Origin of the sequence: Halobellus sp. Atlit-38R, assembly GCF_003665925.1 — an archaeon.
GTDB lineage: Archaea > Halobacteriota > Halobacteria > Halobacteriales > Haloferacaceae > Haloquadratum > Haloquadratum inordinatus.
Window position 1 is genome coordinate 170,530 of record NZ_QXIJ01000005.1, and the last position, 112,610, is coordinate 283,139.

108 protein-coding genes and 1 pseudogene (2 of these 109 only partly in view) are annotated in these 112,610 nt (G+C 63.5%); 55 read left to right on the forward strand and 54 right to left on the reverse strand.

Annotated elements, in window-relative coordinates; translation table 11 throughout:
- A protein-coding gene (locus D3D02_RS09135) for an MATE family efflux transporter (RefSeq protein ID WP_121569673.1) crosses the window boundary here: on the forward strand, window positions 1-626 show its end. 841 nt of this gene lie to the left of the window's left edge; 626 of the gene's 1,467 nt are visible here — the last part of the coding sequence; the start codon falls outside the window, past its left edge; its stop codon occupies window positions 624-626.
- 60 nt (window positions 627-686) lie between these two features.
- On the opposite strand, the gene D3D02_RS09140 is transcribed toward D3D02_RS09135, so the two are convergent.
- The 3 genes from D3D02_RS09140 to D3D02_RS09150 all read right to left on the reverse strand — a co-directional run bounded on the left by D3D02_RS09140 (window position 687) and on the right by D3D02_RS09150 (window position 2,331).
- Window positions 687-926, reverse strand: coding sequence for a hypothetical protein (locus tag D3D02_RS09140; protein ID WP_121569674.1), 240 nt, complete (start codon window positions 924-926; stop codon window positions 687-689).
- A 126-nt stretch (window positions 927-1,052) separates the two neighbouring features.
- Window positions 1,053-1,811 (reverse strand): ZIP family metal transporter, encoded by a 759-nt coding sequence (locus D3D02_RS09145; RefSeq protein ID WP_121569675.1) that lies wholly within the window; start codon window positions 1,809-1,811, stop codon window positions 1,053-1,055.
- Window positions 1,812-1,842: 31 nt separating this feature from the next.
- Window positions 1,843-2,331, reverse strand: a complete 489-nt coding sequence (locus D3D02_RS09150) for a DUF6789 family protein (RefSeq protein ID WP_121569676.1) — start codon at window positions 2,329-2,331, stop codon at window positions 1,843-1,845.
- 148 nt (window positions 2,332-2,479) lie between these two features.
- On the opposite strand from D3D02_RS09150, the gene mftA reads away from it, so the two are divergent.
- From mftA to D3D02_RS09170, 4 genes are read left to right on the forward strand one after another with little or no spacing between them, the layout of a single operon-like run.
- Entirely contained in the window at window positions 2,480-2,638 is a 159-nt protein-coding gene (gene mftA, locus D3D02_RS09155; protein ID WP_121569677.1) for a mycofactocin precursor MftA, read from the forward strand.
- 1 nt (window position 2,639) lies between these two features.
- Window positions 2,640-2,882: a mycofactocin biosynthesis chaperone MftB2 gene (gene mftB2 / locus D3D02_RS09160; RefSeq protein WP_121569678.1), complete on the forward strand. Its 243-nt coding sequence runs from the start codon at window positions 2,640-2,642 to the stop codon at window positions 2,880-2,882.
- Window positions 2,872-3,831 (forward strand): mycofactocin radical SAM maturase, encoded by a 960-nt coding sequence (gene mftC, locus D3D02_RS09165; RefSeq protein ID WP_121569679.1) that lies wholly within the window; start codon window positions 2,872-2,874, stop codon window positions 3,829-3,831. The genes mftB2 and mftC overlap by 11 nt, the downstream gene beginning before the upstream one ends.
- A gap of 8 nt (window positions 3,832-3,839) precedes the next feature.
- Window positions 3,840-5,573: a glycosyltransferase gene (locus D3D02_RS09170; RefSeq protein ID WP_121569680.1), complete on the forward strand. Its 1,734-nt coding sequence runs from the start codon at window positions 3,840-3,842 to the stop codon at window positions 5,571-5,573.
- Here the strand turns inward: D3D02_RS09170 and D3D02_RS09175 are convergent.
- The 6 genes from D3D02_RS09175 to D3D02_RS09200 all read right to left on the reverse strand — a co-directional run bounded on the left by D3D02_RS09175 (window position 5,551) and on the right by D3D02_RS09200 (window position 11,922).
- Window positions 5,551-6,414 carry an electron transfer flavoprotein alpha/beta- subunit gene (locus tag D3D02_RS09175; protein WP_121569681.1) on the reverse strand — a complete coding sequence of 288 codons (864 nt, stop codon included), beginning with the start codon at window positions 6,412-6,414 and terminating at the stop codon, window positions 5,551-5,553. The two genes, D3D02_RS09170 and D3D02_RS09175, sit on opposite strands and share 23 nt — an antisense overlap.
- Window positions 6,411-7,202, reverse strand: coding sequence for an SDR family NAD(P)-dependent oxidoreductase (locus tag D3D02_RS09180; protein ID WP_121569682.1), 792 nt, complete (start codon window positions 7,200-7,202; stop codon window positions 6,411-6,413). The genes D3D02_RS09175 and D3D02_RS09180 overlap by 4 nt, the downstream gene beginning before the upstream one ends.
- A gap of 2 nt (window positions 7,203-7,204) precedes the next feature.
- Window positions 7,205-7,495: a ferredoxin family protein gene (locus tag D3D02_RS09185; RefSeq protein ID WP_121569683.1), complete on the reverse strand. Its 291-nt coding sequence runs from the start codon at window positions 7,493-7,495 to the stop codon at window positions 7,205-7,207.
- 106 nt (window positions 7,496-7,601) lie between these two features.
- Window positions 7,602-8,915 carry an FAD-dependent oxidoreductase gene (locus D3D02_RS09190; protein ID WP_121569684.1) on the reverse strand — a complete coding sequence of 438 codons (1,314 nt, stop codon included), beginning with the start codon at window positions 8,913-8,915 and terminating at the stop codon, window positions 7,602-7,604.
- Window positions 8,912-9,985 (reverse strand): electron transfer flavoprotein subunit alpha/FixB family protein, encoded by a 1,074-nt coding sequence (locus D3D02_RS09195; protein ID WP_121569685.1) that lies wholly within the window; start codon window positions 9,983-9,985, stop codon window positions 8,912-8,914. Before D3D02_RS09195 ends, D3D02_RS09190 begins: the two co-directional genes overlap by 4 nt.
- Window positions 9,982-11,922, reverse strand: a complete 1,941-nt coding sequence (locus D3D02_RS09200; RefSeq protein ID WP_121569686.1) for an FAD-dependent oxidoreductase — start codon at window positions 11,920-11,922, stop codon at window positions 9,982-9,984. The genes D3D02_RS09195 and D3D02_RS09200 overlap by 4 nt, the downstream gene beginning before the upstream one ends.
- A gap of 133 nt (window positions 11,923-12,055) precedes the next feature.
- Between D3D02_RS09200 and D3D02_RS09205 the strand changes: the two genes are divergently transcribed.
- The 8 genes from D3D02_RS09205 to D3D02_RS09235 all read left to right on the forward strand — a co-directional run bounded on the left by D3D02_RS09205 (window position 12,056) and on the right by D3D02_RS09235 (window position 19,733).
- The gene (locus D3D02_RS09205) at window positions 12,056-14,056 is read left to right on the forward strand and encodes a VWA domain-containing protein (protein ID WP_121569687.1); all 2,001 of its coding nucleotides are present in this window, start codon (window positions 12,056-12,058) and stop codon (window positions 14,054-14,056) included.
- Window positions 14,053-14,178, forward strand: a complete 126-nt coding sequence (locus D3D02_RS21500) for a hypothetical protein (RefSeq protein ID WP_255410155.1) — start codon at window positions 14,053-14,055, stop codon at window positions 14,176-14,178. The genes D3D02_RS09205 and D3D02_RS21500 overlap by 4 nt, the downstream gene beginning before the upstream one ends.
- Before the next feature lie 9 nt (window positions 14,179-14,187).
- Window positions 14,188-15,279, forward strand: coding sequence for an ATP-binding protein (locus D3D02_RS09210; protein WP_121569688.1), 1,092 nt, complete (start codon window positions 14,188-14,190; stop codon window positions 15,277-15,279).
- 296 nt (window positions 15,280-15,575) lie between these two features.
- Window positions 15,576-16,397, forward strand: a complete 822-nt coding sequence (locus D3D02_RS09215) for a mycofactocin-coupled SDR family oxidoreductase (protein WP_121569689.1) — start codon at window positions 15,576-15,578, stop codon at window positions 16,395-16,397.
- A gap of 9 nt (window positions 16,398-16,406) precedes the next feature.
- Window positions 16,407-17,228 (forward strand): mycofactocin-coupled SDR family oxidoreductase, encoded by an 822-nt coding sequence (locus D3D02_RS09220; RefSeq protein ID WP_121569690.1) that lies wholly within the window; start codon window positions 16,407-16,409, stop codon window positions 17,226-17,228.
- Between the two features lie 9 nt (window positions 17,229-17,237).
- Window positions 17,238-18,065, forward strand: coding sequence for a mycofactocin-coupled SDR family oxidoreductase (locus tag D3D02_RS09225; RefSeq protein ID WP_121569787.1), 828 nt, complete (start codon window positions 17,238-17,240; stop codon window positions 18,063-18,065).
- A gap of 12 nt (window positions 18,066-18,077) precedes the next feature.
- Complete coding sequence (locus tag D3D02_RS09230) at window positions 18,078-18,899, forward strand: mycofactocin-coupled SDR family oxidoreductase (protein ID WP_121569691.1); 822 nt, start codon at window positions 18,078-18,080, stop codon at window positions 18,897-18,899.
- Window positions 18,900-18,908: 9 nt separating this feature from the next.
- On the forward strand, window positions 18,909-19,733 hold the full coding sequence (locus tag D3D02_RS09235; RefSeq protein ID WP_121569692.1) for a mycofactocin-coupled SDR family oxidoreductase: 825 nt from the start codon (window positions 18,909-18,911) through the stop codon (window positions 19,731-19,733).
- Between the two features lie 39 nt (window positions 19,734-19,772).
- Here D3D02_RS09235 and D3D02_RS09240 read toward each other — a convergent pair whose 3' ends face one another.
- Window positions 19,773-20,087, reverse strand: coding sequence for a hypothetical protein (locus tag D3D02_RS09240; RefSeq protein ID WP_121569693.1), 315 nt, complete (start codon window positions 20,085-20,087; stop codon window positions 19,773-19,775).
- A gap of 20 nt (window positions 20,088-20,107) precedes the next feature.
- On the reverse strand, window positions 20,108-20,413 hold the full coding sequence (locus D3D02_RS09245; RefSeq protein ID WP_121569694.1) for a putative quinol monooxygenase: 306 nt from the start codon (window positions 20,411-20,413) through the stop codon (window positions 20,108-20,110).
- Window positions 20,414-20,470: 57 nt separating this feature from the next.
- Between D3D02_RS09245 and D3D02_RS09250 the strand changes: the two genes are divergently transcribed.
- Window positions 20,471-21,316, forward strand: coding sequence for a mycofactocin-coupled SDR family oxidoreductase (locus D3D02_RS09250; RefSeq protein WP_199723050.1), 846 nt, complete (start codon window positions 20,471-20,473; stop codon window positions 21,314-21,316).
- A gap of 48 nt (window positions 21,317-21,364) precedes the next feature.
- On the opposite strand, the gene D3D02_RS09255 is transcribed toward D3D02_RS09250, so the two are convergent.
- Complete coding sequence (locus tag D3D02_RS09255; RefSeq protein WP_121569695.1) at window positions 21,365-23,305, reverse strand: FAD-dependent oxidoreductase; 1,941 nt, start codon at window positions 23,303-23,305, stop codon at window positions 21,365-21,367.
- 231 nt (window positions 23,306-23,536) lie between these two features.
- Between D3D02_RS09255 and rdfA the strand changes: the two genes are divergently transcribed.
- The 5 genes from rdfA (at window position 23,537) to D3D02_RS09280 (ending at window position 29,950) form a co-directional block, all read left to right on the forward strand.
- Window positions 23,537-24,163, forward strand: a complete 627-nt coding sequence (gene rdfA, locus D3D02_RS09260; protein ID WP_121569696.1) for a rod-determining factor RdfA — start codon at window positions 23,537-23,539, stop codon at window positions 24,161-24,163.
- 568 nt (window positions 24,164-24,731) lie between these two features.
- Window positions 24,732-26,747, forward strand: a complete 2,016-nt coding sequence (locus D3D02_RS09265) for a hydantoinase/oxoprolinase family protein (protein ID WP_121569697.1) — start codon at window positions 24,732-24,734, stop codon at window positions 26,745-26,747.
- Entirely contained in the window at window positions 26,744-28,417 is a 1,674-nt protein-coding gene (locus tag D3D02_RS09270; protein ID WP_121569698.1) for a hydantoinase B/oxoprolinase family protein, read from the forward strand. Before D3D02_RS09265 ends, D3D02_RS09270 begins: the two co-directional genes overlap by 4 nt.
- Window positions 28,418-28,482: 65 nt before the next feature.
- On the forward strand, window positions 28,483-29,178 hold the full coding sequence (locus tag D3D02_RS09275; RefSeq protein WP_121569699.1) for a triose-phosphate isomerase: 696 nt from the start codon (window positions 28,483-28,485) through the stop codon (window positions 29,176-29,178).
- Between the two features lie 76 nt (window positions 29,179-29,254).
- Window positions 29,255-29,950: an HAD-IB family phosphatase gene (locus D3D02_RS09280; protein ID WP_121569700.1), complete on the forward strand. Its 696-nt coding sequence runs from the start codon at window positions 29,255-29,257 to the stop codon at window positions 29,948-29,950.
- Window positions 29,951-30,046: 96 nt separating this feature from the next.
- Here the strand turns inward: D3D02_RS09280 and D3D02_RS09285 are convergent, their stop codons facing one another.
- Together D3D02_RS09285 and D3D02_RS09290 are read right to left on the reverse strand one after the other, a co-directional pair.
- The gene (locus D3D02_RS09285; RefSeq protein WP_121569701.1) at window positions 30,047-31,117 is read right to left on the reverse strand and encodes a PEP/pyruvate-binding domain-containing protein; all 1,071 of its coding nucleotides are present in this window, start codon (window positions 31,115-31,117) and stop codon (window positions 30,047-30,049) included.
- A 32-nt stretch (window positions 31,118-31,149) separates the two neighbouring features.
- Complete coding sequence (locus D3D02_RS09290) at window positions 31,150-33,060, reverse strand: PEP-utilizing enzyme (RefSeq protein ID WP_121569702.1); 1,911 nt, start codon at window positions 33,058-33,060, stop codon at window positions 31,150-31,152.
- Between the two features lie 167 nt (window positions 33,061-33,227).
- On the opposite strand from D3D02_RS09290, the gene D3D02_RS09295 reads away from it, so the two are divergent.
- Window positions 33,228-33,932, forward strand: coding sequence for a metallophosphoesterase (locus tag D3D02_RS09295; RefSeq protein WP_121569703.1), 705 nt, complete (start codon window positions 33,228-33,230; stop codon window positions 33,930-33,932).
- 45 nt (window positions 33,933-33,977) lie between these two features.
- Here D3D02_RS09295 and D3D02_RS09300 read toward each other — a convergent pair whose 3' ends face one another.
- The 4 genes from D3D02_RS09300 to D3D02_RS09315 all read right to left on the reverse strand — a co-directional run bounded on the left by D3D02_RS09300 (window position 33,978) and on the right by D3D02_RS09315 (window position 38,030).
- Window positions 33,978-35,480, reverse strand: coding sequence for an aldehyde dehydrogenase family protein (locus D3D02_RS09300; RefSeq protein ID WP_121569704.1), 1,503 nt, complete (start codon window positions 35,478-35,480; stop codon window positions 33,978-33,980).
- A 140-nt stretch (window positions 35,481-35,620) separates the two neighbouring features.
- Window positions 35,621-36,103, reverse strand: coding sequence for a hypothetical protein (locus tag D3D02_RS09305; protein WP_121569705.1), 483 nt, complete (start codon window positions 36,101-36,103; stop codon window positions 35,621-35,623).
- On the reverse strand, window positions 36,100-36,633 hold the full coding sequence (locus tag D3D02_RS09310) for a 3-phenylpropionate/cinnamic acid dioxygenase subunit beta (RefSeq protein ID WP_121569706.1): 534 nt from the start codon (window positions 36,631-36,633) through the stop codon (window positions 36,100-36,102). Before D3D02_RS09310 ends, D3D02_RS09305 begins: the two co-directional genes overlap by 4 nt.
- Complete coding sequence (locus D3D02_RS09315) at window positions 36,633-38,030, reverse strand: aromatic ring-hydroxylating dioxygenase subunit alpha (RefSeq protein WP_121569707.1); 1,398 nt, start codon at window positions 38,028-38,030, stop codon at window positions 36,633-36,635. Before D3D02_RS09315 ends, D3D02_RS09310 begins: the two co-directional genes overlap by 1 nt.
- Before the next feature lie 246 nt (window positions 38,031-38,276).
- Between D3D02_RS09315 and D3D02_RS09320 the strand changes: the two genes are divergently transcribed.
- Window positions 38,277-39,371, forward strand: coding sequence for an alcohol dehydrogenase catalytic domain-containing protein (locus tag D3D02_RS09320; protein WP_121569708.1), 1,095 nt, complete (start codon window positions 38,277-38,279; stop codon window positions 39,369-39,371).
- 181 nt (window positions 39,372-39,552) lie between these two features.
- Window positions 39,553-40,155 (forward strand): helix-turn-helix domain-containing protein, encoded by a 603-nt coding sequence (locus tag D3D02_RS09325; protein WP_121569709.1) that lies wholly within the window; start codon window positions 39,553-39,555, stop codon window positions 40,153-40,155.
- A 322-nt stretch (window positions 40,156-40,477) separates the two neighbouring features.
- Here D3D02_RS09325 and D3D02_RS09330 read toward each other — a convergent pair whose 3' ends face one another.
- On the reverse strand, window positions 40,478-40,795 hold the full coding sequence (locus D3D02_RS09330) for an MTH1187 family thiamine-binding protein (RefSeq protein WP_121569710.1): 318 nt from the start codon (window positions 40,793-40,795) through the stop codon (window positions 40,478-40,480).
- Window positions 40,796-40,932: 137 nt separating this feature from the next.
- Here D3D02_RS09330 and D3D02_RS20620 point away from each other — a divergent pair, with 137 nt between their 5' ends.
- The 3 genes from D3D02_RS20620 to D3D02_RS09340 all read left to right on the forward strand — a co-directional run bounded on the left by D3D02_RS20620 (window position 40,933) and on the right by D3D02_RS09340 (window position 42,777).
- Window positions 40,933-41,073, forward strand: a complete 141-nt coding sequence (locus D3D02_RS20620) for a hypothetical protein (RefSeq protein ID WP_158599341.1) — start codon at window positions 40,933-40,935, stop codon at window positions 41,071-41,073.
- A 126-nt stretch (window positions 41,074-41,199) separates the two neighbouring features.
- Complete coding sequence (locus D3D02_RS09335) at window positions 41,200-41,967, forward strand: proteasome assembly chaperone family protein (protein WP_121569711.1); 768 nt, start codon at window positions 41,200-41,202, stop codon at window positions 41,965-41,967.
- A gap of 387 nt (window positions 41,968-42,354) precedes the next feature.
- Entirely contained in the window at window positions 42,355-42,777 is a 423-nt protein-coding gene (locus D3D02_RS09340; RefSeq protein WP_121569712.1) for a CBS domain-containing protein, read from the forward strand.
- Window positions 42,778-43,158: 381 nt separating this feature from the next.
- On the opposite strand, the gene D3D02_RS09345 is transcribed toward D3D02_RS09340, so the two are convergent.
- The 3 genes from D3D02_RS09345 to D3D02_RS09355 all read right to left on the reverse strand — a co-directional run bounded on the left by D3D02_RS09345 (window position 43,159) and on the right by D3D02_RS09355 (window position 53,016).
- Window positions 43,159-44,052 (reverse strand): hypothetical protein, encoded by an 894-nt coding sequence (locus D3D02_RS09345; protein WP_121569713.1) that lies wholly within the window; start codon window positions 44,050-44,052, stop codon window positions 43,159-43,161.
- A gap of 61 nt (window positions 44,053-44,113) precedes the next feature.
- Window positions 44,114-46,213 (reverse strand): PKD domain-containing protein, encoded by a 2,100-nt coding sequence (locus D3D02_RS09350; protein WP_121569714.1) that lies wholly within the window; start codon window positions 46,211-46,213, stop codon window positions 44,114-44,116.
- A 326-nt stretch (window positions 46,214-46,539) separates the two neighbouring features.
- Entirely contained in the window at window positions 46,540-53,016 is a 6,477-nt protein-coding gene (locus D3D02_RS09355) for a malectin domain-containing carbohydrate-binding protein (protein ID WP_121569715.1), read from the reverse strand.
- Between the two features lie 277 nt (window positions 53,017-53,293).
- Here D3D02_RS09355 and D3D02_RS09360 point away from each other — a divergent pair, with 277 nt between their 5' ends.
- From D3D02_RS09360 to D3D02_RS09370, 3 genes are all read left to right on the forward strand, one after another.
- Window positions 53,294-53,746 carry an Hsp20/alpha crystallin family protein gene (locus D3D02_RS09360; RefSeq protein ID WP_121569716.1) on the forward strand — a complete coding sequence of 151 codons (453 nt, stop codon included), beginning with the start codon at window positions 53,294-53,296 and terminating at the stop codon, window positions 53,744-53,746.
- Window positions 53,747-54,072: 326 nt separating this feature from the next.
- Window positions 54,073-54,417: a helix-turn-helix domain-containing protein gene (locus tag D3D02_RS09365; protein ID WP_121569717.1), complete on the forward strand. Its 345-nt coding sequence runs from the start codon at window positions 54,073-54,075 to the stop codon at window positions 54,415-54,417.
- Window positions 54,418-54,432: 15 nt separating this feature from the next.
- On the forward strand, window positions 54,433-55,050 hold the full coding sequence (locus D3D02_RS09370) for a phosphoribosyltransferase (protein WP_121569718.1): 618 nt from the start codon (window positions 54,433-54,435) through the stop codon (window positions 55,048-55,050).
- A gap of 35 nt (window positions 55,051-55,085) precedes the next feature.
- Here the strand turns inward: D3D02_RS09370 and D3D02_RS09375 are convergent, their stop codons facing one another.
- Complete coding sequence (locus tag D3D02_RS09375) at window positions 55,086-55,460, reverse strand: Hsp20/alpha crystallin family protein (protein ID WP_121569719.1); 375 nt, start codon at window positions 55,458-55,460, stop codon at window positions 55,086-55,088.
- A gap of 103 nt (window positions 55,461-55,563) precedes the next feature.
- Window positions 55,564-55,728, reverse strand: a complete 165-nt coding sequence (locus D3D02_RS20915) for a hypothetical protein (RefSeq protein WP_199723051.1) — start codon at window positions 55,726-55,728, stop codon at window positions 55,564-55,566.
- Between the two features lie 157 nt (window positions 55,729-55,885).
- Between D3D02_RS20915 and D3D02_RS09380 the strand changes: the two genes are divergently transcribed.
- Complete coding sequence (locus D3D02_RS09380; protein WP_121569720.1) at window positions 55,886-56,893, forward strand: histidinol-phosphate transaminase; 1,008 nt, start codon at window positions 55,886-55,888, stop codon at window positions 56,891-56,893.
- A gap of 137 nt (window positions 56,894-57,030) precedes the next feature.
- Here D3D02_RS09380 and D3D02_RS09385 read toward each other — a convergent pair whose 3' ends face one another.
- Window positions 57,031-57,639, reverse strand: coding sequence for a plastocyanin/azurin family copper-binding protein (locus D3D02_RS09385; protein WP_121569721.1), 609 nt, complete (start codon window positions 57,637-57,639; stop codon window positions 57,031-57,033).
- A 106-nt stretch (window positions 57,640-57,745) separates the two neighbouring features.
- Window positions 57,746-57,889, reverse strand: coding sequence for a hypothetical protein (locus tag D3D02_RS20920; protein ID WP_199723052.1), 144 nt, complete (start codon window positions 57,887-57,889; stop codon window positions 57,746-57,748).
- A gap of 150 nt (window positions 57,890-58,039) precedes the next feature.
- On the opposite strand from D3D02_RS20920, the gene D3D02_RS09390 reads away from it, so the two are divergent.
- Entirely contained in the window at window positions 58,040-58,432 is a 393-nt protein-coding gene (locus D3D02_RS09390) for a secondary thiamine-phosphate synthase enzyme YjbQ (protein WP_121569722.1), read from the forward strand.
- A gap of 24 nt (window positions 58,433-58,456) precedes the next feature.
- On the opposite strand, the gene D3D02_RS09395 is transcribed toward D3D02_RS09390, so the two are convergent.
- The 5 genes from D3D02_RS09395 to D3D02_RS09415 form a co-directional block, all read right to left on the reverse strand.
- A complete protein-coding gene (locus tag D3D02_RS09395) occupies window positions 58,457-58,918 on the reverse strand; it encodes an ester cyclase (protein WP_121569723.1) in 462 nt (153 codons plus the stop codon).
- 306 nt (window positions 58,919-59,224) lie between these two features.
- Entirely contained in the window at window positions 59,225-59,365 is a 141-nt protein-coding gene (locus tag D3D02_RS09400) for a C2H2-type zinc finger protein (RefSeq protein WP_121569724.1), read from the reverse strand.
- Window positions 59,366-59,438: 73 nt separating this feature from the next.
- Window positions 59,439-59,897 (reverse strand): hypothetical protein, encoded by a 459-nt coding sequence (locus D3D02_RS09405; protein ID WP_121569725.1) that lies wholly within the window; start codon window positions 59,895-59,897, stop codon window positions 59,439-59,441.
- A gap of 173 nt (window positions 59,898-60,070) precedes the next feature.
- Window positions 60,071-60,919, reverse strand: coding sequence for a ribose-phosphate diphosphokinase (gene prs, locus D3D02_RS09410; protein WP_158599342.1), 849 nt, complete (start codon window positions 60,917-60,919; stop codon window positions 60,071-60,073).
- A 58-nt stretch (window positions 60,920-60,977) separates the two neighbouring features.
- Window positions 60,978-61,619 (reverse strand): dienelactone hydrolase family protein, encoded by a 642-nt coding sequence (locus D3D02_RS09415; protein WP_121569789.1) that lies wholly within the window; start codon window positions 61,617-61,619, stop codon window positions 60,978-60,980.
- Between the two features lie 198 nt (window positions 61,620-61,817).
- On the opposite strand from D3D02_RS09415, the pseudogene D3D02_RS09420 reads away from it, so the two are divergent.
- The 3 genes and pseudogenes from D3D02_RS09420 (at window position 61,818) to D3D02_RS09430 (ending at window position 66,006) form a co-directional block, all read left to right on the forward strand.
- A pseudogene (locus D3D02_RS09420) lies at window positions 61,818-63,261 on the forward strand (RtcB family protein).
- Window positions 63,262-63,441: 180 nt separating this feature from the next.
- Entirely contained in the window at window positions 63,442-65,592 is a 2,151-nt protein-coding gene (locus tag D3D02_RS09425; protein ID WP_121569727.1) for an adenosylcobalamin-dependent ribonucleoside-diphosphate reductase, read from the forward strand.
- Between the two features lie 93 nt (window positions 65,593-65,685).
- On the forward strand, window positions 65,686-66,006 hold the full coding sequence (locus D3D02_RS09430) for a hypothetical protein (RefSeq protein ID WP_121569728.1): 321 nt from the start codon (window positions 65,686-65,688) through the stop codon (window positions 66,004-66,006).
- 187 nt (window positions 66,007-66,193) lie between these two features.
- On the opposite strand, the gene D3D02_RS09435 is transcribed toward D3D02_RS09430, so the two are convergent.
- The 4 genes from D3D02_RS09435 to D3D02_RS09450 form a co-directional block, all read right to left on the reverse strand.
- Entirely contained in the window at window positions 66,194-66,571 is a 378-nt protein-coding gene (locus D3D02_RS09435) for an HPP family protein (RefSeq protein WP_121569729.1), read from the reverse strand.
- 46 nt (window positions 66,572-66,617) lie between these two features.
- Complete coding sequence (locus tag D3D02_RS09440; protein WP_121569730.1) at window positions 66,618-66,887, reverse strand: hypothetical protein; 270 nt, start codon at window positions 66,885-66,887, stop codon at window positions 66,618-66,620.
- 70 nt (window positions 66,888-66,957) lie between these two features.
- Complete coding sequence (locus tag D3D02_RS09445) at window positions 66,958-67,380, reverse strand: archease (RefSeq protein WP_121569731.1); 423 nt, start codon at window positions 67,378-67,380, stop codon at window positions 66,958-66,960.
- Window positions 67,377-68,591: a CBS domain-containing protein gene (locus D3D02_RS09450; RefSeq protein ID WP_121569732.1), complete on the reverse strand. Its 1,215-nt coding sequence runs from the start codon at window positions 68,589-68,591 to the stop codon at window positions 67,377-67,379. Before D3D02_RS09450 ends, D3D02_RS09445 begins: the two co-directional genes overlap by 4 nt.
- Before the next feature lie 161 nt (window positions 68,592-68,752).
- On the opposite strand from D3D02_RS09450, the gene D3D02_RS09455 reads away from it, so the two are divergent.
- From D3D02_RS09455 to D3D02_RS09465, 3 genes are all read left to right on the forward strand, one after another.
- Entirely contained in the window at window positions 68,753-68,911 is a 159-nt protein-coding gene (locus D3D02_RS09455) for a C2H2-type zinc finger protein (RefSeq protein WP_121569733.1), read from the forward strand.
- 315 nt (window positions 68,912-69,226) lie between these two features.
- The gene (locus D3D02_RS09460; protein ID WP_121569734.1) at window positions 69,227-71,152 is read left to right on the forward strand and encodes an aconitate hydratase; all 1,926 of its coding nucleotides are present in this window, start codon (window positions 69,227-69,229) and stop codon (window positions 71,150-71,152) included.
- 144 nt (window positions 71,153-71,296) lie between these two features.
- Window positions 71,297-72,751: a DUF5518 domain-containing protein gene (locus tag D3D02_RS09465; RefSeq protein WP_121569735.1), complete on the forward strand. Its 1,455-nt coding sequence runs from the start codon at window positions 71,297-71,299 to the stop codon at window positions 72,749-72,751.
- A gap of 110 nt (window positions 72,752-72,861) precedes the next feature.
- On the opposite strand, the gene D3D02_RS09470 is transcribed toward D3D02_RS09465, so the two are convergent.
- Window positions 72,862-73,569 (reverse strand): LiaI-LiaF-like domain-containing protein, encoded by a 708-nt coding sequence (locus D3D02_RS09470; RefSeq protein ID WP_121569736.1) that lies wholly within the window; start codon window positions 73,567-73,569, stop codon window positions 72,862-72,864.
- 107 nt (window positions 73,570-73,676) lie between these two features.
- The gene (locus D3D02_RS09475; RefSeq protein ID WP_158599343.1) at window positions 73,677-74,291 is read right to left on the reverse strand and encodes a helix-turn-helix domain-containing protein; all 615 of its coding nucleotides are present in this window, start codon (window positions 74,289-74,291) and stop codon (window positions 73,677-73,679) included.
- Between the two features lie 168 nt (window positions 74,292-74,459).
- Between D3D02_RS09475 and D3D02_RS20285 the strand changes: the two genes are divergently transcribed.
- Window positions 74,460-75,224, forward strand: a complete 765-nt coding sequence (locus D3D02_RS20285) for an IclR family transcriptional regulator (protein WP_158599344.1) — start codon at window positions 74,460-74,462, stop codon at window positions 75,222-75,224.
- Window positions 75,224-75,580 carry a hypothetical protein gene (locus tag D3D02_RS09490; RefSeq protein ID WP_121569738.1) on the forward strand — a complete coding sequence of 119 codons (357 nt, stop codon included), beginning with the start codon at window positions 75,224-75,226 and terminating at the stop codon, window positions 75,578-75,580. Before D3D02_RS20285 ends, D3D02_RS09490 begins: the two co-directional genes overlap by 1 nt.
- On the opposite strand, the gene D3D02_RS09495 is transcribed toward D3D02_RS09490, so the two are convergent.
- The 5 genes from D3D02_RS09495 to D3D02_RS09515 form a co-directional block, all read right to left on the reverse strand.
- Window positions 75,563-75,970 carry a Rieske (2Fe-2S) protein gene (locus D3D02_RS09495; protein WP_121569739.1) on the reverse strand — a complete coding sequence of 136 codons (408 nt, stop codon included), beginning with the start codon at window positions 75,968-75,970 and terminating at the stop codon, window positions 75,563-75,565. The two genes, D3D02_RS09490 and D3D02_RS09495, sit on opposite strands and share 18 nt — an antisense overlap.
- Window positions 75,963-77,123 carry an amidohydrolase family protein gene (locus D3D02_RS09500; RefSeq protein ID WP_158599345.1) on the reverse strand — a complete coding sequence of 387 codons (1,161 nt, stop codon included), beginning with the start codon at window positions 77,121-77,123 and terminating at the stop codon, window positions 75,963-75,965. The genes D3D02_RS09495 and D3D02_RS09500 overlap by 8 nt, the downstream gene beginning before the upstream one ends.
- Window positions 77,124-77,264: 141 nt before the next feature.
- The gene (locus D3D02_RS09505; RefSeq protein WP_121569741.1) at window positions 77,265-78,113 is read right to left on the reverse strand and encodes a fumarylacetoacetate hydrolase family protein; all 849 of its coding nucleotides are present in this window, start codon (window positions 78,111-78,113) and stop codon (window positions 77,265-77,267) included.
- Between the two features lie 56 nt (window positions 78,114-78,169).
- Complete coding sequence (locus D3D02_RS09510) at window positions 78,170-78,934, reverse strand: HpcH/HpaI aldolase/citrate lyase family protein (protein ID WP_121569742.1); 765 nt, start codon at window positions 78,932-78,934, stop codon at window positions 78,170-78,172.
- Between the two features lie 360 nt (window positions 78,935-79,294).
- Window positions 79,295-80,419 (reverse strand): MFS transporter, encoded by a 1,125-nt coding sequence (locus D3D02_RS09515; RefSeq protein ID WP_158599346.1) that lies wholly within the window; start codon window positions 80,417-80,419, stop codon window positions 79,295-79,297.
- 208 nt (window positions 80,420-80,627) lie between these two features.
- On the opposite strand from D3D02_RS09515, the gene D3D02_RS09520 reads away from it, so the two are divergent.
- From D3D02_RS09520 to D3D02_RS09550, 7 genes are all read left to right on the forward strand, one after another.
- Complete coding sequence (locus D3D02_RS09520; RefSeq protein ID WP_121569744.1) at window positions 80,628-81,593, forward strand: NAD(P)-dependent oxidoreductase; 966 nt, start codon at window positions 80,628-80,630, stop codon at window positions 81,591-81,593.
- A 57-nt stretch (window positions 81,594-81,650) separates the two neighbouring features.
- A complete protein-coding gene (locus D3D02_RS09525; RefSeq protein WP_121569745.1) occupies window positions 81,651-82,991 on the forward strand; it encodes an MmgE/PrpD family protein in 1,341 nt (446 codons plus the stop codon).
- Between the two features lie 158 nt (window positions 82,992-83,149).
- Window positions 83,150-84,130, forward strand: coding sequence for a glycine betaine ABC transporter substrate-binding protein (locus tag D3D02_RS09530; RefSeq protein WP_158599347.1), 981 nt, complete (start codon window positions 83,150-83,152; stop codon window positions 84,128-84,130).
- Window positions 84,131-84,140: 10 nt separating this feature from the next.
- Window positions 84,141-84,824: an ABC transporter permease gene (locus D3D02_RS09535; protein WP_121569747.1), complete on the forward strand. Its 684-nt coding sequence runs from the start codon at window positions 84,141-84,143 to the stop codon at window positions 84,822-84,824.
- The gene (locus tag D3D02_RS09540; protein ID WP_121569748.1) at window positions 84,821-85,825 is read left to right on the forward strand and encodes an ABC transporter ATP-binding protein; all 1,005 of its coding nucleotides are present in this window, start codon (window positions 84,821-84,823) and stop codon (window positions 85,823-85,825) included. The genes D3D02_RS09535 and D3D02_RS09540 overlap by 4 nt, the downstream gene beginning before the upstream one ends.
- A 2-nt stretch (window positions 85,826-85,827) precedes the next feature.
- Window positions 85,828-86,502, forward strand: coding sequence for an ABC transporter permease (locus D3D02_RS09545; RefSeq protein ID WP_121569749.1), 675 nt, complete (start codon window positions 85,828-85,830; stop codon window positions 86,500-86,502).
- A gap of 257 nt (window positions 86,503-86,759) precedes the next feature.
- Window positions 86,760-87,383, forward strand: a complete 624-nt coding sequence (locus D3D02_RS09550) for a hypothetical protein (RefSeq protein ID WP_121569750.1) — start codon at window positions 86,760-86,762, stop codon at window positions 87,381-87,383.
- Window positions 87,384-87,424: 41 nt separating this feature from the next.
- On the opposite strand, the gene D3D02_RS09555 is transcribed toward D3D02_RS09550, so the two are convergent.
- The 3 genes from D3D02_RS09555 to D3D02_RS09565 all read right to left on the reverse strand — a co-directional run bounded on the left by D3D02_RS09555 (window position 87,425) and on the right by D3D02_RS09565 (window position 90,433).
- Window positions 87,425-88,171 carry a hypothetical protein gene (locus D3D02_RS09555; protein WP_121569751.1) on the reverse strand — a complete coding sequence of 249 codons (747 nt, stop codon included), beginning with the start codon at window positions 88,169-88,171 and terminating at the stop codon, window positions 87,425-87,427.
- Between the two features lie 138 nt (window positions 88,172-88,309).
- Window positions 88,310-88,864, reverse strand: a complete 555-nt coding sequence (locus tag D3D02_RS09560) for a hypothetical protein (protein WP_121569752.1) — start codon at window positions 88,862-88,864, stop codon at window positions 88,310-88,312.
- Window positions 88,865-89,437: 573 nt separating this feature from the next.
- Entirely contained in the window at window positions 89,438-90,433 is a 996-nt protein-coding gene (locus D3D02_RS09565) for a CapA family protein (RefSeq protein ID WP_121569753.1), read from the reverse strand.
- 182 nt (window positions 90,434-90,615) lie between these two features.
- Here D3D02_RS09565 and D3D02_RS09570 point away from each other — a divergent pair, with 182 nt between their 5' ends.
- The 4 genes from D3D02_RS09570 to D3D02_RS09585 all read left to right on the forward strand — a co-directional run bounded on the left by D3D02_RS09570 (window position 90,616) and on the right by D3D02_RS09585 (window position 93,486).
- Window positions 90,616-91,296, forward strand: coding sequence for an MBL fold metallo-hydrolase (locus D3D02_RS09570; protein ID WP_158599348.1), 681 nt, complete (start codon window positions 90,616-90,618; stop codon window positions 91,294-91,296).
- Window positions 91,297-91,432: 136 nt separating this feature from the next.
- Complete coding sequence (locus tag D3D02_RS09575) at window positions 91,433-91,831, forward strand: metalloregulator ArsR/SmtB family transcription factor (protein ID WP_121569755.1); 399 nt, start codon at window positions 91,433-91,435, stop codon at window positions 91,829-91,831.
- Window positions 91,824-92,984, forward strand: coding sequence for an ACR3 family arsenite efflux transporter (arsB, locus tag D3D02_RS09580; protein WP_121569756.1), 1,161 nt, complete (start codon window positions 91,824-91,826; stop codon window positions 92,982-92,984). The genes D3D02_RS09575 and arsB overlap by 8 nt, the downstream gene beginning before the upstream one ends.
- A 28-nt stretch (window positions 92,985-93,012) precedes the next feature.
- A complete protein-coding gene (locus D3D02_RS09585; RefSeq protein ID WP_121569757.1) occupies window positions 93,013-93,486 on the forward strand; it encodes a low molecular weight phosphatase family protein in 474 nt (157 codons plus the stop codon).
- Between the two features lie 19 nt (window positions 93,487-93,505).
- Here D3D02_RS09585 and D3D02_RS09590 read toward each other — a convergent pair whose 3' ends face one another.
- The gene (locus D3D02_RS09590) at window positions 93,506-94,660 is read right to left on the reverse strand and encodes an aminotransferase class V-fold PLP-dependent enzyme (RefSeq protein WP_233560627.1); all 1,155 of its coding nucleotides are present in this window, start codon (window positions 94,658-94,660) and stop codon (window positions 93,506-93,508) included.
- A 34-nt stretch (window positions 94,661-94,694) separates the two neighbouring features.
- Here D3D02_RS09590 and D3D02_RS09595 point away from each other — a divergent pair, with 34 nt between their 5' ends.
- Window positions 94,695-95,822 carry a metal-dependent hydrolase gene (locus tag D3D02_RS09595; RefSeq protein ID WP_199723053.1) on the forward strand — a complete coding sequence of 376 codons (1,128 nt, stop codon included), beginning with the start codon at window positions 94,695-94,697 and terminating at the stop codon, window positions 95,820-95,822.
- A gap of 424 nt (window positions 95,823-96,246) precedes the next feature.
- Here D3D02_RS09595 and D3D02_RS09600 read toward each other — a convergent pair whose 3' ends face one another.
- Window positions 96,247-97,707 (reverse strand): DUF4397 domain-containing protein, encoded by a 1,461-nt coding sequence (locus D3D02_RS09600; RefSeq protein ID WP_121569758.1) that lies wholly within the window; start codon window positions 97,705-97,707, stop codon window positions 96,247-96,249.
- 260 nt (window positions 97,708-97,967) lie between these two features.
- Here D3D02_RS09600 and D3D02_RS09605 point away from each other — a divergent pair, with 260 nt between their 5' ends.
- From D3D02_RS09605 to fdhF, 5 genes are all read left to right on the forward strand, one after another.
- Entirely contained in the window at window positions 97,968-98,246 is a 279-nt protein-coding gene (locus D3D02_RS09605) for a winged helix-turn-helix domain-containing protein (protein ID WP_121569759.1), read from the forward strand.
- A gap of 63 nt (window positions 98,247-98,309) precedes the next feature.
- Window positions 98,310-98,591: a hypothetical protein gene (locus D3D02_RS09610; RefSeq protein ID WP_121569760.1), complete on the forward strand. Its 282-nt coding sequence runs from the start codon at window positions 98,310-98,312 to the stop codon at window positions 98,589-98,591.
- A gap of 64 nt (window positions 98,592-98,655) precedes the next feature.
- Window positions 98,656-99,507, forward strand: coding sequence for an aldo/keto reductase (locus tag D3D02_RS09615; RefSeq protein ID WP_121569761.1), 852 nt, complete (start codon window positions 98,656-98,658; stop codon window positions 99,505-99,507).
- Window positions 99,508-99,842: 335 nt separating this feature from the next.
- The gene (locus D3D02_RS09620) at window positions 99,843-101,396 is read left to right on the forward strand and encodes an NADH-ubiquinone oxidoreductase-F iron-sulfur binding region domain-containing protein (protein ID WP_233560628.1); all 1,554 of its coding nucleotides are present in this window, start codon (window positions 99,843-99,845) and stop codon (window positions 101,394-101,396) included.
- Between the two features lie 3 nt (window positions 101,397-101,399).
- On the forward strand, window positions 101,400-104,669 hold the full coding sequence (gene fdhF / locus D3D02_RS09625) for a formate dehydrogenase subunit alpha (protein WP_121569762.1): 3,270 nt from the start codon (window positions 101,400-101,402) through the stop codon (window positions 104,667-104,669).
- A 62-nt stretch (window positions 104,670-104,731) separates the two neighbouring features.
- Here the strand turns inward: fdhF and D3D02_RS09630 are convergent, their stop codons facing one another.
- The 7 genes from D3D02_RS09630 to D3D02_RS09660 form a co-directional block, all read right to left on the reverse strand.
- A complete protein-coding gene (locus D3D02_RS09630) occupies window positions 104,732-106,327 on the reverse strand; it encodes an AMP-binding protein (RefSeq protein ID WP_121569763.1) in 1,596 nt (531 codons plus the stop codon).
- Between the two features lie 105 nt (window positions 106,328-106,432).
- On the reverse strand, window positions 106,433-107,755 hold the full coding sequence (locus D3D02_RS09635; protein WP_121569764.1) for an aspartate aminotransferase family protein: 1,323 nt from the start codon (window positions 107,753-107,755) through the stop codon (window positions 106,433-106,435).
- Between the two features lie 340 nt (window positions 107,756-108,095).
- Window positions 108,096-108,584, reverse strand: coding sequence for an Lrp/AsnC family transcriptional regulator (locus D3D02_RS09640; RefSeq protein WP_121569765.1), 489 nt, complete (start codon window positions 108,582-108,584; stop codon window positions 108,096-108,098).
- 140 nt (window positions 108,585-108,724) lie between these two features.
- Entirely contained in the window at window positions 108,725-110,101 is a 1,377-nt protein-coding gene (locus D3D02_RS09645) for an aspartate aminotransferase family protein (protein WP_121569766.1), read from the reverse strand.
- On the reverse strand, window positions 110,098-111,042 hold the full coding sequence (locus D3D02_RS09650) for a CoA-transferase subunit beta (protein WP_121569767.1): 945 nt from the start codon (window positions 111,040-111,042) through the stop codon (window positions 110,098-110,100). The genes D3D02_RS09645 and D3D02_RS09650 overlap by 4 nt, the downstream gene beginning before the upstream one ends.
- Window positions 111,039-111,947 carry a CoA transferase subunit A gene (locus tag D3D02_RS09655; RefSeq protein WP_121569768.1) on the reverse strand — a complete coding sequence of 303 codons (909 nt, stop codon included), beginning with the start codon at window positions 111,945-111,947 and terminating at the stop codon, window positions 111,039-111,041. The genes D3D02_RS09650 and D3D02_RS09655 overlap by 4 nt, the downstream gene beginning before the upstream one ends.
- Window positions 111,947-112,610, reverse strand: partial view of a creatininase family protein gene (locus D3D02_RS09660; RefSeq protein WP_121569769.1) — the 3' portion only. Its footprint extends 203 nt past the window's final position; 664 of the gene's 867 nt are visible here — the last part of the coding sequence; the start codon falls outside the window, past its right edge — the gene reads right to left on this strand; it ends in the stop codon at window positions 111,947-111,949. Before D3D02_RS09660 ends, D3D02_RS09655 begins: the two co-directional genes overlap by 1 nt.

Below are 112,610 nucleotides of genomic sequence, written 5' to 3' on the forward strand. Positions count from 1 at the left end.
CGTCCATCGAGGGGACTGGCCGGGCGCTCTCGGTGAACTTGCTGCTCCTCGTAGTGGGGATGTTCCCGACGACTGTGGTCGCCGCCTACGGAATCGGCGTGCGCGTGTTCTCGGTCATCTTCCTCCCTGCAATCGCTGTCGCCCGCGGGGTCGAGACAATGACCGGCCAGAATATCGGTGCCGAAAAGCCCGAGCGCGCCGGCGCAGCGGCCGACTTCGCCGCGAAGTGGATGCTCGTGATCCTGTCGGGCGCGGGCGTCGTCGCCCTGCTCGTGCCGCGGCCGATCATCGCCGTCTTCACGAACGATCCGGACGTCGTTCGCGTCGGCGTTGACTTCCTCCGGTTCGTGGCCCCCTCCTTCGGCTTCATCGGCGTGATGCGAGCTTACACGGGAAGTTTCCGCGGTGCGGGGAAGACGCTGATCGCGGCGGCGATCTCGGTGATTATGCTGGGCTTCATTCGGATTCCCGTCGCGTACGTCGCCTCGCTCAATCTCGGGTCGACGGGCATCTGGCTGGCGTTTCCGATCTCGAACGCCGCTGGGGCCCTCATCGCCTACGCGTGGTACCGCCGCGACACGTGGCGAACGGGGTCGGTTCGTCGGCCGACGCCGGCCGACGATTGAAGAGCGGACACTGACAGAGCAGGAATAAGTAACCGTGCAGCAGAAACGAGGTCGCGGCCGTTACAGCGTGTCGTCGTCGAGACCGCCGGGGTCCGAGGCGGTGTCGAAGAGGTTGTTCTCTGCGCCTTCCATAAAGTCGTCACCGGGCTCGCCCTCGTCGACGACGTCGACGTTGTAGGCGTCGATACCCATACTGAGCAGTTCTTCGACGGCCTGTTCTTCGGTTACGAACTCTTCGTCGACCAGTTGCTCGAACTCGCTCAGCAGTTCGTCGGGGAGCGTCACTTCAACGATTGGCATTGGAGAACGCTTCGTACTCAGGGTACTTGAGTGGCAGGCTTCGCACCGCATCGCGACAGCGGGCACTCGGTGAGCAGATCAGCGTCGCTGTCTGGCGGTTGCGCGTCTTCAGCCCTCGGCTGCGGACTACCGGAGGACGCCGCCGAGCAAGCGGACACCGAGCATCAGGACGATGCCGCCGAGAAAGACGAGGAAGTAAAGTATCGAGCGTCGAACTCCGCTTTCCTGTTTGATCTCGGGGATCAGGTCAGAACTCGCGATGTAGATGAAATTCCCCGCCGCGAACGACAGCAGCACCGACGGTAATCCGGTGACGACGTCCCCGAGAAAGAAGCCGACGACGCCGCCGAGGATCACGGTCGCCTGCGTGAGGTAGTTGAGAACGAGCGCGCGCCGCCGCCCGAAGCCACCGTACACGAGCACGCCGAAATCGCCGATCTCCTGTGGGATCTCGTGGAGCGCGATCGCCAGCGTCGTGACGATTCCGAGCGGCGTGCCGAGGAGGAACGCCCCGGCGAGCACGAGGCCGTCGATGAAGTTGTGAAGCGTATCGGAGACCAAGACCAGATACGAGACGGGTTCGTGCTCGTGCGTCGCCGCGTGGTGGTGATGCCAGTGAAGAAACTGTTCGAGTACGTAGAACAGACAGAAGCCGCCGATCAGAAATAGAAACAGGGGGAGGGTATCCGCCGATCCCGACTCGGCGATCGCACGCGGAAGCAGGTGGAGGAACGCGCCACCGATGAGACTGCCCGCGGCGAGCGCGACCAGGCCGAGCAACACCTGATCCACCAGTTCGTCGCGGAGGAACAGCGTGAGAACGCCGATCCAGGCGGTGAAGCTGATACTGACGGTCGCGACGACGATAGCGCTGAGTGTGTCCATTCGAGATTCCAGTAGCAGTCACATACGTCGGTTAAGCAGTCGATTCCTCGCTCAAGAAGGTCCGGTGGTGAGCGAGATAATCGTAGCCGCCACCGAGGACGAGCCCGTACACGACGTACGAGAGGAGTGTGATGCCGAGAAACGGGAGGTTCGACCGCAGCGACTCCCCACCGAAGCCGACCGCAAAGAGCACGATGACGAGGTAGCCCGACCAGAGGATCAGGCCGTAGATCACGCCGTGCGTGAGGCCCGATTCGCCGGGGAGCCCCCACGTGAAGCCGCCGAACAAGAGCGGCCACGCCACCGCGAAGAGCAGCACGAACCACGTGAGCGTCAGGAGGGTCGCCGTCAGCGTTTGCGGTCGACAGTACGGCGGACCACCGACGGCGCACAGACTGGTGAAGGTGGCGAATACGAACAGGTCCGTGCCGGCGAGGAGCACGTCGAACATCAGCAGAAGCGCCAAGAGGACGACGGTGGCTGCGATCCCGCCACCGAGGCTACTGCGAACTGGGTCCATACCGCCCAGTTCACACGTGCGTTAGAAAAGGATACACCGATTTACGGGTGACAAAGAGCGACATCGGCACCGTGCCGTCACCTGGTTCGCGGACGTTTTGTCAATCCTCCCAAACGTATTTGTAGACAGCCGAGTTTGTTGCTATCGTATGTCACAGACAGCCGCGGATGCGGAAACTGAGGAGACGGCCACCGAGGTCGCGACGGATGTCGACGCCGACGCGGACCCGGAGACAGACGAGCCCACGATCGAGGAGGACCTCTTCGAGGAGGAGCTCAAGATCGACGGCATCTGTGGCGTGTACTGAGATGCCGACGACCGTCTCAAAGCCCGCACACATCAAATTCCGGCGGGAGGCCGACGGCGGGCTCGTGTACGACCACGAGAACTACGGGTACGAGGACGCCTCGATGTACGCCGTCAGCGACACCGTCATCGACGTGCTCGAATTTGTCGACGGCGAGCGGTCGCGCGAATCCGTCGAAGCGGAGTTCTCGCCGGCCGTCGTCGAGACACTCCTACAGCGGGGGGTTCTCAGCGATGGCGAGTGAGCCTCTATCGGCTCCGGTCACGATCACGTGGGAAGTCACGCTGGGCTGTAACCTCCACTGCGACCACTGTCTGTCGGGGAGCGGCCCCGGTCATCAGATGCCAAACGAACTCACCACCGAGGAGGCCAAATCGTTCATCACCGAGCTCGACGAGATGGATGTCTTCCAGGTGAACATCGGCGGCGGCGAGCCGTTCGTCCGTCCCGATATGCTGGAACTCCTCGAAGCACTCACGGCGCGGGACATCTCGACGTGCGTGAGCACGAACGGGACCCAGTTGGACGAGACGACGCTCGACCGCCTGGAGGCGATGGACCCGCTGTTTCTCCAGGTGAGTATGGACGGTCTGCGCGCCGAGAACGACGCTATCCGCGGAGAGGGCGTCTACGAGCAGGTCGTCGACGCGCTCGAACGGTTGGAGGACCGCGACATCGGCACCACCGTCAACACGGTGGTCACCCGACAGAACGTCGCCGACCTCCCCGAGATATACGAGTTCGCCGACGCGCACGGCGCGGGCCTGCGCCTGAACCGCTTCCGTCCAAGCGGTCGCGGTGAGGACGCCTGGGACGAGTTCCGTCTCGAAGCCGAGCAGATCCGGTTCCTCCACGAGTGGCTCGACGACCACCAGGACGTCCGGACGGGCGATTCGTTCTTCTATCTGAACGCGCTCGGCGAGGTCAGAAACGACACGCTCAAACAGTGCGGTGCGGGCTCGATGACGTGTCTGGTCGACCCCGCGGGCGACGTCTACCCGTGTGCATTCACGCAATGGGACCACCTCGCATCGGGGAACGTGATCGAGGACGGTTTCGAGACGGCGTGGAGCGAGATCGCGAACCTCCGGAGCCGGATCGACGACCACGAGGGATGTCCCGCGGTCGCGATGGGCAGTTCGGATCCGAACGGCGAGGACCCACAACTGCGGGCGATCCTCTCCGGTGACTGACCCGGGCGATGGAACCGTCCCACTCCACCTCTGACGTACGCACCGAAGTCACTCGTAATTCGCAGCGAAGACGGACCGAGGCGAACGAATCCGATCCCATCGGCGACGGCACGACACCGGCGCCAGAGTGTACCGACGGAAGCGAACCGGGTCCGCCCGGGGAGTATCGACTTCGAGACGGTGTCGACCTCGCCGACGACGTCCTCGTCTCGAAGCGTCCACTCACGGCGACACGACTCAACGACGCCGCAGTCAACGTCGTCGACGCGCTACGTCGCGAGAGCGCGTTCTGCGCACCCGAGGCAATCGCCCGAGAAACCGGGACGCGTCCGTCGGCGATTCGAACCCTGTGCGAGCGGCTTCACCAGCGCGGATTCCTGGAGTGGCGACCCGCGCGGGATCCCACTCACACGCCGCCGGTATCGGTCGTCGTCACGGTGCGAAACGATCGCGAACACCTGCGGGCGTGTCTGGACGCGCTCGCAGAGCTTGCGTATCCGACCTACGAGGTCGTCGTCGTCGACGACGGATCGACCGACGGCACCCCAGACGCCGCTGTGAGCCACCGGCTCGCCGACGAGCGGCGTATCCGAGTGATCTCCGTCGGGACGGCGGACGAGCCGCTGGGCATCGGTGCCTCCCGAAACCGCGGCGTCGAGGCCGCCGCCTACGGAGTCGTCGCGTTCACCGACGCCGACTGCCGACCGCGGCCGTGGTGGCTCGCCGATCTCGTGCCGCATCTCGCCGCGCACGACCTCGTCGGCGGCCGGATTCGTCCCGCAGGGGACGGCCCCGCGAGCGTCTACGAGGGGCACAACTCCTCGCTCGATATGGGGCCGCGGGCCTCCCGCGTCGATCCCGGGGGAGAGACGCCGTACCTCGCGACGGCGAACCTCGTGGGGGGCCGGGCGGTCTTCGAGGCAGTCCCCTTCCCCGAGCGAAACGTCGCCGAGGACGTCGCCGTGTGTTGGGGCGCACTGGAAGCGGGGTTCGACGTCGTCTACACGCCCGACGGCGTCGTCGAGCACGCGTATCGAACCGGAATCCGGTCGTTCGCCCGACGGCGGACGGCCTACGGTGCGTCAGAAGCGCTCCTCGCGCGTGAGCGGGGACGCGAGGGGATGGACCGCGTCGGAGTCTCGGCGATCGGCCTCGCCGTCGTCGTGCTCGCGAGTCTCGGGATGGCAGCGTCGAGTGCTGCTCCGCTTCCGGACTGGCTCTCGACAGTCGGGGTCGGAGTCGGTATCGCGCTCGCCGGCGTGGGCGGAATCGCTGGCGGGGCTGCCCGGTGGCGACAGTTCCGACGGCTCTCGCCGGCAATCGCGCCAGGTGACGTCGTCGAGAGTTGGGCACGGGAACGTCTCTCGTCGGCGTACGCGCTCACCCGCGAACTCACGCGGTACTACACCGGACCGCTGGCGACACTCGGCGGAGTCGGTGTGTTCGCCGGGGCGACCGGCGTGATCAATGGCGCCGAGGCGGGTGGGGCGGTCCTCCTGTGTGCCGTCGCCGCCGCGACGACGCTCCCGCTGGGAGTCCAGTACCGCGTTTCGAACCCTGAAGTGTCGTTTCTCGGCTATAGCAGGTACTATCTCGCGGATCACCTCGGCTACCAGCGCGGCGTGTACAGGGGGGCGGTCGAACACCGAACGCTTTCGCACCTCCACCCGACTGCCCGGTTCAGGCTCTCGGGAGTCGGTATGAACGCACTCAGACCTCTCAGAGCAGTTCGTTCGCTCTGAGGAACGCGACGACGCGGTGGGCAGCCTCCTCGGGGGGTGCGTCGATACGCTCGCCGGCGCTCTTGGTGTCGCCGCTGCCGCGGCCGAGCATCCGATAGATGCGTTCTTCGACGGTCCCCTGACGAGGCGGTCGCCCGCGACCCCAGCGCTCGTTCGGCCGGACGTTCTCGACGGTCGCGTTGCCGATGCTCATCGAGAACCGAGTTTCGCCGGGCACGACGGCTTCGAGGTCGCGCGTTTCGATCTCCGCGCGGCGCCCGGCGATGACCGTGTCCAGCGACGCCCGATCGGGGTCGGTGAATCCCGCGTCGACGCCGAGGACTGTCGGAAGCGCGGTGACGACGACCTCCTGCCGGCCGATCGCGAGCTTTCGCTGGACCACGAGTTCGTCGTCGTTCGCCTCGATATCCCCGTCGACGTCGATGTTCTCGGCCCCGAGGGCCGTGGCCCGCGTCGCGCAGGGCCAGTCGATGCGTGCAGCCGCGAGCGATGCAACCTCCGAGCCGGCGAACGAGGACGTTTCGCCGACGAAGACGGCGTCCGGCGACTCGCGTGCGGCGATGCGGGCGAGCGCCGTCGCGTACTTCTCGCCGGCGATCTCCTCGATCGGGTCGAACGCGACGTGGACCCCACGATTGGCACCGCGTTCGAGCGCGGATCGGACGCTCGCGCGCGCCGGGTCGCCGCCGATTCCCACGGCGACGACGTCGTCCGCGACGTCGAGGGCGGCTTCCAGCGCCACGCGGTCGTCGATGCTGAGTTGCCAGCGGTACGGTTCGGCGTTGCCGTCGTCGTCGACGACGCGGTGCGGTTCGGGTCGTGCAGTGACGAGTGCCTTCATCGTGCGGTGTACCCCCCGTCGACCGGGATCGTCGCACCTGTGATGGCCTTCGCGTCGGATGACGCCAGGAAGGCGACCGTGTGCGCGACGTCCGCGGGATCGGCCATCCCGAGCGGCGTCTCCTCGATCATCCGGTCGAGCGTGTCCGGAACATCGCCGTCGTCCTCTGGGCCCGCTGCGCTGTCCATCGCCGCTTCGAGCATCGGCGTCTCGACGACGCCCGGACAGACCGCGTTCGCCCGGATCGCGGGCGCGTACTCGATGGCGATCGAACGCGTGAGCGACACCAGCGCACCTTTCGTCGCGGTGTAGATGTCCATTCCCGGTTCGGCGACGAGCGCCGCGATGGAGGCGTTGTTCACGACGACGCCGTGGCCGTCGCCGGTGTCCTGCATCGCCGGAATCGCGTGTTTGCACGCGTACATCGGTCCCTGGAGGTTGACGCCGGTGAGGAAGGCGTAGGCGTCGTCCGCGAGGTGGGTGACCGGACCGTCAGCCTCGCGGGAGGCGACGGCAGCGTTGTTGACGAGGACGTCCAGGCGTCCGAACTCCGCTTCGGCGTGGTCGACCATCCCGGCGACGGCGTCCTCGTCGCTCACGTCGGTCTCGACGAACGACGCGCCGCCGTCGCGCTCGCGGTCGATCTCGTCTACGAGTTCTGCGCCCTGCTCTTCGTCGAGGTCGGCGACGACGACGTCGGCCCCGCGCTCGGCGAGCACGCGGCAGGTCGCCGCGCCGATCCCGCTCGCGCCGCCTGTCACGACGGCGGTTCGATTGTCGAGGCGCATCGTCACCCGAAGTCGAACTCGACGCCCTTGCCGCCCTCTGCTTTGGACCAGGAGACGGCGCCCTTTTCGGGGTCGTTCGCGCAGAACACCATACACGCACCGCACTCGATGCAGGGCTCGTACGCGAAGTAGATCCCGCCTTCCTGATCCTCCTGGTAGTCGAAGCACTGCGCCGGGCAGAGGTGGAGACAGGGCTTGTCCTCACAGGTGACGCACAGCTCGTTGTCGACGGTGATGTGGGCCGCCTCGCTCACGTCCCAGTTCACCGTCTCCAGGCTGTCCTGTACGCTCATCGCTCTCTCCCTCCGTGTACCGCCGTCGTCCGTGTGGTGTGTGAACTCATAACTGTTACCGGTGTCTCATTGGTGTCGACAGGCATTGCTTTTTGGGTCGCTTCGGTCATAGCGAGCGGAACCCCCGGAATCCATCTTTGAGCAGGTCAGTGACGCCCGCATCGCTCTGCTGGAAGGCGCGGAACGCTTGTTTCCAGGTGAGGCCCTCCGCGTCGCTGCCGGCGGAGTACATACCGCGGAGCGTCTCGGTCGCGATCCCGGGATACGCCCCGTACATCCGCTCGTTCTTCAGGAATTCGGGGAGGTGACGGTGCTGCTTCATATCTTCGAGGACGTAGGAGTTCTCCAGGCGCTCGTCGTAACGTCGGCCGAACGCGTCCCAGTTGCCGTCGCGCGTGCGCTCGATTGCGGCCTCGGCGGCCTCCAGGCCGCTCTTGATGCCGTAATCGAGTCCGCGGAAGGTGTATCCCTTGTTCAAGACGAGACCCGCGGCGTCGCCGACGAGCGCCACGCGGCGATCGTAGCGGTCCGGGAGCGTGTCGTAGGAGTGCTCGGGGACTAAGATCCCCTGGTACTCTTCGAGCGCGTCGCCCTGGACGTACGGGCGGACCGTGTCGAGTTCCATAAATTCCTCTAAGAGACCGTACAGCGGCGTTCCCGTCCCGCCGTAGCCCTGCTCGCCGAGCCACCGCAGGGTTTCGAGGCCGCCGACCGCGCCGACGGAGATGTACTCCTCGAAGGTGTAGATGAAGTAGCCGATCGTCGGCGCGTCCTCGGGGTAGCCGGTGTAGATGTACGCCGCGCCCTCGTCGCTGTCGAGGTTGAACCGCTCGTCGATGGTGTCGCGGCCCACGTCGAGGACCTTCTTCACCGAGAGCGCCATATCCTCGTTTCGCATCGTCCGCTGGATCCCGGTCGCGCGGCCGACCGTGGTGTTCACGCCGTCCGCGCCGATGACCGCGTGACACGAGAGGTCGCCGTTCGGGCGGTCCGTGTGGACCACAGCGCGGTCGGAATGCTGGCTGACGTCCGTCACGGTCGTCTCCGGGAGGAAGATCGCTCCCTCGTCGACGGCGCGCTCGACGAACCACTGATCGAACTTCCCGAGCATCAGCGTGTAGTTCGGTTCCTCGCGCAGCGCCAGGTCGCGGTAGCCGATCGAGACCTCGGCGTCGCCGTGGAGGAGTTTGATGTTGTGTTCGACGACGTGCCGCTCTAGGGGCGCTTCCTCGGGGAACTCCGGGACGAGTTCCGCGAGGATCTGTCCGTAGAGGACGCCGCCACTGATGTTCTTCATCCCCGGCTGTTTGGCGCGTTCGACGAGGGCGACGTCGAGTCCCTCGGTCGCGAGTTTGTACGCCGCCGCGGTCCCGGCCCGCCCGGATCCGACGACCACGACGTCGAAGTCGACGTCGGTCATTCCCGCACCTCCTCGGGGGCGTCCTCAGCGCCAGGATCGACGACGCGTTCGCCACCGTCGCCGACCGCCTCCGTCTCGCCTGCCCCCGGTTCGCCCTCGGCTTCGGCTTTCGCGTCTCGGATCGCGTTCGCGAGTGCCGGCGCGTACTCGTACGCGTCGCCAACGACGCCGATGTCAGCGAAGTTGAAGATGCGAGCGTCGGGATCGGAGTTGATCGGGATCAGGTACTCGGCGTTGACCGAGCGCATATGGTAGGAGTCACCGGAGATGGCACACGGCACGTACAGTTCGACGTCGATCTCTTTCCCCGTGACGCCGATCTGTCGATCGTAGGCCACCCAGCCCTCGTCGGAGGGCGGCCGCGACGCGCCCACCGCCGCCCCGACGGCGTCGGCGAGGTCCTCGATAACCTCGAAGCCGTCGGGGCCGCCGAGGCCGAACCCGCCGGCGACGATGCGGCGTGCCTTCGCTAAGTCCGCTTCTGGCACGTCGAACGTCTCGACGTGCCGGAGTCGGTCGTCGTCCACGACGCTCACCTCGACTTCGCGAACCGATGGAGTACCGGTCGGCGGGGCCGCCGGCGCCCCGAGTGCCTCGGTGTTCAGCGTCACGACGGGCGGGCCGCCCTCGAAGGAGAGTTCGGCGTAGGCGCGCCCGCCGTAGGCCTGCCGCCCCGCAGTCAGTTCGCCGTCGCGGACCCGGAGCAGGCAGTCGGTGACGCAGCCACTCCGGAGCCGCCGCGCCGTCGCCGCCGCGAGGTCGGCGCCGTCGGCGGTGTCTGGGAGTACGACGACGCGGGGGTCGTCTGCGACCGCCACGAGCGCCTCGGCACGGGCCCGGACACCGGCGGCCCCAGCAGCGAACTGCTCGTCTCCGTCGCGAACGACGTGGACGACTTCGTCCGGGTTCGCACTCGCCAGTTCGTCCGGATCGACGAGGCCCTCGAAGGCGACGGCGACGACGGCCGGTGAGTCGCCGTCGGTCTCCGCAAGTTCCTCAGCCAGCCGGTGTGCTTCCTCGAGCAACGCCACGTCGTCGGATTCGGGGACGATGAGTATTGCACCTGTCATACCGAAAGCTCCCGTGCGAGCATCTCGCCGTCGTAGATCGCCTTGTCGATCAGTCGGGGGGCGACGCAGTCGCCGATGCGGTGGACCGCGTCCCCGTCGACGCCCTGCTCGCGAATCGATTCGGCGAGGCCGGTCCGGGCCTCGCGCCGCGCTGCGACCACGAGCGAGTCGGCCTCGACCGTCGTCATCTCTTCTGAGTAGACGTTGAGCAACTGCGCGGCGTTGTCCTCGAAGCCGATGACGGTCGTGTGGGTCACGATGTCGACGTCGTTTTCGTAGAGCGTCTCGAGGAAGGGCGGGACGTTCGTCCCCTCAAGTTGGTCGCCCGGATGGTAGGAGGTCGTCACGAACGTCACGTCGCGGTCGGCGTCGACGAGGTACTCCGCGACGCCGACGCCCGCGGCGTGCTTGTTGTTGTCGAAGACGACGGCGCTGTCTCCGACCGACTCGCCCTGGAGCACGTCCCACGAGCGGTGGACGTCCGGGCCGGCGAGATCTGGTTGCTTTTCGGTCGCGCCGGTCGCGATCACGATCTCGTCCCACGACTCGCCGGCGACGTCTTCGGCTCTGACCTCCGTGTCGGTCTCGACGGTGACGTCCCGGTTCCCCAACTGATTGAGGAGGTTGCGGACGGCGTCGCCGAACTCCCGGCGGGAGTCGACCTGCGTGGCGATGTTCGACTGCCCGCCGAGTTCGGACTCCCGTTCGCGGATGGTCACGTCGTGGCCGAGATCGGCCGCCGTGACCGCAAAGGACAGCCCCGCTGGCCCGCCGCCGACGACCAGCACCCGCCTCGGGTCCGGGGCGTCGTCGACATCCTCGACGTGTGGGATCTTCGTCTCCCGCCCGGACCGCGGGGTCTGGATGCACCCGACGTGTCCGTTGGTGTGGATGCCGCCGAGGCAGTTCTGATTGCACGCGATGCAGTGTGTCACTTCCTCGTCCTCGCCGCGGCGGACCTTCCGGACGGTGTCGGCGTCACAGATGAGCTGTCGGCACATCCCGATGAAGTCCGCGCGTCCCTCTTCGAGGACGTCGTTGGCCTTCGTGAGGTCGTTGATCCGCCCGGCGGCGATGACGGGAATGTCGAGCAGTTCGCGGGCCGCGCCGTAGTACTCCGAGGTATACCCCAAGGGGGCGTGCATCGGCGCGTCGGTGATGTGGAGTTTCGAGATCGTGGCGATGTCCGAATCGAGGAAGTCGAGGCTCGGGTGGAGTCGGCGGAGGACCTCGACCGCGTAGTCGTAGTCGTAGCCGCCTTCCTCCATCTCGTCCAGCGTCAGGCGGATCCCGACCGGGAAGTCCTCGCCGACGCGGTCGCGGATCGCCTCGACGACCTCGTTCACCAGTCGGACGCGGTTGTCGATCGAGCCACCGTACTTGTCGGATCGGGTGTTGTACTTCGGCGAGAGGAACTGTCGGAGGATGCCGTCGTGGCCGGCTTTGAGTTCGATACCGTCGAGGCCGCCTTCCTTGACGTGTTCGGCGGTCTTCGCGAACCCGAGTTTGATCTCCTCGATGTCTTCGCGTTCCATCCGTTTCGGCATCTCGTAGCCGAACTCGGAGGGCACTGCCGAGGGGGCCCAGGTCTCGCGCATCGCGTGCTCGCCGGAGTCTTCGCCGCCGGTGTGCTGGAGTTGGGCGAACACTTTCGTCCCGTGTTCGTGGCAGGCGGCGCCGATTTCCTCTAATCGCGGTACGACGTCCGGATCGTAGCCCGCAGCGTACATCGGGTTCGAGGCGCTCGGGTGGACGAGCATACTTGACGGACCGATGATAAGTCCGACGCCCCCGCGGGCCCGCGCCTCGTAGTACGCGGCGTCTCGCTCCGTCGGGAGTCCGTCTTCGGCGAACCCCGTCTCGTGGGCGAGAAACACCGTCCGGTTCGGGATGGTGACGGACCCGATCCGTCGCGGCGTGAAGAGCATATCTGTCATAATTTTGATTGAGTGACGTTACCTAACATACAATAGTGAGAGAGACGATAAAGATGTACCGCTCGTGACACGGGGTCGTGACCATCTTGACCGCTAATTGTTTAAGATACCGTATCTTGTGTGTATTATTGTTATGGACGTATCGTACCCGTTCACCGCCGTCGTCGATCAGGCCGCGATGATGCGTGCGCTGCTCGTCAACGCGATCAACCCGGACGTGAGCGGCGTGCTCATCCGCGGCGAACGCGGGACGGGGAAGTCGACCGCCGTCCGTGCGCTCACCGAGGTCCTCCCGGAACAAGCGGTCGTCTCGGACTGTCCGTACGGGTGCCCGCCGGACGACTACGAACGGATGTGTTCGGACTGTCGCGAACGGGTCGACGCCGGCGAGGAACTCCCGACCGAGACCCAACGGATTCGAGTGGTCGACTTGCCGCTCAACGCCTCCGAAGACCGCGTCGTCGGCAGCATCGACCTCCAGACCGCCGTCCGGGAGGGTCGCCCGCGGTTCGAACCGGGGATTCTCGCCGAAGCGAACCGGAACGTCCTCTACGTCGACGAGGTGAACCTCCTCGACGACCACATCGTCGACGTCCTCTTGGACGCCGCCGCGATGGGCGAGAACATCGTCGAACGCGAGGGCGTCTCCGTCCGGCACCCCGCAGAGTTCGTCCTCGTCGGCACGATGAATCCCGAAGAAGGCGGCCTCCGTCCCCAACTCCTTGATCGGTTCGACGTCGTCGTCGACGTCACCGCGAGCGACGACGTCGACGAGCGCGTCGAGATCGCCGCGCGCCGCGAGCGGTTCGACGCCGACCCCGAAGCGTTCCGAGCGGACTACCGCGAGGAGCAACGCGCGCTCGCCGACCAGTTGCGGGCGGCACGGGACCGCCTCGGCGACGTGCAGATCGACGAAGAACTGCTCAGGGACGCGTCCTACGAAGCGCTTCGCCAGCGCGCCCACGGGATGCGAGCGGACATCGCAGTCGAGCGCGTGGCGCGGTCGATCGCGGCTCTCGAAGGGGCGTCGGAGGCGACGTCCGCCCACGTGAAAGAAGCGCAGTACTTCGTGTTCCCGCACCGCGTCGAGGGCGTCGCCGAGATGAGCTTCGGCGAAGGGGTGCTCTCGACCGGCGGCGACGAGGAGCCGGAGGCGGGCGAAGAAGACGACGAGAGCGACACCGAAGGCGACGAGAGCCTCGACACCGAGGCCGGCGGGATGCCGATCGCCGAGGGCGAGGACTCCTACACGGTCGATCGAACGGCGATCGAGCCGACGAAAGACCGGACGATGCGCGAGGCGCTCGCCCGCCGGACGCCCTCGCGCGTGGACGTGAGAAGCGGACGGTACGTGCGGTCGCGACTGCAGGAGGATGTCGACGACGTCGCGATCGACGCGACCGTTCGGGCGGCCGCGCCGCATCAGCACCGGCGCACCGAGGGCCGACGCGACGGTCTCGTGATCGAACCGCGGGACCTCCGCCAGAAGATCCGCGAGCGGACCGCCCGCGCGCTCGTCGTGTTCGTCGTCGACGCGAGCGGGAGCGTGATGAGCGGGCGGCAGATGATGGAGACGAAGCGGGGCCTGCTCTCGCTCGTCGAGGACGCCTACCGGGCGCGCGACCGCGTCGCCGTCGTCGTCTTCCGCGGCGAAGACGCGTTCACGCTCGTCGAACCGACCCGGAACCACCGAATGGCCCGCGACGCCGTCTCGAAGCTGACGGTCGGCGGGAACACGCCGCTGGCACACGGTCTCGTCGAAGCGTACCGTCTCGTCCAGCGCGAGCGACGCCGCGATCAGGATCTCTACCCGCTCGTCGTGCTGCTCTCCGACGGCCAGACGAACGTCGAGTACCGCGAGGACGGGGACGCGAAGGAGGACGCCTTCCGCGCGGCCGCGCTGTTCGACGACGACGACATCCCGTCGGTGTTCGTCGACACCGGCTACGAACTCGACACGACGCCCGACCAGATCTGGACCGACCGGAAGGCAGAGCGGATGAAGCGCAAGCGGTTCGAGCGGAACCTCACCTTCGCGGAGACGATGGGCGCGGACTACCTGCCGCTGGTCGAACTCCCACGGGACGCGACGCTGCCGACGGAAGTCGAAGAGGAGGAGGGACAGTTCGCGTGAGCGGCCGAGAGGCAAGTGCGGCGACGCGGCCGCGACTGCGGGCCGACCGACGCACCGACCCCGACCGAGACGGCGACCGACGAACTCGACCGGTGACCGACGACGTAGACGAAGCACGCTGACGAAGACCAATGACGAATCACGAAACCACACACGAGGCGACGGCGACCGAGGGACAGGAGACCACGAACCAGACGTTCCCCTTCACCGCGATCGTCGACCAAGAGGAGATGAAGCGTGCGCTCGTGCTCAACGCGATCAACCCCGACATCGGCGGCGTGCTCATCCGCGGGGAGCGTGGCACGGCGAAGTCGACGGCCGTCCGGGCGCTCGCGGACGTGCTGCCCGATCACGAGGTCGTCTCGGACTGTCCGTACGGCTGTCCGCCAAACGACTACGAACGGATGTGCTCGGACTGTCGCGAGCGCGTCGACGCCGGCGAGGAGCTACCGACGCGGACCCAACCGATGCGGGTGGTCGACTTGCCGCTCAACGCCTCCGAGGACCGCGTCGTCGGCAGTATCGACCTCGAACGGGCGGTCCAAGAAGGCGAACGACAGTTCGAGCCGGGGATTCTCGCGGAGGCGAACCGGAATATCCTCTACGTGGACGAGGTGAACCTCCTCGACGACCACATCGTCGACGTCCTCTTGGACGCCGCCGCGATGGGCGAAAACATCGTCGAACGCGAGGGCGTCTCGTTCCGCCATCCGGCGGAGTTCATCCTCGTCGGCACGATGAACCCCGAGGAGGGGGACCTGCGGCCACAACTGCTCGATCGGTTCGGACTGGTCGTCGACGTCGCGGGCGTCAACGAAGTCGACGACCGCGTGGAGATCAGCCAGCGGCGCGCCGCGTTCGACGCCGATCCCGACGCGTTCAGGGCGGAATACGCCGGGACACAGCGGGAGTTGCGAGCGGATATCGTCACCGCGGAGGAACGGCTCCCTGACGTGACGCTCGACGACGCCATCGCGCGGCTGATCGCGGGAATGAACATCGAACTCGACGTCGACGGCCACCGCGGCGACATCACGCTCCGGCGCGCCGCGCGGACGCTAGCGGCCTTCGAGGGCGACAGCGAGGCGTCGGCGCGCACCGTGCGGCGAGTCGCGCGGATGTCGCTTGAGCACCGGCTACAGCGACTCCCGTTCGAGGAGGAAGAGCAAGACGTACTGAGCGTGTTTCACGAGGTCCGGCGTGAACTCGGCCTCGAAGACTGATACTGTCGGACAGCAGTTCGTAGATCACGTTAGCACCCACAGGGTGGCGATAGGCTTCACATAGTTCTGTCCGGCAGTGTGACCACGGTTCGACGAGGGATCGGAGTCGACGTCGGAAAGCACCGATTATCGACCGAGACCCACGCGAGGAGCGTCGAGAGCCGCTCTCTATTCTGTGTTTATACCAACATAACGGTTTATAGTTAGTTGTCCCACATTCTTATTATCCGTGAAATTGAAATTTGGATGGGGATGGATAGCACGAGTCGTGACTAGTTCCATTCCCGGAGCCAACAATGCCAGAGTACGACTTCAGCGGGAAGGTCGCGTTCGTCACCGGCGCTGGGCGCGCCCAGGGACGCTCACACGCACAGCACTACGCCAGACACGGTGCCGACGTCGTCGTCACCGACATCTGTGAGAACATCGAGACGAACCCCTACGACCTCAGTTCGTCAGACGACCTCGCAGAGACAGCCAGTCTCGTCGAAGACGAGGGCCAAGCGGCCCTGAAGATCGAGATGGACGTACGCGAGGAGGCGGAAGTAGAGGCCGCCGTCGAGGAGGCGATCGACGAGATGGGGAAGATCGACTTCCTCGCCAACAACGCCGGGATCTTCAACGCGGCCGATATGACGGAGATGCCCGAACAACAATGGGACGAGATGATCGATACGAACCTCAAAGGCGTGTGGCTCTGCAGCAAGCACGTCGGGAAACACTTCATCGAGCGCGGCGACGGCGGCAAGATCGTCTCCACGTCGTCGGCCGCTGGGCTGATCGGGAGTCCGTCGGCGGGACACTACGTCGCGACCAAGCACGGCGTGCTCGGGCTGACGAAGACACTCGCGCTCGAACTCGCCGAGTACGACGTCAACGTCAACGCCGTCTGTCCAACCGGCGTCGACACCGAGATGATCTCGGGGTTCGCGGAAGCCTACGGCCAAGAAATGATGGACGAGATGGGATCGTTCAGCGGCCCCTGGAGCGTCTTCGAAGGCGTCGATATGATCGAGGAGACGGACATCAGCGAGGCGTATATGTGGCTCTCCAGCGACGCCGCCCGCTACGTCACTGGTATTGCACTCCCGGTAGACGCGGGTATGACCGCAAAGTAGACCAGAACAATGGTAGAATACGACTTCAGCGGCAAGGTGGCGTTCGTCACCGGCGCCGCACACGGCCAAGGCAGATCGCACGCACAGCACTACGCCAAACACGGCGCCGACGTCGTCGTCACCGACATCGGCCACAACGTGGACTCGGTTCCCTACGACCTCGGGACGAGCGACGAACTCGACGAAACGGCCAGTCTCGTCGAGGACGAGGGCCAAGAAGCCCTCGCGATCGAGATGGACGTCCGCGACGAGAGCCAAGTGGAGGCCGCCGTCGAGGAAGCCGTCGACGAGATGGGGAAGATCGACTTCCTCGCGAACAACGCCGGCATCGAGTCGATCGCCGACGGTGTCGAGATGGACGAGATGACGTGGGACGAGATGATCGACACGAATCTCAAGGGCGTGTGGCTCTGCTCGAAGCACGTCGGCCAGCACTTCATCGAGCGCGGCGACGGCGGGAAAATCGTCTCGACGTCCTCGACCGCCGGCCAAGTCGGCATTCCGGGCAACGCGCACTACGTGTCGGCCAAGCACGGCGTCGTCGGTCTCACGAAGACGCTGGCGCTCGAACTCGCCGAATACGACGTCAATGTCAACTGCATCGGCCCGACGGGCATCGAGACGCCGATGATTGCGGGAATGACCGAAGCCTACGGCGACGAGGTTCTCGAAGACATCGGTGCGATGACCGGCCCGTGGAACGTCTTCGGCGACGGTGGGATGCTCGACGCCGCAGACATCAGCGAGGCGTATATGTGGCTCTCCAGCGACGCCGCCCGCTACGTCACCGGGATCTATCTCCCGGTCGACGCTGGATTCCTCGCGAAATAGGTGAAAAAGATGCCAGAATACGACTTCAGCGGCCAGGTGGCGTTCGTCACCGGCGCTGCACACGGCCAAGGCCGATCGCACGCACAGCACTACGCCAAACACGGCGCCGACGTCGTTGCGCTCGACATCAACCACAACAAGGACACAGTCCCCTACGACCTCGGGACGAGCGACGAACTCGCCGAAACGGCCAGTCTCGTCGAAGACGAGGGACAGGACGCACTCACCGTGGAAGCAGACGTCTCCGATGAAGCCGAGGTGGAAGCGGCCGTCGAGGCGGCACTCGACGAGTTCGGCCGGATCGACATCCTCGCTAACAACGCCGGCATCGAGTCGATGGCCGAAGCCACAGAGATGGACGAGGCGATCTGGGACGAACTGATCGATACGAACCTGAAAGGCGTCTGGCTCTGTGCGAAACACGTCGGCAAGCACTTCATCGACCGAGGGGATGGCGGTAAGATCGTCAACACGGCCTCAGTGTCCGGATTCACCGGAATCCCGCTCGGGAACGCCCACTACATCTCCGCGAAGCACGGCGTCCGCGGACTGACGAAGACGCTGGCGCTCGAACTCGCCGAGTACGACGTCAACGTCAACGCCGTCGCACCGACGGCTATCGACACGCCGATGGTGAGCGGGATGCTCGAAGCCTACGGCGACGAGGTGCTCGACGAAGGGGGCTCGGCCCTCTCCGGCCCGTTCAACATCTTCGATGAAGGCGCGATGCTTGAATCGAGAGACATTACTGAGGCGTACCTGTGGCTCTCCAGCGACGCCGCACGCTACGTCACCGGCATCACTCTCCCAGTCGATGCCGGGTTCCTCGCGAAATAAGGGAGAAAGACAATGGTAGAATACGACTTCAGCGGCCAGGTGGCGTTCGTCACCGGCGCCGCACACGGCCAGGGCAGATCGCACGCACAGCACTACGCCAAACACGGCGCCGACGTCGTACTCACGGACATCAACGAAAATATGGACACCGTGAAGTACGACCTCGGCACCCCGGACGAACTGGAAGAGACAGCCAGCATCGTCGAGGACGAGGGACAAGAGGCTCTCACGGTCCAGATGGACGTCCGCGACGAAGCCGAGGTGGAAGCCGCCGTCGAGGGGGCGATCGACGAGTTCGGACACATCGACATCCTCGCCAACAACGCCGGCATCGCGCACTTCGGCGACCTCGTCGAGATGGACGAGGCGATGTGGGACGAGATGCTGGACACGAATCTCAAGGGCGTGTGGCTCTGCAGCAAACACGTCGGCAAACACTTCGTCGAGCGCGGCGACGGCGGCAAGATCGTCTCCACGTCGTCGATCTACGGCAAGGTCGCCGGCCCGGGTTCCGGCCACTACATCGCCGCCAAACACGGCGTACTCGGACTGACGAAGACGCTGGCGCTCGAACTCGCCGAGTACGACGTCAACGTCAACGCCGTCTGCCCGACCGGCGTGAGCACGCCGATGGTCGACGGCGTGCTGGAAGCCTACGGCGAGGAGGCCCTCGAAGAAGCGACAGAGATGACCGGCCCGTGGAACATCTTCGGCGACGGCGGGATGATCGACGCCGCAGACATCAGCGAGGCGTATATGTGGCTCTCCAGCGACGCCGCACGCTACGTCACCGGCATCGGCCTGCCCGTCGACGCCGGAATGCTCGCGAAATAGGTGAGAGGGATGGTAGAATACGACTTCAGCGGCCAGGTGGCGTTCGTCACCGGCGCCGCACACGGCCAGGGCAGATCGCACGCACAGCACTACGCGAAACACGGCGCCGACGTCGTCGTCACCGATATCGGTCACAACGCCGAGACAGTTCCGTACGACCTCGGCACGACCGACGAACTCGACGAGACCGCGAGTCTGGTAGAGGACGAGGGGCAGAGCGCGCTCGCCATCGAAGTCGACGTCCGCGAGGAGAGCCAGGTCGAGGCCGCCGTCGAGGAGGCGATCGACGAGTTCGGACACATCGACATCCTCGCCAACAACGCCGGCATCGTGACCATCTCGGATCTTGTCGAGATGGACGAGGCGACGTGGGACGAGATGATCGACACGAACCTGAAGGGCGTCTGGCTCCCCTCGAAGCACGTCGGGAAACACTTCGTCGAGCGCGGCGACGGCGGCAAGATCGTCTCGACCTCCTCGACCGCAGGGCTCGTCGCCTCAGTCGGCGCCGGGCACTACACGGCCGCGAAACACGGCGTGCTCGGACTGACGAAGACGCTGGCGCTCGAACTCGCCGAGTACGACGTCAACGTCAACGCCGTCTGTCCGACGGTCGTGAACACGCCGATGATCTCGGGGATGACCGAGGCCTACGGCGAGGAAGTCCTCGCGTCGATGGGCGAACTGACGGGGCCGTTCAACGTCTTCGACACCGAAGACCCCGGAATCGAGGCGAGCGACATCAGCGAGGCGTATATGTGGCTCTCCAGCGACGCCGCACGCTACGTCACCGGCATCGCGCTCCCCGTCGACGCCGGCTTCTCCTCGAAGTAGGAGCGAGCGCGACGGGCCGCAGGCTTTTTTGATGCTTTTTCAGTCGGCAGATTCCCACGGGAGCTGTGGGTTCTCCGTGCTCCAGAACGAGGCCAGTCCGACAGCCAGCGCGACGCCCGCCAGGAACGCGGCCGCGAGCGTCGCTCCGCTGATCGCGTCGCGAAAGAGCCACGCGAGCGCACCCGCGACGGCGGCGTTCACACTACCCCAGAGCACGTTCAGGACGGCGCTGGAGTCGGACCCGAACGGCGTCATATGTCGCTGCCCGGTGATCCCCTGCACGAAGTGCGGGATCGCATTCGTTCCGAATAAGCCGACGACGACGAAGACGACGAGCGAATCGAGAGTCGCCATAGGACTACGGATGCTGCCCCTCAGACCTCTATTTCGGTCACGTCGCTGATCTCGTACTGCGTGATTTTGGGCTCACCGGCGAGCAGTTCGGGAAGTTTCGCTTCCAGTTCGTGGTAGTGGTCCGTCTGCCCGTGTGCCTCGACAGCCTCGGCGTCCTCGTACCGTTCGATGAATCGGATCGTGTTCTCTTCGTGGAGATCGGCCGCGGCCCGGTATTCGAGGATTCCCGGTTCCTGGTTCGACTCCTCGACCATCGTCTCGAAGAGGTCGAGCGCTTCTGCACGGCGGTCCGGGTCGATCGGGAAAGACGCGTGGACGACGAGCATCACGGTTCTATATCCATTGGAATATTGAAATAAATTTGGGAGTCGATCACAAGCTAGATGCGGCCGGGAATCCAATACCGGAGCGTGCCGACCTACGACTTCAGCGGGCAGGTCGCCTTCGTGACCGGCGCCGGACGCGGGCAGGGCCGCTCGCACGCCGTCGCCTACGCCGAACACGGCGCCGACGTCGTCGTTACCGGACTGAGTCGCGGGATCGAGACCTCACAGTACCCGCTCGCGACCGCGGAGGACTTAGACGAGACGGTCCGTCGCGTCGAAGCCACCGGACAACGGGCACTACGGCTTCGAGTCGACGTCCGCGACGAGGCGCAGGTCGAAGCCGCCGTCGGGAGAGCCGTCGACGAAATGGGAAAGATCGACATCCTCGCCAACAACGCCGGGATCTGGAACGTCACCGACCTCGTCGAGATGGACGAACGCCGGTGGGACGAACTGGTCGACTCGAACCTCAAGGGTGCGTGGCTCTGTGCGAAGCACGTCGGCCAGCACTTCATCAACCGCGGCGAGGGAGGGAGGATCGTCTCGACAGCGTCGACCGCCGGTCTCGTCGGGTCGAAGGGGTCAGGGCACTACGCGGCGGCGAAACACGGCGTCGTCGGATTGACGAAGGCGCTCGCGCTCGAACTCGCCGAGTACGACGTGACCGTCAACGCGGTTGCCCCGACCGGGGTCGCCACGCCGATGATCGACGGAATCCTCGAAACCGTCGGAGAAGGGGCGCTGAACGCCGTCTCAGACGCCAGCGGGTCGATGAACGTCTTGGACGAACAGCTTATCGACCCGCGCGACGTGACCGAGGCGTACCTGTGGCTCGCAAGCGACGCCGCCCGTTACGTCACCGGCGTGACGCTCCCGGTCGACGCCGGGATGCTCGCAAAGTGAGTGCGCGCTCGCGCCAGTCGTGCCGTCGAATGCGGCGCTCTCGGCGACTCACAGCCGCCGTGCAAGCACTTCGCCGTCGTAGTAGGCGCGGTCGAGTTTGCGCGGCGAGACGGCGTCGCCGACCCGGTAGACGTCGTCGCGTCGCTCGTCGAGTTCGAGGTAGAGACGTTCGTCTGCCTGGCGGCGGCCGACCACGACGACTGAGTCCGGCCGCCGGGTCGTCGTCTCGCCCGTGAGCGTATTTCGGAGCGTGACGGTTCCAGCAGCGTCGACGGCGTCGAGAGCGTGGTTCCCAGTGAACGTCGCGCCCTGCGCCTGCAGCGCCGCGACGAAGCCCGGAAGGTTCGGTTGCTCCGTCCGGAACGCCGGGTAGTGGTCTCGCGACACCATCTCGACGGACTCCGCGTGGTCGAGCAGCGCGAGGCCCGTCTGGACGGTGATGACCCAGCGGTTGTCGTCCACGAGGAGGACGTCCGCGCCGAGATCGAGGTCCGGCGGCCCACCTGCACCGCGTGCGCTTTCGAGCACGTCGAACGCGTCGACGACGTCGCCCTCGAACCCGAGCGCCGACGTGTCAGGCCGACTCGCACCGGTCGCGACGACGACCGAGTCCCACTCGGGGCCGACGTCGTCGGCAGAGACGGGCGCTTCGAGTTCCACCGTCACGCCTGCCTCGTGGACGGCGGCCTCGAGGTCTTCCACGGCGCGACCGAACGGTTCGAGCGGGCCCTGTGCGGCCAGATTCAACTGCCCGCCGAGGCTGTCGCTCGCCTCTCGAAGGGTGACGTCGTGGCCGCGGTCGGCCGCGACGGCGGCGAATCGGAGCCCCGCCGGTCCGCCACCGACGACCAGAATGCGCTGGGGAAGGGCCGCCGGTTCAGCCTCCGAGAGCGCGTACAGTTCGGTCTCACGCCCCGTTCTGGGATCGACGACGCACTCGACGTGCCCCCCGTGCGCGTGGCCGTAGACGGCTTCCAGGCACTTCTGGTTGCACTGGATACAGCGGTCGTATCGGCTGTCGGCAGCGGCCTTCGAGAGCGTCTCGGCGTCGGCCAGGAGTTGGCGAGTGAAACTGACGAAGTCGACACCCGCATCGAAGAGCGCGTCGGCGTCGTCGATTGTCGTGAACGGCAGTCGTCCGATAACGGGAGTGTCGACGTGTTCGGCGGCCGTCGTAATCGGGTCCAGGAGGTCCGGAGCCGAGGCGGAAATCCCCGCGTGCGTTTGATTGTAGGTCGCCCGCGTGCCGACGGTACAGGAGAGGTAATCGAACCCCTCGACGGCGTCTAAGATGTCCGGAACGTCTCCGTACTCGTAGCCGCCGTACTCCAGTTCCGCCAGGGAGAGGTGTAGTCCCACTGGCCCGGACGACTGCTCTGAAACGGTCGCGAGCGCCTCGTTTACGAACCGAGCGCGGTCGTCCCAGTCGCCGCCGTACGCGTCGTCGCGGGCGTTGTAGCGCGGCGAGAGGAACTGTCGGAGGACCGAGAACGGGCCGGCGGCGAGTTCGACGCCGTCGAAACCGGCCGCATCGAGATTTTTGGCGGCGGTCGCGAAACCGTCGAGAACGTCGTCGATGTCCGCGCGCGTCATCGTCTTGGGCATCTCGTAGGCCGCATCGGACGGGGACGCGGAGGGGGCGAGTTGGGGTTGCATCTCCCAGTCGCCCCGCGATTCGGCCCCCGTGTGCGTCAGTTGCCCGAAGATACGGGCGTCGTGGTCGTGGACGGCGTCGACGACGTCCGTGAGCCCCGAGACGGCACTCTCGTCGTAGGCGTCGAGGAACGCGGCGCCGCTCGCCGACGGGTGGACGAGCATCTGGGCCGGCCCGACGACGAGACCCGCCCCGCCGGCGGCCCGCGCGGCCAGGTGTGCGGCGAGTTCGGTCGTCGGTCGTCCGTCGTCGACGAACCGCGTTCGGACGGGGCGGAACACCCCGCGGTTGGGTATCGTGAGGTCTCGGATCTCTCCTGGGTCGAAGATTTCCATGCCAACAAATATCAATCAAAATTACTTGAAGATAGCGCACAGTCGCTTCGGTGGCGTCCGTCGGTTCGATCTTTCGACGAGGCAGTCGCTAAACGGAACGAGTCGCGATAGTGGTAGAAGCCGTCTACCGCGTAGTATACACAGACTACTCCGGACAGTACGGTGTGTCGACCGACTCCGCAGCCCGGCCAATGCTGAGGGTTTTAAACGACGGCCCGGTTACGTGGGGGTATGTCAGAACAGCCTGATCAGACCCGTTCGAAGGTCGGACGGCTCATTCAGGAGTACGAGATGGACGGCGTCGGCCAAGAGCTCGAAGACCGCTGGCTTGGTCGGGGCTACGAGAGCCAGAGCCTCCGGTCGCTCGCCGACTGGTTCAACGAGCGGCTCCTTCGGGCGAAAATCGAACGCGGCGGCGGGACTCCCCTCGACGGTGAAGTCGCGAACCTCTATCGTCTACTCTCTCAGGACGACGTCACTGCGGGGATGCGAGTCGATGCCGAAGCCGCACTCGAACGCAACGACATCGACCCGGAGACGCTCCAGGACGAGTTCGTCTCCCACCAGGCGGTACACACCTACCTGACGGAGTTCAGGGGCGTTTCCAAAGAGCAGGCGACGACCGACACCGATCGCATCGAAAAGGCTCGAACGACGATCCAGCGACTCCAGAGCCGCCTCATCGCCGTCATCGAGAGTAATCTGACGCAGTTGCGAAATAGTGGTCGGCTCGCGCTGGGCGATTTCAACGTTCTCGTGGACGTACAGGTTCTCTGTACTGACTGCGGGACGAGCTATCCGATTACGGACCTACTCGACAACGGCGGCTGTGAGTGTCAGATCGAAGATGACGAGTGAGTGTCGTTTGAGTTACTCTTCATAGAATCGGCAATAGGACGGGTCTCGCTCCGTATCGCGGTCCGGGGGCGGAGACGAGGTCGTTTGATCCACTCGTCCGACGAGCAAGTGTTCGCCCGGATTACAGCAGTAATTTTGTAATAGAACGGCCGACACGGCGGAGTCTTGCGAACTGGAGAGACGACCTGTCGGCGTGCGTGAAACCGGGAATTACGTCAGTTGGTACTAAGTGTACCGGAATACAGTTAGTATAGCTCACAATTATTTTCTGGATTATAGTCATATGATTAATAATATTTTCTAGTACGATGAATCCCAGTTGCCGGCAGATTCAACTCTTTGTAAAGCTATCTGAGTCACTCGTACGCACTATTTCAGGTATATCTAACAATATAATATACTATCTAACTATCGAATATATACTGGCCACAGTGCCAGCTAGGAGCGTCGGCACGGCGTGCAAAGTCGTGTTCGATAGGAGGCTCACTCCCAGGCGGTGTCGCTCCGGTCGCCGCTCGTGTCCTCCGCTTTGTAACCCTTATATTGCGCGCAGAAAGTACGGTCCAGTATGACAGGCCGAATCAGGCTTGGTGCCGACGTCGGGGGGACCTTTACCGACGTCGTGCTCGCCACAGGCGAGGATCTCGTGACGGCAAAGGTGCCGAGCACGGCAGACCAGAGCGTGGGGGTGTTACACGGCGTCGAGAAGGCGTGCGAGGACGCCGGGATCGATCCGACGTCGGTCGACGAGTTCACGCACGCGATGACTGTCTCTGTCAACGCGCTCTTAGAGCGCGCCGGGGCGAAGACGGCGCTTGTCACGACCGAGGGCTTCCGAGACGTCCTCGAAATCGGCCGGCAGGACCGCCCGGACCTCTACGACCTCTCCGCGGAGCGGCCGGAGCCGCTCGTCCCCCGCCGGCGCCGCTTCGAGATCCCCGAGCGTTCGACGCCCGAAGGAATCGAAGCCGGCGTCGACGAGGAGGCCGCTCGCGACGTCGCAACAGAGATCCGAGAGTGCGACGCAGAGAGCGTCGCCGTCTCGCTGTTGCACGCCTATGCGGCCCCTCAAAACGAGCAGCGAGTGGTCGAGCTCCTTAAGCAAGAGCTCGACGTTCCGATTTCGGCCTCACACGAAGTACTCGCAGAGTTTCGCGAGTACGAACGAACGTCGACGACGGTCGTCGATGCCTACGTGACGCCGGCAATCGATCGGTACCTCGGTCGGCTCTCCCAGCGCGCCGTCGAGACAGGGCTCCCGGAACCGCTCGTGATGCAGGCCAACGGTGGCATCGCCGCCGTCGAGACGGTTCGGGAACACGCCGTCACGACGACGATGTCGGGCCCCGCAGCGGGCGTCGTCGGCGCGAACGCTGCCGCCGGTGAGGTAGCCGAAGAACGTGGCCGCAACGGGCTCGTCACCTTCGATATGGGTGGCACGTCGAGCGACGTGAGTCTCATTCGCGACGGGGAGGCCGAGCGGACGACCGCCGCCGAGATCAACGGCCAACCGGTCCGCACGCCGATGGTCGACGTGACCACCGTCGGCGCGGGCGGCGGGTCGATCGCGTGGGTCGACAGCGGCGGTGCGCTCCGGGTCGGACCGGAGTCCGCCGGATCGGACCCGGGTCCGGCCTGTTACGGAAACGGCGGAACCGACCCGACGGTCACCGACGCGAACTTCGTCCTCGGATACATCGGCGAGAGCACGGCCCTCGGCGGCGAGCTCGCGCTGGACGCCGACGCCGCATTCGACGTGCTGGCGGACCTCGCCGATGAAGCGGGTCTCGGTGGGCCACTCGACGCCGCGCGCGGCGTCTATCGCGTCGCGAACGCGAATATGGCGCGGGCGATCCGGTCGGCGACGGTCGAACGGGGCCACGACCCGCGAGAGTTCGGCCTCGTCGCGTTCGGCGGCGCAGGGCCGATGCACGCCTGCGCACTCGCCGACGACCTCGACATCGGAACGGTCGTCGTCCCGCCTGCCTGCGGCGTTCTCTCCGCGTACGGACTGCTCGCGGCCGACGAGAAACACGACGCCGTGCGGACCCACCGCGTCGGTCTCGCCGACGTAGATCCCGCGGTCGTCGACGAGCGATACGACGAACTGGAGGGAGACGTGCTCGCAGACGCTCGCGACCCCGACGCGGCGACGGTTCGCCGGCGCGCCGACCTCCGCTACGCCGGACAGAGTTTCGAGCTCACCGTCGACGTGCGGGACCCCTTCGATCCGGATCACGTCGAAGAGCGGTTCCACGAGGCGCACGCCTCGACCTACGGCTACCGGATGGACGAGCCGGTCGACCTCGTCAACCTCCGGGTGTCGGCGACGACGCCCCGACGCGGCCCGGCCACCGCATACGAAGCCGAGGGCGACGCCCATACGGGCGAACGCGAAGCGACGTTCGGCGGAGAACGGACGTACGAGACGCCAGTGTACGATCGCACAGGACTCGAAGTCGGACGGTCGATCGGCGGGCCGGCCGTGATCGAACAGGCCGAAAGCACCGTCGTCGTCCCGCCGATCTGGGACGCCGAAGTGCGCGCGGACGGATCGCTCGTGCTTGTGGAGGAAGATCGATGACCCGAGACGACACACCCAGCGACGATGCAGGTCGCATCAGCACGAAAACGAACGGGAGCAGTGTCGACCCCGTCACGCTCGAAATCCTCCGGAATCAATTGGAAGGCGTCGCCGAGGAGATGGGCGAGGTGCTGATCCGCAGCGCGTACTCGCCGAACATCAAGGAGCGGCAGGACTGCTCGACGGCGATCTTCGACGCGGAGGGCCGGATGGTCTCGCAGGCAGAGCACATCCCGGTCCACCTCGGCGCGATGCCGGAAGCCGTCGAGGCGATCCGGGAGTACGATCCCGAGCCCGGCGACGTCTGGGCGTTGAACGATCCGTTCGAGGGCGGCACGCACTTGCCGGACATCACGCTCGTCTCGCCGCTCGCGCCCGACGTCGATGGGGCCCCTGGCGACGGCGAGGAGACCCTCGGTTACGCGGTATCACGCGCCCATCACGCCGACGTCGGGGGATCGACGCCCGGAAGTATGCCCGCTGGAGCGCGCGAAGTCTACGAGGAAGGGCTTCGTCTCCCTGGCGTCCGTCTCGTCCGCGACGGCGAACTCGTCGACGACGTCTTCGCGATGCTCCTGGCAAACGTCAGGACACCAAGCGAGCGACGGGCCGACATCCGCGCGCAACTCGCCGCGCACGACCGCGCCGAAGAACGCCTCGCCGACCTGCTCGAACGCTCCGGAGAGACCGTGATCGACGCGTTCGGCGCGATCATCGACTATTCGCGAGACCGGATCGAAACCGAACTCGAAGCGATCCCTGACGGCATCTATACGTCCAAAGACGTTCTCGAAGGTGACGGCGTCAGCGACGACGACGTGCCGATCGAAGTGACTGTCACCGTCGATGGGACCAAAATCGACGTCGACTTCGCGGGCACCGCGGAGCAGGTCTCGGGGAACCTCAACGCGCCGCTCGCGGTCGCGAAGAGCGCCGTCTACTTCGTCGTGCGGAGCCTGACCGATCCCGAGATCCCGCCGAATCAGGGCTGTTACGACCCCGTCTCCGTCTCGGCCCCCGTGGGGTCGCTCCTGAACCCCGAATCGCCCGCCGCCGTCGTCGGCGGCAACGTCGAGACCAGCCAGCGCGTCACGGACGTCGTGTTCGCGGCCCTGGCCGAAGCAGTCCCCGAGCGCGCGCCCGCACAGGGCCAGGGAACGATGAACAATCTCATCGTCGGCTCCCGCGAGGGGGCGTTCACCTACTACGAGACGATCGGCGGCGGCGCGGGAGCGACCGCCGAGAGCGACGGCATCGACGGCGCACAGGTGGGGATGACGAACACGCTGAACACGCCGGTGGAAGTGCTCGAAGCGGAGTACCCCCTCACCGTCGAGCGCTACGCGCTCCGGCCGGGAACCGGGGGCGACGGGGAGCACCGCGGAGGCCTCGGTCTCGAACGGGCGCTGACCGTCGAGTGCGACGCCACCGTGTCGCTGCTCACCGAACGCAGGCGCACCCGACCGCGGGGCGTCGCCGGCGGCGCGGACGGCGCGACGGGCGAGAACCTCGTCGACGGCGAAGCGGTGGCCGCGAAGACGACCGTCGACGTGGACGCGGGGACGACAGTCACGATGCGGACGCCCGGCGGGGGCGGCCACGGGTCGCCCGACGACCGCGACCCGGACGCACGGGCGGTCGACCGGCGCGACGGCAAACTCGACGAGTGACCCGGAGCGCGTGGACGCAGAAGGGATAACGCTGAAATCGCTCTGCCGTCTCGGTTCAGACACGAATGGCGCTCACCTATCCGCATTTTCTCATCAACTTCAAGCTCTACGAGGGGACGACAGGAGCTGACGGTCTGGCGTTAGCGAGGACGATCGAGACCGTACAGCGACGGACGGGCACGACGTTCGTCGTCGCGCCACAGACGCCTGACATCTATCGGATCGCTACGGAGACGTCGCTGTCGGTCGTCGCACAGTCCGTCGACGCGCTGGACGCCGGACGGGGGAACGGGAAGATCTCGCTCGACGCAGTCGAGTCGGCGGGGGCCGACGGCGTGCTCGTCAACCACCCCGAGAGCCCGGATTCGTTCGGCGACGTCGCGGCGACGGTGACTCGCTGTGCAGAGCGCGGCCTCGAATCGATCGTCTGCGTCGACAGCGTCGAGATGGGCCGGGCGGCGCTGTCGTTCGATCCGGACTGCCTCCTGTTCGAGAATCCGGCAGACATCGCGAGTGACCGCGCACTCGCGCGAACGGATCCTGCGCGCGTCGAGACGTTCGTCTCGATGGTCGACGCGGAGAGTCCACGGACCCGCGTCCTGCTCGGCGGCGGGATCAGTACCGGAGCAGACGTGAAAGCGAGTCTCGAACACGGCGCGGACGCGGCCGGCGCCGCATCGGCGTTCGTCGGCGCGAGCGACCGAGAAGCGTGGCTCACCGCTGTCGCGGCGGCGCTCGAAGCAGGCGACGAAAGCAGATGAAATCGGTCGACGGGAGCGGGACCGAACGGAATGACATCCCGGCGTATTATAGTAGGGTCTGACGTACTTCGGGAAGATGGACGATACGACGTACGAACTCGTCGTCTTCGACGGCGACGAGACGCTCATCGACGGCGACATCGTCGACGCCCTCGCCGAACACGTGGGCGTGACTGACGAAGTGGCGCGCGTGAAGACAGACGTCTGGGAACACGACCTCGACGCGATGGAGGCGCTCTCCGAACAGATCTTCCCACTCTTCGAGTGCGTCTCGGCGGCGGAACTCGAACGCCTCGTGCAGTCGCTCCAGTTCGCGCCGGGCGCGAAGGCGGTCGCCAGCAACGTCACCTGTCAGACCGCGATTTTCACGGCGCTGACGCCCCTCGCGGACCACATCGCCGACGAACTGGGGTTCGACTGGAAACGCGCGAACGATCCGACCGTCGAGGACAGCGCCCTCACGGGCGAGGTCCGCGGCGACATCATCGACCGCGGCAAAGGCCCCGTACTCGACGACCTCGTCGCGGAACTTGGCATCGATCACGACCGGGTGATCGCCGTCGGCGACGGCCCGCACGACATCCCTCTGTTCGAGCGTGCCGGGTTCTCGATCGCGATGGATCCGGGAGCAGCAGTTCGCGACGTCCCCGACATCGCCACGGACGAGCAGAACTTCTTCGAGATCGTTCCGCACCTCGAAGCGCGAGGCGTACTGGACGTCGAGGGCGTGCAGAGACACGCCGACGGGCCGGTCGACCTTACGGTCGACTGACCCGGTAGCGGCGACGCTGTCGGGGAAGAGAGGAGAGCGCTCTGAGAGAGCAAAAGCGCGTCGAGTAGAGCGACGGACTGTGACCGTTGCAGTCGCTTACAGTCGGTCGAGAATCCGCTCGGCCGTGCTCGACGACGACGTACTCGTCGCGTTCGCGCTCGCCTCGTCGTCCTCGTTCCACGTCGTCTCGGGGCGACTCTGTAGGATGTAGAACCGCTTGTCGTCGCCGTCTTCCTCGATCGCCCACTCGATGTCCTGTGGCTCGTCGTAGTGGCGTTCGATGGCCTTCGCGAGGTCGGTCAGTTTGACGATCTCGTCGGCGGTGACAGAGGGGACGTCCCGCTTGTCGTCGTCGATCTCGACCTCCTCGGTCCCCGCGTCGGTGGGGACCGTCATCACGTCCTTTTGCTTGACGTTGCGGTCGACGATCTTGTAGACGGGTTTGTCGACCAGGAAGCTATCGGGGGTGACTGTCCCGCTCACGACGGCCTCTCCCAGCCCCCAGTTCGCTTCGATCCGAACTTTCGATTGGTCGCCGTTCGCCGGGTTGAGCGTGAACATCACGCCGGAGGTCCGCGCTTCGACCATCTTCTGGATGCCGACGCTGATGAGGACCTCGTCGCGGTCGAATCCGTGCTTCTCGCGGTACGTGATCGCACGCGCGGTGAACAGACTGGCCATACACTCTTTGGTGCGCTGTTTGACCGACTCGAAGTCGGTGACGTTGAGGTAGGTGTCCTGTTGGCCCGCGAAACTGGCGTCGGGCAGGTCCTCGGCGGTCGCGGAGGACCGAACGGCGACCTGCAGGTCGTCAGTACCGGTCTCGGACCGGAGCTTCTGCCACGACGATTCGAGTTCGTCGGCGAGAAAGTCCGGGAAGTCTGCGCTCTCGATGTGGTCGCGAATATCCTCGCTCGCCGCGGCGACAGCGTTGTCGTCGTCGATATCCACGGTGGACAGTCGCTCGCTGATGTACTCGCCGAGCGATTGCTCTTCGATGAAGGCCTCGTAGAAATCCGTCGTGACGGCGAAGCCCGGTGGGACCTGAACCTCCTCGCCCGCCTCCATCAGTTCGCCCAGCGAGGCGTTCTTCCCGCCGACGAGACCGATGTTCGATTTGGTGCAGTCCGGAGACTCGAAGTGCAGTGTGTACGTTGGGTCAGCCATATTTTTGTAATTAGTGATGGTCTATTTAGGGGTTACTCTGCCTTCTCGAGGATCTCTACCTCGCCCGTCTCACCGTCGAGGCGGACCAGATCGCCAGTCTCGATGACCGAGGTGGCGTGACCGGTGCCGGTGACCGCGGGGAGACCGTACTCGCGGCACACGATGGCAGCGTGGCTCGTGATGCCGCCGTCGTCGGTCACGGCACCCGCCGCGCGGGGGAAGATAGGGGCCCACGCCGGGTTCGTGAGCGGCGCGACGAGCACCTCCCCCTCCTCGAGTTTGTCGATGTCGCTGGAATCGTTGATCACGCGGGCCGGTCCCTCGACTTGGCCGGACGACGACCCGAACCCTTCGAGGTTCGTTTCGTCACCCGCATCCGACTCGATGTCGAGCCAGTTTTCGACCTTCTCGGTGGTGATGCCCCACAGCATCTGCATCAGCGGGTCGGTGACCTCCTCCGGCGGTTCGCCGAGTGCGGGTGAGGGGTCCCACTCCTTGGCGGCCTCGAACATCTGTCGGCGCTCCTCGGCGCGGTCCTGCCAGCGCTCGGAGACGAACGCGCCCTTCCCGAGCGCCCACGTCTCGCAGGCCTCTTCGAGGAGTTCCGCGACCTCGAAGCGATTGAAGAGGAAGATGTCCGCTTCGTCTTCCAGCAGTCCGTGGTTGACGAGCAACTGACCGAACTCCCGCATCTTGCGGAAGATGATGGTGTGCAGCCAGTTCTCGATCCAGAACTGGTGGTTCTCGGCGTACTCGTAAACTGTCATACACGTTTCGTAGGCGTGGTCGAACTCCTCGCGTTCTTCGGGGTCCAGGTACCGGCGGTACTCGTCGACGATTTCGTCGCGCTCGTCCTGTAACCCCTCGAAGTCGCGGCCCAGTTCCTCGCCGGACTGCAGGCGGTCGATCTTGGATTCGAGGTGGTCGAAGGGCGCTTTGAAGTCCTCGATCCACGAGCCCTTGTAGCTGTGGAAGCCGTCGCCGTAGGTCATATAGAACCACGGATCTTTGACCTCGTCGAATCGGTTCATAAACTCGCTTCCAGCCTCGGTCTCGCGGAGGCGCTCCATCTTCTCGTCGGGCGAGGCGTCGGACGTCAGAACGTCGGTGACGTCGTCGCCGAGTTCCACGGCGAGTTCGGCCAGCTCGTTCAGTTCCTGGTCCGGACGGAACACGTCGGCTTCGACGGCCGAGACCATCTTCCCGATGGCGTCGTCGGAGATGTCGGGGAACAGTTCGCGGCTCGTCTCGGTGAACTGCATATACGCGAGATACGCGAGATAAAGGAACTCGAAGTGCCGCTGCCAGCCTTCGAGCGCGAGTTCGGTGAGTCGGTTGTAGTTCCGGATGACGTCGAGGGTCGATTGACTCTGGCCTTTGGCTTCAGTGATAACGTCGTCAGGGACGTATTCGGGGAGCTCCGCAGGGACGTCGAGGGAGTCGATCTCGTTGCCGATTTCCTTGACGGCGGGGAGCCAGATACCGTTGTACAGGGCGTCGTAATTCTCGTAGTAGTACTCGCTGCGCTCTGCGAAGATCTGGGCGCGTTCCTGCAGGAGCTCCTCGTCTTCGACGTTGATCCCGGTGAAGTACGCGTAGCCAGCGACGACGCGGATGTCGACCGACATCGACGGCGGGATCGCGAACACCCGGCTCGTGTTCTGTGCCATCGCGATCTGCCACGCCTGCGCGCTGATCGTCATATCCCACGGCATCACTGGTTCGGTGGTGTCCTTCTTGTCCCAGAACCAGAACCGGTCCCGCTCGTAGTCGGTCCGGTCGTCGGTGAGCTCGAACTGGAAGTACTCGGGGTACATCTCCTCCCATCCGTTCAGTTCTTCGGGAAGTTCTAGTTCACCGGCGTGTGGAAACCGTTCGCGGGACTCTACTGTGCTACTGGGGTCTTCTCTCGCAGTTGCGGGTGCGCCCTGATCTGATCCCATGGGAATAGACAGCGTGACACAGCTATTTATAATTAACGAAGGTTCATTTGATATTGTAATCTATTTCTCGTAGTGCGGGATCTATTGTATCCCAAAAATGGGATCCGAAGAAGAATACAGTTGTAGAAAGGAGTAGATTGATTACACCATAATTACGATGTATTTCTATGCAAGTCGGACTCATCAGCGACGTACACGCCAATCGACCGGCCCTCGACGCCGTTCTCGAAGATATGCCCGACGTCGACGCGGTCGTGCACGCGGGCGACGTGGTCGGATACGGGCCGTTCCCCAGCGAGGTCATCGAGATATTCAGAGAGAACGACATCGTCTCGATCCAGGGGAACCACGACCGCGGGGTGCTGGGGGACTTCCACGACAACTTCCACGAGATTCCGAAGTCGGCCGCGCTCTGGACGACCGAACAGTTGACCGACGACGAACTCGGATACATCGAGTCGCTCCCGGTCGAGCGCGAGCTGTACGACGGACGGGTCAAAGTGGCTCACGGTGCCCCCGACAAGCCGAACACCTACACCTATCCCGAGGATTTCAGTCCCGACCTCCTCGAGGAAGAATCCGTGCTCGTCATCGGCCACACCCACATTCAGGCGAAATCCGAATTCGACGAAGGCGTCGTCGTCAATCCGGGAAGCGTTGGGCTCCCACGCGACGGCGACTGGCGCGCGGCGTACGCCGTCCTCGACGTGGAGGCGGGAACCGTCGATCTCCACCGCGTCGAGTATCCTAAAACGGAGACGCAAGAGAAAATCGACGAATATGGCCTCCCCGAGGTCCTGATCGATGGCCTCGAAAACGGCGAGTTGGTGTTCGGTCGGGCGAAGCGCTCGGTCAACGACTCCGTCGAATAACCCTCCGCGCTCTTTCTTCGAGCGATCCTCGACGCACCAGAACCCTCAGAACGGATAGTCCCGCGGCTGGTGCTGGATCGACGTCCACTTCGTCTCGGTGAGTTCCTCGATGATCCACTCGCCGTTGTAGCGGCCCATCCCGGAGGCTTTCGTCCCGCCGAACGGGACGTGCGGCTCGTTGTTGATCGGCTGATCGTTGATGTGGACCATCCCGGCGTCGATCCGATCAGCGACGTCGCGGGCGCGTGAGATCCGCTCGGAGTGGACCGACGCCGAGAGGCCGTACTCGGTGTCGTTCGCGAGTGCGACCGCCTCGTCGTCGTCGCTGAACGGGACGACCGGCGCGACGGGGCCGAAGTGTTCGTTACACGCCGCGGCCATATCGTTCTCCATATCCGAGAGGACGGTGGGTTCGACCAGCAGTCCCTCTGCGCTGCCGCCGAGTTCGAGCGTCGCACCCTGCTCGACGGACTGCTCGACGTAGGCGAGGATGTCGTCGCGCTCGGCATCGTTGATGATCGGGCCGACGATCGTATCCGCCTCCAGTGGGTCGCCGACCTTCAGTTCGGCCGCGCGTTCGACCAACCGCTCGACGTACTCGTCGTAGATGTCCTCGTGGACGAGGTGACGGTTGATCGAGATGCAGATCTGTCCCTGGTGCATAAACGAGCCGAAAATGCCCGCGTCGACGGCACGCTCGACGTCCGCGTCTTCAAGCACGACGTGAGGGTTGTTGCCGCCGAGTTCCATTGCGGGGAGCGCGAACGCTCCGGCCGCGTTGCGCGCGACGCGGCGGCCGACCGAGGTAGACCCCGTGAACGCTACCGCCGACATCTCAGGATGGGAGGCGACCCGGTCGCCGATCTCCGAGCCGTGACCGGTGACGACGTTCAGGACGCCCTCGGGGAGCCCAGCGGCCTCGAACAGCCGTGCGATGAGGAGACCGCCGGTAATGGGCGTCTCGGTGGCGGGCTTGAGCACGACGCTGTTCCCGAGCGCGATCGCCGGCGCGACCGCGCGCAGCGAGAGCTGGAACGGGAAGTTCCACGGCGAGATGACACTGACGACGCCGACGGGTTCGCGCTTGACGATGTTCTCTTTCCCCGCGACCTTCGATTGGCTGTGACTGCCCGTCATCCGGAAGGGGTAGGTCGCGACGTCGTGCATCATCTCGCCCGTCGAGGTGAACTCTCGGGAGGCTTTCGGGCGTGCGCTCCCGGACTCGATCGCCAGTAGCTCTGTCAGTTCCTCGTGGTAGGTCTCGATGAGGTGTTGGACGTCGCGGATGATCTCACCGCGTTCCTGGGGGAGCACCTCTCTCCACTCCTCTTGGGCCCGCGCGGCTGTCTCGAACGCCTCGTCGACATCGGCGACGGTACCAGCGGGGACTTCGCTCACGACATCGCGAGTAGCGGGATTCTCCACGGGAATCGTCTCGTCCCCTGCTGCGGATCGCCACTCGCCGTCGATGAACAGGCCGTTCCAGTCCGCGTCGATCGAGAAGTCGCTCGCCTCTACCTGTGCTGTCTGTGGTGACTGCTGTGTCATTGTCTCGGTGAATGTGCTGTCGTTTCGGTGTCTGTCCGTACTGCGTCGACGCCCCGAGGGCCGCGCGACGAGTGTCGGCGGCCCCAGGGTCGTCAGTGTGCGTGGTCCCGAGGTCGTCAGTGCGGGCGGTCACGCGATCCTCAGTGCGCGTGACCACCGGGGCCGTGCGGCGTTTCGAGGAACTCCGAGAAGATGCTCGTGTCCTGTGCGGCGAGGCCTTCGAGCCCCTCGGCGTCGACGCGGATACTGAAGTGCTTCTTCGGCGCTTCGATGACGAGCCGGTCGCCATCCGGCGACACGACGCTGCGGACGACGATGTCCGCGTACTCGTTACTCAGCGTGAACTCGCAGTCGACCGCGTCGTCGGCGTCCGACTCCGGTTCCGACCGAGCCGCGAGGTCGTACTCGTACCCGAGGAAATCCGAGAAGACGTCCAGGTCCTGCCACGAGAGGCTCTCCAAGCCGAGCGCGTCCGCCCGAAGCACCTCGTCGCCGGCGCGGACCTCCAGCCGTTCGCCCTTCGGCGTCTTGATCTGCCGGACGGTCACCGCCGCGTCGTCGCCGCGGATCTCGGTCTCCTCGGCAATCTCGAGGTGGGGCGCTGATTCAGTTGCGTCCGTCATAGGAATATCGAGACGTTGTCAGTGCTCAGGACCGTCTGATCCAGTCGGATCTCTCGGTCTGCGATCTCGAATGTGTCCCCGCGTCGCCGGAGGACGTCCTCGCGCCGCGCTGAGAAGAACGTGTGTTTCTCACTGTCCCCGCGGCTCAGGTACACGAGGAGGTTAGCCTCGACGAACAGTTCGTCCTCGGCGAGTGCCTCGTCGTCCCGGGTGACGCGCACGTTGGTGACGTAGCGGCGTGTCCGGGTGGGCGGGCGTTCTGCCCAGGCGTACTCGGAGTCGAAGCGCTCGACGCGGGCCTTCAGCGAGCCGTAGTCCTCGTTGAAGTAGTACCCTCGTTCGCTGAACACGCTGGCAGTGTTCTCGCGCATCAGCCGCCGTGGCATCCGGTAGTTGATGTCGTCGGCGACGTGGTCGAACCACTCGTGGAGTTCGCGGTTGTCGAGCAGTTCCGCCTCGTAGTAGAGGAACTGCTCGACCTCCCGTTCGACGAGGAGGGATTCCAGCTGCTCTTCACGTTCGGCCAACATCACTGGTCCTCCTGCACGTTCATCGGCGTACCCGTGGCGTCGGTTCGATCGTTGCCCGCGAGCATCTCGTACCACTGCTCGTGGAACAGGCGCATCCCGCCCTCTTCGAGGTTCTCCGAGTAGGCGAAGCCGGGGCCGAGCCACTCGTCGTCGAGTTCCATCTCGCTCATCCACTCGAGGCCCATCTGGTAGTTCAACTGGAGGTTCTGACTGCTGGCGAACTGCCCGTTGGCGGATTCAGTGATGCCCTTCCAGATCGGCACGTCGTCCTGTTCGAAGTTCCCGGTCGGCCCGAAGTTCGAGGTGTACATCTTGTACATCCGTTCTTTGAACTCCTCGGGCGCGTTCTTCGGGGCCAGCCCCCAACTCCACAGTTCCATCTTGTCGGGACCGAGCGGTCGCCACTTCCGGATGGTGAAGAACGGCGCGACGTCTTTCTCGGGGTCGTCTGTGGTGTCGCCGAAGTGAAGGAAGCCGAAGTTCGGGAAGATCGCACCGGTGAACGAGAGCGCCTGCCGAGCCAGTTTCCACTGGGCGTCCGAGAGATCCTCCTTCGTGAACAGGTCCTCGACGACCTCCTCGGGGTAGGTGAGGAAGACGTCTTCATCCTCGAACCCGCGCATACTCGTCGTGTGGCCGTCACAGTGGATGTGTCGGTCGAGGCTGTCGCCGGTTCCAGCGTGGCCGACTGTCTCCTCGCCGCCGAGTTCCAGATCGAGGACCGAGCCGTGTGCCCACGCGGTGTGGTAGCTGTCGCCGTTGAAGTTGTCCGCGATCGTCTTCCAGTTGGCGTCGATGACCCAGCGGTGCGGTTCGCCGATGACCTCCATACCGCCCTCGGGAAGCTTCATATGGACGTCGAAGTACCACTTGAAGTCGCCGAGCCACTCCTCGAACGACAGTCCCTCTTCGGCGAGCGAGGCGAAGACGAGCCCCTCGTAGGTTTCGAGTCGGGGGACGTGCGCCAGGCCGTACTCCTCTCGATCGAGGTTCTTGAACGCCTTCGATTTCTGCGGGATGCCAGCCGCGTCGCCGTCGTTCTTGTACGTCCAGCCGTGATACGGACACCGGAAGTGCGAGGTGTTCCCCTGTTCGGCACGGCAGACCTGCGCGCCGCGGTGGCGACAGCTGTCGAACAGCAGATTCACCTCGCCGCTCTCGTCGCGGACGAAGATGAACGCGTCGTCGCCGATGTAGCGGCGGGCGTAATCGCCCGGCTCCGGAATCTCCGATTCGTGACCGATGAACACCCACGCCTGCCCGAAGATGCGCTCCATCTCGAGGTCGTGGAGGTTCTCGTCGTGGAAGAACTCGAGCGGGAAGAACCCCTCATCGAGCGAGTCGCGAGCGTCCTGCAGCGCTTGTTCCGTCGCGCTGGGTTTGTCACCTGCTGCCATACTTATACGTCGACTTCAGAGTATAGATACTTAAATATTCCGAATATAGGAGTATTTGTAATTTGAAAGTGGCTCAATTTGCTTGATTGTATTCTGCTAAGGCAAAATTATATTACGCTGTCTTCTGTAGGGTCGAGCGAATGAGTCAGTCCACATCGAATCGGTGCTCCAGTACGTCAGGGTCGCGAGACAACGTCGCACGACTCGCGGACACGGCGTCGCGCGATCGCGTACGCAGTGATATCGATGCGTGAGATCGAAGCGGCAGTCGTCCGCGGACCCGAAGAACACGCCGTCGAGTCAGTGACGCTCGACGATCCAGAACCGGGCGAGGTACTGGTGGACGTGCGCGCGACGGGCGTGTGTCACACCGATTATCACGCCTACACGAGTGAGGACATCGACGTCCCGGTCGTGCTGGGCCACGAAGGCGCGGGCGTCGTCGAGTCCGTCGGCGACGGCGTCTCGAATGTCGAGCCGGGCGACCACGTCGTGCTCTGGGTGCTGCCATCCTGCGGCGACTGCGAGTACTGCCGGAGCGGCCGGCCGTATCTCTGCCAGGCCCGACGCGAGACCCGGGGGCAGATGATGGACGGGACCCATCGCCTCAGTCAGAACGGCGAGCCGATCAACCACTTCTACGCCCAGTCGTCGTTCGCGAGTATGGCAGTCGTCCCCGAGCGGCAGGTGGTTCCCGTCGCCGACGACGTCCCGTTCGAGATCGGGGCGCTGCTCGGTTGCGGCGTCACGACCGGCCTCGGGGCCGTCTCGAACATCACCGACGTCGACGGCGGTGAGACAGTCGCCGTATTCGGCTGTGGCGGCGTCGGCGCTGGGGCCGTCCTCGCGGCCAACGCCGTCAGCGCGGGCACGATCGTTGCCGTCGACCTCGATGCCGACACGCTCGACACGATGGCGGAAATCGGCGCGACACATCCCGTGAACGCCGGCGAGGAAGATCCCGTCGAACGGATCGAAGAGCTCACCGGCGGCGTCGACTACGCCTTCGAGTGCATCGGTGCTCCCCAGACCGTCCAGCAGGCCATCGCGTCGCTGAAACCGGGCGGCACGGCGGCAATCACCGGGACGAGCAACACGCCCCCCGCCGAAATCGACCTCGGGCGGTTCACGAAGGGGATCTCAGTGGTCGGTAACATCGTCGGCTTCACACAGCCGCGAGTAGACATCCCGCGGTACGTCAGGATGTATCAGAACGGCGATCTCGACCTCGACGCGATCCTCACGCGCCGCTACGAACTGGAGGAACTGGACGAGGCGTTCGCCGCGCTCGACGCGGGCGAAGTGATCCGGAGCGTCGTTCAGTTCGAAAAGGGGGCGTAATACTGTCGGAAATTAGAAATTTCACGGCATCCACGGATGTCGCACTGCTTCAGCGGCATCTGTCCGAAGCACGGACGTCTGTCCGACAGTCTGAAGACGTCACAGCGACGCCCACAGTCCGGACGACGGGAAACTTCTCGCAGCCCTTTTGAAGGCTGCCCGAAAAGAGTCGGAAAACACGATGACCAATGACACACTGGCCGAAATCGGCCCCCGAGATCTCATACTTCTGCAGGCACGCATCGCGAATCCGACCGCGTCGAGTCGCGAACTCAGCGAGATCCTCAAAGAGGAGTACGGCATCTCACTGTCGCACAACCACGTGAACACGCTGCTTCGGGAGATGGAGACCGAAGGACTCTTCAGGAAAACCGTCGTCCCGCGACGGACGCTGTTCAAGCACTACGTGTTCCGAATCGCCTTCCATTACCCGAACTTCAGAGACCACTGGGAGGACTGTTACGACACCCTCGTCGAGGACCCGCACGTGTTGATGTTTTTCAACGCGGATCACAAGTACCGCTGGCAGCTCATCACCCAGTTCCGAAGCACCGAGCAGATGGACGAGTGGGTGACAGCGTTTTTCGAAGACCACGGCGAGGTGATCGACGAATTCGAGACGACGTCCGTCCACAACCTCCACAAGTTCAAAACTGACGCGGCCATCTTCGACGATCTGATCACCGAAACCGAGGAGGGACAAGAATACTTGGAACGGCGAGGCGATCTCGGGCCTGATGCCGAGACCGACGCCGCGGAGAACGGCGCTACAGAGATAGAGTAATTCGGTCGGGAAATTGGTCCTATTTTTGAGTGTTTAGACCATTATAAATTATATTTTATCTTCTGCTGAGCGACAGCGGTCTCTCTTCGAAATCCGGAATAAGACGTGGAGCGCGCTGTAGGACTAGCACGAAAAGACGTTATCAGGGTTTCAGCGCCTGTTTTTGCATAGTTCACTAGGGACGACAAAAGGGGTTCCGAGATAGCTAGACGTTAGATGCGGATTAGAGATCCAAAGAATAGTAAATGAGATATGAATGATTGAGTTCTTATATTTATTTTATCGAAGAGCGATTTCGGGCAGCGAGTCGGCGGACGTCGGCCTACGATTCGCTCCGTCGTCGCGGCCGGTGGCCGAGCGCGGTTTCGACCGCCGCGACGCGGTCGTCGATGTGTTGCTCTCGGCCGCGCTGTTCGTCGATCTCGAGTGAGGTGATCACTCGATCACCGTCGGCAGCGGCGTGGGCGGCTTGCACCGCCGCAAACAGTTCTTCGACGGAGTCGGCTTCGATGATCGTATCAGTCGCCGTGGTTTCGTAGCTCACGTCGTACTCTTCGAGCGTCTCGATCGCACGTGCGATGGTGGACGACATACTTCCTTCGTGGATCGGGATTACCTCGAGGCGGGCGATAGCTGTCATAGCTGTTGTATCTCCAAAGACCGGCCGCCCGTGGACAAACACGGGGCCAGCCGGTGAGTGCTACCACGAGCACGCAGAAAAAGGTACACGCTGAGAGGAGGTACTATCTTGGTACTGCCCCGTGATGTAGGAGTCGTATGTCGGGGAAGTGTCCCTACTGTGAAGAAGAGATTGCGCCCGTGAGCGGCGGCGAGCCGCAGGATCACTCCGGAATTGCCACTGTCTGGATCTGCCCGATCTGTGAGAAGATCCTCGGGATCACGGAGTGGATGGATTGATATGGGCTCGTGTTTACTGAGTAATATGTTTGGTCACGTCCAGACACGTGATCGAATGGACCGTCGAGCCCAAACACCACGCACCGCTGATTCGAAGCACCAGAACCCCCCACGGAGCGAAGACAAATGTCACGAGAGAGCCCGTCAGTAACGTTCGATCGAGTGAGCGAAATCAACGGCGACGCGCCGACGCTCATCGAAGGATTACCCGGTCACGGATTGGTTGCCGCCATCACAGTCGACGTCATCACGAGACAGTTGTCACTCGAACACCACGGGAACATCGTCTCGGAAGATTTTCCGCCCGTAACGTCGTTCAAAGACGGTCGTGTGCGAGATCTCGTCCGGGTGTACGCCCGCGACGATCCAGCCGTAATGACGCTGCAAAGCGACGTCGCACTGCCCGGACAGGCGTTCAAAGCGCTCAGTCAGTGCATCCTCGACGACCTCGCCCAGGAGTTCGAGCGAGCGGTCTTCCTCGCGGGAGCGCCGGCGGAGAGCGAAGACCAGATCGGCAACGTCGTCGGCGTCGGGACCACAGAAACGATCGAATCGCAGCTTCGCGACGCCGGGATCCAACCGGCTGATGGGCCCGGGTTGATTGGCGGGATCACCGGGGCACTCGTCTCGAAGTGCCACCACGCCGACGTTCCCGCGGCAGTGCTGGTGGTGAAGGCGAATCCGTACTTGCCTGATCCAGCCGCCGCGCGCTCTGTCATCGAAAACGCCCTCGAACCGCTGGTCGACTTCGACATCGACACGACTGAACTCGAAGAGCAAGCCGACCAGATCAGACAGCAGATGGAACAGATCGCACAGCACTACCGGCAGATGACCGAGGCCCAGCAACAACAGGAATCCGAGGAACCCCCAGGTGTGACGATGTATCAGTAGCGACGACGCACCGACGGAGCGAACCCACGCGACTCGCGAATCCGACGAAGTAGTCCGATGATCTCATAACGCCTTCGCACGCCGAATACGTTGCCACTCGCTTTTCACTCTCTGGGGGCCCGTAGTGATCTCATAACAAATAGTACTAACAGACGTACAATTGTTATGTTAATTGCTTCCTGACCGGTGGTAGCAGCTTTTTACTCCGTGAGACAACGTCGGGTTTCTCCCACAGATAGCGGAGGACTGGGGAGAGCAGTCATTCGGAATCGAGGGCGAGAGACGGGTGGGTCACGAGGGGCGCGTGCAGAACGGCGGCGTGCCGCGAAAACGTGCAGCCACAGATACAATTATACAACAGGCATCCGATATCTCCGGTGGAGGACAATGCCAGTAGTAGACGTCGCTCGGACAGGAGTAATGACAGCGCAGCGAGACCAATCCGCAGGGAACCTCGCGACCGTGATGAAAGAAGAGAACGTCGGGAGCGTGATCATCGAAGAGGACGATCGTCCAGTCGGAATCGTCACCGATCGCGACCTCGTCGTCGAGGTCCTCGAACCCCGAGCCGATCCGACGACAGTGACAGCGGCCGACGTGATGACCGAGACGCCAGTTACGGTCGATACCGACGCCGGCGTCTTCGAGGCGATCAGACAGATGCACGAACACTCGGTTCGTCGGATGCCCGTCACCGAGACCGATGGCAATCTGGCGGGGATCGTGACGCTGGACGATCTGTTGATCCTGCTCTCTGACGAACTGGACAACCTGGCCGGCGTCATCGAAACCGAATCGCCCCCCTACTGAACGACAGCCCCGATTGGGCGACCGGCGTCGAAAACGACCGAGGCCGTCGTCAATCGAGTGCCATCGAGATCCGGGGGGCACCGCGAGAGTACGGTCGCCCCACAGTGCGTCCGCAGACACACAGGATCCGGAGGCCCGGTGATACCTGCCACTATTTTTTGATCGGCCCAGTCGATGGCTTTGAGTTGAACCTCGCTCCAGCCGTGGATACCTCAGATGAGGCGCAAAGGCGGAGCAGAAAGCGAAGAGCGAGTCACCACCGGCGGCTGCGGCCGACCCTCAATCGGCGGCTGTAGGTGCTCCTCCGATCGGCCGTGACTGTGACGAACGGTTCGCAACCCCGAGGTTGCGAGATGCGTCACAGACGTGCAGCCGACGTGATCAGCCCGACCACCGACGAACCAGCACGAGGACGCCGATGGCGGCGAGCACCGCTACGACGCCCATCCCACTCACCGGTACCGGACTGGAGTCGGCGTCCGTGACGGAGTCGGAACCGGCCGTCCCGAGATCGTCTGCCGTCACTGGATCGGTCGCGGTACCAGCGTCTCCGTCAGCGGCGTCCGTCGCTGCGCCAGCGTCGCTATCGTCGGCGGTGCCGTCACCAGCGGCGGCCGTCGTCTGGAGTTCGCTCTCAGTTGTGTCTGCTGGGCCCGATTGCTCGTCGCCGTCGTCACTCGAGTCCGCAGAGTCGCTGGCGTCCGAACCGTCGGTGTCGTCGTCGCCCTGGCTCGGATCCGTGGGATCGTCTTCGACCGACTCCTGCGTCGACGAGACGACTCGCACGCGCGTGTCGGCGTCGTAGGGATCACCCTGCTCGTCACCGAGTGCGTTGACCGTGAGCGTCGTGCCGGCTGACTCGGCGTCCGCACCGCTGAGTGTGAGCGAGCCGATCCGTACGCGCCCCGTATCGGTGGTGTTCATCAGCGCGACCGTCGCGACGACCCGCGACCCGTCCGCCGATATCGTGGTGTTCGCCAGATCGGCGGTCTCGTGCGGATCGAAGCCGGTGATCCGCGCAGACGACGAGTCCGCGAGCGAGACGGTGACGTTGTACGCGCCGACGCCGTCGGTCGCGTCCTCGACGACGACGTCGTAGGCGTCGGCGTCCGCGTCTTCGATCGGCGGTCCGGCGTTTCCGGGGTCGAGTTTTTCAGTTGTCGCTACTCCAGTACCGGTCGCGACCAGAACTGCAGCCACTACAGCGAGACCCGCGCGGAGCGCGCGTCTCCGTTGGGCGGTCGAAGTCAGGTCGCCTAGCAGTGTCGTGATCATTACTGTCCTCTGTGGGTGTTTTTGATTGGTGGTGGCTCGAAACGGAAAGAGAGAGGCGTAGTTAGGTAGTCAGTTCGTTGAACAGAGCCTGGACGTCGACGACGTCGACGGTACCATCACCGTTGAAGTCGAAGTACGCCGGGTTGTCCTGGACGGCCTCGTCGTCGAGGTTGACGAACAGGCCCTGGATGTCGACGATATTGAACTCGCCGTCACCGTTGATGTCCTCGTAAACACCGTCGTCGTCGACGTCAGTGACCGGACTGGTGTAGTTGCCGACGGTGATTTCGGTGACGGTGAGGGACGCACCGTTCGTGCCGGTGACGGCGTAAGTGGTCGCGTCCTCGTCGCCGAGCGCTTCGACCGTGGTCGAGAGGGACGTCGAGCCGGCTGCGTCACCCTGAACGGTTATGGTCGCAACGACCACATTTCCGGAGTCGGCCGTATTCATCAGGGCAGCGTCGATCGCGACTGAGGAGCCGTCGGCCGCGATGTTGGCCTCCGAAGTCCCTTCAGCCGGATTCCCTTGCAGTTCCACGTCGGTGATGGATCCGACAGACGGATCGTCGACGGAGACGGTCGCCGTGTACGCACCGACGCCGCCTTCGGCGTTGTCGACGACGAGGTCGAACGTCGTCGTGTCGCCGGTGGCGACCTCGTTGCTCGTCGGCGAGAGGCTCACCGACGTCGACTTCTCAGTCACAGAGAGCGAAGCGCCTTGCGTGCCGGTGACTGTGTAGCTGTTACCGGCTTCGTTGCCGAGCGCCGAGACGGACGCACTCAGGTCAGTCGCGCCAGCGGCGTTCCCCTGAACGGTGATCGTCGCCACGGGAACACTACCGGAGTCTGCCGTGTCCATCAGTGCAGCGTCGATCGCGACCGAGGAGCCGTCCGACGCGACATCGACGTTGGTCGTCTGTCCGGCCGGGCTGCCCTGCAGCGACACGTCGGTAATCGAGCCGACAGACGGGTCGTCGAGAGAGACAGTCGCCTCGTACGCGCCGACGCCGCCCTGCGCGTCGTCGACCACGAGTTCGTACGTCGTCGTCCCGCCGACGAAGGTCTCACCGTTCGCTGGCGAGAGGCTGACAGAGGTTTCCGGGGCGTCGGACGGCGGCGCCGGCTCGGTCACTGTCAGCTGTCCGCTCGCGGAGTCGTTCGCAGTCGAAAGGTCGACGTCGTGGTCGCCGACGGCGAAGCTGTCAGTGTCGATCTCGAAGGAGACGGCAGTGCTCGCACCGCCCGCGAGCGTCACGTCCTGACTGTCGGCGGTCGTCCCGTCGACAGCGACAGCGACTGTCTGCGTCCCGTCGGCGTCTCCGGTGTTCTCGACGGTCGCCGAGACGGTCGCCGCGTCGCCCTGCGTGACCGGCGATTCGACGTCGATCGCCGAAATTTGGAAGTTGGCGGGAGCGGCCGTCTCGGAGACCGAGACCGTCTGCGTCGTGGTGTCGGTCGCGCCGTCGTCGTCGGTGACGGTCAGTTCGACGTCGTAGTCCCCGGGCGAACTGAAGGTGTGCGTGACCGAATCACCGGAGTCAGTCGACCCATCGCCGAAGTCCCACTCGTAGCTCGCGATCGAGCCGTCCGCGTCACTGGAGCCGGAGGCGTCGAAGCTCACTGAATCGCCGACCTGCGCAGAGTCAGGACTCGTGGAGAACGAAGCCAACGGAGCGTCGTTCTGGTCGGCCGCTTCGACGGTGATGGTCGTCGAAGCGTCGTCCGAGATTTGACTCGAATCAGCGGGCGTCAGTGCAGACCCGTCTGCGCTGATACTGTACGTTCCGGGACTCGTATCGTCGGGGATTGAAACGGTGTAATCGACGGTGTAGCTCACGTTGGTACCGTTGTTGTCACCAGCCAGCCACGTCCACGTGCCGTCGTTGAACGCAGCGGGACCCTCAGCGGTCTGGGAGTCGATCGTCCATCCGTCCGGGACCGTCGCGCTCAGTTGCGGGGAATTCAGCTCAGTGACGGAGAACTCCGTCGTGAGGGCGACTGTATCACCGGGGTTGACTGTCGTACTATTCGCCGATTGCGATACCGAGACGCTCGGTTGCCCCGCGGCCGTCCCGATCGGTCCGAGGACCGAGAAGACGAGCGCGAGCGCGACGAGCGCCACCGCCATCTGTTTGAATCGCTGCTGGATTGCGTCGTTCATTCTGAATTGATGTATCGTTGGATTGGTCGGGTTGGTTCGGACATTGCCGAGCGAGCCTGAGCGGCCCCCGGGAGACGAGCGGCGTGTGGCCGTTCCTCAAATTGCGACGCCGATCCGTCGAACGCGATTCGGTGTGCACTGCGGTTACCCCCGAAATGCGCTCGTCGGATCCGGCGGTCGGCGTACCAGGAGGCCCCTGGGTCAGCATCGGCCCGTGTCTGCACGAAGACGCTAGCACTGGTGCGGTCTGCCACGCTGGATGACCACGTGCAACCGCCGACCGTCTCCGCTGAATGTCCTTTCATCGTTCGTTTCGTGTGCCGTCGCTACTGTTCGCTGTCTCCAGTGCTGCCGGAGTCGACCTTTGTGATCTCGATCGCGCTGATCTTGGCGTTGTCAGCAGTGAAGGTGAAGTCGACGTTCAGCGTGCCGTCGGTCACCTCGGTCGTGTAGGTCTTCTGCGTCGCCGTGAGTCCGCCGACGTCCGCGTAGATGTCGTAGCTCTCGAGTTCGACGCTGCCGCCTTCGAGGTTCACGCTGAACACGCGGTCACCGACTTCACCGGCTGCGCCGGCGTCGTCACCCGCACCACCGGTCTGGTTCGTGTGCCAGATCTCGGCGAAGTGCAGCGTCACCTCGTAGGTCCCGTTCTCGGGGACCGGGACGTCGTAGCTGAACGGGTCACCGTCGCCGAAGCGCTCACTCTGGTACAGTGAATCGTCTTCGGTTCCGTCGATCGAGAGCGTCGTGCTCGACGCTTTGGTGCCGCTGCTGTAGTACGCGTTCGCGGAGTCCGCCTCGTAGACGGTGCCGTCCGCAGCGGTGTACGCCGAGCCGCCGGCGTTGATCGCCGCGACGAGTTCACCGCCGGTATCAGCGGCCTCGACGACGACCTGGAACGACTCGGTCGCCGTCCCACCGTTGCCGTCATCGGCTGTGAGCGTCACCGTATACGGCGAGTCTGCGGCGTCGCCAGACTGCGGCGCGATCGTGAGAGAGGAATTCGAGAGGCTCACGAAGTCGGGTGCGCTCAGCGACAGCGACACCGCGTCGCCGTCGGCGTCGGAGACGTTGACCGGGACGGTCGTCGAGGCTCCCTCGCTGACCGTCTGGTTCGCGACCGCGTCGATCGTCGGCGCAGCGTTGCTGTCGCCGCTCCCGTCGCCATCGCTTCCATCGTCGGCACTCGCGTCGTACTCGAGCACGACCACGTTCGAGGCCATCCCGAGTTCGCCGTCGGCGTCCGCACCGGCGGCGACGAAGTAGTTCAGCCCGCCGGCCGATGAGGAGTTCGTCAGCGTCACCGGGATCTGGGCGGTCCCATCGGAGCCGATCGTCGCGGTGTACTGCTCGACGTCGAGTGCGGTGTTCGCTTCGTACGCCTGGAGGTCGTAGCCGGTCGTGCCGTCGTAGGTCGGCACGCCGTCGAGGTTCAGTTCGCCCTCGACGCGCAGGAGTGTGGCCGTCTCACCGGGCGTGCCGTCGACGGTAATCGTCTGCTCGGTGCTGGAGACAGTCGCGGCGGTGTGGTCTGGCGAGAGGTTCGTCGCTGCCAGCGAGACACCGTCGGCACCGATCGTCGGCGCGGCTGCCGTCGTCGCGTCGGCGACTCCCTGCGAGCCGCCGGCGCTCCCGTCGCCGAACAGGTCCGTCTCGACCGTCTCGCCGTCCGCGAACGTCGCCGTCATCGCCGATCCGGTCAGTTCGAGGCCGGAGATTGGCCCGGCTTCGCCGGACTGGACGCTGGAGGCGCCCTTGATGCTGGTCGGATCGTTATCGATCGCGAAGGCAAACGATTCGCCGGGTTGGAAGTCATCGAACTCGATGGTGAGTTTGTCGTAGCCGTCCGATCCGTTGATGCCGTTGTGTGGGATGGAGACGCTCCCACCGACGAGGCCGACTGTCGATGACCCGCTGCTGGGCTCGAAGCCCTTCTGTCCCGCGTCGCCGGCGGTACCGTCGGGATCGAACACGATATCTGGGAAGACAGCCGAGCGCAGATCGAGCGTGACCGTCTGGATCTCTTTGTCTCCAGTGTTCGTGATCTCGTAGGAGCCCGCGTCCCACGTGGTGGCCTCGACGCCTTGGCCGGCGTCGATCGCCAGCGTCGCCTCGCCGTCGGCGGGGTCATCGCCACCGGCGGCGTCGTCGACCTTCGTGACCGTGAGCGCACTGAGCTTCGCGTTGTCCGCCGTTGCCTCGAAGTCGACGTTCAGCGTGCCGTCAGTCACCTCGACAGTGTACGTCTGCTCCGTCGCGGTGGCAGGACCGACCGTCGCGAAGAGATCGTACTCCGAGAGGACCTGTTCGCCTTCGATCGAGGCGTTGAACACCCGGTCGTTCTCGTTCGTCCCGTCACTCGGACCCGAGGAGTCGGGCGCGTCGTTCGAGGAGACGCCCTGATAGATCTCGGCGAACTGTAGCGTCACCTCGTAGGTCCCGTCCTCGCCGACCGGAACGTCATATCCGAAGGGATCACCGTACCGCTCGGTCAGGTACAGCGGGTCGTCCTCTGTACCGTTGATTTCCAAGTCGGCGGGAATGCCGGCCTGTCCGGCACTAGTCGTCTCTCCGCCGTCGAAGTACGTATCGGCCTGGTACTCGGTTCCGTCGCTTGCGGTATACGCCGAGCCGCCGGCGTTGATCGCCGCGACGAGTTCGCCACCGGTCTCTTGGGTGGGGACCGTCACGGTGGTCGAATCGGACGCTTCGGGGTTCTGGTACTCGTTGTGCCCGGTATCCGCCACAGCAACGGAGACCGTGTGTTCGCCGGGCGTGACGTTCTCGAAGGTGTAGGAACCGTCGATCGGCTGCCCGCCGACGTAGGGCTGGTCATCGAGTTGGACGTGGATATGATCCGAGGACGTCGCCGCCGTTCCGTCCCAACTGACAGTCACGTTGCTGCCGTCGACGGACGTGTTCGTGATGGCGATCGACGCCTGCGTATCGTCAGTACCGTCACCGACGGTGGCGTCGGTTGCCCACAGATTGATCAACTGCTGGATCTGACTGTTGCTGATCGTCGCACCGCCCGTGTCGGGCACGGTGCCATCGGTCGCCCAGTAGTTGATCGCCTGCTGGATTTCTCCGTCGTCGATCTGCGTATCGTCGCCGTCGCTGAGACTCGCGATCGCCTCCGCGACGGAGAGCGTGGTCCCGTCCGTGTCGGTGTCCTGGACAGTGACACTCACGGTATCGGTGTCGGTCGCCCCGTCACCGTCGGTGACTTCGACCGCGAAGGTGAGCGTCGTCTCGGTGTCGACGCTCGGTGCGGTGAACGACGGTTCGGCGTCGTCCTGAGCGCTGAGCTGGACGGCGGGGCCACCGGTCTGCGTCCACGAGTAGCCGAGCGTGTCGCCGTCGACGTCGGTCGACCCCGACGCGTTGAGCAGCACTGTCGCATTCTCGTCGACTGTCTGGTTCGCGCCGGCGTCAGCCGTCGGCGGGGTGTTCGGGTCGACCGCCGTGACCGTCAGCCGATCCCACGACGCCGAGAACGTACTGTCGGCACCGTTGGCCGTACTGATGAGTCCCACGGCAGTGCCCTGCGAGCTGTTCGTGAACCAGCTGGCGGGTGCGGCGAACGTCTGTCCGAACTCGGTCTGTTCGCCGCCGTTGATCGCGTACGACGGCGTGACCGCGACGTGGGCCGTGCCGTCGTTCGGCGTCGGGTCCGTCGTCGGATCGACCGTCAGATAGAGATCGATAGTCTGGCCGCTCCCGAAGACCGCGGGCTCCGACAGGATCGTCGAGGAGGCCGTGCCGTCGACCTCTTTGGCGAACTCGACGCCGCCGTTCGGATCTCCGCTTGCGTCCTGCGCTGACGCGACCAGTTTCATATAGTTGTCCTGGTCACCAGTCCCGACCTGCATACCGGCGGACTGGTAGGTCTCGGGCGTCATATCGTCCGAGAACGGTGCGACGACTGTGGTTCGGACCACGAACGGTTCGTCGGGCGTGTCGACCCCGTACTGGAAGCCGTACGCCTGCGAGTTCTTGCTTTGGTAGGCGTCGCCAAACGGCACCGAGTCGATCGAGAACTTCTCGGTGGCGCCGCCAGCGCGGACCTGCGACGCACTGTAGAGATCCGCGTAGTCAGTCCCGTTCGTCATCAGTCCGGTGAAGCCGAGGCCGAACAGCGACATCGGGTGTTGTCCAGCCTCGAACTGCCTGTCGACGGGGACCGTGTTGTCGAGTCCGTTCTGCGGGTCGAGCGCGAACGGATCGGTGCCATCGGACAGTCCGTCACCGTCGTCGTCGTCATCGAGCGAGTCGGGGATTCCGTCCTGATCGTAGTCCGCGGGTTGGGAGGCCTGCGAACAGGGGTCGGTGCCGACCGTGTTTTCGTCGGCGTTGGTGTACCCGTCGTCGTCGGCGTCACCGTCCGGGTCGTAATCCGGTGACGACGGATCGTTCGCCGTACAGGTCGGGGTCGTCGACCCGCCTTCGTAGTCGTTCGGTTCGAACACCGTGATGTCGTTGCTACCGTACGTGGCCGCCCACACGGTGCCGGGGAACTTCGCGTCGTCTCCCTGCGCGTGGACGTCGAGCGGGTTGTTTCCGACGTTCTCGAAGATGGCCTCCGAGGAGGTCGCTGCGGTGCCCGCGGCGTTCAGTTCGACGCGCTCGACGTCGCCAGAGTTCCACATCGCCAAGAGCAGGTCGCCCTTCATCGCGCCGCCGAAGTTCGACGCGGTGTAGACGTCCATTCCCTGCGGCGTGGGTCCGTACGTTTCGAGCGCGGCGCTCGGTGACGAGGAGTTCGTCGGCGAGATGTAATCGCAGTTTATCGGGTCGTGGAGTCCGGCCTCGACCGCACCGCCGAACTCGCTAGTCGCGTTCCCGCGGGTCGGGTTCGGATGCCCGCCGTAGTAGTCCTCGCCCTCGATGTGGTAGACGCCGGCTTCGGAGAACTCGTCTTCCTCGTTCTGCTCGTTCGTACACATCCCTTGCGGCCCTTCGTTGACGACGATACCGCCCCAACCGGGATTGGCGCTGTTGTCAGTCGCGTACAGCTGGCCGTCCGAGTCGAGAGCGATGTCGTAGGGGTTCCGGAAGCCGGGGGCGTAGACGTCGACGGGGCTACTGTCGATCCACTTCGCCATATTCGCCCCGTCCTGGCCACCGAAGGGCGTCTCGGTTCCCTGCAGCGTCGGCAGGTCGTACCGGTACGTCGCGTCCGTGTTGGCGGCGTCCTTCTCGCTCATCGAGTCGATCTGGTCGAGGTCGATCTCGAGGATGGCCGCCGAGAGCGCGTACTCTGGCGTCAACGCGAAGTTGTCCGAGGGCGCGCCCTTGTTGGTGTGGCCACCCTGCGCGACGTAGAGGACGTTGTCCGCGGCGTCGTACTGGATGCCATTGGTGGCGTGGTTCTCCTCTGACCGCGGGAGTCCGCGCACGAGCATCTCGTGATCCCACGAGCCGTCGCTCTGCTGAGTCAGCCGCGAGACGATCCCCGAGTTAGTGTCGAGGCCGACGTCGGTGTGGCCGCCGCCCGCACCGATCCGCGGGTCGCTCGACGTCACGTACAGGACCGGCGTCTCCGCCGTGCCTTCGACCGTGAGGCCGGTCACCTGACGGTTGTTGACGTTCGGGTTGTACGTCCCGTCGTCGTCGTGATTGGGGAGATTCTGGACGGCGCTGATGACTTCGGTATCGGTCACCTCGTAGTCGTTCTCGCCGTTCCGGGTGATCTCGAAGGCCTTGATCTCACCACTCTGTTGTGAGACGTAGAGCCGACCGTCGGGACCGAAGTCTAGCGACGTCGGATTCCCGAGATCGACCCCAGCGAGTCCGCTGACCCCGAATCCAACTGGCATCGTGCTCGCGCCTTCGCCCGTAAGGTCGATCGTCAGCGGCGTGTTGTTGCCGCTGTGACTGAGTTCGAAGGTGGCCGCCTTCGGTTGGGCGTCCGACGGCGCGAACGTCACCGGGATGTCAGTCGACTCGCCGGGAGCGAGCGTGACACCGCCGGTGAAGTCGCTCGCGAACTCGTCAGCGTCGCTTCCCGTGATGCTCGCGCTGTCGAGCGTGATGTCCGAGTCGTTTGCGCCGCCGAGGTTCGAGACGGTGATCGTCTCGCTCGCCGTGTTCCCCGTCACGACCGTGCCGAAGTCGACACTTCCGGGGCCGCCGAGCGTGTTCGGTTGCGGCTCGGCGGAGACGATCTCGATGGCGTTGATCTGTGGGTTCTCCGTCACGTGGGCGAAGTCGACGTCGATCGTTCCGTCGCTCGTGACGGTGAACGACTGCATCCCGGCAGTCTGGTCGCCGTACGTCTCGATGACGTCGAAGTTTTCGATCGTCTGATCTTCGACGCTGACGTCGAAGACGCGGTCATCGACGGCAGACGTGCCCGAGAAGCCGTCGTAGAAGTACAGGCGGACGATCACCTGCTGGCCCGACGGAACGTCGAACTCGTACTGGAGTTCTCCATCGCTTTCCGGATCCCACCGCTCAGTCGTCCAGATTCCGGCCGGTGTACTATCCGGGACCGAACTGTCGATCGAATCGGGTGCCGGATTGTCCGCAGTCTGGCTGTCCCCACCGACGACGTAACTGCTGTCGTTTTCCCAGTCAGGCCCGTCGGTGGCCGCAACTTGACCGCCCGCGTTCGCGCGGTACAGAACATCGCCAGCGGCTGCGGTCACCGCTGCCGGCTCACCCGAGCCGATACTCGCTGTCGGCTGCGATTCCACTTCCGCTACTGAGCTCGGACTCCCCGCAGCGAATCCTGTTCCGGCGACCGAGAACAGCATCAGCGCGACGAGTACGAGCGCTGTCGCTTGTCGTTGCCTGTTCATCGTCGATTCCTGTCTGGATCTCCCGTCTGTTGCATATCGATCACGGGGGCTCTCGCGCCCGTTGGAGACAACCACATACGACAAAACAATAAGTAATCAGACGCTGAGCCAGCTAATGTTGTGTTTGTACAGCTAATACGGTAATAACAGACACAAGAGTCGAATAATAGCCGGTCATCAGCGTCACTGATCCAAAGCGATGGCCGGTCAAGTGTCTGCCGCCTGACCCGAGATTATTTGCTGATGGTCGTCGTACTACCTCTTGGGGTAACTCACTATGAGCTCACGCAGTAACCCATTCGAAGAGCTCGAACGCCTGTTCGAGCGGATGAGTAGACAGTTCGACGACTCGTCTCGGATCTGGGAGTCCGAGGGACCGCTCAGCCGATGGTCTACGGAGTTCGAATCGATGGCGCTCGACCTCGTCGAGCACGACGACGAATTCCTCGTCACCGTCGATCTCCCCGGGTTCGAGCGAGACGACGTAAGCCTCCAGGTGACAGATCACACGCTCCGGATCGAAGCCGAGCGCGAATCTGACGTCGAGAAAGAAGAAGAGCAGTACCTCCGGCACGAGCGACGCCAGCAGTCGATGCACCGATCGATCCGACTACCCGACGATATCGACAAGGAGAACGTAAGCGCGCGGATGAAGAATGGCGTACTGACGGTCACACTCCCGAAACTCGAAGTCGAGGAAGCCCGCACGATAGACATCGAAGAAGAGTAAGGAGATGGACCGCAGTTCATAGCAGCTCTAGTAGCATTTGCACGTCTTCATACACCCGCTCGCACGACAGCGTGTGATCCGGTGTGCAATCGGGTGCAAATGCTACTACAAGACGCCGCTCGTCAGAGACTGGACGCGGAGCCGCTTTCTCGTCGGATACGTCAGACGTTTGCAACGGAGTACACAGGCGTCGCACACGCCGTGCCAGCAAGAACAACAGCAGTCGAACAGTCTGCGAGCCACCGAGCGGTGTCTCGGTACGTGAACACCTTCGAGGACCAAGCCTAACCACTATAAACGCTTGTTGAACAGTATAACGCAGTACTATGGTTCCGAAGTCAGCGGAGTCGACGGTGGAATTTGGCGACGTCGACGAACAGACGCAGGAGGCACTCACCGCGTTGAGCGATCCGAAGTGTCGAGCGATACTCGCCTCGACGTCCGAGCAGTCGTTGACCGCACGTGAACTGTCCGAACGATTGAATCTTCCACTCTCGACCGTCTATCGCAAACTCGATCAGCTCAGCGCGGTTCCGCTCCTAGAGGAGGCAGTCCAATTTTCCACCGACGGCAAACACCCGCACCAGTACGCGTGTCCGATCGATCAGATACAGGTCACGATTTCCCCACAGGAGACGCGTGCGACCGACGTCGGGGTCTCGTTCAAATGAGTGGGTGAGCCTCGAATGTTCGAAGATCGAGCCGACGCCGGTCGACAGCTCGCCGATGTCCTCGAAACGCGAGGCGTCGATGCGGACATCGTCCTCGCGATCCCGCGCGGTGGCCTGCCCGTCGGACGCGCCGTCGCCGATGCGCTCGGCCTCCCGCTCGACATCGTCGCAGCCCGAAAGCTCGGTGCGCCACAGAACCCGGAGCTCGCGATCGGCGCCGTCGCCAGCGACGGCACCGTCTGGCTGAACGAGTCACTGATCGACGATCTGCGGGTCCCGGACTCCTACGTCGACGAGCGGATCGAACGCGAGCGCGAGGCGGCACAGGAGAAGGTCGAACGCTACCGCGGCGATCGGTCGGCACCCGATCTTCGGGGGAAGACGGTGCTGGTCGTCGACGACGGCGTCGCGACCGGCGCCACGACGACCGCCTGCATCCGGCAAGTCGAGCAGTCGGGGGCCGAACGCGTGATTTTGGCGGTCCCGGTCGCACCGCCCGACACGGCCGAGCGGTTGCGTTCGGAAGCCGACGAAGTGATCTGCGTCGCCGAGCCATCACACTTCGGGGCCGTCGGGCAGTTCTACGACTCGTTCGTGCAGGTCACCGACGACGAGGCGAGATCGTACCTGTAGTCGAAGCACACAGAGGACGCCGAGGCGCCCGTCAGTCACTGGATCTCGACGTGCGTCGGCTGGTCCCGTTTCTGCAGCGTGACCCACAGAATCCCGTCGTTGTAGGACGCGGAGGCGTGTTTCTCGTCGACTGCTTCGGGGAGGTGAATTACGCGCCGGAGCGTCCCCGAGTCACGCTCACGCCGGCGGTACGTGCCGTCCGTCTCCGTCGCGGGTTCGGCGACGATCTGAAGTTTGTTCTTACGGACCGTGACGTCGATGTCTTGGGTTCGTAAGCCCGGGAGTTCGGCCGACACGAGAAAGCTGTCACCGCGGTCGGCCACGTCGACGGGGAACGATCGCGATCGGTCGGTCGCAGGGCGACCGCGAGACTGTGCGCTGGCGGGTGAGGATCGAGTGCGGTCTGGCATACTTCCACCACGTGTGTACTCGCCTGCGGGAAATATAAATTCGGACGGTACGAGCAGCTGTGGAGGGACAGCAGTGACGAATCGGGGATCGGTGCGAGAACGGCTATTCGTCGTCTGCGAGTTCGGCTTCGGCCTCCTCCGCTTCGTGTTCCTCGCGCCGTTCCTCGGCGGCTTCTTCGTACTCGCGTTCGGTTTCGAGTTCGTGCTCTCGTTGGCGCTGTTCCTCGTCGAGGCCTTGTTTATCGCGGCCCTCTTTGGTGTCTCCCATAGTGCGTTCCACGCACCGGTACGTCGAGTCTGGACTCGCCTGTGCGAGCGCGACTGCGTGGGTACGCCCCGGTGCTGTCGGATGTTTCGTGGGCCGAAACTAAGCTATTGCGCTCGGGAAACGTTTGTTATCCTCCACTGTGAATCGAAGCAGTAGGATGACCCAAGAGTCGACGACGGAGAAAGGTGGGTCCGGATTCGAGGGCGTCAGACTCCTGCTCTGTGAGAATCCGCTGCCACCGATCGACGAAGCGATCGACGCCGCGCGCGCAGAACTGCCGCGGAGTAATCACTACACAGAGGCGTACTCGGAACCGCTCCGGGATCGCCTCGCCGACCGTGCGGGCGTTTCGACGGAGCACATCCACGTCAACGCCGGCTCGGAGCTGATTCTGCGACAGTTGTTCGATCGGTTCGGAGAGCAGGTGCACCTGTTAACGCCGACGTACCCGCTGTTTCCCGAAATCGCCGACAGATACACCGAAACGCGACTGCGCCCCGAGGACGACTTTCAGTTCGACCTCCGGGACCTCGAGATCCCGGACGAAACGACGCTCGCGGTGATCGTCAACCCGAACAATCCGAACGGGAGCGGCTTCGATATGGAAGCCCTCCCCGGGCTACTGGAGCAATACCCCGAGACTCGGTTTCTCGTCGACGAGGCGTTCGTCGACTTCGTCGAGAATCCGGTCGCGAATCTCGTCCCGGAATACGACAATCTGTTCGTGACGCGGACGCTCCCGAAAGCCCACAGCCTGGCGGGATTCCGGATCGGGTACGCGGTGCTCCCCGAGGCAGTCGCCGCCGAGTTGAACGCGAGCAACGACGCCTACCCGCTAGCGCGGCCGAGCCAGGCGGCCGCGATTGCAACGCTCGATCACCACCGGAAGATCGAACGACGGATCGATCGCCTGCGCTCGTGGGGCGACCAGTTGGCGTCGGAGTTAGAGTCGGCGGGCGTCACGACGTTTCCGAGTCAGACGTACTTCTTCCTCGCCGACGTCAGCCCGCACGACGCAGACGAGGTCGCTGCGAAACTCCGAGAGCGGAAGATCTTCATCAAACCACTCGGCGACGACCGGCTCGGCGCTGGATACCTGCGCGTGACGACGGCGCGGCCAGAGGACAACGAGCGCGTCGTGGAGGCGTTCCGCGAGATTCTGTAGTCGTCTGTGCTTGTTGCCACTGGGATGTACCGCCGGTCCTCAGGTGGCTGTCGCCGTTCGTCGGGGTCACCATCCTTCGCCGTTCGTCGGGGTCACCGTCCCGTCACCGATGGGAGGTGGTCCTCGCTCGCGTCAGGTTATCGCTCTTCGTCCATCATTTCGTAGTCCCCGCCGTACTTCAGGAAGAAGTACGCGAGAGCGAGGACGGCGACGAACGCGCCGGTGACCGTCACGAGAAGCGTCTTGGCAGCGTCCGGGACGGTCGGGGCGGCCGGTCCACTCGGGGTGGGAGTGGCACCGCCGGGGACGACGTCGACGGCCGCAATCATCCCGACACTCTCGTGGGGGACACAGAAGTAATCGTAGGTGCCCTCTACCTCGAAGGTGTGCTGGTACGACTCGCCGCCGGGGACGTCGCCGCTGTCAGGGTCGCCCGCCGAATAGGCCCCTCGGGCGGGTTCCTCCGCGTCGAATCCCCCCGAAGCGAAGTATTCGGCCTCGTCTGGGATGTCGTCCTCGTAGGCGGTGATCGAGTGGCCGATCGTCCCGACGTTCTCCCAGACGATGGTATCGCCGGGAGCGATCGTTATCGAATCGGGAGCGAAGACCAACTCGTCGGTCATATCTACGGTGTGAGTAGTGCCTTCCTGCGCCGCTGCCCCCCCAGTCGCACCGGCGGCGGCACCGGCCCCGACGGCCGCCCGGAGGAGTCCGCGTCGCGAAATTCCGTTCGCAGTCCGATCCATAGTCGCGCTAGACCCCCTCACAAGATAGTAAGTCGGAGACTTCCACGCCCGGTGCTGTCCGTAATCAGCCATTTCCACCGGAAAAGGGTCTTCGCGGTCGGTCGGTTCACGCCCCTTCCTGCAGGAACCGGCCCTCCTGTTCGTAGATCGAGACCAGTTCCTCGATGAATTCGGGAATCGTTTCGTCCTCTTCGAGATGGCCGTCGATGCGCTCGGCGAGTTCGTCGCTGATCTCGATTGTTTCGGTCATCGTCCGCACAGACGCACGTCAGGTCAATAAATCCACCCGTGGATCGACCGCACCGAGCGGCCGATCGTCGGAGACGCGAGGACAGGCGAGGACACCTGAGGGCACGCGAGCACAAGTAGACTCATCAGCCTCTCGGTCCTACGAGCACCTATGTCAATCCAAGTCAGCACGAGTGAGCGCGTCGCGGTCGTCGACGTGACGGCGAAAGTCGCCCAAGCAGTCCCCGACGACGTGGGTCGTGGCGTGTGCACGGCCTTCGTTCCGCACACGACGGCGGGCGTCGTCGTCAACGAAAACGAGACGCGGCTTCTGGGCGACGTCGAACGCGCGCTCGACCGAATCGTCCCCCGGGAGGGTGGCTACGAGCACGATACGATCGACGACAACGCCGACGCACATCTCCGGGCGATGCTCCTCGGAGAGAGCGTCTCCGTCCCCGTCGTCGACGGCGAGCTCGACCTCGGCACGTGGCAGTCGATCCTCTTCGTCGAGTGCGACGGGCCGCGAACGCGCTCGCTAGAGGTGACGACGGCACCCGCCTGACCACCGCCTGGGCCTGACCACCGCCTAGTCGTCGGCCGCCGGTGCCATCGCCGAGAGGTCCTCGGGAAGCACCCCGAGCCCCTGTAGTAGACCGAGCGCGTCCCACGTCGACCAGCCCTCGACGACCTGCCCGTCTTCGATACGGTACGTGATGTGGCCGGGGGTCGGAGTGCCCGCTGGCTCACTCCCGCTCGGTGGAATCCCCATAAACTCTCCTTCGTGACTCCCTTCTCCGGTGAACCCCATAGTCACGAGGTCGTCTTCGGCGATCAGGAACTCGATGTCCATCTCGTAGTCCGGGAACCCCTCGAAGACGTCGCTCATAAAGGCCTTGAGGGATTCGCGGTCGCTATCCTCACCACCGGGGAGGTACCAGTGCCCGGTGTAGTCTTCGCTGTAGAGTTCGTCGATGACGTCGAGGTCCTGTTCGTTCCACGCTTCGTCGATGATCCGCCGGACGATCGCTTTGTTGTCTGTCGCTCCCATAGCGTTCGAACTGACACAACGGAGCTACATTGTTAGCAACGCTATAGTAGCGCTTGCAAGTCTTCACGCATCCGATCGTACCCTGTCGTTCGATCGGGTGCGCAATCAGTTGCAAACGCGCGATAGAGTCGCCCAGACCGGTTTGAAAGCAACTGTTACTCACGAGACCTGTAGAGTAAGCGTTGCTGACGCGCCATAGCTGCCGTTGAGGGGAACAGTTATCTGACTTACACGGCAGCACAGGTGCTCTCGATGGTCGCTACCGCGACACGCGCGTATCGGCCGCAACTGCGTATCGACCACAGATCACGGCGGCACGTCGCCGCCCATCTCGTGGTACTCCCAGACGTGATCTTTCAGTTCTTCACGGGTCGCGAAGCGTTCGTCGCACATATCGCACTCGAACGGGAGTTCCTCACCTTCGGCTTCGGAGTCGTGTTCACTCATAGCTGTCTGTTCGGCGACGTTCGTATTAATGCTGGCGCGGACCGCGAGCGTCGGCCGATGGAACCGCTCCTCGCTATTCGGGCGGCGTCTGATCGCTGAACGTCTCCTCGCTCCAGTGGTCGATCGGCGACTCCTCGTCGCCCCAGTCGAGATACGCGTCCGCGAGGAGTTCGATCACGGTCTGCCCGAGGTCGGTCAACTCCGTGGTGGCGTAGGTAGCGAGTTCCTCGTCGGCCAGTTCCGGCGGAAGGCCCGGAACCTCGAATCGGAACGTGGCGTCGATCGGGTCCCAGTAGAAGTCCAGTTGTTCGAAGACGCCAGCATCCTGGAGGGACCGAACTTCCGAGGCACTCAGATCCGTGTACTCGGCCCACTCCTCGAACGCCTCGTTCCACGCCCCGTCACGGAGCACTTCTTCGAGTTCGGCTCGCCGGAGCTCTTCGGCGTCTTCGAGTTCCGCCGAGTCGAACGCGCTCGGCAGGGGACGGTTCGTCAGATCGGGTGGGGTAGGAGTGTCGATATCGAGCGCCATACTCCGACCTTCGGCGACCAGTACTATAGTGGTTATCGTACCTGTGCATCGATGCTCGCCAAACGGTACGGAGAGAATCTACGAGGACGTCCTCATATCACTATGTAAAGCCGTGTCTCGGGCGGGCAGCGACTTCCTACAGCAGAGACCGACGCACCCGTTCTTCTCGCCAGTCACTCGCTGTCCGACGTCGAAGGGGCCTGTTCGCCAGCGACGACCCCCCGGATCAACGGTTCGACGCGCACCGTCGCCGCGTCGCTCGCGATCGTATTGGTGAGGTAGAGCGTATCGTAGGTGTCGCCCACCCGTTGGACGCCCTCGGGCAGAACGCCGTGAACGGCGGCCGCCTGAACCGTCTCGGCGCCCTGCTCTTTCAGCCGGTGGAACGCCTCGACCATCGTCGTGCCAGTCGCGATGAGGTCGTCGAAGACGAGCACGTCCTGTCCCGCGACGTCGAGTTCGCCGGAGAGCTCCACCTCGACGGCGCTCGCGCGTTCTTTCTCGAAGCCGGCGACGCCAAACCGCTCGACAGCGCCGAGATCCGGACCGACGACGACGTAGTCGTCCATCTCGACGTGCTGTTCGACGAGCGGAAACGCCCGCAACACTTCCAGGGGTACCGTCTGAACCCACTCGCGGTGGCTGAAGTGCGGATCGACCGCGTAGATCCGCTCGACGCCGTAGTGCTCGGTCAACACCCGGAAGATCGACCGGACGTAGTTGACCGTCCCCTCATAGAACGCCTTGTCCTGCCGACTGTACGGCACGTACGGGAACAGGACCGAGATGGAATACTCGCGTTCTGCGAGCGCCGCGAGCGCACCGTAGAGGAACGCGAGCCCGCGGTTGGGATGAGGCTGGCCGCTGTGAACGAGAAGTACCTCCTCGACGTCGTCGAGGTCCCCGAGCTGGACGTACACCTCCGAGTCGGGGAACTGTCGGGTCCCGTTCTGAGGATGCGCCACGAGGGGATGGGCGTCCAAATCGAGATGCTCCGCGCTCGGCGTGGCGACTAGTTCCACGGCTAGTTCCCCCCGGCACAGGCAACGCGACCGCTGGATATCCGTGACATCGGCGGGGTCACCCGAGGTGGCTCTCGAACCACTCGGCCGCCAGTTCGGCGACCTCGTCGAGTTCGCCCGACCCCTCGAAAAGGTGGCCGGCGCCCTCGACGACCTCCAGTTCTCTCTCGCAGGTGAGTTCGGCCAGCGCGTCGCGGTTGAGTTCGAGCACCTGCGTGTCCGCGCCGCCGACGATGAAGAGCGTCGGCGCCGTGACCGCCGGCAACTGCTCGGACGCGAGGTCGACGCGACCGCCGCGTGAAACGACGGCGGCGACGTCGTCGCCGCGACGAGCCGCCGCACGGAGCGCCGCTGCCGCCCCGGTGCTAGACCCGAAGTAGCCGAGGTTCAAATCTCGGGTCTCCTCGTACTCCCGAATCCACTCCGTCGCGGCGACGAGGCGCGCCGTCAGGAGGTCGATGTCGAATCGCGTCTCGTACTCGCGGTCCTCTTCTTCGGTGAGCAGGTCGAATAGCAACGTGCCCACGCCGTGGCGGCGCAACACGTCCGCGACGAACGTGTTGCGCGGGCTGTGTCTGCTACTGCCGCTCCCGTGCGCGAACGCGACGAGTCCGGCAGCGTCCTCGGGGATGAGCAGTTCGCCGGGGAGTTCGACCCCATCAGCCGGAATCGACACGAGGGTCTCAGACTGGTCGGGCATACGCTGACCAACGACGGCATCGACTGTTAACGTTCCCCCAAAAAAGTCAGTGTCAGAGTTTACGGTGGTCGGCCACTTACTGCTAGATGCGACCGAGGCCAGCAGCGCGAGCCGCAATCCGGAGCCGGGGTCGAAAGGGGTACCGACGGCGACGATGAAACAGACGCAGCGGGCGACACCGAACACCAACAGAAAGGAATGACAGAGCCAGAGCAAATCGAACTCGCGGAAGTTGCAACGAACATCTACGAGATACCACGAGACGGCGCGATGCGCGTGCCGGTGCGCGTGTACGGATCGGAGCAACTCGTCGGAGAACTGCAGCGGGGCGACAATCAGACGCTCACGCAGGGGCGGAACGTCGCGACCTTGCCGGGCATTCGGAAGTTCGCGGTCGTCCTCCCGGACGGCCACCAGGGGTACGGCTTCCCGATCGGTGGCGTCGCCGCCGTGGACACGGAAACGGGGGTGATCAGCCCCGGGGGCATCGGGTTTCGACATCAACTGCGGCGTCCGGCTCCTGCGGACCCCGCTGGAGTACGACGACGTCGAGGGACGTGAAGAAGAGCTCGTCGAACGACTCTACGAGACGATTCCGTGCGGACTCGGGAAGGGCGGCTATCTCGACACGGATATGGACGACCTCCGCGGCATCCTCACGCACGGGATGCAGTGGATGCTCGAACACGGGCACGCGGTTCCGGCCGACCTCGAACACTGCGAGGAGAACGGTCGACTGCCGGGAAGCCCGCGGAAGGTCCCCGCGGAGGCGATGAACCGCGGTCACAACCAAGTCGGATCGCTCGGATCGGGGAATCACTTCCTCGAAGTCCAGCGCGTCGCCGAGATCTACGACGACGAGACCGCTTCGGCGTTCGGCCTGCGCCCCGACACCGTCGTCGTGATGATCCACTCGGGGTCGCGCGGCCTCGGCCATCAGGTCTGTAGCGAGTACATCCGCCGGTTCGAGCGGGCGTTCCCCGGGATTGCCGACGAGTTGCCGGACCGCCAGCTGATCTACGCACCGCTGGAGGAGCGGATCGCCGAAGACTACAAGGCCGCGATGTACGCGGCCGCGAACTTCGCGTGGGCGAACCGACAGGCGATGACGCAGGGCGTCCGCGAGGTGTTCGGCGATCTGTTCGACGTGACCGGCGTCGAGCTCGTCTACGACGTGTGTCACAACATCGCAAAAGAGGAGCGACACCGCGTCAACGGGAGCGAAGAGACGGTTCTCGTCCATCGGAAAGGGGCGACGCGCGCGTTCCCGGCAGGCCGGCCCGAGGTCCCGGAGGCGTACCGAGCAGTCGGACAACCGGTGTTCATCCCCGGGAGTATGGGATCCTCGTCGTACGTGCTGTGCGGGGGCGAGCAGTCACTTGACCGGACGTTCGGGTCGACGGCGCACGGTGCCGGCCGGGTGATGTCGCGGACGCGAGCCAAAGCGGAGTACTCCGCGAACGAACTCCAGCGACAGCTTCGCGAGCAGGGCATCTACGTGCGAGCGCGGTCCGGCGGGACGCTTGTCGAGGAAGCACCTGGCGCGTACAAGGACGTCGACGAGGTCATCCGCGTCAGTGACGCCCTCGGGATCGGTACCAAGGTCGCCCGGACGCACCCCATCGCCAACATCAAGGGCTGAGACAGCCGGACAGACGTCCGCCCGCGACGCCCTTCGAGACCGGGGACGCACCGACACCGATAATTCGCTTCGGTCATAAGTGTGGTACTGTCACGCACAGGTACACAGATGTCTGCGAGGTATCGTCGTGCTGCACCGTCGCGGTTCGCGTGAGGACAGAAGAATGAGAGACACGGACCGATGAGAGACACGAGCGACTTCGTACTCCCCAAGAAGCGAGTCGGCGGCGAGACGCTCCGAGAGCGGCTCAGCGAGAACGTTTACGAACGGGTTCTGCCGGCGCGATACCTTCGGACGAACGCTGCCGGTGAGGTAATCGAGACGCCGGCGGAGATGTTCGAACGCGTCGCCGCGGCCGTCGCGAGCGCCGAGCGCGAGTACGGGACGGACGCTGACGCGGCCACCTGGGAGCAGCGGTTCTACGAGGCGATGGCGGGGCTCGCGTTTATGCCGAACTCGCCGACGCTGATGAACGCCGGGGCCGAGATCCAACAGCTCGCGGCGTGTTTCGTGCTCTCGCCGGAGGACTCGCTGGATTCGATCTTCGGCACGCTCGGCCGCGCGGCGAACGTAATGCAGAGCGGTGGCGGTGTCGGGTACTCCTTCTCGAAGCTCAGACCGCGGGGGGACCGCATCAGATCGACGGGTGGCGTCGCCAGCGGCCCGGTCTCGTTTATGAACGTCTACGACACGATGTGCGAGCAGATCCGGCAGGGAGGTCGGCGGCGGGGAGCCCAGATGGGGATCCTTCACGTCACTCACCCCGACGTCGGTCGCTTCTGCACGGTGAAGCGAGAACAGAATGCCTTGACGAACTTCAATCTCTCCGTGGCGATCACTGACGACTTCTACGACGCCGTCCAAGAGGGTTCGCGGTACACGCTTCAGAATCCGAGCACCGGCGGCCCCCACGAAGTGACCGAAGCCACTGCCCAGTTCTACAGCACGGCTTACGAGTCGGCTCCGCGGACCGAGGTCGAACGGAATCTCTGGCGAGACTACGCCGAAGAAATCCCGCGGATCGACGAGTATCGTGGGGAAACCGACCTAGAAGTCGGTGCCGAGACGACGCTACCGGCGCGGTTCGTCTGGGAACTCGTCGTCGATGGGACGTGGCAGAACGGCGAGCCGGGGTTGTTTATGATCGACGAGACGAACCGCCAGCACTCCTTCGACGTCGAACAGTACCCGTCCCATCGGATCGACGCGACCAATCCCTGTGCCGAGCAGGGACTCGAAGAGTACGAGGCGTGTACGCTTGGGCACGTGAACCTCTCGCTGCTGGTCGACGACGACGCCGTCACGTGGTCCGAGTTCCACGACGAGGGGATTCGAGACCTTCCGGCCGCCGTCGAGACGTTTCTGGAGCAAGCGATCGATTGGGAGCGGCTGAACGACCTCGTGCACCTGGGGACACGCTTCCTGGACGACGTACTGACAGTCTCGGAGTTTCCGATCGACGAAATCGACGAGACGGTCGGCCGGATGCGAAAGATCGGTCTCGGGATACTGGGCCTCGCCGAGTTGCTGATCCAACTGGGCGTCAGATACGACTCACCACCCGCACGCGAGATCGCCCGGCAACTGATGGCCGCGATCAATCGCGAATCGACGCAGACGAGCCACGAGCTGGCGGTCGAACGGGGTTCGTTCCCCGACTGGGAGCACTCGAAGTACGCCGCGCCGACCGACTACCCGGAGTGGTTCGAGCGGCACACCGGCGACGATCCCGAGGAGTGGGCCGACGGGTTCCCGCTCCGGAACCACAACACTACAACCATTGCACCCACCGGGACCACGGGAATGATCGCGAACACCTCGGGTGGCTGTGAACCGCTGTTCAACGTGCTCTATTTCAAGAACGTGAGCGAGGACGTGCAGGGCGAGGCGATGCTCGTCGAGTTCGACGAGTACTTCCTCAGAGCACTAGAAGCGAACGGCATCGATCCGGTGAAGATTCGAGAACGTGCGCTGTCGCTCCTCGAAGACGGCACGTTCGAGCGCCCCGCAGATCTGCCGATCCCGACGGGACTCGCGGAGTTGTTCGTGACCGCAGGAGAGATCTCCGCCACGGACCACGTCCGGATGCAGGCCGCACTCCAAGCGCACGTCGACAGTGGAATCTCGAAGACGGTCAACCTCGCACACGACGCAACCCGCGAGGACATCGCGGACGCGTACGCCCTCGCGATCGAACTCGGGTGCAAGGGCATCACCGCTTACCGCGACCGATCGCGCCACGAGCAGGTGCTGACGACGCGGCCGTCCGAATCCGATGACGCCAGCGGTCGACCGTCAGAAGCGAGGTGTTGTCCCAGTTGGCTACCGTAGGTCGTGCCCGGTCCGAGCGGACGTAGAGCGAGCAGCGGACACTCCAGTCAGCTGCGCCGAAAAACCGATGATGGGTCGTGCGGAAGTAGCGGTATGGTCGAAGAAAACTGGGTCGACCTCGAAGCCACGGAGCTACGGTACCGCGATCGAACGTGGGAACTCACCGGTGACGTCGACGTCCGGGAGAACGGCGACCTCCTGGTGGTCGAGGCACGAGAGGCCGACGACGTGCGCCACAGGACTGCGCTGCTACACTTCGGACGCGGAGCAGTGGAGTCGACGCGATCACTAAATCCCGGGGAACTCGGAGAGCACTTCCACGCCCTCGAACGGGACGGCGAGGATCACTTCGTCGTCGTGAAAAAGGCCGGGCGGCGATACCGATACGAACTACACCGCCTCGAATACGAGTGAGTGCCGGCCCTCGCGACATCGGTAAAACGTCACTACCGAAATATGAACGAGTATACACTTCCTACCGGAGTAACAAAAGTACGGTTGTTAGAGCGGTAACTACTGCATACTAACCGTTTTCGCGTTCGCCTGTCGGGATACCAAACTGCTATAGCAGCATTCGCAGGGCTTCGAAAGAGCGAGTCGGCTATGATATCGACGCGGTCAGGTCGAGCGTGGTGATGATCCCGACGACCTCCTCGCCGTCGACGACCGGAACGTGGTGAATCAGATGCTCGATCATCGTGTCGGCGACGTCGCTGATGGGGGTCTGTCGCGTCGTCGTGATCACGTCGGTTCGCATCCACTCCGCGACAGTCGCCTCAGCCGCGGGCGCTTCCTCCCTGGCGAGCGCGACGAAGTCTGTCGCCGTGAGGAGGCCCACGAACTGGTCCATATCGTTCACCACGACGACCGCGCCGATGTCGTGTTCGATCAACGTCGCTGCGGCTTCGGCGAGTGGCGTGTCCGGAGTGACTGTCTCGACTGGTCGTGACAGAAACTGATCGACGTAGCGCTCTTCCATACATCACCATTCCGCCGCGGTACCAAAGAAGTTCGCTCCGTCCCGCCTACGATTCGAGCTTTTCGATGATCTTCTGCGCGTCGGAGCGGGCGGTCGTTTTCCCGGCAGCTTCGGGGATCAACACCGACTGGACGACCCACTCGTCGCTGCCCTTTCTGTGGCCGGTTCGGACTTTACTGCCCGTCGAGACCTCCGCAGCCGCCTCCTGTGCCCACTCGGGCGTCCGGATCTCGCTGAATTCGTCCGGGTCACGGAACCGGACGTGGTAGTACTCGCCCTCGAGTTCGACCAGCTTCGGCTCGGGTATTCGTGGCATAAAGACGAGTGCACCGCGAGTCGTATTATGCGTTACCCGGGCCTCCAGGCTCGGAACGTTTCCGAGCCGGTCACACCTCCAGCACCGCCTCGATGGTCCAGCCGTCGTCGTCCTGTTCGATCCGCATCTGGCTGTACGTCGGGGCCTTGACGTCGAGCAGCGGCTGGTCCGGTTCGATAGGCGTCGCGTAGATCGTTGCCGACAGGTGATATCCCATATCGGTCTCGTGGATTTCGACGTCGCCAGCGTGAGAGACCACTGCGTTTTCGATATCCTGACACAGAACCAGCTTGTTCAGAAAATCGAAGAGCAAGGCTTCGAGGTCACGCGCCGTGAGGTCGACCTTCTCGATCATCGGATCCGCCTGCGGCTGCGTCGGGCCCCCGACGAGTTCGGAGAGCGCGTCGACCATCTCGGCGAACGCCAGTTCGAGCGAACCGGCCTTCGCCCGGAGTTTGACGTCGACGGCGTGTTCTGAGAGTTCGTAGGTCATTGCTGTCGTGGGGGGCCGGCGAGCCACCAGCCGTAGAGCCTGGACCGTTCCTCGTCGCTCGGGTGTTTCTTCGTCCGCCCGTACTCTTTCCCTTCGAGGATCTGCCGCTCGACCACGTTCCGCGCCAGGTGGAGCGCGTGTCGCGCGCCGTAGCCCTCGCCGGTCCCGACGAAGTGTCCCCGGTCGGTGAAGAGCCGGATCCGGGCCATAATCAGCGGCGTGCCGCGGAGCGTCTCGTCGTGTTCTTTGAGGTAGACGTTCGCTTCGAGCACGGTCAGGTCGCCGTACTTGCGCGTGGACTCCTCGATCATATCGGCGACGTCAGTGCGTGAGATGTCGTCTAAGAGGTCGACGTTCGTGATCTGGACGGGCAGGTGCGTCTCCGCGCCCCAGGTGAGCGACCGCAGGACGTCGGTGTCGGTGACGATGCCGACCGGCCGGTCCTCGCTGGTCACGACGAGCGAGGAGACCCCGGCCTCCAGCATCTGATCGACGGCATCGTCGAGCGACTGGTCGGGCGTCGTGGTCTCGACCGGTTCGGTCATCACGTTCTCCGCCGGCAGGTCGAGCATCCGTTCGAGGTCGCCCGCGCGCTCGCCGAAGCCACCACGGGAGCTACCGCCGCCGGGTTGCGTTCCCGCACCGGGCGAACCGCCCTGTCGTCGCCCCATCTCGCGGGCGGTGAAGTCCAAGACGTCGTGAATGCTGATGACGCCGACGGCGTCGTCGTCTTCGACCACCGGCAGGTGTGTGATTCGCTGGTCCCGAAGCGTGTGCAGTACTTCTCCGAGGGTCGCATCGCGCGGGACAGTGACGAGGTCTTCGGTGTACACGTCCCCGACGGTGAGCACGCCGAGGAACTCCTGGACGGCCGCGAGCAGGTCGCGGGCGGTGACGACGCCGTAGAGGTCTTCTCCCTCGAACACCGGGAGGGTCTTCGCGCTGCTGCCGACCATCAACCGGGCGACGGTCCGCACGTCCGCGTCGACGCCGACTCGGCCGACGTTCCATATCAGGCTCCGCGCTTTGGCGTCGGGGTTCTGGTGGGTGGAGTTGAGTTGCCGGCGCGTGACGAGCCCCTCGTAGTCGCCGTCCGAAGTGACGACCACCGCATCGACGCCACGGTCTTGAAACGTTCCCACGAGCTTTGAGACGCGGGCGTCTTCGTCGAACGATTCGTACTCGGTCGTAGCAATCTCTCTGATGTTCATAGGCTTCTCCCGACGGCACGCTACGCGCGGGGGGACATTCAATGTTCGTCCGGGGGGGTAACGTCCGTCGGGAAGGCGTAACGTCCGAGAGGCGCCGCCTGCGACTGGGCGGTTCCACATCGGTCCAAGCACCCATTACTGAGGACGTCGTATCCAGACGTATGCCGTCGAAGCGTCATCACCGATGCAACCTCTGTGGCAAAGATTTCGAGACGGGCGAAGCGCTGGAAGAGCACATCGAGCGGCGACATCCGAAAGAGGACCTCCACTGGTGGGTCGTCGCCGAAGAACCCGATCGAACGCTCAAGTTCGAACGGTAACTCCGGCTGCTACGCCGGTTTTACCCGATACTCCGTTGGAAGAAACGCAGTTATAACGGCGGTTCCGTTTATATTGAGGTGCCGATTTTGAGCAATCTGTGTGGTTGTTTCGACGAGGAGCGAGAAAACCGATGGTTATTCGCCGGATTACAGTCGTCTTTCTGATTTCTCTCTCACTACGGAGCGGGTAAAACGGGAGTACGTTGTCAGTCCGACGTCTCGGTCCGCGAGATAACGGCGGTGCATAGAACCGCGGGGAGCCGATTCGCGGAACGATACCATCATTAAACGACAGTGAGTCGTAGCCACATAGCAATGACGTCGCAGACACTGACGGAGAAAGTACTGTCCGACCACCTCGTCGGCGGCGAACTCACCCCCGGCGAATCGATCGATCTCGACATCGACCAGGTGTTGCTGCAAGACATTCTGGGTCCACTAGTCTGGATGGAGTTCGAGGCGCTGGAGTTCGAGACGGTCGAGACCGACGTGGCTGTCACCTACTGCGACCACCAGGTGTATCAGTTCGACAGCGCAGACACGGACACCCACCGATACCTTCGGACGGCCTCGCAGGCGTACGGCGGACACTTCTCGAAGCCCGGAAACGGGATCTGTCACCAGGTACACCGCGAGCGGTTCATCGAACCGGGCGCGACGCTTCTGGGCAGTGACTCGCACTCGACCACGATGGGCGGGTTCGGTGCGATCGGTATCGGCGCGGGCGGCCTCGACGTAGCGACGGCGATGGGCGGCGGCGCGTACACGGTCGAGATGCCCGAGGTCGTCGAAGTCCACCTGACGGGCGAACTTGGCGAGTGGACCTCCGCGAAGGACGTCATCTTAGAGCTGCTTCGTCGCCACTCCGTCAAAGGCGGCGTGGGCAAACTGTTCGAGTTCACCGGACCGGGCGTGGAGACGCTGAGCGTCCCCGAGCGGTGTACGATCACCAATATGACGACCGAGCTGGGCGCAACGACAGCGATCTTCCCGAGCGACGAGCGAACGCGCCGACATCTGACGCGACTCGGCCGCGGGGACGCCTACCGGGAACTGAGCGCCGACGCCGACGCGACGTACGACGACCGTCTGGAGGTCGACCTCTCAGAGATCGAGCCGCTGATCGCGATGCCGTCGATGCCGGACAACGTCGTCCCCGTCTCGGAGGCGGCCGGCACGCCCGTCGATCAGTGTCTGGTCGGCACCTGCACGAACGGCTCGTACTTCGACATCGCGACCGCGGCCGCAGTCGTGAAAGGCGAGACCGTCGCACCGGAGACGGAGTTCGTGATCGCGCCTGCATCGAAGCGGTCCGCCGAGGTGCTCGCCCGCGAAGGTCGCACCGAGGACCTGTACGCCGCCGGCGTGAACCTCTCGGAGTCGACGTGTGGGGCCTGCATCGGCCAGGGGCACGTGCCCGCACCGGACTCGGTCAGCCTCCGCGCGTTCAACCGGAATTTCAAGGGCCGTTCGGGCCTTCCCGACGACAGCGTCTACCTCGCCTCGCCGGAGGTCGTCGCGGCCAGCGCGATCGCGGGCGAGATCACGGATCCTCGCGATATGGGCCGCGACGCACCGTCGGTCTCACTGCCCGACGATATGACCCGAACGGACGCCGAAATCCTCGGCCCGGAGCCGTCGACCGAGGTGCGAAAGGGCGATACGATCGGATCGGTGCCGCTGAAGGACCCGCTGGCCGAGCAGATCGCCGGAACGGTCATCACGAAAGCCGGCGACAACGTCACCACGGACCACATCGTCCCCGCGAACGCCGAAGTGATGACGCTGTGGTCCGACCCGCAGGCGTGCGCGGACTACACGCTCGTCCGCGTCGACGAGGACTTCCCCGAGAAGGCCCGCGCGGCCGACGGCGGCTGGGTCGTCGCCGGCGAGAACTACGGGCAGGGTTCCTCGCGGGAGAACGCCGCGCTCGAACTCGCGGTGCTCGGCGTCGACGGCGTGATCGCCCAGAGTTTCGCGCGGATCCACTTCGCGAACCTCGTCAACTTCGGCGTGGTGCCCCTGACGTTCGCTGACGCCGAGGCGTACGACAACGTCGACGAGGGCGACACCCTCGAAGTCGTCGGCGACCTCGCCTCGCAGATCCGCGCGGGCGACGAACAGGTGACGGTGGAAGTCAACGGCGAGTGGACCTTCGAGGCCGACGTGACACTCACGCCCAAAGAGCGCGAGACGCTGCTGGCGGGTGGGAAGCTCTCGCTGCTCAAGAACGAGGCCTGAGCGACGAGGCCTGATCGGTCCCACTTGAGGGCGACCACACGCTCGCCCGCGACGAGGCGGCACGTCGAGCCGGTCGAGTTGACGACGCACTCGGCAGTCGGACCGACCCACAGCCATATATGCTAATGTAAGGTATCTAACGGTATGCAGGAGCGGACAGCGTCGACGCTCCGAAACGGGGTGCTCGGCGGCGTGGTCGGCAGCGCACTCGGATTCGTCCCGCTGGTACTGTTGGTCGCGCCGCTGCTCGGTGGCGGCGTCGCCGGCTACCTCGAACGCGAGGGTCCGAAGCGCGGCGCGCTCGCCGGTGCGGTCGCCGGCGTCGTGATGGCGGCCGTGAGCACGCTGATCACGGGCGTCGTCTTAGCCGTTCGCTTTGGAGAGTTCCCAGTTGGCGGCGGCCCGCTACGGTCGTTGGGCATCGCCGCGCTCCTGTCGCTCGCAGCGACCCTCGGACAGGTACTCGTCGCCGGCGTCGGTGGCGCACTCGGAGCGCTCCTCGCCGACGGCCGCGCGTCGGCCCCCGGTGGCAGTCTCACCGGAGCCGGAGGAGACGGCGCGCGACCGCCCTCGTGGAGGGCGATCCTCGGCGGGATAGTGGCGGGGATCGCCGCCTTCCTCGCGGTCACGATCTCGCTCACGGTCGTTTTGGATCCGCTCGTCTGGCCCTCGCTGCTCGTCGCGCTCCCGATCGGCGCGGTCGCCGGCGCCTCGGCCGCCGTACTCGGCTACCGGTATCTGGCTCGCGGCCCCGAGGAGACGATCAACTGGCGCGCGGTGGGGATCGGTGTTCTCGTGGTCGTACTCGTCTTCGGACTCTTGCTCTTCGGCCTCTCGGTCCTCGGCCAGCAGCGCGTCGAGCAGTCCGCCGAAAGCACCTACGAGTACCGCGTCACGCTCTCGACGGACCGATCGCTCGAAAACGCGACGGTGTACGTCCCGATGCCGACAGACGACGGCGACACAGAGCTCACAGCACAGTTCCTCCAGAGCGTACGCTACGAGCGGGACGTTCCGGCGCTCCGGGACTACGATCCGGACCCGACGCCGGTGAACTTCACTTACGAGCGCGTCGAGACCGAGCACGGACCGATGATCGCGATTTCGGCCGACCGGATCGACGTCTCTCGCGTCTATTACCGAGTCGTCGAGAACGAGACGATGGGTTGGCGCGAGCGGATCAGCCCCGACGAATACGACCCCACGGACCCGGCGATGGGCGTCCGCGACGACGGGTCGTTCACGTTCACGGTGACGCTCAGAAGCGAGGAGCGGATCGAGACGGCCGACCCGCTGGGAACGGCTCCGGTTCTCACGCCGCAGTACGACCGGACCGCCGTCGAGTGTCGCTTTGGGACGGACGCAGAGCGGCACCGATGTTACGAGTACGACAGTCGCGTGTACGCCACATACGACACCACGCCGAACGCGACAGTCTACGTTTCGACGGGGCTTTCCGGGCGGAACGAGTGGTTCTCCGGCGGCTGGACGGGCAACGAGTACCACGATCGGACGAGCGTCGAACTGCTCGGTCCGGGGCGGGGCTGGTACGTGGCGTCGGGCGAACTCGAAGTCGGGCGCGGGAACTACAGAGACTGATAGAGATTATCGTACGTCCGCATAGATGTCTCGCCGGACGGTACGGCGAGACTCTCCGAACAGTTACGATAATCTATGAGACGGCGGCCGAACGCGGCTACTGGTCGAGGTCAGTCCAGCACCTCCACACCACCGAACAATACGAGTCCTGTAACGACGAGGTCCGGTTCGGCAGTTCCGTCGGCTTCGTCCGCAGATTTCGCTCGTCGGGGGCGGCTATCGGACGCGTCTCCGAACAGCGCCAACACGTCGATGCGGACCTCCCAGTCCTCGGGAACGCGGATTTCGGAGCCGCCAAAGAGACAGACGGTCTCGACGACGGCGGGCGGGGTCGGGATCGAGACGTCGCGGAGGTCGAGGTCGACGCCGCCGAAGACGGCGACGATCTCGGCACCGGTGAACGCGTCCGTCGAGAGCCGTCGGTCGCCGCCGCCGAACACGCCGACGGCGGTGAGTTCGCCGTCCGCGTCGACACTGGCGTGTTGAAGCCGGCGTTGACGGCGGGAACGGTTCACGACGATGAGAACACCGAAGAGGACGAGAAACAGCGGCCACCACGTTCCGATAGCCGCGTCGGAGACGAGTCCGAGATTCCGCAGGAGGAAGGCGCCCGCGATCGCGACGACCATCACGGGACCTGTGAGATTACGGAAGTCGCTTCTAATGATCGCCCAGACGCCGAGCAGGACGAACAGGGCTGGAACCCAGTCCCAGAGCGTGTCCGTCTCGGCGATTCCCGTCGTGCGCAAGAGAAGCAACACACCGATCAGTATGACGAGGCCACCAGTGAGCAGTCGGCCGGAGAGGGTGCGCGCCATACCGACAGATATGTTGAGAGAACAGAAAATACTACCTCGAATCTGCGTGAGCTGAGAAGTGGTATCGAAAATCGAATTAAACGAATTGTGGTTTGTTCTACGAGTATTTATTCTGTGAAGTCCTGTGCGGATGACTCGATGAGGTTCTTCACGCCACGCCGAACGCGGCCGCTCGCAGCAGTTGTCGAAATTCCGAACGAATCGGCGATCTCTTCGAGCGTCGTCTCTCGTGGTTCTTCGAAATAACCGTTCTCGTAGGCGTAAATAAGAGCGGTTCGCTGCTTGTCGGTTAGCCCGCTCGTGTCGGTCTGGTTGCTCTCCGAAATCTGATGAATTTCTCGAATATCGAACTCGAACGACTGATCGTTCGCGTACTCCCAGACCGACTGGAGTGACTCTCTGTTTGGAAGCTGCCAGCGTTCAATCCATCCGTTGTTGTATCGGTAGGCGTTGAGCGCGAATCCGTCCTGCTCGGTGACGACCGAACCGAGGAGCAGCGTATCGGGCGCGAACTCGATGCTGTAAACGGGGCGGTCCTCGTAGCTCGACACCCGGTGAGCGTGTTCGACAGTGTGGTCGGCGCCCAGTTCGCGTTCGAGTTTCTCGGTCTCGTCGGTCTCGACGACGAAGAACGACTGGTCGCTGACGGGGTCTGTGCTCACTTCCTGCAGCACGCGAATGTCAGTGTCCGGAAGTGACGAAATGACATTTGCTAAGGCCATATTCGGATGCGAAAAATAAACTTTTGCGATGATGGTCATACGTGTGTGGTACTTGCGGCTACGACAGCAACAAATGTTCCGTTTTGGGTCGGTACCGAGGGGTACCGATACGGCATCGACTGCAGATCGACCACGACTTTTAATTCGATGGGGTCTCTACGAAGTCCAATGGTCGATAGTGCAAAACATCCCGTTCGGGCCGGGAAACGGCTCCTCGAGATCGTGGAAGTGCTCGAGGAGCAACAACAGGCTCGCGTGACCGAAATTGCGGAGCAGGTCGACTTCTCGAAGAGTACGGTTCACAATTACCTGAGTACGCTCAAAGAGCGGGGGTACGTCATCCAGAAGGGCGATTTCTACGAGCTAGGGTTGCGGTTTTTAGACATCGGTGAGGCCACCCGGTATAACACGAGCCTGTATCAGTCGGGGCGACCACAGGTAGACCGGCTGGCTGGCGAGATTAACGAACTGGTGAACCTAGTCACAAAGGAGAACAACCAAGCAGTCTACATCTATCGAAAGCAGGGGACGCGCGACGTGAACTTCTCGACGCGGGTCGGACGACGCGTCGCGATGCACTGTACGGCCGTGGGAAAGGCGATGTTGGCACATATGCGCGAAGACCACGTCGAGAAGGTGATCGACGAAGAGGGGATGCCACAAAAGACCCAAAACACGATCACGGATCGCGAAACGCTGTACGAGGAGCTCGCCGAGATCCGTGAGACAGACATCGCAATCGACCGAGAGGAGTTCGGCGAAGGGCTCCGGTGTATCGCGACGCCGATCGTGAAATCGAACAGTACTGTTCTGGGCAGTATCAGCGTCTCCGCGCCGACGACTCGGATGAAGAACAACGAGTTCGAAGAGGAGACCAAAGAGTCGCTCAGAGAGGCAGCAAACGTCGTGGAGTTGAACATTCGGAACTACTGATGAACGGAGACAGTCCCGACTCCGAGTCGAACGACGAAGCGCGGCCCGCCTGGTGGCGGGCGAACGACCGACTTCGGGCCGAGTACAATCTCCCGGATTACGAACCACCGACCTTCGAAGACGGGTCCTACGTCCACGAGGTAGTCGCAGAGCTAGAAGCGAAGTACGAGTGCACGATCCGTCTCGTCAACGAGGATCCGACCGAAACAGACTCGTGGACAGTCCTCGTGGATGGCGAGCGAGTCGAATCGGCGGGGCAGCACCGCGACGCGAGCGTCAATTCGGTTTTCGAGTTGACCGCGCCCGCGTTCCGGCGCGTCGTCGAAACCGCGGTCGGATCAAGCGAAGCCGAGTGAGACGATGATGTGTCCGTCTTCGACACGCGTCGGGAACTCCCGGAGTTTGTACTGACCGTCAGACCGACACTCGCCGGAGGTCACGTCGAACTCGAAGCCGTGCCACGGACAAGAGAGCATCTCGTCTTCTCTCCCCCACGAGAGGTCCGTTTCGAGCGTCTCCTTGTCGAAGGAGGATTCGATCGTGCCGTCGAGTGGACCCTCACACAACGGTGCGCCCATATGCGGACACCAATTTGGATACGCGACGTACTCGCCGCCGACGTTGAACACGCCGACTTCAGCGCCGTCGAGGAGGACGATCATTCGCTCACCCTCCGCAAGGTCAGACGTGCGGCCGACCACGAACTCGTCGTCGTCAGTCACTTCTGGCGTCTCGGCGTTAGACATCGATCCCGTACACCTCCGCGGCGTTCTTGTAGAGGATCTGTTCGCGCTCGTCCTCACTGAAGTCAGAGAGCAACTGGATGAACGACTCCGTGCTGTCGACGTCGAAGTGGGGATAGTCGGTCGCGAACATCAGCGACTCGGCCCCGAGCATATCGAGGATGCTCTTTATGTGGCGGTCGTCGTTGGGCTCGTCGAGCGGTTGCGTTCCGATGTAGAACTGGTCTCTGAAGTACTCCTCGGGCGTTTTTTGGAGGTGGGGGATCTCGGGTTTTCGCTCTTTATACTCCCGGTTCAAGCGGTACATCAGCGTGCCCCACGCGACGCCGGCTTCCTTGAACACGAAGTCCAGATCCGGGAACTTCGCCGGCACGCCGTTCTCGAAGAGGCTCGTGAGATTCATAAATTGTGAGAAGATGTGCGTGAGCGCGTGGTTTCCGAAGTAGGTGTTCATCTCGTACTGCAGAATCGGGAAGTCGACTTCGACGCCGGGCGCCGCGGCCCCGTGATAGACCATCGGGAGACCCTTCTTTTCTGCGGCCCGATAGATGACGTCGTTTTCGGGATCGCCTAGGGGCGTCTTTACGCCAGTAGAGTTCCAGAATGCGCCGACGATCTGGTCTTCGTCTCCGAGCCGGTCGATTTCGGCGGCGCAGGCCTCCGGATCGTGCGGGATCAGCGTCAGGAGGCCATACATATCCTCACACTCGTCGAGGAACCGGTCGATGAGCATATCATTAGTGGCCCGCATATAGGCGATGGCTTTGTCGGTCTGTTGGACCGTGTTGAGTTCGGGAAGTGGGTCGATGATGGGGTGGTCGATGTGGAACTCCTCGGAGAGGATGTCCATAATGTCTTCGTGAGGATCGGTGACCTCAGCCAGAGTAGTGGGGGCTTTCCCCATCAAATCTCGGTCCCAGGTGTCGTTGGCCCAGCCGCTATACCCGTAGGAGGAGCCATCGTTCAAGTAGTATTCGAGCTGCTGCGCGTACGGATCGTCAAGTCGATCCGCGATGTCCCGCTGGAGTTCCTCGGCAAAAAAAGAGACGTGGACGTCGACGTCGATCACCGGGATCTCGTCGAGGAGTTCTGCCAACCGATTCTGTCGGGCCGAGTCCGTCCGCTCAGGAAACTGCCCCTTTCGTTCACTTGCCATAGTACGCGTGTGTGTTGTTAGCATCGGTACTTAATTGTTCTGGGTCGAGAAAAACGGTGTCTCAGACGTTCACAACCGGAATACGGATGCGAAAAGGGTGGTCTTCGGGGACCGAGTGGGCTTCCCGTGGTTCGAGTCCGGTTACTCCTCGACGACCGTGTTCGTGAGCGTGCCGATCCCCTCGACGGTCGCTTCACAAGTGTGGCCGGGTTCGAGAAGTTTGGGCGGGTCGTAGAACAAGCCGACACCGCTCGTGGTGCCTGTCGAGATGACGTCACCAGGTCGGAGCGTGAGTCGGTGGCTGAGGAACTCCACGAGATCGTACACGTCGAAGATGAACTCAGAGGTGTTCGAGGACTGGCGGAGTTCGCCATCGACACGCATCTCGATGTCGACGTTGTTCGGATCGTAATCGACCGTCGAGCGGAGCGCCGGGCCGAGCGGGGCGAACGTGTCGTAGCTCTTTCCGAGGAAGAACTGCTCGTCGTTGCTGAGTTGCGTGTCTCGGGCGCTAACGTCGTTGAGGATCGTGTATCCCGCGATGTACTCCTCTGCGTCGGCGGCGCTCACGTTACGAGCGTATCGACCGATGACGAGGGCGAGTTCGACTTCGTAGTCGAGTTGTGTCACTTCGTTCGGGGCAACGACGGGGCTCTCCGGGTTCGTGACGCACGTGGGGGCTTTCGAGAACAGCAGCGGTTCCTCGGGGATGTCACGGTCGGCCTCCTCAGCGTGATCGCGGTAGTTCAATCCCACACAGACGAGTTTCCCCGGCGTCGATACTGGGGCCAGAAGCGACACCTCGGAGACGTCGTAGGTGTCGCACTGGCCACGTTCGACGGTACGCGCGAGTTCGCGAACGCGGTTCTCGTTGCTGATGTCGTCGAGCGTCGGTTCGGGGCCTGGGAGCGTCGAGAGGTCGTGTACCGTCGTATCGTCGAGAGCGCCCCAACTGGTCGTTCCGCCGGATTGGAATCTTACAAACCGCATATCCACCTTGTTTCGGTTATAGTATTAATTTCTTTGGGTGTCCGGTAGGAGAGTCATCACTCGTGCAAGCCGACGCTCTCGACCAATTCATCGAACGCTCGGTACAAGGTCGGAGAGTCCTCCGAGAGCGTCACGTAGGAGACGCCAGCGTCGATCCACTCTCTGGCTTGGGCCGGCGTGTCCGCGTACGTCCCGACAGTTGTGCCGGCCTGCGCTGCCCGGTCAACGATATCCGTCATCAGTTCGCGAACCCTCTCGTCTTCGATATCACCGGGAACCCCGAGCGACTGAGAGAGGTCGTAGGGACCGACGAACAGAACGTCGATACCCTCGACAGAGAGGATCGCATCGAGGTTCTCGATCGCCTCCTCGCCTTCGACTTGGACGATGAGCGTCGTCCGCGCGTTCTGTTCGGTCGTAAACTCGGGACCACCCTGATAGTCACCGGCCCGTCCGTACGGCGAGAGTCCACGTTCGCCGACCGGGTGGAAGCGGGCAGCTTCCACTGCTCGTCTGGCCTCGCGTTCGGTTTCGACCTGAGGAACTTGGACCCCGCTAGCACCGAGGTCGAGCGCCCGCTGGATGCGCGCAGCCGACCCTTCCCCGACTCGAATGATTGGGTCGACGCCTCTCGCTTGGGCTCCGGTACACATCTGCATCGCGGTCTCGGTCGTCATCGGTCCGTGCTCACGATCTATAACGACGAAATCGAAACCAGCGACAGCCGCTATCTCCGAGACCATAGCCGAATCGAGGATCTGGAACGTGCCGAGAACTGCTTCACCCGCATCGAGTCGCTCCCGTAACGGTCGATCTAGCATACACGCCACGTCGAAGGAGGGGCTAATAAATCTCTCCCACAACGGCGTTCGAGGAGTGCGGGAGTCCCAGCAAGGATCGAGTGTTCAGCTGGATTTGCTCCTTTCCTCCGCGGTGGTATATAAAATTCTCTTGGTCAGAATAACTGGTCACTCTGTCAGAACAAGGCGGCCTCAGCCGTATTCGGCCCCCATAGAACCGGATCACCCCCGGAGAAAAATCACAAGCGTACGATTGTGATTCGTGTGCGGTCGCAGCCTCGAACAGAATTTCAGTAGCACTTAAAATTCTATTCTACAGAACGACACCGAAATTGTCAGAAACGACCGCTTAGAGGCAGTGCAACGTGGTATATCAGTTGGTCACTCGCGCACGTACGCTAACCCGACGCCGCTACTCGCGAAGAGGGCTCCGAGCAGCCAGAACGAAACTGTATATCCGAATCCATCGGCGACGACACCCACCAGAACCGGTCCGAGGCTGCCAGCCGCGAAGAAGACGGTACGGAGGATCCCGAGCGATGCGCCGACGTGACGCTGCTCGAACTGTCCGGTCAAATACGTATAGAGAAGCGGCCAAAACGAGGTAAGCCCGATCGCGAATAGAACGATGCTTCCGAGTACGGCGGGGTGAGTACGAACCTGTGTGAGGGCGACGAGTCCCACGGTTCCACACGAGGTGCTTACGATAGCGGTCCGAAGGTGGCCCCATCGGTCACCTAGGTACCCCGCAGCGGGCGTCGTGACGATCCCGACGCCGAACAGAGCAGCGAATAGATACGCGGCCTGAACTGTCGTGTAACCCTTCGTATGGTGTAAGAACGTCGGGAGAAAGCTTGCGGCGCCCTGCCAGACGAGCATCGCCGCCGCGGCGACCGCGAGGAGCAACCGGACCGAGGATCCGTTGCAGACTGTTCTGAACCTCTCGACCGGATCCAGATCGGGCCACCCTGCGTCGTGGGAGGTTCGAGTAGACCAGTGTGTCAGCCCGATCAGCACGCCCAAGACACCGGCGATCGGGGCGAAGGCGATCTCCCAGGAGGCGTAACCGATGAACGACACCGCGAGAAGCGTCGAAAGCGCGCTTCCAGCGTTGACAGCAGCGTCACGGATCCCGAACGCACGCCCCTGGCCGTCGTCGAACAGGAGGCCGAGGTGCACCAAGCCTGCGGCCTCGAATCCACCGTATCCCATCCCGATCAACGCGACACCGAGCGCGAAGACTCCAAACTGGTCGGCGAGCACCAGCGCGGTGAATCCAGCGACGAGGACTCCCTCGGACGCAACGAGTGCCGTCAGTGACGAGAACTGGTCGGCAAATCGTCCAGCAGGGTACTGGACGACCGCGTGGCAAACCCACATCAGCGAGACGAGGGCACCAGTGACGCTTGCGGTAACATCGAACGTCTTCATCACGATCGGGAGGAGCGGCGAGATGGCAAGCATCCCGGTGAGCGCGGTCAGCAGTCCAGCCGCGTGCAGTCCCAACTGGCGGCCGGCGTGCCCTCGAAATAACCCTCTCTTTATCATTAGGTGGACAAGCAGAGACTCCACAACCGGATCAAAAAAAGATAGCGGGGAGGGAAGAGCGAGGCCCGTACTACATCGTCGGAATCGGGGCACGAACGCTACCCGGCTACGCAGATGGGATCCATCCAAAATTATATAAATTTGTTCGGCGGTAGTTGTGCACGTGATGGAATCACAGCCAACCGTATTGGTTACTGGCGGAACCGGCTTCGTCGGCTCATACGCGATCGACGCGCTCTGTCGTGCTGACTTCGATGTCGTCGCATTCGACCTATCGACCGACACAGGCACGCTCGAACAGTTAGACAGGGCCGAGGAAGTCTCGGTCCGCCGTGGTGACGTGACCGATCCGCTGGACGTCATTCAAGCGATCGAGGAGACTGGAGCTACGAAAGTACTACACTTAGCGTCTCTCCTGACGCCAGCAGCGCGGGCGAATCCCCGGAAAGCGCTCGACGTGAACATCCGTGGGATGAACAACGTACTCGAAGCCGCGAAGACGCTCGACGAGCAGGTCGATCGGATCGTCTGGGCCTCGAGTCTAGCAGTGTACGCACCCGAAGAGAAATACGACGGAGAGAGCGTCACCGAGGACGACCTGATACTCCCGGGGACGGTGTACGGCGGGACCAAAGCGTACAACGAAACGCAGGCCGAGATCTACGAAGACGAGTACGGAATCTGTTCGGTGGGACTCCGACCCACGCTCGTCTACGGTCCGTACCGAGAAACGGGGAGCACGCAGTTGACGGACATCGTCGAGAAGCCGGCGCGGGGGGAAGCGTACGAGATGGACCACGGCGACGAACTCATCGATTGGCTCCACATCGAGGACGCGGCGGAGGCCTTCCGGCTCGCGCTCGAAGTACCCGAATCCGAACTGGCCCGGTCCGTCTACAACATCAGCGGCGAGCGGGCGACGATCAATGAAGCAGCGAACGTCGTCGAGGACATCCTCCCGGACGCCGACCTCTCGGTCTCCGACGACGGGTCCTACCCGTGGAACTTCAACGTTGACCGCTCGGCCGCCGAGGCAGATCTAGGGTACGAACCGAGCTACGGGCTCGAATCCGGCTTCCAGCAGTACATCGACACCGTGCGACAGAGGCAGCACGAACAGCAAATTCAGTGAGATGGGATTGATCGCACACCGGAGGATATCTAAGACTCCAACAGATATGGCGCAGATATGACTGGCCAAGACGACGCCGACGCGTCAGCGGGAACGGCCGAGGCCGTCTCGTTCGTGCTCTCAGACGAAGTCGCATCCGCACCGGAGACAGCCATCGAACACGCCGAACGGAGTCTGAAAGACACGCTCGGAGCGATCACAGCGGGTCACCAACTCGAGGAGACCCAGCGGGTGACCGACTACGCGTTCGAGACCTTCACTGAAGGGGAAGCGACGGTGTTGGACGGGAGTGGCCGGAAAATCGGGACAGAAGGTGCTGTCCTGGCCAACGCCGTCGCCGCCAACGCCCTCGATATCGACGAGGGACACCTGGGCTCGGACGGTCATCCGGCAGCCATTGTCGTTCCCGGGGCCGTCGCAGTCGCCGAAGAACAGGGATCGACGGTCCGTGAACTGGTCGAAGCGACGCTCGTGGGGTACGAGGTCGCAGTGCGAGCGGGAACTACTCGGCCCAAAATCACGGGCTATCACACGGGAACGGGCTCGTGGGGTCCGCTCGGGACCGCCGCCGCCGTCGCCAGGCTGCGGGGCCTCACGCCAGAAGCGACCAGCCAAGCGCTGGCGATCGCCGATTTCAACGCGCCAATCACACCGATCCTGCGGAGCGTCGCCAACCCGGGCAGTGGGCTCACCAAAGACGGTATCGGCTGGGGTGCGTACGTCGGGATTACGGCCGTCGAGATGGCTGAGCGCGGTCTCGTGGGGTCTGGAACGTCGTTCGACGACACCGACGTGGCAGAGCCGACGACGCTCGGATCGGAGTACACCATTACCGAACAGTACTACAAACCGTACCCGGGCTGTCGGTGGATCCACGCCGGTATCGACGCCGCACGCGAGCTACGCCAGCAGTACGAGTTCGACCCGGCAGAGATCGAGGCAGTCCGCGTGCATACGTTCGAGAACGCGATCCGACTCGCTACGAGGAAGCCGAAGACGGCCGACGCCGCGGAGTACTCCTATCCGTACGAGTTGGCAGTCGCCCTCCGAACCGGAAACATAGTGCCGACCGATCTCGACGCGTCGGCGCGCGAAGACGACGCGGTCTTGGACCTCGCAGAGAAGGTGACGTTCGTCCACGACGAAGACCTCGAAGCGCGGTACGACGAAGCGTGGCTATCGCAGATCGAAGTCGAGACCGAGGAGAGAACGTACGCGAGTGACGTCACGTATCCGCGCGGTTCGGAACAGCGTCCGCTGACCGACGAGGAGTTCCGGAGTAAACTGCGGACGCTCGTCGACGGTCCGCTGGGGCGCGGGACCGCTGATGCAGTCAGTGAAGTCGTCGCCGACGGATCCGCGTCCGTCGACGCGCTTCTCGCCTACTGGTCGACCTGAGAGGAAGTACGGCCCGTGACGGTTTTTTCGCTGAGCGGAGGGCTCTCAGAACAGTCTCTGAGATGATAACTAAAGATCATAATATAAAAACTTAAGTAGCAATATACTGAGTACTCGTTTGGAAGGTGTTAGCAATGAGAGGAACTCGTCGTTCGCTATTGCGTAAAGGAGCAATCGTAGGTACGGCCGGCATCACTGGCCTCGCCGGCTGTTCGGGTGGGAATAGTACGACAGAGACGAGTGGAGGAGGGAGCACCGAAGGCGGAAGTGCGACCGACAGCGGCCCACAGCAGGTCTCCGTGACCATTGGATCGAAACGGTTTTCAGAGCAAGAGATCTTCGGCGAGATCGCAAAGAAGGCCATCGCCGCGAAGGCACAGAACGCGAAACCTGTTGACGAGACGGGCCTTGGAGGGACGGCCCAGGTGTGGCGCGCATTGACAAACGGGGAGATCGACCACTACTGGACGTACTCGAACACCCAGTGGAATCAGATCCACGGGAAGGACTCGGTCATCCACGACCGCGAGGAGATGTACAACGAGGTCAAGAGCCTCATCGAGGAGAAACACGACCTCACGATGCTCGAGCCGACGCAGGCTAGTGCAGTCTGGACGATTATCACCCGCCCCGACTGGGCGAAAGAGCACGGGATCGAGAGCATCTCCGACTTCGCCGACTACATCCGCAACGAAAGTACAGATTTCACATTCGTCACGTACGCCGAGTTTGCGGAACGACAGGACGGCTTACCTAACCTCCTGAAAGAATACGATATTCCGCAGGAGAAGTGGAACAAGGTCAACGTCAAGAAGGTGGGATACGGTGGCCTGAACTACCAGATTCTCAATTCTGGCGACGCCGTCGCGACGACGGGCTGGATGTCACAGCCGCAGATATATCAGTACGGCCTCAAGACTCTCGAAGACAACAAGGGGTACTTCTCCGCATCAGTCATCGCACCGATCATCCGTAACGAGATCATCAACAAGAATCCGTCAGTCGAGACAGCCATCAACGAGGCAGCGCAACCGCTCACGACCGAGGAGCTCCAACAAATGGTGCTCGAAGTGTCCAATACCGACGCGACGGCCGCCGACGTTGCGGAAGATTATTTGAAGACGAACGACGTCCTGTAGCGAGCGCACAATGCCAGACTATATTGGGTTCTTGATCGATCGCTGGGGGGAACTCGTCCAGTTGACGGTACAGCACGCCGAGATCGTGCTGACGTCGATGGCGATCGCCATCGTCATCGGGATATCGCTGGGCACACTCATCACGTTCGACGATCGTGCTGCGTCAGTAGTGCTGTGGTTGGCGGGCATCTCAATGACAGTTCCGAGCATCGCGCTTTTCGGATTACTCATCCCGGTTCTCGGAATCGGATCACCTCCTGTAATCTTCGCACTGGTGCTGTACTCTCAGTTGCCCCTCGTCCGGAACACCTACATCGGCCTGACTGAGGTCGACGACGCTGCCGTCGAAGTAGGTCGCGGGATGGGGATGACGCGGTGGGAGCGATTACGTTACATACAGATCCCGAACGCCTTACCCGTGATTATGGCCGGTCTCCGAAACGCGGTCATCATCATCGTCGGGGTCGCAGCGATCGGTGCGTTCATCGGCGCGGGGGGCCTCGGGGACTTCATCTTCCAAGGCATTCGGAAGCGGGACGTCGCGATGATTGTCGTAACGACGGCGTTTCTCTCGGCGATGGCCCTCGTCTTCGATTACGGCTTTGGCGTACTGGAGCAACTGTTTCGGCTGCGGAACGGTGAAGACATCGAGCGGTCCATCGTGACCGACACGATCTGGAAGGTGGTTACATGAGCGAGCAAATACTTGAGTTCGACGACGTCACGAAAGTGTACCCCGACGGTACAGTAGCGATTGAAGAGATCAATTTCTCCGTCGAAGAGGGGACGACGACGGTCTTCGTCGGACCCTCCGGCTGCGGAAAGACGACGACGCTGAAGCTGGTGAATCGGCTGATCGACTGCTCGGACGGGACGATCAGGTTCGAAGGGCAAGCGATCGCAGACATCGACAAGATCGACCTGCGACGTTCGATCGGCTACGTAATCCAAGAGATCGGGCTCTTCGATCATATGACCGTCGGAGAGAACGTCGGCGTCGTGCCCCGGCTACTGGAGTGGGACGACGAGCGAATCCGTTCCCGGGTCGACGAGCTGCTAAACTTGATGGACCTCCCCGCAGAGCAGTATCGGGACCAGTATCCGCGAAACCTCTCGGGCGGACAGCGGCAACGCGTTGGAGTCGCCCGGGCACTCGCTGCGGACCCGGACGTGATGCTGATGGACGAGCCGTTCGGGGCGCTCGACCCGATCACCCGTGAGAAACTGCAGGACGAGTTCCTCGAGCTACAGAATCAGATCGACAAGACGATCCTCTTCGTAACCCACGACATCGACGAAGCGCTCAAGATGGGCGATCGGATCGCGATCTACAACAACGGTGGGATCGTCCAGTACGACACGCCGAAAGAGATCTTGACGAACCCCGCAAACGAGTTCGTAGAGAACTTCCTCGGATCGGATCGACTGATCAAGGAACTCAAATTTATGAAAGTCGGGGACGTGATGGAAACCGACGTCGACGTGGCGGGACTGTCACTCACCGAATTGAACGATAGCGAACACGAATTTGCCCGGAACGGCGAGGGATACCTCACCGTCGATCGGGACAACACCACGCACTCGGCACTGACTAAGCTATACCAGGGGAATGCCGAATCCGTACCCGTAACGAACGGTGACGAAGTCGTCGGTGTGATCACTGAAACGAACCTGAAGCGAACGCTCTCGAGTTGATTATGAGCAACATACTCATCGCGGCGATCGACTACCTGTTTGCCAACTTCTCGACGTTTCTCCAGCTGTTGCGAGAGCACGTGTTCTTGGTCTTCGTCGCGGAGGCAGCCGCGATCGCTGTCGCAGTCCCGCTCGGCATCCTCTCTACCCGCAACGAGACGCTGAAGCGGTACGGGCTCCAGATCGCGAACGTCTTTCATACGATTCCGCCGTTGGCAGTAATCGCACTCGTGTTCCCGATCGTCGGGATCGGAATCCGGGCAGGCTTCGTCGCACTGTGGGTCTACGGCCTGTTGCCGATCCTTATCAACACGATCACCGGCATCGAGGAAGTCGAAGAGGACACAGTTCGGGCCGCCCGCGGGATGGGGATGACCGAAAATCAGATTCTCAGAAAAGTACAGCTACCGCTGGCGGTGCCAGTCATCTTCGCAGGGATCCGAACGAGTACCGTCATCAACGTCGGGAACGCGTATCTGGCCTTCTTCATCGGTGCCGGCGGCCTGGGCGATTGGGTCATCTCCGGGATTGCGCTGTTCAACAACCCGCAGATCCTCGCTGGTGCGATCCCCGGGGCACTGCTGGCGATTTCACTCGACGTATCACTCAGCCGGATAGAAAATCGGCTGGGCGACACGAGTGAGGTCGGACAGCAGACCTCAGAGGCTCCGACATAGCTAAACGTTCTAAATTTCGGCTTGTGGCATTTTATGTAGTCAGAATAAAATTTAATAAATTCTCTTGTCCCCGTTGAATATGTATTTATTTACCGTCTTCTACTAAATTATATCTTATAATATATGTATTTATTTTTGTCTTAATTAGTGGATGGGCAAATCGCACGGATGTGCTGTGGGGTAGTGAGCCGGACAGCAAAGACGGAGATCTCCGCTCACCTTTATGTTCGCTTCAGCCGACAGTTCGACGCGAGCCGATGGCTCTCGAGACAGTCGGGAGATGGGTCAACCACGACGATGTCGTCGTTCGATTCGTCGCCCTCTGGAGCGTCGTCGCGGTCGTATTCACGGCTGCCTGGGTCGGGAGTTACTACGTCCTCCCGGTCGGGATTCTCCGTGGCTCGAATCCGGGGGCATCTATCCCTTACGCTGGGAGCGTCTGGCGGGAGTTTCTGACACTCTTCGCGTGGAACGTCGGTGTCACTCTGGTCGCCATCGGCGCGAATACGTTCCGCTCGGTGAACACGCCACTCGGATACGTCGTGGTGGTCGTCCAGGCACCACAGTACGGGGTCGTCTGGGGTACCGGGTCGTTAGCCGTTGGCAGCGGCGCACGGATCGCGCCGTCGTTGTCGGTCCTCGTCGACCGGAGCGGTCCGATGGAGATCACCGCCGTGATCGCTATCGTAGTCGCGACGCGCGGCGTGATGCTGTGGCACCAACAGTCCGGGCCGCGATGGCGTGAGGAGTTCGAGCGGATCCGATCGCCAGGCGATTGGACGTTGACCCGCCGCGAGTGGGCCGTCCTCACGGGAGGGTACCTCCTCCTCGCCATCGCAAACTATCGGGAAGCGATCGCCATTTCGCAGATCGTTGGCTGACGTCTCGCTATAGGTATGGATTTCGCGCCGCCCACTATCTGTTAGAGAAACAGGACGGTGAGCCCGACTCCGAGAGCGAGTATCCCGATCGAAACGCCAGCAACGGCTGTTTTCGCCATCCGGAAGACCGTTGCTGTGGGAGTCGTATCCGAGACGATCAGCGGGTCGATGCCGTCATCGTCGTCAGTGACGCGGCCGACGACCGTAAGAGTCGCCTCGGGAACGGCTCGCTGCTCAGTGTAGCGGCGCGTCCCCAACGAGAGAGTGGCTACGAGCGGACGCAGGAGCGACGGCGGATCGCGCCAGAAGGTCGCCACGGGAAGCGCGGCGGTTGTGTCCTCGAAGCGCGCGATCCGGTCGGGGAGATCGCCGTCTATCGGAACCGTCGCGACGACGTCCCGATCGAGGACGACCGTGTGAGCAGGTGCGACGACATCGACGACCGTCTCCGGCGTTCGAACCCGAAACGCATCCGAGCCGGCCGCTTCGTGAAGTGTGACGAACCAGGGGAGCAACCCCGGGCTGAGGCGACGTTCCTCGACAGCGTAGCGGAGGGCAAGGCAGTCGCGCCCGCTGAATGGGGCCGTCAGGAGGTCACTGGCCTGTTTCGCCGTCCCCGACACGCGGACGAGCGTGCCGGGTGGCGTATCGGCCAGCGACGACACGTCGCGCGCTCTATGAATCGCCGTGGCACGCCAGACGTATCGGGCGCTGAACGCGAACACGAGACCGCCAATCAAAGCGAGGACGCTACCGAACAGGACGCTGCCGGAGGGCGCAGAGACCATACGTGCAGTCATCGAGACCGGCACAAGATTCTGTCGACGGGCCATTCCGTATCGCGGTTAATGGTTTACTACCATCCAGTAAGAGCTTCTTACTGGAAAAAAGACGCGGGCGAGTAAGGGTCGGCACGGGAGTGCGAACTACCGGTCGAGGTCGAGAAGACCGCCGTCGTCGGCCGAGCCAGCGTCCGCGTCAGATTCGGCGGCGGACCCTGTAGGACCAGTCTCGGGTTCTGCCGTGTCGCCGTCCTCGTCGTCCGGATCCGACGGCGTTTCCACGTGACACGTGATCGTGACGTCCTCGCCCCGGTGTGACGTCTGTACTGCCCACATCTGCCCGCACCCGAGAAGGGTTCGCCAGTCGTCACCGACCTGCTGGTCGACGGAGACGAGGATCTCGTCCGTTTCGGCGTCGCGACCGGCGTATTCGATCCGTAGCAACTCGCCGAAGACGTTCACTCCCGATGGGGTGTCGAGTCGGACCGGCGTGGTTCCGGTGCGTCCGTTCGGCCCTTCGACGACGACGTCCGCGACCGGAACGTCTTCGTCTGGCGTCTGAAACGTCACTTCGAGGGCGTTACCGTCCACTTCGACGCCCGTGACGTCGATGAACGACGCCGAGCGGCCGGTGGCGTCTGCCACCTGTCGACGAAGCGGTTCGAGCGGAAGCCGGGCGGTGTCGGAGCCTCGTGCCATCTCTTCGAGGGCCTACATCGGGGAGACGTATGACTTCTCCGGCGTCTGGACGTCGGCTGGGCGGGCGTCTCGATGGGACAGAAGCTGTACAGAAGGACGTATCAGCCTCCGTTGGATCGCCGAATTGGGTGACCGTTGCGTGGCCGTGTGTACCACCGGAGAAAGCCGCGAGCTCCGTGTGCAGGTGGTTCGAAGCACGTCGATTTCGGCTGATAGAGCAAATATATAGCATATCTGTCTATTTTTGTTGTGTAGATGTCCCGGGCAGACAACTATACAACACAGTATTCGGGGCGTGGCCGCCCACGAACTGATAAATTATATATCGCTATATCAAATTTTTGGAGGGCAGAAGGACGATCTCGGAGTATCGATAGCGGGCTTGCTCAGAGTTCGGAACGCCTGATTCGAAGCAGTTTCTGCGTACCAGATTCGGCCGAAACCACGCATCACAGCCCCGCTATACCTGCCGTATTCTCAACGTCCCGTTGGAGTATCGAGATCGGATCGAAAGACAGTGATCCGGGACAACCGAGCGGGAGATGGGACGTGCCCGGTTCGGGTCCGCTTTTCTCACCGGGACAGATCGAGCACTATGTCGTCGCCGTCCAGTTCGAAGGTGGTTCCGAACGGGGACGAGAGGTCACGCATCCGTCGGCGACTCCACTCGGCCGCCTCCTGGCTGGCTTCGTGTACCGAGCAGTCGGATATCTCCGTCGGACGCAACCGCAGTTCCGAAAGTTCGCCCGTCTGCGACACGAAAAGTTCGAACAAGAAGCTCCGATCGTTCCGGAGTCGGGAGTCGACGGCGTAATCGTCGACGAAATCACCGGTGTCGTATAGAATCGGTCGTCCCTGATACACCTCGGTTCCTTGGAAGACGTGCGCGCTGTGGCCGTGGACGACGTCGACGCCCTCGTCGACGAGCCAGTGAGCGAACTCGCGGAAGGACTCGGGCGGCCGTTCGACCATATTCGGCCCCCAGTGGAGAGAGACGATCAACAGGTCCGGTGAGTGCACTCGAGCACGCTCCAAGGTCTCCTGAACGGTCGCCCGGCTCTTCTCGTCGTCAGCATCGATCACGACGTAGGCCGTCCCCGGCGACGATTCGGTCGCGGCGTACTCAGGCGTGTTGTCGGTGAGCGAAATGAACGCGACTTCGAGATCGCGTACCGACACCAGTGCCGGCTCGAAGGCTTCCTCACGCGTCCGCCCAGCGCCGGCGTGGGCAATATGTTGGTCGTCGAGGTGATCGAGCGTATCACGGAGTGCCCTCTCCTCGAAGTCGAGGACGTGGTTGTTGGCGAGAGCACAGCAGTCGACGCCAGCGCGGTCGAGGGCGGGGACGGCCCAGTCCGGATCCGCCCGAAAGCGGAAGGCGCGCGGCGTCCGTCGCCAGGGTTCACCGCGAGCGGAGAGCGCACACTCGAGGTTGATGAAGAGCCCATCGAGGTCGCAGAGCGTGTCCAGTAGATCGCCCCAAACGGCAGCCACCGGACGTGTCCACTGTCGCTCATCGACGAGTCGGCCGAGCATTACGTCTCCCGTCAGCCCGATCCGGAGGGACATCACACAGACTAGTTCGGATCGAAGGTGTAAAACTGCTGACGACCGCGAAACGAGGCAGCGACGCTACCCGAGGCGGTCGAGTGGCCGAACTGGTAGCGGGTTCGGCGTGGAGAGACAGCAGACTGAGCGGGGGAAACAGTATGCGGGGCGCGACCGAAGGAGTGGGTGAGGGAGTAACTCGAATGAAGATCACCGTGCTGTACGACAACGAACGAGCACGGACGGGCGTGCATACCGGCTGGGGGTTCTCGGCACTCGTCGGCGACGACGTCCTGTTCGATACCGGCGACGACGCGGCCGCGTTGGGCGAGAATATGGCTGCGCTCGACGTGACACCGACCGACATCGACACGGTAGTGCTCTCGCACGGCCACGACGATCACGTCGGCGGACTCCCCGCAGTCGTCGAGCAGAATCCGGAAGTCGACGTGGTCGTCCCCACGGAATCGCTCGCAACGACGGTTTCGCAGTCCGTTCCGGAAACCGTCGACGTGATCGCTGCCGGAGAGTCGACGCAGGTACGAGAGGGCGTGGTCACGACGGGCGCCGTCGGCGAGGAGATCAGCGAGCAGGGACTGGTCTGTCGGTTCCAACGCGGGGCGGTACTCCTGACCGGGTGCGCACATCCTGGGCTGGGATCCCTGCTCGACGCCGCTCGCGACACTGCAGCGGTCGTGGGCGTGATGGGCGGCTTCCACGATTTCGCGAAGTTGGAAGCGCTTCGCGGACTCGGCTTCGTCTCGCCCTGCCACTGCACACAGAAGAAACAAGAGATCACGGAGCGGTTTCCCGACACGACCGTCAGATGCGGCACGGGACTCGTCGTCGGCGAAGACGACGTGGGAGCAAGAGCCGAGAATTGATTTGAACGTTTTCTCAATCTTTTTCAAATCCAAAATGGCCCGATTACCCAGTTCTATGTAGAGCAAATAGATCTATTTACCGCGTTGGGCCTTCGAAGGGGAAGAACTAATTGAGTAATCTCTCAATTGGAGTGCAATGGCACAAGCAACAGAACGGCTTCGGCGATACCTCGACGACGAACTCGGGGAGTGTCGGAGCGAAGACGTCGACGCGCGACTCGACGAACTGGGAACCCTCGAGGCGGCGCTGGGCGAGGCGCGCGTCGATGCTGAGCTCAGTATCGTCTCCGCGCTCGCGAACGAGACGCGGTTCACGCTCGTGCGGACGCTCGTCGCCGCAGAGGAGGAACTCTGTGTCTGTGAGTTGAACGCCGTCACAGACGTCACCGAGAGCGGTCTGAGTCACGCGCTCTCGAAACTCGTCGACGCTGGCCTCGTCTCTGATCGGCAGGACGGCCGCTGGAAGAAGTACCGCGCGACGAACCGCGCGATCGCGCTCGTGACAGTCCTCGAAGGGTGCGTGAACGATGAGTAACGCCCACGAGCACGGCCCCAACTGCGACTGTGAGAGCTGTGGCGATCCGCGGTCAATGGACTTTCTCGACAAGTATCTCACCGTCTGGATCTTCGGCGCGATGGCGACCGGCGTCGGTCTCGGGTACGTCGCACCGGGCGTCACGCAGCCGATCCAGGACTTCCACCTCGTCGAGATCGGCCTGATTCTGATGATGTACCCGCCGCTGGCGAAAGCGGACTACTCACGGCTGCCCACCGTGTTCAGCAACTGGCGGGTGCTGGGGCTGAGTCTCGTGCAGAACTGGCTCATCGGCCCGACGCTGATGTTCGGGCTGGCGGTCGTCTTCTTCAGCGGCCTCGTCCCCGGGCTGCCGGCGCGGCCGGAGTACTTCCTCGGGCTCGTGTTCATCGGGATGGCGCGCTGCATCGCGATGGTGCTCGTCTGGAACGAGTTGGCCGAGGGGTCGACCGAGTACGTGACTGGACTCGTCGCGTTCAACAGCCTCTTTCAGATCGTGACCTACGGCGTCTACGTCTGGTTCTTCGCGCTGTTTCTGCCGCCGCTGCTCGGAATGGAGTCGCTCGTCGCCGGCATCACGACGTTCGACATTACGCCGATGCAGGTGGTCGAAGCCATCGTCGTCTTCCTCGGGATCCCGTTCGTCGGCGGGTTCCTCACGCGCTACGTCGGAACGAGGGCGAAGGGTCGCGAGTGGTACGAAGAGTCGTTCGTCCCGTTGATCGACCCGCTGACGCTCGTCGCGCTGCTGTTTACCGTGATCGTGATGTTCGCGACGCAGGGCGGGAACATCGTGGCCGCGCCCGGCGACGTCCTGCTGATCGCCGTGCCGCTGACGATCTACTTCGTCGTGATGTTCCTCGTGAGTTTCGGGATGGGCCGCGGGATCGGCGCGGACTACTCGACGACGACGGCGATCGGCTTTACGGCCGCCTCGAACAACTTCGAACTCGCCATCGCCGTCGCCGTCGCGGTGTTCGGCGTCGGCTCCGGCGTCGCGTTCGCGACGGTCGTCGGGCCACTCATCGAGGTCCCGGTTCTGCTCGCGCTGGTCAACGTCGCGCTGTACTTCCAGCGTCGGTTCGACTGGGATGGATTCGAGACCGGAAGCCTGAGCGCTCCGAGCACCGGGGCGCCCTCCGAGAACGACTGACAGTGAACAAAGAGACGACACGAAGCCAATGACCCAGCAATCCACCTCCGAGACACCTGCGGCACCGAAGGGCAGAACAGAAACGACACGGATCGCATTCGTCTGCGTGCAGAACGCGGGGCGCTCTCAGATGGCCTACGCGTTCGGCCAGCGCGAGATCGAAAACAGAGGGCTCGATGGAGAAGTCGAAGTCATAACCGGCGGGACGCGACCCGCCGAACACGTCCACGACGAGGTCGTTCGGGCGATGGACGCAATCGACCTCGACGTCGCCGGGCGGACGCCTCGGGAGATCACGTTCGAGGAGACCCAGGGGAGCGACTACGTGATCACGATGGGTTGTTCCGCAGACGACGTCTGCCCGGCCGGCTGGGCGGGCGAAAACAGGGACTGGGACCTCGACGACCCGGACGGAAGGCCAGCCGAGGAGGTCGCGGCGATCCGCGACGAGATCGAGGCGCGGGTGTCCGAGCTGTTCGACGAGATTCAGAAGCGGGTCTGAGCGCGGCAGTGTGGCGATCTTACCAGCCGGTCGCTTCGAGTCCGCGCAACAGTCGATCGACGTCCGCAGTCGTGTTGTAGACGTGGAGCGACGCCCGAACCGCGCCGTCGGGGTCGGGCAGCGATCGGATCACGACGTCGTACTCCTCGCGGAGGCGCTCGACCGTCGATTCCGGGTCGTCGACGCGCACCGTCACCAGCCCGGATTCGGGGTCGCGGGGGCTGATGAGTCGGTCCTCGGGGACGCCCTCGACGAAACGCGTCGCGAGATCCTCGATGTGCGATTCGATCGTGTCGAGACCGACGTCAGTCAGCAGATCGATCGAGGCCGAGAGTGCGGCGTACGGCGCGGGGCTGGTGGTTCCGATCTCGAACCGCGGCGCGCCGCGTTTCAGTTCGTACGCGGACGCGCTGGCGTCCTCGACGCTCCGATAGCCGATCTGTCCCGGGTGGAGATCCTCGGCGACGTCCCCGTCGACGTAGAGGAATCCCGCACCCCAGAGGCCGAGCATCCACTTGTGACTCGCCATCGCGACTGCGTCGGCACCCCACTCGGCCACGTCGAGTTGGCACTGGCCGGGGACCTGCACGGCGTCGACGAGGACGCGCGCGCCGGCGTCGTGGGCTTCCTCGACCAACTCCGAGACGGGGAGATGCGTCCCGTAGTTCCACGTCAGCGCGCTCAGACAGACGAGTTTCGCATCCGAAACGGCGTCGCGATAGGCGTCGCGATCGATGCGGCCCTCGGCCGTCGGCGCGACGCGGACCTCACAGCCGCGGCGTTCGAGACGTTTCCACGGGAGGATCCCTGCGGGGTGTTCGAGGTCAGTCCGGACGACGACGTCGCCGGGGTCCCACTCGATCGCCGACGCGATGCGGGTGATGCCGTCGGTCGTGCTCTGGGTCAGCGCGATTTCGTGGTCTTCGGCACCGAGAAAGTCCGCGACGTCGGCGCGGGTGTCTTCGTACAGGCCGAAGGCGTGGGGGTAGGGACCCGGATCGTCCGCAGCGTCCCACTCGTGGGTCTCGATCGCCCGCTGTGCGGCCTCGACGATCGGACGCGGACTGGGCCCGCTCGCGCCGGTGTTGAGATATCGAACGTCGTCGAAGACCGGAACGGACGCGCGAACGTCGGCGGGCGTCGTCATCGCCGGAACGTCGGCAGGCGTAGTCATCGCCGCGACGTTCACACCCGCCGCACTTAGAGGATTGGTCGTCACCCGCCGCCGAGAGCGCGGTGTCCGCCCCTTCGGCGGCGTCGGTAGTGTATCGTTACCAGTCGACGAGACCAGCGAGACGCTTATGCTTCGCGGCCCCCGAGATTCGAACGTGTTTGTCGGCCACGCGCTACTCGCGTTCGCCCTCGCGGTGCTGTTCGCCGAGTGGCGAGGCTGGTCGACACGGCAGGCACTGCTGTTGGGCGCGGCGACGGGCGCGTTCGCGGCGCTCCCGGACGTCGACGTCGTGTACGCGGTCGTCGCCCTCGACGGAGGGCAACTGTTCGGCAGCGGCGTGAACCCGACGGCGTTCTGGGACGCCGCGAACAGCGTGCACCGGTCGATGACGCACTCGGTGCTCGTCGCGCTCGTCGCAGGGCCGGCGTTCGGCCTCTGGGCCGTTCGGGCGCGGACGGCGGACGGCGTCACGAGTCGACGGCGAGCGTGGGGTGCGCGGGTCGCGAGCGCCGTGTTGCTCGTCGCGCTCGTCGCCGTCTCGATCGTCGCAAGCGGCGCACTCGGCGCCGTCGTGATGGGCGCCTTCGTCGCCGCCGGCGTCGCGGTCACGGCGCTGAGTCGCCGGAAGACGGACCTCTCGCCACGGCTGCTCGGGCTCGCGGCGACCGCCGGGCTCCTCACGCATCCGTGGGGGGATCTCGTGACCGGCCAGCCACCGCAGTTCCTGTACCCATTCGAGGTTGGCGTCATCGAAAGCCGCGTCGTCTTACATCCCGATCCGACGATGCACTTGCTGGGGGCGTTCGCGATCGAACTCGCGGCCGTGTGGCTGGCCGCGCTCGCGGTCGTGCGGGTGACCGACCGATCACTCGGGACGTTCTACGACCGGAGTGCAGTGCTCGGAGCGGGCTACGGCGCGCTCGCGCTGGTCTTGGCCCCGCCGACACTTGCGGTGTCGTATCACTTCGTGTTCTCGATTCTGGCGGTCGGAGTCGTCTGTAGCGGACTCTCGTGGTACCGGTCGACGCCGGTCGCATCGCTGCGTCGGCGACCAACCGCAGGCGACGTCCGTGCCGGGTTCGCATTCGGGGCGACCGGGCTCTCGGGGACGACGATGGCGCTGATCGGATACGTCGTCGTCTACGTGTCGCTCTGGCTGTGAGACGCGCCGCTGTTCGAGTTAGGTCCGAAAAATGTCCATCGGGATGACGGTCGACGTTCGCCCAAGTACCCCTACCCGTGCGCCCGTCGAGGCGTCGTCCCGTGACCGTATTTGAGAATTTAGCGAAACGAGTAAAAGTCTTGTGTATACTGTCGCCCTCAGTACCCCAGAATTTGGGATGAGAAGTATTCGCACATAGAGGCCGAAGCGCGGCGATTCGAGACCGGTCGAACGCGAATCCGACCCGATCCGATTCTATAGTAGCGTTTGCACGTCTTCACGCACCGAATCGAACGCAGTCGTGCGATTGGCTGTGTACTCAATTGCAAACGCTACTATAGCCGGCCTCGATACGATTCGAGTTAAAAAGTCTACTGCGTGCGGGCAGCCTCGCTACCGCCCACGAGCAGCGTATGGATGCCTCTCAGGCCATCGTGTCCTGGGCGACGACGAGGTCGAACGGAGTGTCGGCGGGTTCGTCGTCCGGGGAGAGATACCCCGCCGCGAACGCGGTGTACACCTGGCCGCCGCTCAGACTCACCTCGTATTCGGCCACGACGTCGCCGTCGTTGCTGTCGGTGTCACCCCGGATCTGCGTCGTGTAGTCGCCAGCGGGAACCTCGACGTAACCGGATCCACCGTAGGCGACGCCGTCGAACAGTACGTCACCGGCCGCGACAGTGACGTCGACGGCGGGGGCGTCGGGTGAGGCGTGAACGACCCTGAGCCGGGCCATCCCGCTGTCCGGGGCGCTGTTGTCGTCTTGGAGGACCAGCGGCTCGAACATCTGATCCGCGCCGTCGCCGATCTCACCGATCGCCGCGATCGTGTACGGTTGTCCGGATTCGACGCCCACGTCGCCCGCGAAGACCGACGCATCAGGATCGCCGGCCGCGGTGATCTCGACCGTTCGCGTCCCGGCGGGGACGTCGAGATAGCCACTCACGGCACCGAACGGGACGTCTTCGAGCGCGGCCGACCCGTCGACGTAGACGTCTACATTCGGGGCGTTCGGCGAGAGGTGCGCGACGCGGACCATCGCTGGATCGTCCATCCCGTCGCTCATTGTCCCGCTCTCGGTGTCCTGTGCGACGACGAGGTCGAACGGAGTGTCTGCGGGTTCGTCGTCCGGGGAGAGATACCCCGCCGCGAACGCGGTGTACACCTGGCCGCCGGCGAGATCGAGGTCGAAGCTCGCGACCACGTCGCCGTCGTTGCCGTCGGTGTCGCCGCGGATCTGGAGGGTGTATTCGCCAGCAGGGACCTCGACGTAGCCGGACTGGCCGTAGGCGACCCCGTCGTAGAGCGCGTCGCCGCTCGATGCCACGGTGACGTCGACAGCGGGGGCGTCGGGCGAGGCGTGGACCACGCGGACCCGGGCGGTGTCGCCGCCGGGGTCCGAGTTGTCGTCCTGGAGGATCAGCGGCTCGAACATCTGGTCTGCGCCGTCGCCGATTTCGCCGATCGCCGCGACGGTATAGGCCGTCCCATCCTCGACGGTAACTGGGCCCGAGAACACCGACGTGTCGGGGTCGCCGGCCGCGGTGATCTCGACTTGACGCTCACCGGCTGGAACGTCCAGATACTCGCTGACCGCTCCGAAGGGAACGTCTTCGAGCACGGCCGACTCGTCGACGTAGACGTCCACGTTCGGCGCGTTCGGCGAAAGGTGCGCGACGCGGACCATCGCGGAGCCCATCGGCGTCTCCTCGGGTGTCTCTGTGGCCGTCTCAGTCGGCATCGGCGTCTCCGTCGGGGTGGACGTCGCCGTCTCGGTCCCGCCCTGATCACTGTTACCGCTACAACCGGCGAGGCCGACGGTGGCTCCGGTACCGATGCCGAGCAAGACGCGTCTCCGAGTGGTGCGTGGGGTGTCTGATGACATCCAACTCAACCGAGGAATGACAGTAAAATAATCTCTTTCGCAACTCAGACTAAAATCTCGCTCACATCCCTCTAAATTCGGTCCATAGAGCCTAATTCGACAGTATAGTTTTCACACCCGAAAGAATTTTATGCGCTATACTCGGATATATGAAATGTGTGGGGCCTGCCGGATCGGTGGGTTCAGAACAGAAACCAAATGGGTATCAATCTGTACACCGCCGGAGGATTCATAATCGCGCACGGTGAATCACCCGGAGAATGGATACGGTCCTCTGGCAGACGCTCGCCGGTACACGTGGCGGGCCGAACCGTGCCCGTATCCTGCGCGCTTTGGACCGACGGCCACGGAACGCCAATCAGCTCGCCCAGGAGTTCGATCTGGCGTACAACACCATCAGACACCACCTCGACGTCCTCGAGGACAACGGGATCATCACAAGCAGCGACGCGAGTTACGGCACCGTCTATCTCCCGAGCGAGCGGGCGGAACAGCACTGGGACACCGTCGAGAAAATTATCACACAGATCGATGAGTAAGACGACCCACAGACGAACCCATCGACGCGCGAAGACACTCGAGAGCGGTCGGGGAGTGGCACTATGACGCTAATGTTGGACGCGGCCCGCCTCGCGGCAGCACTCAACATCCTCCTCCTACTGGTGGTTATCGGCGTGTGGGTCAACACGTATCGGGAGATCCGCGCTCCCTTCACGCTGGCGTCGATCGTCTTCGCGGGCTTTCTCTTAGCGGAGAACGTAGTCGCACTGTACTTCTACTTCACCGCCCCCGCGATGCCGACGATCGCCGTCCAGGTGATGATGATCCTCCAGATCCTCGAAACGGCCGGGATTAGCGTCCTCGCGTACGTCACCTGGCAATAGCGAGGGGGATATCGAGCGGTGGGCTCGCCGGATCACTTACGTCGATTCCGACCGTTCACCCGCCGTGACACTTCGCAACGCGAGCGGCACGTTCGACATCGGTGGCGAACTGACTGTGCATCGGCTGGGATTCGGTGCGATGCGAATCACCGGCGACGACGTGCTCGGCGACCCCGACGACGTCCAGAACGCGAAACGAGTGCTCCAGACGGCCGTCAACCTCGGCGTGGACTTCATCGACACCGCAGACTCCTACGGACCGGGGACCAGCGAGCGACTGATCGCCGAGGCGCTCGCGCCGTACCCCGAAGACCTCGTCGTCGCCACCAAAGGTGGGTTGCTCCGAAACCGCGACGGTGACTGGCTCACTCACGGCGACCCGGACTACCTCCGAAACGCGCACCTCTGTAGCCTCGACCGACTCCGAACGGACTGCATCGACCTGTATCAGTACCATCGCCCGGATCCCGACGTCGACTTCGAGAGGTCGGTCACGGCGCTCGCAGAACTGAAAGACGAGGGCGTGATCGGACACGTCGGCCTCAGCAACGTCAGCGTCGAACAGTTGGAGACGGCACGCGACATCGTCGAGATCGCGACCGTGCAGAATCGATACAACCTCGGGAACCGCGAGAACGAGGCCGTACTCGACGTCTGTGAGTCGAACGAAATCGGCTTCATCCCGTGGTTCCCGCTCGGAGCGGGCGATCTCGGCGACGAGAAGGCAGCGGTCCTGACGGACGTCGCCGACGCCAACGACGCCTCGGAGTACCAGGTCGCGCTAGCGTGGCTACTACAACGTTCACCCGTCGTCCTCCCCATCCCGGGGACGTCGTCGATTCCGCACCTTCGAGAGAACGTCGCCGCCTCGCACCTCGAACTGACCGACGAGGAGATGCGACGCCTGGGTGCGTGAGGGGAACGAACCGGGGACAGAGAGCGGAGTTTGTAAGTCTTCACACACCCGATCGTACGACGGCGGGTGCGCAGATGCGCAACCAGTTGCAAAGTCTACGATAGAAGATCGATGCGAAGAGTCTCGCCCCGATTCCGATGTAACTAAATATGATTTCTTCCGCAGAGGGCGTAAGTATACAGGTGTTTTTCAGTAATTCGTATTCTTCCGTTTCAGGCCATTTACTGTCGCTTTTTCATTCTGTCACGTTCGAGCACAGCTACTTTTGTTAACTATATTTATTTAACCTCTCCGGGAGATTTTTGTGGGCACACGGATAGCTACCACTCAGCAACGTGGCCTCGACAACGTACGATCAAGACACGGAGTTACACTCGAAGGCGATCCGGATCGCCCGGCGTCCAGGGGTCGGTGTCGGAGACGGCCTGATCGAAGCGGCTCGAACGTCTGCAACGGACGTCCCGGTCGTCTCGACGGGGCCGGCGGGACACCCCGGACTCGAACCGCTCGTCCTCTGTACGATCGACGACCAGACGGCACTCTATCCGAATGCGGACGTCGACGACGTCCCCGAGCTCGTCGAATCGCTCGAATCGGGCGAGTTACCCACCGCAGGAGCCAGCGAGGTCCTCAGGCACGAGCAGGACGGAACGGGCCTTCTGTCGTCTAAAACGGGAGCCTTAGCAGTCGGAGAACGGCGCGTCCTCGGTTCCTGCGGCTGGATCGATTCGACAGATCCGACCGAGCACGAGTTTCTGACCGACGACGTGGCCGTCGACCGGATCGCGGATCTGGGTCTTCTCGGGCGTGGTCGGGGCGACGCGGCCACCGACGCGCCGGTCGCCAAGCAGTGGACGACCGCGCTAGAAACGGATGGAGAGCCCGTCGTCGTCGTGAACGCGAACGAGGCCGACGAGCGCGCGCGAGCCGACGCGCTCCTCGTGGCGAGCGTTCCGTTCACCGTTCTCGACGCGGCGACCACCGTCGCCAGCCACGTCGACGCCACAGAGCTGATCGTCTACGTGAACGAGACCGACGACTGGCTGCACGAACACCTCCACCGCGTGATCGAGGCCGGTCGCGAGTACTTCGATATCGTCCCAACCGTCGTCAGTGGGCCAGACAGCTACCGCGCCGGGGAGCCGACGATGGCGCTCGAAGCGCTGGAGGGAGCCGATCGGATCGAGGCACGCCGAGGACCACCGGGACCGGCGTCACACGGCCTCTACGGCCGTCCGACGGTCCTTCACACCCCACGGACGTTCGCACAAATCTATCAGGCGCTCGTCGATCCGAGCGCGTTCGACGAGGCCGATCCGGACCCGGGGACGCGCCTCGTCACCGTTACTGGTGACGTGGAGGCGCCAGCCACCGTCGAGTTGCCGACCGGACGTCCACTGAGTACGATAACGGACGCCGTCGAACTGACAGCCGGTTCCGCCGAGCAGCAAGGCACCCTCGACTTCGAGGCCGCCGTAGTCGGCGGCCAGTTCGGCGGCTTTACCGCCGATCTTGACGTCTCCGTTGAGGCGTCGTCGCTCCGCGATGCCTCACTCGGAACGAACGAGAGCGTCGAACTACTCGCGGAATCGCGCTGCGTGGTCGCCGAGGTCGGCGAGCGAGCGAAGTTCGCCGCCGCGGAGAACTGCGGGCGGTGCGTTCCCTGTCGCGAGGGCTCGACACAACTGCTCGACGTGCTCCGGGAAGTCTACGACGGCGAGTACGACGCTGCCGGCATACGCGAACTGACGCGCGTAATGGAGCGCTCGTCGATCTGTGACTTCGGCGTCGAGACCGCCCGGATGGTCGCCTCAGCGGTCGACGAGTTCGAGTCCGAGTTTCGAGCGCACGCGAATGGACACTGCCCCAGCAAATCGTGTGACCACTGACCGATGAGTTCTCACGACACCACAACACCGTTACCACACGTCCCGAAGACGGAGAGACCGGGAAAAGAGACGCCGTTAACCGAGGATTTCAACGACGGGACGGCGAACGATCCCGAACTGCCCACGGACTCGAAGACGGTGACGCTCACCGTCGATGGGACGTCGGTGGCCGTACAGGCCGGCGAGACGATTCTCACCGCGTTACAGGAAGCGGACGCCGCCGACAACGTGCCCGCACTCTGTTACTACGACCGTGACACCGAGTGCGCCGACGACATCGGTCCGCGAAGCGAGTGCCGGACCTGTATGGTGCAGACAGCGGAGGAAGGGCTCGTCCCGGCCTGCTCGTTCCCCGTCGAAGAGGGTCTGACAGTTCGAGTCGACGCGGAAAGTGCCGCCGAGGCGCGGGACGTAAACCTCGATCTCGTCCTGTCGAACCACAACCTCCGGTGTACGACCTGCAACCAGAACGGGCAGTGCGAACTGCAGGACGCGGCGATCGAGAACGATGTCGAGGAGCCGCGGTTCGGCGTCTACGACGAACGCGATGAGTATGAACCGCTCGACGACACCTCCTCGTTCATCCAGATCGACCGCAACAAATGCATTCTCTGTAACCGCTGTGTGGAGGCCTGTAACGACGTCCAGACCGAGGGCGTCCTCAAGATCGAGGGAAGCGGCGCGGACACGCACATCGGATTCCAGTCCGACGCGGAGACGATGGCCGACTCCGAGTGCGTCTCCTGCGGGCACTGTGCAACCGTCTGTCCGACCGGCTCGCTCACCGAGAAGGGGATGGCCGATATGGCGACGCTCCCGCTCCCCGGGTTCAATCAGCGCAATTCGATCGGGGACGTCATCGACCGCGAGCCCGTCGAAACGCTCGACGATACGTCCGCGCCGAACCGTGGTGTCGAGGCCGACGGGGAGGATCGAGACGACATTGACGTCTCCGAGAAGTCCGGCGTCGCGCGGTTTATGGCGAAGGCCAAGAACGCCGCGAAAGACACCGTCACCGAGTACGGCAAGCGAGCCTTCGTCGCCGGAGAGCACGCTGCGGAGTCGATGGCGACGAAGACGCTCTCGGAGGGCCAGATGTTCGAGATCGCAGACCGCGTCAGCGACTACCGACTCGACGATGTCGACACCGAGGAGACGACGTGCGGCTTCTGTGCGGTCGGGTGTCGCTTCGAGATGGTCGGCACCGACGGCGACTACCGCGGTGTCAAGCCCGTCGAAGACCCGAGCGATGCGCCCGCAAACGACTTCTCGACCTGCGTGAAAGGGAAGTTCGGACACGAGTTCGCCGAGTCCGAAAACCGGCTCACCTCGCCGCTGATCCGCGGCGACGACGGGGCGCTGCGGGAGGCCTCTTGGGGAGAAGCACTCGATCTCGTCGCAGCGCAGTTCCGCGAGATCTGCGACGAGCACGGCCGCGACGCCGTATCCGCGCTGGCGTCCTCGAAGGGATCGAACGAGGAGGCGTATCTCGTCCAGAAGTTCGCCCGGCAGGTGCTCGGCACAAAGAACGTCGACAACTGCGCCCGACTCTGTCACTCCTCGACCGTCGCTGCCCTCCAGCAGACCGTTGGGTACGGTGCGATGACGAACCGCATTAACGAGGACATCGGCGAGGCAGACGCCTACCTCATCACGGGGTCGAACACGACCGAGTCGCATCCGGTGCTCGCAACCCGAATCAAGCGCAACGTCCGCGACGGGGCCTCGCTCACAGTCTTCGACCCGCGACGAATCGGCGTCGCCGAGCACGCCGACCACTACTGCCGGACGAAACCCGGCTACGACGTCGCGTGGATCAATGGGCTCATTCGGTACGCGATCGAGCACGACCACCACGACAAGCCGTTCATCGAACGCAACACGCACAACTTCGAGGAGTTAGTGAAGAAGGTCGAGCCCTTCACGCCGGACCGTGTCGAGGAACTGGTCGGCGTCCCGCGGGAGGAGTTCGTCGCGGCCGCGGAGACGGTCTGTACCGCCGACTCGCTGGTCATTGGATGGGCGATGGGAATGACCCAGTCCAGCCACGGCACCCAGAATTGCCTCGCGCTTGCGAACCTCGCACTCGTCCTCGGACAGATCGGCAAACCCGGGGCGGGCCTATCGCCATTCCGCGGGCAGAACAACGTCCAGGGCGGCGGCGGGGATATGGGGACGCTCCCCGACTCGCTACCCGGGTATCAGTCAGTCGAAGACGAGGACGTGCTCGACAAGTTCGAGCGGTCGTGGGGAGAACGGCCGCCGGCAGAGGCCGGTCTGACAGTCCCACAGATGATGGACGAAGCAGAGGCGGGGAACCTCCGCGGGATGTACATCGTTGGAGAGAATCCGGCCCTCTCGGAGCCTGACCTCTCCCATGCCGCGGCAGCACTCAACGAGCTCGACTTCCTCGTCGTGCAGGACATCTACGAGACCGAGACGGCCGAGTACGCGGACGTGATCCTTCCAGCGGCGACCTCTCCCGAGAAAACGGGGACGTTCACGAACACCGAGCGTCGGATCCAGCGGGTGAACGGGGTCGCAGACCCGCCCGGAGCAGCCAGACAGGACTGGGAGATCACCCAGGCGCTCGCGGCGCGACTCGGCTACGAGTGGGACTACGACCACCCACGCGAGGTGATGGACGAGATCGCGAGCCTCACGCCCATCTACGGCGGAGTCTCCTACGAGCGACTTGACAGCGGCGACGAGCACGGTCTCCAGTGGCCCGTACCGGACGAGAACCACCCCGGAACCGACTACCTCTACAACTACGAGAACGGTAATTTCAACCATCCCGATGGGAAGGCCCGCTTCGTACCCGCGGATATGCAGAAGCCGGGAGAGTTACCCGACGAGGAGTTCCCTCTCACCCTCACCTCGGGGCGTGTGCTGTATCACTGGCACACCGGACAGCTCACGCGTCGCGTCGAAGGGCTGATGAGCCACGTCGGGGAGTCGTTCGTCGAGCTCAACCCCGAACTGGCGGACTCGCTCGGCGTCAACGAGGGGGAGTACGTCCGCGTGACGTCACGGCGCGGTGCGATCGTGGTGAAGGCGGAGATCACCGATCGAGTCGGCGAGGGCACCGTCTTTATCCCGATGCACTTCGCCGCGGGTGCGGTGAACGAACTGACTCAGGAGACCTTCGACCCGACGTCGGGGATTCCAGAGTACAAGGTTGCGAGCGTCCGCATCGAATCGCTCGGAATGGAAACCCAAGAAGACGTCCTCGAAGCGCCGGATAGAAGCGACGGCGTCCGCTCGGACTGAGCCAAGTCGTCGGGCGACGGAGGCGTCTGTCGACCGGCAGCAGGCAGGAGTCGCTCCGGCCCTCAGTTGATCGACCGATCCTGATGCTCCCAGTAGGGGTCTCGGAGCGCGGCTTTGTCCACTTTCCCGTGTGACGTCGTTGGGAGTGCGTCCACGAAGCTGAGTGATTTCGGCTGTTCGTAATCCGCGAGGTGCTCACTGGCGTGGCGTTGCAGTTCCCGTTCGGTGAGGGAGGCAGCCGCCGGGACGACGACGGCGTGAACCGCTTCGCCCCACGTCTCGTCCGGAATGCCGAACACGACCGCCTGATCGACGTCAGGGTGAGACGTCAACGCGTTCTCGACGGTGTAGCTGTAGACGTTGAGCCCGCCCGAGACGATCACGTCGTGTTTTCGGTCGAGGAGGTAGAGATATCCGTCGCCGTCGAGGCGACCGATGTCGCCCGTCGATACCCAGCCGTCTTCGAGCGTGTCTTCGGTCGCCTCCGGTCGGTTGTGGTAGTACTCGAACGCATAGGGAGCGGTCGCCAGAACCTCACCGACCTCCCCAGCGTCCAACTCCGCGCCGGTGTCCGGGTCGGCGATGCGGACCTCGGCCATCAGACAGGGGTGGCCAGCGGACTCCAGTCGCTCGGGCGCGCGACCGTCAGTGGCCATCGCGTGTTCTTTTCGGCCGAGCACGCTGATCAGGTTCGGAACTTCCGTCTGTCCGTAGAACTGACAGAATATCGGGCCAAAGGCGGCGATTCCGTCTTCGAGTTTGTCGGAACGGATGGGTGCAGCGCCGTAAAGCATCCGTTCGAGAGAGGAGCAATCGTACGAGTCGTAGGGCGCTTCCAGAAGCCGGTAGATCATCGTCGGGACGACGAACGTCCACGTGACGCCGTAGCGCTCAATAGCATCAAGGAGACTCTCCGGGGTGAAGCCCCGCTGGACGACCGTTCGTCCGCCACCCAGGAGGTTCGCCCACAGAAACGTCCCGGCGGAGTGCGACAAGGGGGTGACGACGAGACCCGTATCGCGTCCGTCGAATCCGAACTCGGCGAGGTGCGCGTAGAGACTCGCGACGAGACTGTGCTGCGAGTACACGACGCCTTTCGGCTTCCCTGTCGTCCCGCCGGTGTAGAAGAGACCGGCCGGATCGTCGGGGGCGACTTCGAGGTCACGGTAGGTGGGCTCGACAGACGTGTCGCCGGCGACCATCTCGTGGTAGTCCCGAACGGTCGTCTCGGGGATGTCGTCCGGCGGGTCGTCCGAGACGACGACGACGGTTTCCGGCGCAGCCGTCGCAGTAGCCTGTTCGGCGACGGGATCGGAGTACTCCGGTTCGCAGACGACCGCCCGGGCCCCGGAGTCCGAGAGGATATATTGGATCTCCTCCGACGAGAGCATCGGATTGAGGGGGACGCGAACGGCACCCATCTTGATGATCGCGAGATCGACCAGAACAGATTCGGGGCGGTTCGACAGCAACACCGCGACTTTATCACCCGGTTCGAGGCCCGAGTCGATGAACGCCGCCGCCAACGCCGACGAACGGGAATCGAGCGTCTCGTAGCTGAGGGTGCGGTCCGCCGTAACGAGGGCGGTCCGGTCCCGGTATCGTTGAAGAGCGTTCTCGAAGAGCGTCCGCAACGTCTGGTTGGCCGGTGCGTTCATACGTGTGTCTCAGGTGATGCGCGGAGGGCGACCGTGTTATGTGCTTCGCTGTGCGCTGCGGGCGTGTCCGCGGCGACGAGGGGCGCGACCGAACCACTCACCTCCTCACGCGGTGTGTTCGACGATGGCGTCTTCGATGGCGTCGACCGTCCGCACCAGTTGGTCACGGGAGATCGTCAGCGGCGGCTGGAACCGCAGGACGTTCTTGTAGAAGCCGCCGGTGCCGATGATGATCCCGTTGTCTCGGAGGTGAGTGCCGATCTGACCCGTCAGCTTCGGATCGGGTGCGGGCGCGACGTCCATCGGCCCGAGTTCGTCGGGGGTGACGATCTCGATGCCCTGCATCAGTCCGAGTCCGCGCGTATCGCCGACGACGTCGTACTCGGCTTCGAGTTCTGCGAGCCTATCTCCGAGCCACTGGCCCTGCTCTCGCGTGTTCTCTATGATGCCGTCCTGAAGTTGGTTGATCGTCTCCAGCGCTGCCGCGCACGTCACCGGATTCCCGCCGAACGTCGACAGGTGATCGCCCGACTCGAAGGCGTCGGCGATTTCGGGCTTGGCGGTGAATGCACCCAGCGGAAGCCCGTTGGCGATCCCCTTCGCCTGCGGCATAATATCCGGGACGACGTCGAAGTGATCGGACGCCCACATCTCGCCGGTGCGTCCGTATCCGGACTGGACTTCGTCGACGATCAACAGTGCGTCGTGCTCGTGTGCGATCTCTTGGACCTCTTCCAACCACCCTGATGGAGGGACGATGATCCCACCCTCGCCCATCACCGGCTCGACGACAACCGCAGCGAGGTCACCGGTCGTGTGCGAGTCGATGACGCGTTCGACGTCGGTCGCGCAGCCACCCGAACAGGGGCCGCCGTCGCACATCTGACAGCGGTAGGCGTACGGCGGGGCGACGTGCGAGACGTCGTTGAGGGTCGGGCCCATCTCGGATTTGTAGCCTTTGTTCCCAGTCAGCGCGAGCGACCCCATCGTCCGGCCGTGGAAGGACATCTCGAGGGCCAGCACTTCCTTCGACCCGGTGTACTTCCGCGCGAGTTTGATCGCGCCTTCGACGGCTTCCGTTCCGGAGTTACAGAAGAACGATTTCTGGAGGTCCCCCGGGGTGATCTCTGCGAGCTTCTCGCCCAGCTCCGCCGCAGGCTCGTGCGGATGGACGTAGGTGCAACCGTGGACGAACTCGTCCAGTTGCTCTTTCGCCGCAGAAACGACCGCGTCGTTCGTGTGACCGACGTTCGTGACCGAGATACCCGAGAAGACGTCGAGATACTCGTTCTCCTCGAAGTCTTCGACGGTGCACCCGGACGCACGCTTGATCGGTGTGTTCAGCTCTTTCCAGATCGGCATCAGGTACCGATCGTACCGCTCCTCGACGGCAGCGTTAGAACGGTCTGTGGTGTGTTCCTGCGACATTGGCCCTGAGCTATGTGTATGAACACAGTACCATTAATCTGGTGATTGTTGGAATTTATCCGGGTAAATATCGTGTACACAGATGGAGTGCGACAAAACAGATATATAATCGGATGAAGTGTTTCAGTCTCTCGTCCCTGAAATTGAGGACGTTTCGATCGGTCGGATAGGTAGGGCCGGCAGAAATCGAAGCGTCCCGAGAAGACGCCAAGTGCGAGCGAGGCAGTCGGGACGGCGAGGCGTGGCCGTCTCCGGTTCTCATACTGTTGACCAGCAGTTCGTGAATTACGTTGATCTCTACGGGGTTCCGATACGCTTCATAGAGTTCTATCCGACCGTATCAGAGGTTTTCGATCGCTTCTAAGAGCGTCTCGCTCTCCAGATCGTTGATCGGACGTGGTTCGTTCTTGACCGTAGTGATGACGAACTTCGAGCTCGTCCGCTGGATCTCGTCGATCGATTCGTAGCTCGCGATCAGCGATTCGACTTTCTCCCGCTTGGTCACGTGCGCGATAACGATGAAGTCGGTGTCACCCATCGTGAAGTACACTTGTGAGACCGACTCCAGGTCGGCCAGTTTCTCACCGACGACCTCGTGATAGCCCTCGTCGAACTTCGCGTTCACCTCGCTGATGACGGTCAGCGTCACCCCCATCTTGGAGAGGTCCATATCGTAGAGGTCGTTCTCGATGACGCCGTCCTCTCGGAGCTGTTTCAGCCGGTAGTGTACTGTCGACTTCGGGATTCCCGTTTCGGCTTCGATCTGTTCTGGACCGCTCGTCTTTTCGCGAGCGAGCGTCTTCAGAATCCGAATGTCTTTCTCGTCCATAGTGTGGTGTGTCTTGCTCGCCGTCGACCCCGATCGCGGCAGGGTCGGCGGCCGTTATACGGTACGTTGTTTTAAAATGCGCCGTAATATTAAATCTGGTTCAATCGGTAGGGGGTGCCGACGAAGCGTGACCGCCCGAGTTACAGTCCGAGTTCGTCAGCGACGTCCGCCAGTGTCGCGTCCATCCGATCGACGATCTCGTCGGCGTCCGCCTCGTCGATCGTCAGCGGCGGCGTGAGTAACGTGAGGTCGCCTTTCGAGGCGTCCACGTGGCCGCCGGTCGGGTACGTGATGATGCTGTTGTCGAGTCCGCTCTCGAACAGTTCGTTCTGGAACCGCTCGCCGGTATCTTCGAGCGGCGCTTTCGTTTCGCGGTCGCCGACGAATTCGATCCCGAGCATCAGCCCCTTGCCGCGGATGTCGCCGACGAAGTCGTACTTATAGAGCCGCTGTAACTCCTCGTGGAGATATGCACCGACCTGCCGTGAATTGGCCACGAGATCGCGTGCCTGCATATATTCGAGTACGGCCTTGCCGATGGCTGCCGAAGCGGGGTTGAAGCAGTAGGTGTGGCCGTGCTGGAAGCCGTTTTCGAGGTCTTCGAACACCTCCACGACGCGTCGGTGCGGCATCGTCCCGCCGACGGGCGTGTAGCCGCCGGTCATCCCCTTCGCGCTCGTGATGATGTCCGGCGTGACGTCCCAGTGTTCGATCCCGAAGTTCTCCCCCGTTCGACCGAACCCGGCCATCACTTCGTCGACGATCATCAGGACGTTGTACTCGTCGCAGATCTCGCGGACGCGCTCGAAGTAGCCGTCGTGCGGATACGCCCCGGCGTTGGCTGCCCCGGTCACCGGTTCGGTGATGAACGCCGCGACGGATTCTGCGCCCTCGTCCTGGATGATCCGCTCCAGTTCGTTCGCACGCTCGATCCCGCACTCGCGGCCGCCGTCTCCGTCACAGTACGGACAGCGGTACGGGGTTGCACTCGGGGCTTTCGGGAAGTTCTGGAACAGCGGCTCCATCTTGTCCTTCCGGGCCGGAAATCCCGACACGGCCATCGCACCCGCCGTGTTCCCGTGGTAGCTTCGCCGGCGGCCGATGACCTTGTACTTTCGCTCGTCGCCACGCTCGAAGTGGTACTGCCGGGCCATCTTGATCGCGCTCTCGTTGGCCTCCGAACCGCTCCCAACGAGCCACGTGTGCTCGAAGCCGTCCGGCGTGAACTCCGCGATCTTCGCGGTGTACTCCATCGCCGGTTCGTTCGCGAACAGCATACTCGAGGTGTACTCGAGCGTCTCGATCTGTTCTTTGGCGGCCGCGGCGATCTCCTCTCGTCCGTGTCCGATATTGACGTTCTGATTACCCGAGATCGCGTCGAGATATCGATTGTCGTCGGCGTCCCACACGTAGTGGCCCTGCCCGCGCGTGATCGTCACGTACTCCGTGTCGAACACGCGGGGAAACATCCCGCCGAGTTCCGTTCCTGGCGTCGTCGGTCGCTGTTGGTGACTCATTTGTCCTCTTCGATCTGCATCAGTCGCTTCCAGTTCCGTTCCATCGTATCGGCCCACTCGTCGAATCCGATCTCGTAGATGCGGTCGGTGTCGCGTAAGACGGTGTCCGTGGGATCGATCGTCCGGAGCATCGCCACCTCCCGCCGGGTCGGAACGGGCGTCGTTCCGACGTCGTCGGCGACGTTCAGGTCCCACTGCACCATCTCGCGGACCTCCTCGACGTCGATCCCGGGATGCGTCGAACGTAAGTACATCTCTTTGGTCTCCTCGTCGAAGCCGAACACCGCCATATCAGTGATCACGGTCTCGGGGCCGCCGCCGGGGAAGCCGAACTCCTCGCGTGCGCCCGGCCCGTCGAGATACCCCGGAGCCGTGACGTAATCCAGCTCGGACGTGAACGCCCGGGCCCGCTGTCGCATCATCACGATCGTCCGGCCGCAAGAGGTCATAATGTCGTTGCTCCCCCCCGAACCAGGGAGCCGAACCTTGGGGTTCTCGTAGGATCCCTCGGCCCCCGTGACGACGGTCGAGTTCGTGTTCCCGTACTTGTCGATCTGTCCGGCACCGATGATGCCCACGTCGAACAGGCCGCGCTGATTGTCGACGAAGATCTGCATTTGGTCCGTCGCGACGAGCGAATCGACGCCGAGCACGCTGTCGGAGATTGACTGCACGACGCCCGGCGGCCGCGATCCGACGTATCCGGACTCCGTGACCAGTTGGCAGCGGGGCGCGTGCGTGTACTTCGCCAGCACGCCCGAGATCAGCGACATCCCGACGCCGATGAACGCCATTTCGCCGTCGTCGATCTCGCGGGACGCGGTGACGGCCAGCAGTTCGGTCAGCGAGTAATCGTCGGCCGGTTCGTCTGGATTCGCTACGTCGAGCGGCGACCCATCCGTCGCGCCGCCGTCTCCCTCGGGATCTGTCTCACCAGTCATAGTTTGCCACCGTTGATCGTCTGTTCGAGTTCTTCGAGACGAGCGAGTCGGTCGGCGCCGACCTTCTCGAGGTACTCCTCGTGTGGGACGATCCACTCGTCGAGCCAGTCTTGGAACTCGTCGTAGTCCTGCGACCGCAGACCGTATTCCCGATAGAACGGGAGATCCGCGTAGTAGTGTCCGTAGCAGTGCCACGGGTGACTCCCGAAGGGCACCTCGACGACTGAATCGACCGTGTAGAAGGGGATCTTCGTGAGTTCGGGCGACTCCGCGATCGTCTCACTCGGGACGATCTCCTCGCAGGTGATGATCGTCGTGTCGGCCGCCCTGACTTTGAGGTGGTCGTTGACCGTGTTCCCGTAGATGTGGGCGTTGCCGTGGCGGTCTGCCTGCTGGACGTGAATGATCGCGACGTCCGGCGTCGCGGCCGGCACGGCAGCGAGCGGCTCCCCCGAGCCGAACGGGTCGTCGATGACCTCGATGTCGTCGTTGTGTTCGGCGATGTCCGTCCCGAGCATCGACCGCGTCGGGACGAACGGGACGTTCATCGCGCCCGCGAAGAACATCAGCGAGGAACCGAAGTTCGAGACGTCCTGCATCGTCAGGTCCTTCGGGACGCCCTCTTCGACCGCCCGGCGGACGTTGTGTCCCTGTGAGATGAGGCTGGTCCCGACCCACGAGCCGACGTACTCGTCGACGCAGCCGGCACCGACCATCGCGTCGAACAGCGTCGTTCGGGCGTCGTCGACGACGCGCAGGCCGGTCTTTTCCTGTCGGATGATTTCCCGCGCCGCCGCTTCCGGGTCGCGGCCACCCATCCCACCGAACGCGATACTTGCGCCGTCCGGGACGTGATCAGAAATCGCTGTCTGCAGCGTCTGTGTCTTGTCGTGTGTGTCGCTCATTATTTCGGTCTAAACGGATCGTACTCGTGATCTTCGACGGTTCGAGCGTGGTGGTCGTCGATGTCGCGGATCGGGTGATCGCGGTACTCATCGAGGACCGAGTGCAGTCCCTCGACCGCAGCGTCGAGGAACGCCTCACCCTTTTCGGCACTTGCCTCGGTCGCATCTCCCATCGTTCCGGTCTCGGAGACGGTCGACCACCACTCCATCATCGCGACCGGCGTCGACTCCTCCTCGCGCGTTTCGCCGGCCAGGTCCAGGTTGTTGAAGTGCTTCGATTCGGGGTAGGAGACGTCGTCGGCCAGTTCGTCAGTGCGAACGTCGTCTGGGTGCAGCGCGAGATACATCGACGTCTCCATTTCACCGGCGTGCGCTGAGCCCTGCGGACCCGCGTCGCGGTGGGTGCGTGCCGCTTCACGTACCTCCTCGATTTGCCACCACGATAGGTTCCCGCAGTGGACGTCAGGGTACTGGAGGATCACCTGCCGGGCGACCTGTTGGAGCAGGTGGTCGTTCGAGCCGTGGCCGTTGACGAGGAGAATCTTCTCGAATCCGTGGTGCGCGAGCGAGACGCAGATGTCGATGGTGTGCTTTACGAACGTCTCCCAGTCGATCGTGATCCCGCCGGGATAGTCCATATGGTGCGGGAGGTAACCGTGATCG

Bases quoted from the DNA above. Each gene is read 5' to 3' on its own strand.
- D3D02_RS09150 (WP_121569676.1), bottom strand. From the start codon at position 2,331: ATGGACCCAGTTCGCAGTAGCCTCGGTGGCGGGATCGCAGCCACCGTC.
- mftB2 (WP_121569678.1), top strand. From the start codon at position 2,640: ATGCCGACGACCGTCTCAAAGCCCGCACACATCAAATTCCGGCGGGAG.
- D3D02_RS09170 (WP_121569680.1), top strand. From the start codon at position 3,840: ATGGAACCGTCCCACTCCACCTCTGACGTACGCACCGAAGTCACTCGT.
- D3D02_RS20920 (WP_199723052.1), bottom strand. From the start codon at position 57,889: ATGACCGAAACAATCGAGATCAGCGACGAACTCGCCGAGCGCATCGAC.
- D3D02_RS09230 (WP_121569691.1), top strand. From the start codon at position 18,078: ATGGTAGAATACGACTTCAGCGGCCAGGTGGCGTTCGTCACCGGCGCC.
- D3D02_RS09325 (WP_121569709.1), top strand. From the start codon at position 39,553: ATGACCAATGACACACTGGCCGAAATCGGCCCCCGAGATCTCATACTT.
- D3D02_RS09175 (WP_121569681.1), bottom strand. From the start codon at position 6,414: ATGAAGGCACTCGTCACTGCACGACCCGAACCGCACCGCGTCGTCGAC.
- D3D02_RS09360 (WP_121569716.1), top strand. From the start codon at position 53,294: ATGAGCTCACGCAGTAACCCATTCGAAGAGCTCGAACGCCTGTTCGAG.
- D3D02_RS09340 (WP_121569712.1), top strand. From the start codon at position 42,355: ATGCCAGTAGTAGACGTCGCTCGGACAGGAGTAATGACAGCGCAGCGA.
- D3D02_RS09270 (WP_121569698.1), top strand. From the start codon at position 26,744: ATGACCCGAGACGACACACCCAGCGACGATGCAGGTCGCATCAGCACG.
- D3D02_RS09145 (WP_121569675.1), bottom strand. From the start codon at position 1,811: ATGGACACACTCAGCGCTATCGTCGTCGCGACCGTCAGTATCAGCTTC.
- D3D02_RS09640 (WP_121569765.1), bottom strand. From the start codon at position 108,584: ATGGACGAGAAAGACATTCGGATTCTGAAGACGCTCGCTCGCGAAAAG.
- D3D02_RS09540 (WP_121569748.1), top strand. From the start codon at position 84,821: ATGAGCGAGCAAATACTTGAGTTCGACGACGTCACGAAAGTGTACCCC.
- D3D02_RS09490 (WP_121569738.1), top strand. From the start codon at position 75,224: ATGAACGGAGACAGTCCCGACTCCGAGTCGAACGACGAAGCGCGGCCC.
- D3D02_RS09550 (WP_121569750.1), top strand. From the start codon at position 86,760: ATGGCTCTCGAGACAGTCGGGAGATGGGTCAACCACGACGATGTCGTC.
- D3D02_RS09475 (WP_158599343.1), bottom strand. From the start codon at position 74,291: ATGGCCTTAGCAAATGTCATTTCGTCACTTCCGGACACTGACATTCGC.
- D3D02_RS09265 (WP_121569697.1), top strand. From the start codon at position 24,732: ATGACAGGCCGAATCAGGCTTGGTGCCGACGTCGGGGGGACCTTTACC.
- D3D02_RS09215 (WP_121569689.1), top strand. From the start codon at position 15,576: ATGCCAGAGTACGACTTCAGCGGGAAGGTCGCGTTCGTCACCGGCGCT.
- D3D02_RS09465 (WP_121569735.1), top strand. From the start codon at position 71,297: ATGCAGGAGCGGACAGCGTCGACGCTCCGAAACGGGGTGCTCGGCGGC.
- D3D02_RS09535 (WP_121569747.1), top strand. From the start codon at position 84,141: ATGCCAGACTATATTGGGTTCTTGATCGATCGCTGGGGGGAACTCGTC.
- D3D02_RS09250 (WP_199723050.1), top strand. From the start codon at position 20,471: ATGCGGCCGGGAATCCAATACCGGAGCGTGCCGACCTACGACTTCAGC.
- D3D02_RS09300 (WP_121569704.1), bottom strand. From the start codon at position 35,480: ATGACACAGCAGTCACCACAGACAGCACAGGTAGAGGCGAGCGACTTC.
- D3D02_RS09200 (WP_121569686.1), bottom strand. From the start codon at position 11,922: ATGACAGATATGCTCTTCACGCCGCGACGGATCGGGTCCGTCACCATC.
- mftA (WP_121569677.1), top strand. From the start codon at position 2,480: ATGTCACAGACAGCCGCGGATGCGGAAACTGAGGAGACGGCCACCGAG.
- D3D02_RS09600 (WP_121569758.1), bottom strand. From the start codon at position 97,707: ATGTCATCAGACACCCCACGCACCACTCGGAGACGCGTCTTGCTCGGC.
- D3D02_RS09310 (WP_121569706.1), bottom strand. From the start codon at position 36,633: ATGTTGGCCGAACGTGAAGAGCAGCTGGAATCCCTCCTCGTCGAACGG.
- D3D02_RS09290 (WP_121569702.1), bottom strand. From the start codon at position 33,060: ATGGGATCAGATCAGGGCGCACCCGCAACTGCGAGAGAAGACCCCAGT.
- D3D02_RS09440 (WP_121569730.1), bottom strand. From the start codon at position 66,887: ATGCCACGAATACCCGAGCCGAAGCTGGTCGAACTCGAGGGCGAGTAC.
- D3D02_RS09185 (WP_121569683.1), bottom strand. From the start codon at position 7,495: ATGAGCGTACAGGACAGCCTGGAGACGGTGAACTGGGACGTGAGCGAG.
- D3D02_RS09225 (WP_121569787.1), top strand. From the start codon at position 17,238: ATGCCAGAATACGACTTCAGCGGCCAGGTGGCGTTCGTCACCGGCGCT.
- D3D02_RS09455 (WP_121569733.1), top strand. From the start codon at position 68,753: ATGCCGTCGAAGCGTCATCACCGATGCAACCTCTGTGGCAAAGATTTC.
- D3D02_RS20285 (WP_158599344.1), top strand. From the start codon at position 74,460: ATGGTCGATAGTGCAAAACATCCCGTTCGGGCCGGGAAACGGCTCCTC.
- D3D02_RS09605 (WP_121569759.1), top strand. From the start codon at position 97,968: ATGGATACGGTCCTCTGGCAGACGCTCGCCGGTACACGTGGCGGGCCG.
- D3D02_RS09635 (WP_121569764.1), bottom strand. From the start codon at position 107,755: ATGTCGCAGGAACACACCACAGACCGTTCTAACGCTGCCGTCGAGGAG.
- D3D02_RS09210 (WP_121569688.1), top strand. From the start codon at position 14,188: ATGACGAATCACGAAACCACACACGAGGCGACGGCGACCGAGGGACAG.
- D3D02_RS09180 (WP_121569682.1), bottom strand. From the start codon at position 7,202: ATGCGCCTCGACAATCGAACCGCCGTCGTGACAGGCGGCGCGAGCGGG.
- D3D02_RS09335 (WP_121569711.1), top strand. From the start codon at position 41,200: ATGTCACGAGAGAGCCCGTCAGTAACGTTCGATCGAGTGAGCGAAATC.
- D3D02_RS09350 (WP_121569714.1), bottom strand. From the start codon at position 46,213: ATGAACGACGCAATCCAGCAGCGATTCAAACAGATGGCGGTGGCGCTC.
- D3D02_RS09430 (WP_121569728.1), top strand. From the start codon at position 65,686: ATGGTCGAAGAAAACTGGGTCGACCTCGAAGCCACGGAGCTACGGTAC.
- D3D02_RS09525 (WP_121569745.1), top strand. From the start codon at position 81,651: ATGACTGGCCAAGACGACGCCGACGCGTCAGCGGGAACGGCCGAGGCC.
- D3D02_RS09500 (WP_158599345.1), bottom strand. From the start codon at position 77,123: ATGGCAAGTGAACGAAAGGGGCAGTTTCCTGAGCGGACGGACTCGGCC.
- D3D02_RS09255 (WP_121569695.1), bottom strand. From the start codon at position 23,305: ATGGAAATCTTCGACCCAGGAGAGATCCGAGACCTCACGATACCCAAC.
- D3D02_RS09400 (WP_121569724.1), bottom strand. From the start codon at position 59,365: ATGAGTGAACACGACTCCGAAGCCGAAGGTGAGGAACTCCCGTTCGAG.
- D3D02_RS09590 (WP_233560627.1), bottom strand. From the start codon at position 94,660: ATGACTACGCCTGCCGACGTTCCGGCGATGACGACGCCCGCCGACGTT.
- D3D02_RS09415 (WP_121569789.1), bottom strand. From the start codon at position 61,619: ATGCCCGACCAGTCTGAGACCCTCGTGTCGATTCCGGCTGATGGGGTC.
- D3D02_RS09385 (WP_121569721.1), bottom strand. From the start codon at position 57,639: ATGGATCGGACTGCGAACGGAATTTCGCGACGCGGACTCCTCCGGGCG.
- D3D02_RS09355 (WP_121569715.1), bottom strand. From the start codon at position 53,016: ATGAACAGGCAACGACAAGCGACAGCGCTCGTACTCGTCGCGCTGATG.
- D3D02_RS09375 (WP_121569719.1), bottom strand. From the start codon at position 55,460: ATGCCAGACCGCACTCGATCCTCACCCGCCAGCGCACAGTCTCGCGGT.
- D3D02_RS09470 (WP_121569736.1), bottom strand. From the start codon at position 73,569: ATGGCGCGCACCCTCTCCGGCCGACTGCTCACTGGTGGCCTCGTCATA.
- D3D02_RS09520 (WP_121569744.1), top strand. From the start codon at position 80,628: ATGGAATCACAGCCAACCGTATTGGTTACTGGCGGAACCGGCTTCGTC.
- D3D02_RS20915 (WP_199723051.1), bottom strand. From the start codon at position 55,728: ATGGGAGACACCAAAGAGGGCCGCGATAAACAAGGCCTCGACGAGGAA.
- D3D02_RS09445 (WP_121569731.1), bottom strand. From the start codon at position 67,380: ATGACCTACGAACTCTCAGAACACGCCGTCGACGTCAAACTCCGGGCG.
- D3D02_RS09295 (WP_121569703.1), top strand. From the start codon at position 33,228: ATGCAAGTCGGACTCATCAGCGACGTACACGCCAATCGACCGGCCCTC.
- D3D02_RS09655 (WP_121569768.1), bottom strand. From the start codon at position 111,947: ATGAGCGACACACACGACAAGACACAGACGCTGCAGACAGCGATTTCT.
- D3D02_RS09245 (WP_121569694.1), bottom strand. From the start codon at position 20,413: ATGCTCGTCGTCCACGCGTCTTTCCCGATCGACCCGGACCGCCGTGCA.
- D3D02_RS09380 (WP_121569720.1), top strand. From the start codon at position 55,886: ATGACCCAAGAGTCGACGACGGAGAAAGGTGGGTCCGGATTCGAGGGC.
- mftC (WP_121569679.1), top strand. From the start codon at position 2,872: ATGGCGAGTGAGCCTCTATCGGCTCCGGTCACGATCACGTGGGAAGTC.
- D3D02_RS09370 (WP_121569718.1), top strand. From the start codon at position 54,433: ATGTTCGAAGATCGAGCCGACGCCGGTCGACAGCTCGCCGATGTCCTC.
- D3D02_RS09140 (WP_121569674.1), bottom strand. From the start codon at position 926: ATGCCAATCGTTGAAGTGACGCTCCCCGACGAACTGCTGAGCGAGTTC.
- rdfA (WP_121569696.1), top strand. From the start codon at position 23,537: ATGTCAGAACAGCCTGATCAGACCCGTTCGAAGGTCGGACGGCTCATT.
- D3D02_RS09235 (WP_121569692.1), top strand. From the start codon at position 18,909: ATGGTAGAATACGACTTCAGCGGCCAGGTGGCGTTCGTCACCGGCGCC.
- D3D02_RS09565 (WP_121569753.1), bottom strand. From the start codon at position 90,433: ATGTCCCTCCGGATCGGGCTGACGGGAGACGTAATGCTCGGCCGACTC.
- D3D02_RS09240 (WP_121569693.1), bottom strand. From the start codon at position 20,087: ATGGCGACTCTCGATTCGCTCGTCGTCTTCGTCGTCGTCGGCTTATTC.
- D3D02_RS09320 (WP_121569708.1), top strand. From the start codon at position 38,277: ATGCGTGAGATCGAAGCGGCAGTCGTCCGCGGACCCGAAGAACACGCC.
- D3D02_RS09275 (WP_121569699.1), top strand. From the start codon at position 28,483: ATGGCGCTCACCTATCCGCATTTTCTCATCAACTTCAAGCTCTACGAG.
- D3D02_RS09425 (WP_121569727.1), top strand. From the start codon at position 63,442: ATGAGAGACACGAGCGACTTCGTACTCCCCAAGAAGCGAGTCGGCGGC.
- D3D02_RS09195 (WP_121569685.1), bottom strand. From the start codon at position 9,985: ATGACAGGTGCAATACTCATCGTCCCCGAATCCGACGACGTGGCGTTG.
- D3D02_RS09190 (WP_121569684.1), bottom strand. From the start codon at position 8,915: ATGACCGACGTCGACTTCGACGTCGTGGTCGTCGGATCCGGGCGGGCC.
- D3D02_RS09450 (WP_121569732.1), bottom strand. From the start codon at position 68,591: ATGAACATCAGAGAGATTGCTACGACCGAGTACGAATCGTTCGACGAA.
- D3D02_RS09630 (WP_121569763.1), bottom strand. From the start codon at position 106,327: ATGAACGCACCGGCCAACCAGACGTTGCGGACGCTCTTCGAGAACGCT.
- D3D02_RS09585 (WP_121569757.1), top strand. From the start codon at position 93,013: ATGACCCAGCAATCCACCTCCGAGACACCTGCGGCACCGAAGGGCAGA.
- D3D02_RS09545 (WP_121569749.1), top strand. From the start codon at position 85,828: ATGAGCAACATACTCATCGCGGCGATCGACTACCTGTTTGCCAACTTC.
- D3D02_RS09305 (WP_121569705.1), bottom strand. From the start codon at position 36,103: ATGACGGACGCAACTGAATCAGCGCCCCACCTCGAGATTGCCGAGGAG.
- fdhF (WP_121569762.1), top strand. From the start codon at position 101,400: ATGAGTTCTCACGACACCACAACACCGTTACCACACGTCCCGAAGACG.
- D3D02_RS09645 (WP_121569766.1), bottom strand. From the start codon at position 110,101: ATGAGTCACCAACAGCGACCGACGACGCCAGGAACGGAACTCGGCGGG.
- D3D02_RS09650 (WP_121569767.1), bottom strand. From the start codon at position 111,042: ATGACTGGTGAGACAGATCCCGAGGGAGACGGCGGCGCGACGGATGGG.
- D3D02_RS09460 (WP_121569734.1), top strand. From the start codon at position 69,227: ATGACGTCGCAGACACTGACGGAGAAAGTACTGTCCGACCACCTCGTC.
- D3D02_RS09555 (WP_121569751.1), bottom strand. From the start codon at position 88,171: ATGGTCTCTGCGCCCTCCGGCAGCGTCCTGTTCGGTAGCGTCCTCGCT.
- D3D02_RS09505 (WP_121569741.1), bottom strand. From the start codon at position 78,113: ATGCGGTTTGTAAGATTCCAATCCGGCGGAACGACCAGTTGGGGCGCT.
- D3D02_RS09435 (WP_121569729.1), bottom strand. From the start codon at position 66,571: ATGGAAGAGCGCTACGTCGATCAGTTTCTGTCACGACCAGTCGAGACA.
- arsB (WP_121569756.1), top strand. From the start codon at position 91,824: ATGAGTAACGCCCACGAGCACGGCCCCAACTGCGACTGTGAGAGCTGT.
- D3D02_RS09220 (WP_121569690.1), top strand. From the start codon at position 16,407: ATGGTAGAATACGACTTCAGCGGCAAGGTGGCGTTCGTCACCGGCGCC.
- D3D02_RS09315 (WP_121569707.1), bottom strand. From the start codon at position 38,030: ATGGCAGCAGGTGACAAACCCAGCGCGACGGAACAAGCGCTGCAGGAC.
- D3D02_RS09345 (WP_121569713.1), bottom strand. From the start codon at position 44,052: ATGATCACGACACTGCTAGGCGACCTGACTTCGACCGCCCAACGGAGA.
- D3D02_RS20620 (WP_158599341.1), top strand. From the start codon at position 40,933: ATGTCGGGGAAGTGTCCCTACTGTGAAGAAGAGATTGCGCCCGTGAGC.
- D3D02_RS09280 (WP_121569700.1), top strand. From the start codon at position 29,255: ATGGACGATACGACGTACGAACTCGTCGTCTTCGACGGCGACGAGACG.
- D3D02_RS09495 (WP_121569739.1), bottom strand. From the start codon at position 75,970: ATGTCTAACGCCGAGACGCCAGAAGTGACTGACGACGACGAGTTCGTG.
- D3D02_RS09570 (WP_158599348.1), top strand. From the start codon at position 90,616: ATGAAGATCACCGTGCTGTACGACAACGAACGAGCACGGACGGGCGTG.
- D3D02_RS09395 (WP_121569723.1), bottom strand. From the start codon at position 58,918: ATGGGAGCGACAGACAACAAAGCGATCGTCCGGCGGATCATCGACGAA.
- D3D02_RS09610 (WP_121569760.1), top strand. From the start codon at position 98,310: ATGACGCTAATGTTGGACGCGGCCCGCCTCGCGGCAGCACTCAACATC.
- D3D02_RS09205 (WP_121569687.1), top strand. From the start codon at position 12,056: ATGGACGTATCGTACCCGTTCACCGCCGTCGTCGATCAGGCCGCGATG.
- D3D02_RS09575 (WP_121569755.1), top strand. From the start codon at position 91,433: ATGGCACAAGCAACAGAACGGCTTCGGCGATACCTCGACGACGAACTC.
- D3D02_RS09560 (WP_121569752.1), bottom strand. From the start codon at position 88,864: ATGGCACGAGGCTCCGACACCGCCCGGCTTCCGCTCGAACCGCTTCGT.
- D3D02_RS09405 (WP_121569725.1), bottom strand. From the start codon at position 59,897: ATGGCGCTCGATATCGACACTCCTACCCCACCCGATCTGACGAACCGT.
- D3D02_RS09365 (WP_121569717.1), top strand. From the start codon at position 54,073: ATGGTTCCGAAGTCAGCGGAGTCGACGGTGGAATTTGGCGACGTCGAC.
- D3D02_RS09390 (WP_121569722.1), top strand. From the start codon at position 58,040: ATGTCAATCCAAGTCAGCACGAGTGAGCGCGTCGCGGTCGTCGACGTG.
- D3D02_RS09285 (WP_121569701.1), bottom strand. From the start codon at position 31,117: ATGGCTGACCCAACGTACACACTGCACTTCGAGTCTCCGGACTGCACC.
- D3D02_RS09330 (WP_121569710.1), bottom strand. From the start codon at position 40,795: ATGACAGCTATCGCCCGCCTCGAGGTAATCCCGATCCACGAAGGAAGT.
- D3D02_RS09510 (WP_121569742.1), bottom strand. From the start codon at position 78,934: ATGCTAGATCGACCGTTACGGGAGCGACTCGATGCGGGTGAAGCAGTT.